Source organism: Sphingomonas sp. (genome assembly GCF_965200135.1).
Taxonomy (GTDB): Bacteria; Pseudomonadota; Alphaproteobacteria; order Sphingomonadales; family Sphingomonadaceae; genus Sphingomonas.
Map to the genome: position 1 here is coordinate 1 of NZ_CBDATK010000005.1, position 111493 is coordinate 111493.

Sequence of the window (111493 nt, forward strand, 5' to 3'; positions counted from 1 at the left end):
CAGCTCAAGAAGATCGCCGCGATCCGCAAGATGATCGACATGAGCGGACGCGCGATCGACCTGGAGGTCGACGGCGGCGTCGATGCCGAACAGGCGCGGCGGTGCGTCGAGGCGGGCGCGGATGCGCTCGTCGCGGGCACCTCGGTATTCCGTGGCGGGCCGGACCGCTACGCGGCCAACATCGCAGCCCTCAGGGGCGGGTGAGCGAAGCGGATCTCGACGCCGCGCCCGACGGTGTCGAGGAGGGCAAGCGGCTGATCCGGCTGGGCGGCGATACGGGGCTGAGCCTCGCGCAGCGGCTGTCCGAGCGTTTCGAACGACTGACCTGGCGCACGCCGCTACACACGCTGCGGCTGCGCGGGCGCTATCCGCTCAAGCTGATCGCCGTGCCGACCGATCCGATCGCGGGCGACGTCGGGCGCGGGCAGGCGCTGCTCGACGGACGGCTGAGCTATCGCGGCGAGCGGCACGATCTCGACATGCTCGACTTCAAGCGCCGCGATTGGGGCAAGCCGTTCGCGGCCTATGTCCACAGCTTCGAATGGCTGCGCGACCTGGCGACGGTGACGACGCGCCCCGTCGGCGCGCCGATCGCGGAGGCGCTGACCGCGCAATGGCTCGGCGCCTATGCCGACAAGGTCGATGCGCTCGCCTGGGCGCCCGAGCTGTGGGGGCGGCGCATCCTGCTGTGGACCGCGCACGCGCCGCTGATCCTGTCGTCGACCGACCTGGTCTATCGCTCGGCGGTGCTGAACACGCTGGCGAGAGGCGCGCGGCATCTCGATCGCGGCGCGGACAAGGCGCCGGCGGGGCTCAAGCGCATCGCGGCATGGTGCGGCGTCGTCGCGGCGGGGTTGCTGGTGCCCGGCGGCGATCCGCGCCGGTCGTTCGGCGAGGGCGGCTTGGCGCGGGCGCTGGCGAGCGGGATGCACGAGGACGGCGGCGCGATGTCGCGGAGCCCGGCCGAGCTGGCGGACATCGTCGGGCTGCTGGCGATGCTGCGCGAGACCTATGCGGCCCGGCGGCTGCTGCCGCCGCCGGCGATGACGGCGGCGCTGGCGAAGGCGGTGCCGGCGCTGCTGGGCGTCACGCACGGCGACCGGGGGCTGGCGAGCTGGCAGGGCGGGGCCCCGATGGCGGCGGAGACGCTGGCGGCGCTGATCGACGCGACCGGCATCCGTACCCGCCCGCTGCGCCAGCCGCGCGACTGGGGATATCAGCGGCTCGCGGCCGGCAGCGCGGTGGCGATCGTCGACGCCGCGCCGCCGCCGGTCGCGCGCGCGGTGGCGGGCGGCTGCGCCTCGACGCTGGCGTTCGAGCTGTCGGACGGCGCGGCACGGCTGGTGGTCAATTGCGGCGGTGCGCTGGCCGGTCAGGCGACGCTGCCGGCGGCGCTGTTGCAGGCGCTGCGATCGACCGCCGCGCATTCGACGCTGTGCCTGGCCGACTCGAACTCGACCGCGATCAACGCCGACGGCACGTTGGGACGCGGCGTGCGCGAGGTCGAGCTGAGCCGGCAGGAGAGCGAGGCCGCCAGTCGGCTGGAGGCGAGCCACGACGGCTATGTCCGCCGCTGGGGCTTCGTCCATCGCCGCCAGCTGCTGCTGACCGGCGACGGACGCGAGCTGCGCGGCGAGGACGCGCTGCTGCCGCCCGGTCGGTCAGGCGGGGGGCGGCGGCGAACGGACGCGAGCGGCTTCGCGATCCGCTTCCATCTCGGCAAGGGCGTGCAGGCGTCGCCGACCGCCGACGGGATGGCGGCGCTGCTGCGGCTGCCGGGCCAGGACGGCAAAGGCGGCGCGTTGTGGCAGTTCCGGTGCCGGGGCGGCACGCTGGCGATCGAGGCGAGCCTGTGGATCGACCCCACCGGCCGCGCCCAGCCGACGCAGCAGCTGGTCGTCACCGGCGAGTCCCCGCCCGGCGGTGCCAGCGTGAGCTGGACGTTCAAGCGGGCGATCTGACCGCCACCGCCCTCACGACGGGGTTGTTCCTGCCCCCACCCTGCGGCAAGCGCGCCCGTGTGGGTCATGGACCCCGGTCCGAGGCCGGGGTGACGGAGGGTTGATGACGACGGTTTCGATCAAGCGCGCGCTGTTGTCGGTGTCGGACAAGAGCGGCATCGTCGAGTTCGCGCAGGCGCTGGCTGGGCGGGGCGTCGAGCTGGTCTCCACCGGCGGCACCGCCAAGGCGCTCCGCGAGGCGGGGCTGGCGGTGCGCGATGTCGCCGAGCTGACCGGCTTTCCCGAGATGATGGACGGCCGGGTCAAGACGCTGCACCCGGCGGTGCATGGCGGGTTGCTCGCGGTGCGCGACGATACCGGCCACGCGGCGTCGATGGCGGCGCACGGGATCGGCGGCATCGACCTGCTGGTCATCAACCTCTATCCGTTCGAGGCGACCGTCGCACGCGGCGCCGGGCGCGACGACGTGATCGAGAATATCGACATCGGCGGCCCGGCGATGGTGCGCTCGGCGGCGAAGAACCATGCCGATGTCGCGGTGCTGACCGATCCGGCGGATTACCCGACCGTGCTCGCCGCGCTGGATCACGACGGCGGTACGTCGGTGGAGCTGCGGCGGCGGCTGGCGGCCAAGGCGTTCGCGCTGACCGCCGGGTACGACGCGGCGATCGCGCGCTGGTTCGCGTTCGCCGATCAGGGCGAGCGGTTTCCGCAGACGCTGCCGCTGGTGCTCAATGCGCCCCACGTGCTGCGCTATGGCGAGAACCCGCATCAGCATGCGGCCTTTTATGCCGGGGCGGAAGGGCGCGGCATCGGCCAGGCGCGGCAGGTGCAGGGCAAGGAGCTGAGCTACAACAACCTCAACGATGCGGACGCGGCGCTGGAGCTGGTGGCGGAGTTCCGCGACGCAGGCCCCACGGCGGTGATCGTCAAGCACGCCAATCCGTGCGGCGTCGCAACCGGTACGACGCTGGCCGAGGCATACGAGGCGGCGTTCGCGTGCGACAGCGTGTCGGCGTTCGGCGGCATCATCGCGCTCAACGGCACGATCGACGAGGCGACCGCGCGGGCGATCACCGGCATCTTTACCGAGGTCGTGATCGCGCCGGATGCGGACGACGCGGCGCTGGCGGTGTTCGCGGGCAAGAAGAACCTGCGGCTGCTGTTGACCGGCGACCTGCCCGATCCGGCGCGCGACGTGCTGGCGGTCAAGTCGATCGCGGGCGGGTGGCTGGTGCAGGGACGCGACAACGGTCGACTCGGCGAGATGACGGTCGTCACGCGGCGCCAGCCGACCGCGCAGGAGCTGGCGGATTGCCGCTTCGCCTGGACGGTGGCGAAGCACGTCAAGTCGAACGCGATCGTCTATGCCAGGGACGGCAGCACCGCCGGGGTCGGCGCGGGGCAGATGAACCGGTTGGAGTCGGCGCGGATCGCGGCGTGGAAGGCAAGGGACGCCGCCGACAAGGCGGGCTGGGACGCACCGCGGACGATCGGCTCGGCGGTCGCGTCCGACGCGTTCTTTCCGTTCGCCGACGGGCTGATGGCGGCGGTCGAGGCGGGGGCGACGGCGGTGATCCAGCCGGGCGGCTCGATCCGCGATGACGAGGTGATCGCGGCGGCGGACGCGGCGGGGCTGGCGATGGTGTTCACGGGGGTGAGGCACTTCCGTCACTGAGCAGGCGGCAGGCGCGGCCACGCCCGCGCCGATGCGCGTCAGCGCAGCGCCTGCGACGGCCGGCGGGACGGCCGCGCATGCGGCCGAATCCGTTCGACGTGAGGCCGGCGGCTTTGCCGTCGGCGGCCTGGTTACGGGCCGAAGTCCCGGCCAGCCGTTCGCGTCCGGCCCCCGCTAACTCGTACTCGCCCCGACATTGGGCAGCGTCGCCTCCTCCGCCGTCGGCATCCGCCCGAACAGCGCCCGGTCCGCCGGCCCGAACGCCCAGCGCCACAGCACGTACAGATACGCCGCCGCGATCGCGGGTTCGCCGAACACCAGCTCGGTCCATTCATATTGCGGCGGCAGCGCGGTGAAGATCGAGCCGACCGCGATCGCCGCCAGCGCGGCCCAGACCAGCGGCCAGCGCCACGGCGACACCGGCGCGCCGAGGATGCGGCCGAGCAGCCGCGCCTTGACGACCGAGGTCAGCCCCAGGCTCGCCATCAACGCCACCGCCGGGCCCGCTGCCTGCCAGGCGGGCGGCCAGCCCTGGCTCCGCATCAGGAACACCAGCCCGAACGACAGCGCCACCTGAAACGCCAGCATGCCCGCAGAGATCAGCAGGTTGGTATGCCGTGCGACATAGACCAGCGCCGACTCGCACACCGCGCCGGTCGAGGCGAGCACCTCGGCGGTGAGCAGGAACGCGAGCGCGGCGGTGCCGGCGACGAACTGTGGCCCGAGCACGCCCATCACCGCCTCGCCGGGGATCGAGCCCATCAGCGCGAGTCCGCCCTGCGCCGCCATGATCCAGAACGCGACCTGACGCACCTGCGCGGCGATCGCAGGATAGTCACGGACCGCGAGGCTGCGCGTGATGACGGGGCCGAGGATCGGATCGAAGCTGGTCTTCAGCTTCTGCGGCAAGGACGACACCTGCTGCGCCATGTAGTAGATGCCGACGATCTTGGGTTCGAACAGCACGCCCAGGATGAAACGATCGACGTTGCGGCTGCCCCATTCCAGCGCGTCGGCACCCGCCAGCGGGGCATTGGCGCGGGCGAGCGCGAACAGCGCGCGCGGTTGCGGCGACCAGCCGTGCGGCAGGCCGTAGCTGCGCAGGAACGGCACCAGGCTGGCGATCAGCGCCGCCACCATCGAGGCGACGTAGGACAGGACGAGGCCGTCGCGGATCGTGACGAACGAGAAGGCCCAGGCGGCGATCGAGATCGTCCACGGCTCGACGACGGCGCGCGCGGTGACGGCGGCCTTGACGTTCAACCGATAGGCGAGCGCGGCAAGGCTGACGTCCGACAGCGCCGGGCCGAGCACGACCAGCCCGAGATAGCGGTCAAGCCCGCGCACCGGCGTGTTCGGGTACATGATCTCCGGCGCCACCCAGAGCACCGCGCTGGCGAGCAGCGACACGATAAACGCCACCGCCATCGCATCCCAGACGACGCAGACATGCGGCCGCTCCGACTGCGCCAGTGCCTGCGCGAGGCCGCGCTTCAGCCCCAGCGTCGCTACCAGCGCCGCCAACTCGACCACCACCACCGCGAGCGCGAAGCGACCGACCAGCTCCGGTCCATACAGTCGCCCGGCGATGAACAGGAACGGAATCCGCGCGGCGAGGCGCAGGATGAACCCGGCGATGTTGGTCCGGCCGCCCTTGGCGAGCGTGTCGATGTCGGCGCGGGTGTCGTTCATCGCGCGGCGCAGGGTCGACGTGCAGGAAGTCGAGCTGGATCAGGGGTGGCGATGGCCATAACGGCGCATTGGCACAAATGCGGGCGTCTAGGACAGCATGTATGTCGCTGCCTGCGCCGGGCAGGCGGTGGCCAGGCAATCCGGCCGGACGCGGCCAGCCGTGCCTAGTGCGCGCTGCCCCAGCTTTGCCCGACGCCGATCTCCACGCCCAACGGCACCGTCAGCTTGACCGCCGGTTCCGCCGCGCCCGCCATCACGCGCTCGATCACCGGCGAGGCGGCGGCGACGTCGCCCTCCGGCAGTTCGAACACCAGCTCGTCGTGGACCTGGAGCAGCATCCGGACATGGCCCAGCCCCGCCGCCGCCAGCGCCGGTTCGATCCTGACCATGGCTCGCTTGATGATGTCGGCGCTGGTGCCCTGGATCGGCGCGTTGATCGCGGCGCGTTCGGCGCCCTGGCGTTCGTGCTGAACCTTCGATTTGATCCGCGTGAACCACGTCTTTCGCCCGAACAGCGTCGTCGTGTAGCCGCGCTCGCGAACCTGCTCCAGCGTTTCGGCCATGTAGCGGTTGATGCCGGGGAAGCGCTCGAAATAGCGGTCGATCATGCCCTGCGCCTCGTCCGCGCCGACCTCCAGCCGCCCCGCCAGCCCCCAGCGCGAGATGCCGTAGAGGATCGCGAAGTTGATCGTCTTCGCGCGCGCGCGGGTGTCGCGGTTGACCTCGCCGAACAGCTCGGTCGCGGTCAGCGAGTGGATGTCGTCGCCGTTCGCGAACGCCTCGCGCAGCTGCGGCACGTCGGCGATGTGCGCCGCCAAGCGCAGCTCGATCTGCGAATAGTCGGCGGCGAGGATGACGTTGCCCGGCTCCGCCACGAAGGCGTCGCGGATCTGACGGCCCGTCTCGGTGCGGATCGGGATGTTCTGCAGGTTCGGTTCGGTGGACGACAGCCGCCCGGTCTGCGCGCCGGTCAGCGAATAGCTGGTGTGGACGCGGCCGGTGGCGGGGTTGATCTCCTGTTGCAGCGCGTCGGTGTAGGTGTTCTTGAGCTTGGTGAGCTGGCGCCATTCGAGCACCTTGGCGACCACCTCGCTGCCCGGGCCCTTCTCGCGCTGGAGCCGCTCCAGCTCGGTGACGTCGGTCGAATAGACGCCCGACTTGCCCTTGCGCCCGCCTTTCAGCCCGAGCCGTTCGAACAGCACGTCGCCGAGCTGCTTGGGCGAGCCGATCGTGAAGGGGCCGCCGGCGAGGTCATGGACCTCCTTTTCCAGCAGCGCGATCTGGCCGGAGAACTCGCCCGACAGCGCGGCGAGGCGCTCGCGGTCGACCTTGATCCCGTGCCGCTCCATCCGCGCGATGACGGGGACGAGCGGGCGGTCGACCATCTCATAGACGCGCGTCGCGGCTTCGCCCGGCAGCCGCGCGCGGAACCGCTTCCACAGGCGGAAGGTCACGTCGGCGTCCTCGGCCGCGTAGCGCGTGGCGGCGGCGAGATCGATCTCCGCGAAGCCGCGCTGCATCTTGCCGGTGCCGACGACGTCCTTGTAGGCGATGCACGAGTGCGACAGGTGCGTCGCCGCCAGCTCGTCCATGCCATGGCCGTGGCGGCCGGCGTCGAGGTCGAAGCTCATCACGATCGTGTCGTCATGCGGGGCAACGGCGATGCCGCGCTCACCCAGCACGATCATGTCGAACTTGATGTTGTGGCCGATCTTGAGGACGGCGGGGTCCTCGAACAGCTCCTTGAGCCGGTCGAGGCATGGTTCGCACGCGACCTGGACCGGGTTCTCGGCGAGCAGGTCGGTGCCGCCGTGCTTCAACGGCACGTAGCAGGCGCGGTTGGGCGCGAGGCACAGCGACACGCCGACCAGCTCGGCGCGGGTCGCGTCGGTGCCGCTGGTCTCGGTGTCGATCGCGACGAACCCCTGCGCGCGGGCGTCGGCGATCCAGCGGTCGAGCGCGTCGAGGTCGACCACCGTCTCGTAGCCGTCGTGATCGCAGGGCGGATCGTCGGACATCGGCGCGTCGGGCACCGCGACGGGGGCGTCGGCGACCTGCTCCATGCGGCTCAGCAGCGTGCGGAAGCCGTGATGTTCCAGGAACGCACGCAGCGGCGCGTCGGGGATGCCCTGCATCGCCAGCTCGTCGAGCGGCTGCGGCAGCGGGGCGTCGCATTTCAGCGTCACCAGCACCTTCGACAGCCGCGCCATCTCGGCCTGCTCGATCAGGTTGTCGCGCAGCTTGCCCGGCTTCATCGTCGGGGCGGCGGCGAGCACGCCCTCCAGGTCGCCATGTTCGAGGATCAGCTTCGACGCGGTCTTCGGCCCGACGCCGGTGACGCCCGGCACGTTGTCGACGCTGTCGCCCATCAGCGCCAGCACGTCGCCCAGCCGATCGGGGCCGACGCCGAACTTCTCCTCGACATAGGCCGGGCCGAGGCGGCGGTTGTTCATCGTGTCGTACATGTCGACCGACGGATCGGTCATCAGCTGCATCAGGTCCTTGTCGGAGCTGACGATCGTCACCGACCAGCCCTGCGCCAGCGCCGCCTTGGTATAGCAGGCGATGATGTCGTCCGCCTCCAGCCCCTCCTCCTCGATGCACGGCAGCGAAAAGGCGCGGGTGGCGTCGCGGATCATCGGGAATTGCGGGACCAGGTCTTCCGGCGGCGGCGGGCGGTGCGCCTTGTACTGGTCGTAGAGGTCGTTGCGGAAGGTCGACGACGACTTGTCGAGGATGACGGCCATGTGGCTCGGGCCATCAGCCGCGTGGAGTTCGTCGGCGAGCTTCCACAGCATGGTCGTGTAGCCATAGACGGCGCCGACCGGCTCGCCATGCTTGTTGGTGAGCGGCGGCAGGCGGTGATAGGCGCGGAAGATATAGCCCGAGCCGTCGACGAGGTAGAGATGGGGCATGGGGGCGGGTGTAGCGCAGCCGGATACGCTTTACACCCGTTTGACCCGAGTTTACCCGTTTTGACCTGATCCCGGGTAAAAACGGGTAAACTTGATCATGGACCCTGTGCGTAACCCTTTCGCACCCGGTGCGGGCAATCCGCCACCGGAACTTGCCGGGCGATCGGCCCTGCTCGACCTGGCCGACATTGCCTTACAGCGGGTCGCGCAACGCCGCGCCACCCAAGCCTCATCCTCGTTGGCCTGCGCGGCGTAGGCAAGACCGTCTTGCTGGTCCGGATTCGAACCATGGCCGAGGGGCATGGGTATCGAACGGCTTTCATCGAGGCGCACGAAGGCAAGTCGCTCGCAGAGCTGCTTCTTCCGCCCATCCGCAATCTCCTGTTTTCACTGAGCAAGGTGGAGTCGGCGAAGGAAAAAGCGCGACGAGGTTTGCGCGTCCTGCGTGGTTTCATCGGCGCGGTGAAGCTGAATCTGGGAGAGCTGGATCTTGAAATCGGCCTCGATCCCGAGCGTGGCGTTGCCGACAGCGGCGATCTCGAAAGCGATCTGCCGAACCTGCTGCATACCGTTGCAGAGGCGGCGCAGGCGGCCGGTCGCAGCGTGGCGATTCTGATCGACGAGCTACAGTATTTCGAGGCGCGGGAGTTCAGCGCGCTGATCATGGCGATGCACAAGATCAGCCAATCCGGGCTGCCCTTCATCATGTTCGGCGCGGGTCTCCCGCAGGTGCTGGCACTTGCCGGTGAGTCCAAATCATATGCCGAGCGGCTCTTCCGGTATCCCGCGATCGGCCCGTTGGATCAGGTCGATGCCATCGCGGCGTTGCGATCACCGATCGAACAAGAGGATGCGGCGATCACGGACGGAGCGCTCGACCGAATATTGGAGGTGACCCGCGCCTATCCGTATTTCCTTCAGCAATGGGGCCACGACTGCTGGAACGTCGCGGACGCGCCGGTGGTGAAACTGGATGACGTCGTGCGGGCCAGCGTGGTCGCCATCCGCACCTTGGACGAGGGATTCTTCAAGGTCCGCTTCGATCGCTGCACGCCGTCCGAGCGGCGTTACATGCGGGCGCTGGCCGAACTCGGACCCGGCGCGCACCGCTCTGGCGACATCGCACAGCTGCTCGGGTTGAAGACGACCAGTGTCGGCCCGACACGCGGCAAGCTTATCAGGAAGGGGATGATCTACGCACCGGCGCACGCCGAGACGGAATTCACCGTCCCGCTATTCGACGAGTATATGCGGCGTGCGATGCCGGTGCTCTAGGCGCCGACCTATCCCCCGACCTGCTGCTCCATTGCCGGTGCCGCGCCGCCGCCGACATAGCCGGCGACCGCGGCCGCGACCTGCTGGATCAGTTGCTGGCGTTCGCGGATCGGGCGGGTGGTGTCGCCGATCATCACCGCCAGCGCATAGCGGCGGCCGTCGGGCGCGGTCAGGAGGCCGACGTCGTTGAAGCCGGCGTTGCGGCCCGCCAGATCCTGGCCGGTGCCGGTCTTGTGCGCGATCTGCCAGCCGCCGGGGACCGCGGCGCGCAGGCGGGCGCGGCCGGTGACCGACTGGCCCATCGTCGACAGCAGCACGCTGGTCGAGGTCTCGCTCAATAGCTCACCGCGTGCCAGCCGCGCGAGCGCGTCGGCGATCGCCAGCGGCTGCGCGCCGTCGGGCGGATCGGCGACATAGGCGTTCAGCGCCGCGTCGCGCGCCTCGCGCGTTAGCCGCGAGCGTGCGATCTCGAAGCCGTTGGTGCCGGCCCAGCTCTGATCCCAGACGACGCCGGCGGTGCGCGCCTGCAGCAGCCGTTCGCCCGGCCCGAAGCGGATCGGACCGAGCCGTTTCGCCTCGATCATCGCCCGCACCGCCGTCGGCCCGCCGCACAGCCACAGCAGCTTGTCGTTGGCGGTATTGTCCGAATGCGTCAGCGCGCGGGTCAGCAGATCGCCGACGGTGGTCTGGAACCCGCCCGGCTTGACCGCGAGATAGGCGATCGGCTGATGGAACAGCGTCAGGTCGGCGGCGGTGACGGTGACAGGATCGTCGAGCCGCAGCCGGCCCTGATCGCGCAGGTCGAGCACGGTCATCGCCACCCACAGCTTCGACACCGACTGCTGCGGCAGATACTGACGCCCGCCGGACTCCACCGTCCAGCCGTCGTCGACCGCGCGGATCGCGACCCCTGCCTTGCCCGCGAAGCCACGCTGGATGCGGGCGATCTGATCGATCAGCGCATAGGGCGCGGGGCGGACGACGCGCGGCTGCACGCCGGGGATGGGAACGGAGACATAGACCGGCGGCACCGGCTGCGGCGCGTGCGCGCTGGCGCCCGGACGTCCGGTCGAGCCGCACGCGCTCAGCACCGCGCCGACCATCGCCAGTCCGATCAGTCCCTTACGCTTACCCGACGTCATCAATCGACCAGCCCCGAACGCTTTCGCTTGTTGTGTGAACAGGCCGGCGTCAGACACAAGCAGGGCCTGGTGGCCTTGCGACGAGTGCCGCTGTCGGTGCGACGAGATGTGAAAAGGGGCGTGTCCGGGTGCAAGGTTTTGATTTCCCGGTGCTCGGCGCGCTGTTGCTGGTGGCGGCGCTGGTCGCGATGGTGTCGCAACGGTTGAGGCTGCCGTACAGCGTCGGGCTGGTGGTGGCGGGCTGCGCGCTGGCGTCGCTGGCGCCCGCCGCGACGCCGCCGCTGACGCGCGACCTGATCTTCTTCGTGTTCCTGCCGCCTCTGGTGTTCGAGGCGGCGATCCAGATTCCGTGGCGGCCGTTCCGCCGCGAGCTGCCGCTGCTGGCGGTGCTGGTGACGCTCGGCATCGTGCTTGCCGCCGGCGTGGTTGCGGCCGGGATGCACTGGCTGGTGGGGTGGAGCTGGATCGGCGCCGGACTGTTCGGTGTGCTGATCGCCGCCACCGATCCGGTCGCGGTGATCGCGGCGTTCAAACAGATCAAGGTAGCGCCCCGCCTGCACCTGCTGGTGGAAGCGGAGAGCCTGCTCAACGATGGGGTGGCCGCAGTCGGCTTCGCGATCCTGGCCGGGATCGCGGCGGGCGCGGCGGCGACGCCCGGCGGCATCGCGCTCGACCTGGTCAAGACGGTGGTCGGCGGCATCGCCTGTGGTGCGGCGGTGGCGGTGCCGCTGATCCTGCTCGCCAACGGCACCGACGACCGGCTGGTCGAGGTCGCGCTGACGACGGTGATCGCCTATGGCTCGTTCCTGCTCGCCGAGCACTTCCATTTCTCGGGCGTGCTGGCGACGCTCGCCGCCGGGCTGGTCGTCGGCAACTGGGGCTTCATCGGCTCGATCAGCGATGACGGACGTCGGGGCGTGCTCAACCATTGGGAGTTCGTCGCCTTTCTTATCAACTCGGTGATCTTCCTGCTGATCGGCGGTCAGATCACCGCGGTGCCGCTGACGCGCGTGCTGGAGGCGGCGGCGGTCGCCACCTCGCTGTCGCTGCTGGGCCGGGCGGCGGCGGTGTATCCGGTCGTGCTCGCCTTCGCGCGCACCCGGCTGCGGGTGCCGTGGGGGTACAAGCATGTGCTGTTCTGGGGCGGGCTGCGCGGCGCACTGGCGCTGGCGCTGGCGCTGGCGTTGCCGCCGCAGGTGGCGGAGCGGGCGACGATCATCGCCGTCGCCTTTGCCGTGGTCGCCTTTTCGATTATCGTCCAGGGGCTGACGATGGGGCCGCTGATCGACCGGCTGGGGCTACGGTCGACCGAGGATCACGGCACCAGCACGGTGTCGACCGCGACCGGCGACGTCTCGGGATAGTCGAGCGTATAGTGCAGCCCCCGGCTTTCATGCCGGTGCAGCGCCGAGCGGACGATCAGGTCGGCGGTCTGGAGCAGGTTGCGGAGCTCGATCAGGTCGGGGGTGACGCGGAAATTGCCGTAATAGTCGGCGACCTCCTCGGTCATCAGCCTGATTCGGCTGGCGGCGCGCTGGAGCCGTTTGGTGGTGCGGACGATGCCGACGTAATTCCACATGAAGCGCCGGATCTCCGTCCAGTTCTGCTTTATGACGACTTCCTCGTCCGAATCGGCGACGCGGCTCTCGTCCCACGGCCTGATCGTCGGCACCGGCGGCAGCGTGTCCCAGTGCGCGGCGATGTGCTTCGCCGCCGCCTCGCCGAACACGAAGCATTCCAGCAGCGAGTTGGATGCGAGCCGGTTGGCGCCGTGCAGCCCCGACTGCGTGCACTCCCCCGCCGCATAGAGGCCGGGCAGGTCGGTGCGCCCGTCGCGATCGACGACGATGCCGCCGCAGGTGTAATGCTGCGCGGGCACCACCGGAATCGGCTCCTTCGTGATGTCGATGCCGAGACCCAGCAGCTTTTCCTGGATGTTGGGGAAATGCTCGTGGATGAACGCGGGCGGCTGATGGCTGATGTCGAGATGGACATAGTCGAGCCCGTCGCGCTTGATCTCCGCATCGTTGGCGCGCGCGACGATGTCGCGCGGCGCCAGCTCGGCGCGCGGATCGATGTCGGGCATGTAGCGGTGGCCGGTCTTGGGATTGAGCAACCGCCCGCCCTCGCCGCGCACCGCCTCCGTAATCAGGAAGTTCTTGACCTCCAGATTGTAGAGGCAGGTCGGGTGGAACTGCATGAACTCCATGTTGGAGACGCGCGCGCCCGCCCGCCACGCCATCGCGATGCCGTCGCCGGTCGCGCCGCGCGGCGCGGTGGAGAACAGATAGGTCCGTCCCGCGCCGCCGGTCGCCAGGATGGTCGCGCGCGCGGTGTGGAGATTGACCCGGCCGGTCGTGCGATCGACCGCGTAGACGCCCCAGACATGCCCGGCGCCCGAATAGCGTTCCTCGTGCCGCGACGTGGCCAGGTCGATCGCGACCTGATCGGGCACCAGCGTGATGTTCGGGTGCGCGGTGGCGGCGCGGAGCAGCGCCTCCTGCACCGCCCAGCCGGTGGCGTCGGCGACATGGACGATGCGCCGGTGCGAATGGCCGCCCTCGCGCGTCAGGTGCAGTGCGTTTCCTTCGGTCGCGAAGGGGACGCCCAGTTCCTCCAGCCGGTGGATCGCGGCGGGGGCGCGTTCGACCACCATCTCGACGACGCCGCGGTCGTTTAGCCCGGCGCCGGCGATCATCGTGTCCTCGATATGCTGCTCGAAGGTGTCGCCTTCCTCCAGCACCGCGGCGATCCCGCCCTGCGCCCAGGCGGTGGCGCCCTCGTCCAGCCCGCCCTTGGCGAGCACGGTGATGCGGAACCGGTCGGCGAGGTTGAGCGCGGCGGTAAGGCCCGCGGCGCCGGAGCCGACTATGAGGATATCGGTCGCGCCGCTCATCGACCGGCCCCGGCGCGCGCGTGAACACGCCCCTCGCGCGGCGTTGCGGTGGCGGGAGCGGAGGCGATAGGGGTCGGAACGGGGATCATGGGAGCGATGTGGCACAGCCGGGGGCGGGTAGAACAGCGTTTCGCGCCTGCGGCGTGCCGCGATCGGCCTCGGAGCGCGCGTTAACTTGATTGATCGCAATGCGATTCCCTGTCGCGCAGATGAACCGTCCGCTCGGTTCGCGGGTTGTCGCTGTTCAATTTCTCGTGAGTTTTCCATGCTTCAGCTCGTTCAGCCCACTGCATCCGGCACCCAGGACCTGCTCGCCGACACCACGCAGCGCAGCCTCGCGCGCTGGAATGCCGCGCGGCTGGCGCCGGGCGTCCCGACCGCCGACTGGCGGGCCGGGCTCGATCGCGACGCGCGGATGATGCGGGTCGAGGGCGAGTTCCTGGAACAGCTGCGTGCAGAGGTCGCGGACGAGGCGGCGGCGGCGCCGACCGATGTCGACGGCTTCGTCGCGTGGTTCGAGGCGCTGGAGCCCACCGGGCCGGGGCAGCACGACGCGCTGTTTCCGTGGCTCGCCGAGGAGGCGACACTGGCGCAGTTCCGCTGGTTCTTTGAACAGGAAGCGGCGGGCGAAGCGGGGTTCGACGATCTGGTCGCGATGACGCAGATCAAGCTGCCGACCGCGCCCAAGCTGGAGCTGGCGCGCAATTATTGGGACGAGATGGGGCGCGGCAATCCCAAGGGCATGCACGGCCCGATGCTGGATGCGCTGGTCGAGACGCTGCAGGTCGATCCGTCGATCGACCGCACCGTGGCGGAGAGCCTGACGCTGGCCAACGCGATGACCGCGATGGCGGCAAACCGGCGCTATGCGTGGCATTCGGTCGGTGCGCTGGGCGTGATCGAACTGACCGCGCCGGCGCGCGCGTCGCTGGTCGAGCAGGGGCTGCGGCGGCTGGGGTTTTCGGGCAAGGAGCGCAAGTATTTCGCGCTACACTCGGTGCTCGACATCAAGCATTCGGAGGACTGGATCGCCGAGGCGCTGCGCCCGGCGATGGCCGAAGACCCGACGCGCGGCCGCTGGCTGGCGGAAGGCGCGTTGATTCGGTTGAAGTGCGGCGCGCGCTGCTTCGCGCGCTATCGGGCGGAGCTGTGGGGCGGTGCGGTCGCGGGCTGGAAGCGCGCCTTCGCTTTCTAGGTGCGGGCGACGCGATAGGCGTAGCGATAGGCCTCGCGGTCGAAGCCGAGCGTCCGGTATAGCGCGATCGCCGGTATGTTGGTGGCGAGCACCTGAAGACACGCATGCGCCGCGCCTGCTGCCGCCGCCCAGTGCATCAGCGCCGTCACCAGCGTGCGCCCATGCCCGGTGCGGCGGTGCGATGGCGACGTCACGATCGATTCGAGCACCAGCCACCCGTCGACGATCGTCCCGAAGCCCGCTGCGGTCACCGCGTCGTCGCTCACCAGCGCGAAGCGGGCCGGTGACGGCACCAGGCCGATGTCACGGTGCAGCCGCATCGCCTCCGCGCCGTCCAGCCCTGCGAAGTCGACACGGAGGGCTAGCCAGTCGGGGGTGACGCGATCGTGGAGGGCGACGCGATGGGGCGTCGGTGGGTTGGCCGGCGGCAGCGGCGCGCTCAGCGTCAGCGTCTCCCCCTCGGGCGGCCCGAAGCCGAGCCGGTCGAGCGCCGCGTCCAGCCCGGTCGCTATCGCGGGCACGCGGACGGTCAGCGGCTTGCCCGCCGCCGCCAGCCGCTCGCGCGCTGCCGCCAGCACCGGCGCGGGATCGCGCGGGCCGTCGCGGGTCGGGTGCAGCGCGTTGAGCCGCCGCGTCGACCCGCCGCTATGGCGCAGCAGCCAGCCGTCGAGCACCGTTTCCGCCGTCGTCGGCCACGCCGCCTGACACGCCGCCTCGATACGCCAGGCTTTGAGGCTCACAGGTTCCGCACCAGCCTGATCGCCTGCGCCAGCCATGGTGCGTCGGCGACCACCTGTTGCCGGGCGCCGGGGCCTGGGGGGAGCAGGTGCAGCTTGCCCGCCTGTCGGTCGAGCAACCGCCCGAAGGCGAAGCGGCCGCCGGGGCGGGGGACGAGCACGTCGCGGTTGAGCGCAGCACCGAACCGGTCGGGTTCGATCCGCTCGCACCACAACGTGTCCCCGGCGCGATAGTCGCCGACCCCGCCCGTCACCAGCACCGCGACCAGATCGGGCGCTGCGGCCGGTGGCACCACCCGCAGATCGCGGCGTGGCGCGACCGCGCCGCCCGCGTCGAGCTGCGCCGCGACGGGCAGGTCGGCGCGCTCGGGCAGCCGGACGAGGTCCGCCGCCGTCACGCCCAGCGCCGCCGCGATGCGGTTGAGCCAGCCGACCGACACCGTCCGCATCCCCGTTTCCAGCCGACCGATCGTCTGCGCCGTCGTCGGCGGCACACAGGCGCGAGCGACGTCGTCCAGCGTCATGCCGCGCGCGCGGCGGACTTCCCTGATGGCGGTAATCATTGGCCTGCTCCAACCTATCTGGTTTATCACCTGTCCTACAAACCACCCGTCATGGCAAGCGCCGCCCGATCGACGGAGGAGTGGCGATGCGGGAATTGGTGGAGCGCGGGCTGGACGAGCACGGCGTCGTGTGCGCGACGGGGGCGGCGCGTCGGCGGGTGACCGTCAATCTGGGCGAATCGACGCTGACGTGGCTGGCCGCGCGCAAGCTGGTGACGCGGCGGCAGGTCGAGGCGGGCGAGCGGCTGCGCGCCGACTACGAGCGCGCGCAACTGGCGCCGAGCGTGACGATGAACTGGACGGCGCGGGTCGACGGCGGCGGGGCGGGGGGCGATCCGACGACGGCGCATATCGCCGCCAAGCGCCGCTTCGACGGTGCCATCGCCGCCGCCGGGCCGGGGCTGGCGGACGTGCTGTGGCGGGTGATCTGCGCGGGCGAGGGCTTGCCGGCGGCGGAAAAGGCGCTGGGCTGGCCGACCCGCGCCGGCCGCGTCGTCCTGACGATCGCGCTCGACCGGGTGGCGGGGCATTACGGGCTGCATTGACCCGTTTTGGTGTTACCTTTCGTTACTTTTGGACGGCGCTATGCTGGCGCGACGGGGATTTGGGGAGGTCGATCGATGCGTCTGGCGTTGGTGAAATGTCATGGGTCGGGCAACGACTTCCCGCTGCTCGACGCGCGCACCGTGCGGTTCGACGACGATGTGTGGGAGGCGGTCGCGGTGGCGCTGGCGGATCGGGACGGCGCGGTCGGCGGCGACGGGCTGCTGGCACTGACCGGCGGCGACCGTAGCCATCCGTTCGGGATGCGGATGTGGAACAGCGACGGGTCGGAAGCCGAGCTGTGCCTCAACGGCCTGCGCTGCGTCGCGCGGCTCGGCTTCGAGCGGGAGGGGATCGAGGAAGCGGCGGTGCGCTGCAACGCATCGACCGTGCAGGCGAGCCGCGCGCCCGATCTCGCGCCCGGCGTCGTCACGGTGCGCGAGGTGGCGGGGCCGGCGATGCTGGACGTGACGGGGTGGCCGATGAACATCGGCGAGGTCGAGCTGGTCGAGGGGCCGCTGCCGCGCCTCGGCTCGACCCGGTCGTTCACCGCCATCGCGATGCCCAACCCGCATCTGGTCGCGTTCGTCGACGCGATCGACGAGGCGGAGCTGGTCGCGGTCGGCGAGGCGGCGCAGGACTCGCCCGCCTGGATGCCCAACCGCGCCAACGTCTCGTTCGTGACGCTGCATGAGGGCGGGCTGTTCGTCCGCACCTATGAACGCGGCGTCGGGCTAACCGACAGCTGCGGCAGCGCGATGGCCGCGTCGGTCTATGCCGCGTGCCTGACCGGGCGCGCCGATTACGACGAGGAGATCACCGTCTGGAACAAGGGCGGGCTGGTGCGCGGATCGGCGGAGATCGGCGGCGAGGTGACGCTGTCGGGCAACGCGACGTGGGCGTGGGCGGGGAGCGTCGACATCGACCCGGCGACCGGCGCGGTGTCGGACGTGCGGGTGGAGGCGCGGTTCGACGCGGAGGGGCTGGCCTATGCGGCGCTCGCGGCGTCCGTGCCGGGCGCGCCGATCGCGGCGACGGCGGCGGCGGTGCCCGAGATGGAGGCCGACATCTCCGCACCGGCCACGACGCCGAAACGCGAGGGCAATTTCAGCTGGGATGGGTTCGACATCAGGGCACGGTGATCTCAGCCCCACTGGCCCTCGCCGGGGTGGGGAAGGGCCGCCGGCAAAGCCGTCGGAAGGATCGGGCGCGGACGTGGCCGCGCCTGCGCCGCTCAGAGCTTCCGCCCGATTACTTCCTTCATGATCTCGGTCGTGCCGCCATAGATCCGCGACACCCGCGCCGCGCGCCACATCCGGGCGATGGGGTATTCGTTCATGTAGCCGGCCCCGCCGTGGAGCTGGAGGCACTTGTCCATCACTTCCCATTGCAGCTCGGTGTGCCACAGCTTCGCCGCCGCGCCCTCCTCGTTGGTGAGCTCGCCTTTCAGATGCCGGGCGATCGCCCAGTCGAGATGCGCCCAGCCGACCTGTAGCTTCGCCTTGAGGTCGGCGAGCACGAAGCGGGTGTTCTGGAAGTCGAACACCATGCCCGCGAACGCCTTGCGGCTCTTGGTGAACTCCACCGTGTCGTCGAACGCGCGCTGCGCCGAGGCGTGGGTGCCGACCGCGATCGCGAGCCGCTCCTGCGGCAGCTGGCTCATCAGATAGACGAAGCCCTGCCCCTCCTCGCCCAGGCAATTGGTCATCGGCACGCGGACGTCCTCGAAGAACAGCTCGCTGGTATCGGCCGCGTCCTGGCCGATCTTGTCGAGCTTGCGGCCCTTGGAGAACCCCTCGCGATCGCTCTCGACCAGGATGATCGACATGCCTTTCCACGCCGGTTTCGCGTCGGGATCGGTCTTGCACACGACCAGCGTCAGGTCGGTGTTCTGGCCGTTGGTGATGTAGGTCTTGGACCCGTTGATGACGTAGTGGTTGCCGTCCTTCTTCGCGGTGGTGCGGATCGCCTGGAGGTCGCTGCCCGTCCCCGGCTCCGTCATCGCGATCGCGGTGACGACGTCGCCCGAGACCATCTTGGGGAGCCAGTGCGCCTTCTGCTCCTCCGACCCGTAATGCTCCATGTAACCCGCGACGATGTCCGACTGGAGCGAGAAGCCGGCGGGGACGCCGTTGTAGCTCATCTCCTCGTCGACGATCGCGTTGTAGCCGAAATCGAGCCCCAGCCCGCCATAGGCTTCCGGCACGGTCGGGCACAGCATCCCGATCTCGCCCGCCTTGCGCCAGAATTCCTTGGGGACCAGCCGCTCCTTTTCCCAGTCGTTGACGTGGGGCACGCCCTCCCTTTGCAGGAACGAGCGCACCGTCTGGCGGAACGCCTCGTGATCGGGAGTGTAGGCGAAGCGGCCGGGAATGGTGTCGAGGGACATGGGGCTCTCCTTTTGCCGGGCAGGGTGCCGGGCGGAAGGCGGGGGCGTCAAGGGAGCAGAACAAAAGTTATGGTGCGACGGCGTGGCGCGATCACCCTGCCATTCGCCTTAAACTCACGTCGGGTGATGGGTCCCCGCTTTCGCGGGGATGACGGATGGGTCTACAACGACGACAACCAAAGGAGAGCGCATGAAACTGGCCAGCCTCAAGCAGGGTCGCGACGGACGGCTCGTCGTCGTGTCGGACGACCTCGCCTGGTATGCCGACGCCGGCCATATTGCGCCCACGCTGCAGGCGGCGCTGGACGACTGGGACCGGGTGCTGCCCGATCTCCGCGTGCTGGCGACCGACGTCCGCAACAGCGCGATCCCGCTGGAGCGGTTCCACGAGCACGACGCCGCCTCGCCGCTGCCGCGCGCCTATCAGTGGGCGGACGGATCGGCCTATGTGAACCATGTCGCGCTGGTGCGGCAGGCGCGCGCGGCCGAGATGCCCGACAGCTTCTGGCACGACCCGCTGATGTATCAGGGCGGCTCCGACGGCTTTCTGGGGCCGCGCGATCCGATCCCGCTCGCCGACGAAAGCTGGGGCTGCGACCTGGAGGCGGAGGTGGTCGTCGTCACCGGCGACGTGCCGCAAGGCGCGGGTCGCGACGAGGCGCTGGCCGCGATCCGGCTGGTCGGGCTGACCAACGACGTGTCGCTCCGCAACCTGATACCGGGCGAACTGGGCAAGGGGTTCGGCTTCTTTCAGTCCAAGCCCGCGAGCGCGTTCTCGCCGGTGTTCGTCACGCCTGACGCGCTCGGCGACTGGTGGCGCGACGGCAAGCTCCACCGCACGCTGATGGTCGACCTCAACGACCAGCCCTTCGGTCGCGCCGACGCGGGCGAGGACATGACCTTCGATTTCGGCACGCTGGTCGCGCACGCCGCCAAGACGCGCAAGCTGGGCGCGGGGACGATCGTCGGCTCGGGCACCGTGTCCAACCGAGACGCGGACGGCGGGCCGGGCAAGCCGATCGCGGAAGGCGGCGTCGGCTATTCGTGTCTGGCGGAAGTCCGCACGATCGAGACGATCGCGGGCGGCAAGCCGGTCACGCCGTTCCTGAAGCGTGGCGACACCGTTCGCATCTGGGCGGAGGATGAGCGGCACCACTCGATCTTCGGCGCCATAGAGCAGGTGGTGGGCGAGCAGGTGGTGGGGGAGGCGGCCGAAGCGGCGATCGGCGCATAGCGAACGCCGCACGACACAGCCGACAGCGCTTGTAATATTCTTGCGTGAGGCCAAAAAGGACGTGCGGGCGCTCGGCCCGTCGAGAGGAGTGCCCATGGCCGGCGAGCATCCGCGCGCCAACCTGCCCCCGTTGTCGCTCCACGTCCCCGAGCCGAAGTTCCGGCCGGGCGACGAGGTCGACTTCGCCGAGGTGGATATCCCGCTCGCGGGATCGGTGCGCCGCCCCGACACGGCCGCGCCGGCGCGCGAGTTCACCGACCTCGCCTATACGCTGGTGCGCGTGCTGGACGACAGCGACCGCGCGACCGGGCCGTGGGACCCGAAGCTGTCGCCCGATCAGCTCCGCCGCCTGCTGCGCTCGATGGCGCTGCTGCGCGCGTTCGACGAGCGGATGTTCCGCGCGCAGCGGCAGGGCAAGACCAGCTTCTACATGAAAGCGACGGGCGAGGAAGCGGTCGCGGTGGCGGCGACCTATGCGCTCGACCGCGACGACATGTGCTTCCCCTCATACCGTCAGCAGGGCATCCTGATCGCGCGCGGCTACAGCCTCGTCGAGATGATGAACCAGATCTATTCGAACCGGGGCGACAAGCTAGGCGGCAAGCAGCTGCCGATCATGTATTCGGTGAAGGACCACGGCTTCTTCTCGATCTCCGGCAACCTCGCGACGCAGTTCCCGCAGGCGGTGGGCTGGGCGATGGCGTCGGCGGCGAAGGGCGACACGCGGATCGCGGCGGTGTGGTGCGGCGAGGGCTCGACCGCGGAGGGCGACTTCCACTCCGCCTGCACCTTCGCGTCGGTGTATCGCGCGCCGGTGATCCTCAACATCGTCAACAACCAGTGGGCGATCAGCAGCTTCTCGGGCTTCGCGGGCGCGGAGGCGACGACGTTCGCGGCGCGCGCGGTCGGCTATGGCATCGCGGGCCTGCGGGTCGACGGTAACGACGCGCTGGCGGTGTTCGCGGCGACGCAATGGGCGGCGGAGCGCGCGCGGACCAATCAGGGCCCGACGCTGATCGAGCATTTCACCTATCGCGCCGAAGGGCACTCGACGTCGGACGATCCGGGCCAGTATCGCTCGGCGGGCGAGCCCAACGCCTGGCCGCTCGGCGACCCGGTCCGGCGGCTGAAAGCGCACCTCATCCAGCTCGGCGAGTGGGACGAGGAGCGCCACGTCGCGCAGGACAAGGAACTCGCCGAACAGGTCCGCGCCGACCAGAAGGAGGCGGAGAAGAACGGCATCCTCGGCCACGGCCTGCACCAGCCGCTCGACTCGATGTTCGACGGGGTGTTCGAGGAGATGCCGTGGCACCTGCGCGAACAACAGGCGCAGATGTTGGCGGAAGAGAAAGCGAGCGGACGGCCATGGGACAGGAAATGACGATGGTCCATCGTCGCGCCGTGCTCGCGGGCGGCGCGCTGGCGGCGTTGGGGGCGCTGGCGCTGCCCGCGACCGCGTCGGCGCGGGCGGCGATCGAGCCCCGGACCGTCGACCTCGCGGTGGGCCGGCGGACGACCAAGCTGTGCGTCTGGACCCCGGCCCGCCCGCGTGGCGTGGCGCTGTTCTCGACCGGGCACGGCTCCTGGCCGGAGCGGTATGCGCAGCTCGCCAGGCTGCTGACCGACGAGGGCTTCGTCGTGCTGGCCCCGCTGCATGTCGACTCGGTCCACTATCCCGAGCGCGACAAGTTCACGCTGGTGCAGAGCTTTCCCGAGCGGCTCGCCGACATGCGCGCGACGCGGGGCCATGCCGGCGCGCATTACGCGGGGCTGCCGGTGATCGCGGTGGGGCACAGCTTCGGCACGCTGACCGCGCTGTGCCTGGGTGGCGCGCTGGCGGGCATGGGGCCGTTCCGCGATCCGGCGGTGAAGGCGGTGCTGGGCTTTTCCACGCCCGGCAAGATCCCCGGCCTGATCCAGCCGACTGCCTATGCCGGCGTCGCGGTGCCGGTGATGATCGTGACGGGGACGGCGGACACCGTGCCCGGCTTCGTCACCGACCCGGCCGACCATCTGTTTCCCGCCGAGACGGTGCCGACCGACAGCTATGCGGTCGTGATCGCCGGCGCCGATCACGGCTTGGTCGCCGAGCCCGCGTTCGCGCGCGTGGCGGTCCCGGCGCGGCTGTTCGTCGACGGTTATGGGCTGGGCGATCGGCGCGCGCTGGCGCGGCTGTCGGCCTATCGCGCGGCGGCGGGCAACCGCTTCACCGTTCGCAAGGCGACCACATGACCGACCTGCCCGCCACGGCCGACGCGGAGGTGCCCGCCACCACCCGCATGAACATGATCCAGGCGATCAACTCCGCGCTCGACGTCATGATGTCACGCGATCCCGACGTGCTGGTGATGGGTGAGGACGTCGGCTATTTCGGCGGCGTCTTTCGCGCCACCGCCGGGCTGCAGGCGAAGCACGGCAAGACCCGCGTGTTCGACACGCCGATCACCGAGATCGGCATCATCGGCGTCGCGATCGGCATGGGCGCCTATGGCCTGCGGCCGGTGCCGGAGATTCAGTTCGCCGACTATATCTACCCCGCGCTCGATCAGCTGGTGTCGGAGGCGGCGCGGCTGCGCTATCGCTCGGCGGGGGAGTTCACCTCGCCGATCACAGTGCGCTCGCCGTTCGGCGGCGGCATCTTTGGCGGGCAGACGCATTCGCAGTCGCCCGAGGGCATCTTCACCCACGTCAGCGGCATCAAGACGGTGATCCCGTCGACGCCCTATGACGCCAAGGGGCTGTTGATCGCGGCGATCGAGGACAACGACCCGGTCCTCTTCTTCGAGCCCAAGCGCATCTACAACGGCCCGTTCGACGGCCATTGGGACCGCCCTTCGCAGAACTGGTCGAAGCATCCCGCCGGCGAAGTGCCGACCGGGTACTATCGCGTCGACCTGGGCAAGGCGAACGTCGTCCGCGCGGGCGAGGCGGTGACGATCCTGTGCTACGGCACGATGGTGCATGTCTGCGCGGCGGTGGTCGAGGAGGCCGGCGTCGATGCGGAGATCATCGACCTCCGCACGCTGGTGCCGCTGGACATCGAGGCGATCGAGGCGTCGGTCCGGAAGACCGGGCGGTGCATGATCGTCCACGAGGCGACCCGCACCGGCGGCTTCGGCGCGGAGCTGTCGGCGCTGGTGCAGGAGCGCTGCTTCTATCACCTCGAAGCGCCGATCGAGCGCGTCACCGGCTTCGACACGCCCTATCCCCACAGCCTCGAATGGGCCTATTTCCCCGGCCCCGTCCGCATCGGCGAGGCACTCAAGAAAATGATGAAGGACTAGGCGCGCATGGCCCGCTTCACGTTCAAGCTGCCCGATATCGGCGAGGGCATCGCCGAGGCGGAGATCGTCGCCTGGCACGTCGCCGTCGGCGACCGGATCGAGGAAGACCAGAACATCGCCGATATGATGACCGACAAGGCCACGGTCGAGATGGAGTCGCCGGTCGCGGGGACGGTGGTCGAGCGGGCGGGCGAGGTCGGCGACCAGGTCGCGATCGGCGCGGCGCTGGTGGTGATCGAGACCGACGCGGCGGCGAGTGCCGGCGAGGCGACCGCGACGCCGATGGACGAGACGGCGCGGCCGGCGGCGCTTGCCGCGGAGGACGAGGTCGAGGAGCAGTTCGAGGCCGAGAATCCGGGCGTCGAGGAGACGGTCGCCGCCGCGCCGATCCAGGGCGGGCGCGACCTGCGCGAGGCGACGCTGAAGGCGCTGGCGGACGTCAAGGACACGCCGCAGCCGGACGCGAAACCCGTCCTTGCGTCGCCCGCCGTGCGCCAGCGCGCGAAGGAACTCGGCGTCGACCTGGCGCAGGTCAGGACCGAGGCCGACCGCATCCGTCACGCCGATCTCGACGCGTTCCTGCGTTACGGCGCCGGCCAGGGCTATCACGCCCCGCACGCCAGCCGTGCGCGCGAGGACGAGACGGTGCGCGTCATCGGCATGCGCCGCCGCATCGCCGAGAACATGGCGGCATCGAAGCGCAACATCCCGCATTTCACCTATGTGGACGAGATCGACGTCACCGCGCTGGAAGCGATGCGCGCGGACCTGAACGCCAATCGGGGGGCGCGCCCCAAGCTGACGATGCTGCCACTGATGATCGTCGCGATCTGTCGCTCGCTACCCGACTTTCCGATGCTCAACGCGCGCTACGATGACGAGGCGGGCGTGGTGACGCGGTCGGGTCGCGTCCATCTCGGCATGGCGACGCAGACCGATGCCGGGCTGACCGTGCCCGTCATCCGCGACGCGCAGGACCGCAACGTCTGGCAGCTCGCGACCGAGATCGGGCGGCTGGCGGAGGCGGCGCGCGCCAACAAGCTGACGCCGCAGGAGCTGGGCGGCGGCACGATCACCGTCACCTCGCTCGGGCCGCTCGGCGGGATCGCGACGACGCCGGTCATCAACCGGCCGGAGGTGGCGATCATCGGGCCGAACAAGATCGTCGAGCGGCCGGTGTTCCAGGGCGAGGACATCGTGCGCGCGAAGCTGATGAACCTGTCGATCAGCTGCGACCACCGCGTCGTCGACGGCTGGGACGCCGCCTCCTACGTCCAGGCGCTCAAGAAGCTGCTCGAAACGCCGGTGCTGCTGTTCGCCGACTGACGGGTTAACCCGGCGCTAACCATCTTCACCGATAGCTCACCCGGTTTCCATCTGGGGGCGAGCATGAAGCTGACGGTGCGGGGCAAGGAGATCGCGGGACTGCTCGACCGGGCGCCGGCGGGAGTGACGGTGTTGTCGCTCGATTGTTTCGACACGCTGATCTGGCGGACCACCCACGCGCCGCACGACGTCTTCGCCGCGCTGGACCTGCCGGGCGGCGGGGTCGAGCCCCGCCAATGGGCCGAGCAGCTGGCGCGCCGTGTCGCCTACAACCGGCGCGAGGCGATCGAGATCGGGCTGGAGGAAATCTATGCGACGCTGATGCCGCAGGCGGATGCCGAGACGGTGCGGGCACACGCGGCGGCGGAGCTGGCGCTGGAGGCCCGTCATGCCTTTGCGTTCCGGCCGGTGGTCGAGCTGATCGCCGAGGCGAAGCGGCGCGGGCTGACGGTGGTCATCGTCAGCGACATGTATCTCAGCGAAGCGGAAATCCGCGCGCATATCGCGGCGGCGGCCAGCCCGGACGTGCTGGCGATGATCGACCATGTCTTCGTATCGGGCGCGCACGGACTGGGCAAGAACGACGGCCTGTTCGACGTCGTGCTCGCCGAGCTGGGCGTGCCGGGCGAGCAGGTGCTGCACGTCGGCGACAATCCGCGCGCCGATCACCAGTCCGCCGCGAAGCACGGTCTTCACGCGGTGCACTTCCAGCAGTTCGACGCCGCCACCGAGCAGCGGTTGCGCCACGAGGCCAGTGCCGCGGTGATGATCGATCCCGCCGCCCGCGTGACAAGGCCGGTCCATCAGCCGCACCGCGCGGCGGTGTCGCTGCGCGCGTCGGACGCACCCGCCTATGCGCTTGGTCACGATGTGCTGGGGCCGGTGATGCGGACGTTCGCCGCATGGCTGAAGGGTGAGCTGGACGCGGCCGCCGCGCGGATCGGGCGACCGGTCAAGCCGCTGTTCGTGATGCGTGACGGCTGGCTGCCCTTTCGCGTGTTCGACGCACTCTATCCGGACGCGGGCGCGGCGACGGTGGAGATCAGCCGATTCGTCGCCGGACGCGCGAGCATTCACGATGAGGCGTCGCTCGACCGCTATCTCGGCGAATGGCTCGACAAGCTGCCGCCGCACATCCTGGCGCGCCACCTGATGCTGTTCGAGAACGAAGTCGCGCCGATCGCTCGGATCAAGGACCACAAGGCGGCGCGGCGGGCGTTCGCCGACCTCACGGCAAAGCCGGCGACCCGCGCCAAGATCGTCAAGCGCTGTCGCGACTTCGGCGGACGGCTGATCGCACACCTAGCGCGCGCCGGCGTGACGGCCGGCGACGCGGTGATGCTGGTCGACATCGGCTTCAACGGCACGGTGCAGAACATCGTCACGCCGGTGCTGGAGGACCGCATGGGGCTGACGGTCGCGGGCCGATACCTGTTCCTGCGCGAGACGCAGGCGTCCGGCCTGGACAAGCGGGGGATGCTCGACGTGCGCGGTTTCGACAACCGCACGCTGCACGGGCTGTCGACCGCGGTCGTCGCGGTGGAGCAGCTGTGCAACGTCGCGCAGGGCTCGTGCGTCGGCTTTGACGCGAACGGCGCGCCGGTGCGGGAGGCGATCGACGGCAAGGCGGCGCAGAGCGCGGTGCGCGACGAGGCGCAGACGGGCGCGCTGGACTTCGCGCGCGATGCGGATGCGGGCGTGCTCCGCCCGGCCGCCACCGACACGCTCGACGCGCGGATCGGCGCGGCGGCGGCGGCGTTGACCCGATTATTCTTCCTGCCCAGCGCCGAGGAGGTGACGTTGTTCGGCCGGTTCGACTTCGACGCCAACCTCGGCAGTCACGAGGCGACTGCGCTGATCGACGCCGATGCCAGCGGACGGGCGTTACGCCGGCACGGCGTCGCGTTCGTCAACGAGGACCGACGCATGTTCCTGGCCGCCGACCTGCACCGGCAGGGATTGCCGCTGACGCTCGCCAGCTTCGCGGCGCATCGCTTCGGACTGGATCTCCGGATGACCGATTTCGAGGTCGGTGGGCTCGAGATCGGCGTCGTGCTGATGACCGCGACCGAGCAGCTGGTGCAGCCGATGACGGCCTATCCGACGTGCGACGGCTTCTATCGGTTGCAGGTGCCGATCGGGCAGAGCCGTCCGGCGGTGGCGGTGCAGTTCGGGGCACTGGCGCCGTGGATCGAAATCGAGGAGATCGCGGTCGAGCGGCTGGCCGACGAGAGCGAACGCCGGCCTGCCCGCCTGGTCGTGTCGACGATCACCGACGGGATGGAGGCGATGGACGACGGCCTGTGGCGGGTTGCGCCGGCCGGTTTCGCGCTGATTCAGGCACCCGCGCATCTCGCCGCACCGATGGTGATGACAGCGGTGTTCCGTCCGATCGGCAGGCGCGAAGCCCCGGCGGTCCGGTTGGCGGCCTAGCGCCGCGCCCTTTGCATGGCACCCGCTACCCGGCGCGCGAGTGCGCGGGGGGTGAGGCGGATGCTCTCCGCCAGCGCGGCGTTCATCGCGCCGGAAATCTTGACCGCCTGGTTGCGCCGCAGCGCGGCGAGGCCATCGCGGACGACGGCCTCGGGGCCGCTCGCCAGCTTCGTGAACAGCGCCATGTCGGTCATGCCGGCGCGGCCGGCGAATTCGGTGTGCGTCGGGCCGGGGCAGAGTGCCGCGACGCGGACGCCGTGCGGCTTCGCTTCCTCGTGCAGCGCTTCGGAGAAACTGAGCACGAACGCCTTGGACGCATAATAGACCGCCATCCACGGCCCCGGCTGAAACGCGGCGGTCGAGGCGATGTTGAGGATGCCGCCCGACCGGCGCGCGATCATGCCGGGCAGCACGGCACGGCTGAGCGCGACCAGTGCGCGGCAGTTGACGTCCACGATCCCGAGCTGTGCATCGGCGTCTAGGTCCGCAAAGTCGCCGCGCAGGCCATAGCCGGCGTTGTTGACGAGGTCGTCGATCGTCAGCCCGGCGGCGGTGATGTCGGCGATCAGCCTGGCGGGCGCGGCCGGGTCGGCGAGATCGGCGGGGAAGAGATGCACCTGCACGCCATGCTTGCCGCGTAAGTCGGCGGCGAGCGTTTCCAGCCGGTCGGCGCGGCGCGCGGTGAGGATCAGGTCCTTGCCCTCCGCCGCGACCGCGCGGGCGAAGTGTTCGCCGAGGCCGGCGGAGGCGCCGGTGATGAGGGTGGGCATTGGCTCTCTCCTTTACTCCTCTCCGGCATGGGGAGGAGTGCCGTCACACGATCTCGAAGAGGCCCGCCGCGCCCATGCCGCCGGCGGTACACATGCTGACCACCACCCACTGCACGCCGCGCTTGCGGCCCTCGATCAGCGCGTGCCCGACCAGACGCGAGCCGGTCATGCCGAACGGATGGCCGACCGCGATCGCGCCGCCGTTGACGTTGTAGCGGTCGGGATCGATGCCGAGGTGGTCGCGGCAATACAGGCATTGCGAGGCGAACGCCTCGTTCAGCTCCCACAGGCCGATGTCGGCGACCGACAGCCCGGCGCGGTCGAGCAGCTTGGGGATTGCGAAGATCGGGCCGATGCCCATCTCGTCGGGGCCGCAGCCCGCCGCCTGGAAGCCGCGATAGACGCCCAGCACGGGACGACCTTCCGCCTCGGCGGTCGCGCGGTCCATCACGATCTGCGCGGCGGCGCCGTCGGACAGCTGGCTGGCGTTGCCGGCGGTGACGCTGGTGCCCGGCCCGCTGAACTCGCCGCCGGGCCAGACGGTCTTGAGTCCCGCCAATGCCTCGGCGGTGGTGCCCGGCCGGATGCCCTCGTCCTGCGTCACGGTCACCGTCTCGGTGCCGGTGCGCGCGCCCGCCTTGTCGAACAGCGCCTTTTCGACGGTGATCGGCACGATCTCCTCGACGAAGGCGCCCGCCGCCAACCCGGCGGCGGCGCGCTGTTGCGACTGCGCGGCATAGGCGTCCTGTGCCGCGCGCGTGATGCCGTAGCGCTCGGCGACGATCTCCGCGGTCTCGATCATCGGGATATAGGCGGCGGGTTCGTGCGCGAGGACGCTCTGGTTGACGTAGCGCGGCGCGTCCTTGGTGACGGTGAAGCTGATCGACTCCATCCCGCCCGCCAGCGCCACGTCGATGTCGCCCGCGACGATCGAGCGCGCGGCAAGAGCGACCGCGGTCAGGCCCGAGCCGCATTTGCGATCGAGCGTGAACGCCGGCACCGACTGCGGCAGCCCACCGGCGAAGATCGCCATGCGGCCCGCGTTGCCGCCCTGCGTTCCCCACTGATTGCCGACGCCCCAGAACACGTCGTCGATCCGCGCCGGATCGATGCCGGCACGCTCGACCGCGGCGGCCATGACGTGGCCCGCGAGCGCAGGCGCCTCGGTGGCGTTGAAGGCGCCGCGATACGCCTTGCCGATGGCGGTGCGGGCGGTGGCGACGATCGCGGCTTCGCGCATGATAGGTCCCTACTGAATGGCTGTCACGGTCAGCCTAGCCGCCGACCCGAGCTTCCACTACCCGTCATCGCGGGCGACGACGGAGGAAATGCGTGACCGTTTCGACAACCAGGGATGACCATGTCGCGATCGTCAGCTTCGCGCGGCCACCGCACAACTTCGCCGACCTCGACCTGATCGAGGGGGTCGGTGAGGCGTTCGCCGCCGCCGATGCGGACGCCAATATTCGCGCGATCCTGTTGCGGTCGGAGGGGCGGGTGTTCTGCGCGGGCGCGGACCTCGCCAACGCCAATCCCGTCGCCGCCGATCAGGCGCAGGCGGGGGAGCGCAATCCCTTCTACGTCGCCGCCGCCCGGCTGTTCGCGGTCGGGAAGCCCGTCGTCGCGGCGGTGCAAGGCGCGGCGGTGGGCGCCGGGCTGGGGCTGGCGCTGGTCGCGGATTTCCGCGTCGCGAGCCCGGCGGCGCGGTTCGCGGCGAATTTCGTCCAGCTCGGCTTTCATCCCGGCTTCGGCATCTCGGCGGTGCTGGAGCGCGTGGTCGGGCGGCAAAGGGCGGCGTTGATGCTGCTGACCGGGCGACGGATCGGCGGCGAGCAGGCGGCCGACTGGGGGCTGGCGGATCAGCTGGTCGCGGCGGAGGCGCTGGATGATGCCGCGCTGGCGCTGGCGCGAGAGATCGCGACGGGCGCGCCGCTGGCGGTGCGGTCGACCCGCGCGACGATCAGGGGCGACCTCCATGCACTGGTGCAGCGGCAGACCGATCACGAGTTGGCGGAGCAGCAGTGGCTGCAGCAGACCGCCGACTATGCGGAGGGCGTCCGAGCGGTGAACGAGCGGCGGCCGGGGCGGTTCACCGGACGCTGAGCGACCGGCGCCTTGCTGGCGTGGAGCCTAGATCGACAGCTGAGCGAACCCGCATTGCAGCACCGCCTGATCGCGTTCCTCGCGCATCCGCGCCGTTGCCGCACGCTCCGCTTCGAACTGAGGCAGCGGAATCCAGAGGCGAACGCCGTCGATCGGCGCGTCGAAACGGTCGATCGCGTCGCCGGCGGCGCGTGCGGTGACCGCGAGCAGCTCGGCGAGCTTCCGGAATTGAGAGACCGCCATTTCGACCTTGGCGGCGTCCGCAGCCCCGGCCGTCGCCTCGAGCATCTTCGCCGATTCGCCCACGGCGCCTCGGATCACGGCATCGAGCTCGGATAGTCGCTGCATGAGGTCCTCCGTCCGGACCATTCGCCTACACGATCGTGGTCAACGGAAGGTTAACGGCGCTCGCCACGGCTCGGCACACCCGACCGCGCCCGTCGCGTCGTTAACGCGGATCAAACGGGTCGTGCGGCAAGGGGCCTGTCCATGCCACACGAAGCCAATCGCCAGAAGGTGCTGCACGCGCTGGAGCTGCTCGACACCACGCCGGAGCCGGAATTCGACACGATCGTCGATGGCGCACGGCAAGTGTTCGGGGCGACGAGCGCTTTCATCTCGCTGCTCGGCGCCGACCGGCTATGGCTCAAGGCGCGCTGCGGGCTCGACATTTCCGAAGTGCCGCGCGACATCTCCTTTTGCGACCGCACGGTCGCCGCGAACGCGACGCTGATCGTCCCCGACACGCATGTCGATCCGCACTTCGCCACCAACCCGCTGGTCCTCGGCCCACCCTTTATCCGCTTCTATGCCGGCGTGCCGCTGCGGGCTCGCGCCAGTGGTGAGGATGACGCGGTGCCGATCGGCGCGCTGTGCGTGATCGACCGGTCGCCGCGATCACCCACCGTCACGCAGATGAAGCTGCTGGCGGGCATGGCGCAGGTGGTGGAGGCATTGCTGGAGTTGCGCCGCGTCAGCCTGGAGAGCCTTGGCATGGCGCTGGATCGACACGATACGCTGATGAGCTGCGAGCGCGTGAGCCGCCAGCTCGCGCAGGCCGAGCGGATGGCGAACATCGGCTCTTGGCGGCTCGACCTCGTGACCGAGCAGGTCACCTGGTCGGACCAGACCTATGTCATCCACGCGCTGCCGAAGACCGATGGCACCGACCTGTCGAGTGCGCTCGACTTCTATCCGCCGGCGGATCGGGCGCGGGTCGCCGGCGCCGTGGCCGACTGCGCCGAGCACGGCCGCGGTTACGATCTGGAAGTCGATTTCGTCGACGCGGTGGGCAGTACCCGGCGGGTGCGCGCGATCGGCGAACCCGAGATGGAAGACGGTATCCCGGTGGCGATCATCGGTGTCCTCCAGGACATCACCGACCGCCACCGGCATGAGCGGCGACTGCGCGAGCTGGCGGCGACCGACGAACTGACGGGACTGGCGAGCCGTCGCGCCTTCAACGAACTCGCCGACGCGGCGATCGCAGCGGCGGGGGGCGAGCCGCTGGCGGTCGTGCTGCTCGATCTCGACCGATTCAAGGAGGTCAACGATCGGCTGGGTCACGCGGCGGGCGACGACGTGCTGCGGGCGGCGGCCGCGACGGTGCGGGACGCATCCTTTCTGGGCGATCACCTGGCGGCGCGGCTCGGTGGCGACGAGATGGTGCTGCTGCTGCGGGGGGAGGCGGCGGGGCCGGAACTGGAGGCCGCGATCGCGCGGCTGCTGGCCGCGTTGCGTCTGAGCGTGCCCGCTGCCGACGGGACCATGACGGTCTCGGCGACGATCGGGGCGGCGCGATTGACCCCCGGCGTGACCGACCGCTCCACGTTGCTCAAGGCCGCCGATCGAGCGATGTATCGCGCCAAGCAGGCCCGGCGTGGCACCGGGGCGATCGATGGCGAGGCGAGGCTGATCGTCGCCGGCCGAGGCGACGCGAGCCTCGCCGACGCGGCTTGACGTTGTGCGGTAGCGGCAAAGCCCGCTCCCCTCTGGCGCGGCGCCGTCGCGGTCCTACCTTGGTGGCATGGCGTTGCGCGACACGATCCGGGACGAGATACACCGCCTCGTCGGCGCGGGGCAGATGACGCTCGAACGCGCGCCGGACGATCCGGGCCTGTTCGGGCCGGGCTCGGCGGCGTGGGCGGTGCATGGCGATTTCTCGGCGATGATGATCGGCGGGGTCGCGGCGCTGATGACGCAGATGCTCCATCCCGGCGCGCTGGCGGGCGTGTGGGACCATAGCGACTGGGCGAAGAACCCCGCGGGCCGGCTGAAGCGCACCGCGCAGTTCGTTGCGGTCACCACCTATGGCGGCACGGGTCAGGCGGAGGCGCAGATCGCGCGGGTGCGGAAAATCCACGACCGGATCGCAGGGACGCGGCCCGACGGCACCGCCTATTCGGCGAACGACCCGGCGCTGCTGACCTGGGTCCATATCGCGGAGGCGGATGCGTTCCTGCGCGGTTACCTCGCCTACCGCGATCCGGGGATGAGCGGGGCGCGGCAGGACCGGTATTTCGCCGAGATGGCCGAGCTGGCGCGGCGGATGGGCGCGACCGACGTGCCTGAGAGCCGGCGCGCGGTGGCGGCCTATTTCCGCACCGTCCGGCCGCAACTCCGCTATGACGATCGGACGGAGGCGGTGGCGGACGCGCTGTTGAACCAGCCCACCACCAACGCCGCGACCGCCCCGATCCAGTCGGTGCTGCTGCAGGCGGGAGTCGAGCTGATGCACCCCTGGGCGGCCGCGCTGCACGGCCGTGACACGCCGGCGTTGCGGCGGCCGGCGGTGCGGCTGGGCGCGGCGGCGACGGCGGGAGTGCTGCGGTGGGCGCTGGCGAAGCGCGCGGCGGCGTGACGATCTGTCATCAGCTGCCTGATGTCGGTCGCCGGTCATTCGCCTGATCGCGGGGTTTCGGTCGATTATCAACAGGTCGCGTGGCCGGTCAGCATAAGAAGTGTTCCCGGCCGCGGACACGCCGAACAAGTAAATGGCAGGGCGATCCGTACCGAGCCGCAGATGCGCTGCTCGGGTGGATCGCGCAGTATCCCGCGTGTTGTCGGAAGCCGGCTTCTACCGCCCGCCCATCGCCGTCTTCAGCCGCCCGTGCGCCGCGGCCTTGATCTGGCACACCCTGGCCGCGCCGACGCCGAGCACCTCGCCGATCTCTTCCAGGTTCAACTCCTCGACATAGTAGAGCTGCACCACCAGCGCCTCGCGTTCTGGCAGGGCGGCGATCGCCTCGATCAGGCGGTCTCGGACTTCGCCCTCGGCCAGCTGGTCGAAGGCGTCCGGGGTGTCGTCGGCGAACCAGGGGAGGTCGTCGGCATAGACCTCGTCGATCGAGTCGAAGCGGAGCGCCTCGGCCGACAGAAAGTCGGCGCGCAGCTTGTCGACGCTGACGCCCAGATGGGTGGCGATCATGGCTTCCTCCGGGGCGCGGCCCGTCTGCTGGGTGAGGGAGGCGACCGCCTCCTTGTACTGGCGGTGGCGGCGCATCGCGCCTCGGGTCGTGGTCGCCTGACGGCGGAGTTCGTCGATCATCGCGCCACGCAGGCGGGTGATGAGGTACGAGCGGAATTGCGCGCCCTGTTCGAGAGCCTGGCCGGCGGCCTCGACCAGCGCGACCAGGCCGACCTGGACGAGATCCTCGACGTCGATCAGCGTGCTCATCGAACCATGGACGTGCCAAGCGAGCTTGCGGACCAGCGGCAGGTGTTCGCGCACCAGCGCGTCGGCGTCGCGGCGCGGCGTGCGGGCATAGGTCAGCGGCGTGGCGGCGTCGAAGTCGGCGGCGAATGGTTGCGCGGTCATGCGGGGAGGGCTCCGGGAGCGCCGATCACGGCGACGACCTCGACCGCCTTTTCCTCGGGCACCTCGAAGAAGGAGAGGACGGGCGTGTCGGGCAGGCAGGTGCGGACCAGCTTTCTGATCGCGACGCGGATCGCGGGCTGGACGACCAGCGCGAAGGGCTTTGCGTCGGCCACCAGCGGTGCGGCGGCGCGTTGCAGCGCGTCGACGATCCGGCGGCCGAGATCGGGTTCGATGACGTGGCGGCGTTGGGTGTCGGCGCGCATCGCTTGGCCGAGCAGACCCTCCAGCTGACCTTCCAGCGTCATCACGCGCAGCGGTTCGCGGACGCCGCACAGTTTCTGGATGATGAGCGCGCCCAGTTGCGGGCGGACCAGTTCCAGCAGGTCGTCGGCGTCCTGCGTCCGCTGCGCGGCGACCGCGATGGCCGACGCGATGCGGCGGAACTCCTTGAGCGCGATACCCTCCGCCAGCAGGCTTTTGAGCACCTGCGTCAGCACGGTCAGCGGCAGCGGCTGCGGCGTGAGCGAGGCGACGAGCTGGCCGGCGCGCTCCTTCAGCCCGTCGAGCAGCGCCTGGACGTCGTCGGGGCCGAGCAGCTCGGCGGCGTTCGCGCCCAGCAGATGGTTGAGGTGCGTCGCGATCACCGTGCCGGGATCGACGACCAGAAAGCCCATGCCGGTCGCGGCGTCCGCGTCGCCCTTCGCGATCCAGGTCGCATCGAGGCCGAAGGTCGGGTCCTTCGCTTTCTTGCCGTCGAGATAGCCCACCGCCTGACCGGTATCGAGCGCCAGCATGTCGTCGGGCGACACCTGATCCTCGCCGACGCAGACGCCGTTGACCATGATGCGATAGGCATAGGGCGCGAGGTTGATGTCGTCGCGCACGCGCGCCTGCGGGACGACGAAGCCGAGTTCCTTCGACAGCTGCCGCCGGACGCCCGTGATCCGTCCCATCAACGGCCCCCCGCGCCGTTCGTCGACCAGCGGCACCAGGCCGTAGCCGATATCGATATTGACCTGTTGCGCGTCGGTGACCTCTTCCCAGCCGATCCGCGAGGGATCGACGACCTCGGCGACGGGCGCCTCGATTACGACCGGGCGGCGCTCGATCTGGCGGAGCTTCCACGCGGCGAAGCCGGCGATGGCGGCGGAGGGCAGGATGACGAAATGCGGCATGCCGGGCAGCACGCCCAGCAGCGTCAGGATCGCGGCGACCGGGGTCCAGGTGCGCGACGCGCCGAACTGGGTGCCGATCTGGCCGGCGAGGTCGTGATCCGACGCGACGCGGGTGACGATCGCGGCGGCGGCGATCGACAGCATCAGGCTGGGCAGCTGCGCCACCAGCGCGTCGCCGATCGCGAGCAGGATATAGGTGCGCGCGGCGTCGGCGAACCCCATGCCGTGGCTGAACGGCCCCAGAATCAGCCCGCCGACGACGTTCGCCGCCAGGATCAGCAGCGCGGCGATGGCGTCGCCCTTCACGAACTTCGACGAGCCGTCCATCGCGCCGTAGAAATCGGCCTCGGTCGCGACCTCGACGCGGCGCGCCTTGGCCTCGGCGGGCGTCATCAGCCCGGCGTTGAGGTCGGCGTCGATCGCCATCTGCTTGCCGGGCAAGGCGTCGAGGGTGAACCGCGCGGAGACTTCGGAGACGCGGCCCGCGCCCTTGGTGACGACGATCAGGTTGATGATGAGCAGGATCGCGAAAACGAAGATGCCGACGACGTAATCGCCGCCGATCAGGAACGTCCCGAACGCCTCGATGACATGTCCCGCCGCCGCCTCGCCCTCATGCCCGTGGACCAGCACGACGCGCGTCGACGCGACGTTGAGGCCGAGGCGGAACAGCGTCGCGAACAGCAGCACGGTCGGAAAGGCGGAGAAGTCGAGCGGCTTGCGCGCGTTCAACGCGACCATCAGGACGGCGAGGCTGATCGCGATGTTGGCGACGAAGAACAGGTCCAGCAACTGCTTGGGGATGGGCACCACCATCACCAGCACCAGCAGCAGGATCGCGAGCGGCAGCGCCGCCGCGCGGGCGCTGGGAAGGAAGCGGCCCACCTAGCGGCCGCCCATGCCGGCGAGCATCAGATAGGCGAGCCGCGCGGTGTCCGGGGTCGGACGGAGCAGGCTGGCGGCCGCGGTCGTCTGTCCGCCGATCGCGCCGCGGGCCCAGGCGAGCGCGTCGGTGGCGCTTTCGTTGGCGCCGGTGACGACGGTGCCGCCGTCGACCTCCAGCGCCTGCGACGCATAGGTGGCGAGCGGCTGCATCGCGGGGGCGACGCTCCCGCCCGCCGCGCCGAGCTTGTCGGTGAAGCGCTGATAGATCGCGGCGAGCGAGCGCGGCTGGCCCTCGCGATCGTAGAAGACGTTGTGGTTGGCGCCCGCCGCGGCGGGGAACATCGCGGCGCCGGTCGCGCGCGGGTTCGCCTGCATCGCCGACAGGAAGCGGGTCGCGCCGCCCAGCCCCAGGAAATGCGCCATATAGAGGTCGGTGCCGGTGGCGTCACGGCCGAGGCTCGCCTCCAGCTTGTCCTTGTTGTCGCTGGCGTGCTCGGCGGCCATCAGGCTGGCGACTTCGGGGTCCTTGCGGAGCGCGAGGATCGCCTGCCGGGTGCCGGCGTCGCCGACGCCGAGGCGCCCGTTGGGCAACCGGTGGATGCTGTTCGCGGCCCAGCCGAGGCCGTGTTCGGCGCCGTGCTGCTTGACCACGGCGAGCCAGCTCTGATCGAGGAACTGGTAGAGGCCGGTCGCGGACGACGTGCCGGCGCGGGCAGAGGCGTTGAGGCCGGATTCGAGCTTGGCCTGGCCGAGCAGGTAGCCGAAGTCGACGCCGGTGCGGTTGGCGGCGCTGGCGATGGCGGACTGGACGCGGGCGGCGGCAATCGGGGTGACGGCGGTCATGCCATAGTTAATGCAAGGGGTGTGCCAGTCCTCTCCGCTTGCGGGGAGGTGGCGCGCGCGGAGGCAAGGGTCGCGAGCGGATCGTCCGTGGAGACCCCCCTCCACCACTCGCTACGCGAGCGGTCCCCCTCCCCGCGAGCGGGGAGGACTTAGATCAGCAATAGGCGGCGGTCACGCCGGCTCGATACCCGCCGTTGCCGGCTTCACCGGTCAGGGTTTGCAGGCGGCGGCGGACATTTGCCGCCATCAGGTTGACGTAGATGCGGCAGGTCTCGTTCAGCCGGTTCGCCTCGTCGGCCAGCTCACGCAGCTCGGGGCCGGCGGGGCCGGTGCCCAGCGCGGCGACCTCGTTGAGATGGAGCAGCTTGTCCTGCGTGGCGCGTTCCAGCGCGACGACGTCGTTCGCCTTGAGCGCCGCGATCTCGGCGTGGAGGGCGTCGATGACGCGGCAGAGTGCGTCACGCCGGGACGGTTCAGGCGTCACGGCTCACCCAGTCGTAGCGCAGCGCCAGGATGCGGTCGGCGATCGTCGCGGGCAGGATCGGGAAGGTGCCGTTGGCGATCGCCTTCTTGATCTGCGCGACGCGCTCGACGTCGACCGGCGGCTTGCTCGCCAGCTGGGCGGCGGTGTTCCCGACCGCCGCCACGTCGGCCGGGACGGGCGCTCGCACCGGACTTGTCGCAGGCTCGGCGCGGGGCACCGGGGCTGCCGCAGCCACCTGAGTCAAGGCACGCGCTACGGCGCGGTCCACTCCCTTGCTCGCCACTGGATCGCTCATCGCCCGCCTCTCGTGCTCGCGCTTCAAGGCCATAAACGGCCGGGCGCGGCGAAGCTTTAGCGGTTTTCGGTGACGAAGCCGGGCAGCGTCGCGCGGCCGCTCTCGATCGCGACCGCCTGGACGGGCTGCGTCGCGCCCTCGACCCGGACCGCGACGCGCGCGCCGGCGACCGCATCGGTGGCGGCGACGCCGGCGCGGGTGATCTGAAACCCGTCGGTGCCCGCCTCGATCAGCACCGGATCGCCGCGCCGGATCACCGGGATAACGGCGGCCACCGGGGCGCGGATCGGGGCGGCGACCGACGACGGCGCAGGGCCGGCGGCGGCCACCGGCGTGGCGCGAAGCACGGGGACGAACACGCGCCAGTCGGGGCCTGAGCAGGTCACGACCACCGCGTCATGCGCGTCCGACCGCCAGCTCAGCGCCACGGTCGGGCATTGCGCGAGCCGCAGCCGCGCATCCAGCGCCGCGCGCGCGCCGCCCTCCGCGCCGACCGGCCGGCCGGTGAACGCGGCGACGGCGCGGTCGAGCGACGGTACGTCCTGAAAGGCGCCAAGGCTCAGCGGGGCGAGTAGCAGCAGCGGGATCATGGGCGGCTCCGGGTCGGCTCGCCGGCGAAGGCGAGCGTCAGGGTCGCGCGGGCGGGGCCGCGCGCGGTGAGAAGGGTAAGCCGTGCGGGTGGCAGGCCGGCGGCGACCAGCGCGGCGAGGACGGCGCGGGCGCGATCGGCGGCGAGCAGTACGTCGCTGCCGTCGCTGCCGGTGACACTGACGACGACGCGCGGATCGGCGAGCGCATCGCGTGCCCAGGCGACGAGCGGCGCCGGATCGGTCAGTGCCGACGAACCGGACGCAAAGGCGACGGCGGCGGCGGCGACGGGCATCGGCGGCGCCTCGGGCGCGTCGAGGACGATCGTCCCGAAACCGCCGCGCAGGCCACGCGCCAGGGCGCTGTGGTCGCCGGTCGCCTGCACCAGCACCAGGAAGCCGACGAGCAGCAGCGCCAGGTCGGCGAGCGTGACCAGCCACAGCGCCTTGGCCGGCGCGGGGGCCAATGGGTCGCCGAGATCGAGGGACGTCATGCCGCCAGCTTCGCGGCGTGGGACTTCTGGGGCGCCTCGCGCGCGGCGAGTGCGGCGAGCGGGGCGGTCAGGCGGCCGCGCTCGAACGCCTCGATCCGGGCCGCGCGGCGGAGGCGATGCGCGATCGGCTGCGCCACCAGGTTGGCGAGCAGCGCGCCGTAGAGCGTGGCGAGCAGCGCCACCGCCATCGCGCCGCCGATCGCGGTGGTGTCGGTCATCCGCGCGAACATCGCGGCGAGGCCGATCAGCGTGCCGACCATGCCCATCGCTGGCGCCGCCTCCGCCGCGCCGGTCCAGGCGTCGGCGGCGGCGGCGTGGCGCTCGACGCGGGCACGGCGGCGCTCGTCGACCAGTGCTGCGACCTGCTCGGGTGAAGCACCGTCGACGATGGCGTCGAGGCCGGCGGCGAGATCGGGGTCGGTGATGACCGCGCGGTCGAGCTGTAGCACGCCGTGACGCTGGACCAGCTTGCCCTGCACCGCGAGCTGGCGGAGCAGCGGCTCGGCGGAAAACGGACGGCGCGGCAGGGTACGGAGCGCCGCGACGGCGCGGCCGAGCTCACGCGCCGGGGTGCGAAGGACGGTAGCGAGGACCGTACCGCCGCCGACGAGGGCGAGCGCGGTGGGATCGAAGAGGATCGCGGGCTGCATCGCACGGACTTAAGCAAGAGGCGGGCCAAAGCGCCTTGTCGCCGTCAATTCCGTCATCCCCGCGAACGCGGGGACCCATCCCGTGCGGTTCGCGCAAGCACTACCGTCGTAGTTACCCGTCGCCCAGGAGATGGGTCCCCGCTTTCGCGGGGATGACGAAGCGGCGTTCTCGTGTGGCGGCCGGGCGGCAACCTTGCCGCCGACCGGCAACCGTTTGCCGCTCCCACTCTCCACACCCTAGTCGGAACCGGCAAATCGCCCCCGCCGGCCCATCTGGCACGGCCATTGCTTATACCCGGTCAGCGTCATCCCGGCGCATCGGAGTATCGGGCCATGCCCGCAGAGTCGCTGTTCGGCGTCCACGCCGCCGCCCTGGAGGTCCGCTCGCAGCGGATGGGGGTGCTTGCGTCCAACATCGCCAATGCCTCGACCCCCGGCTTCAAGGCCCGCGACATCGACTTCGCCTCGGCGTTGCAGTCGATGGAGGGGGGCGCCGCCGACCTGTCGGGGTCGACGCTTTATCGCGTGCCGACGCAGACCTCGATGGACGGCAACACCGTCGAACTCAGCCAGGAGCAGACCGCCTTCGCCGAGAACGCCGTCCAGTATCAGACCACGCTGTCGTTCCTGAACGGCCGCATCGGTCAGATCACCCGCGCGCTGAAGGGGGAGTAGGACGATGGCTCAGCCGATGACGATCTTCCAGGTCGCGGGCCGCGCCATGTCGGCGCAGCTCGTGCGGATGAACACCACCGCGTCCAACCTCGCCAACGCCGGCGGCACCGCCGGCACGGCGGAGGGCGCGTATCGGTCGATGAAGCCGGTCTTCCGCACCCACATCGATGCGGCGACCGGGCTGTCGACGGTCGATGTCGAGCGCGTCGTCCAGGCGGGCGAGGCGCCGACCAAGCGGCACGACCCGTCCAACCCGCTCGCCGACGCGAACGGCGACATCTTCGAGGCCGCGGTCGACGAGACCCGCGAGCTGGTCGACATGATGGAGACCGCGCGCGCCTATCAGAACAACGTCGAGGTGATGCAGACCGCCAAGTCGCTCGTCATCGACACCCTCAAGCTGGGCCGCTGACCATGGCAAGTGCATTCGATTCCACCCTCGCCGGCCTCGGCATCTCGCGCGCGTCGTCGGGCGTCTCGGTGCAGGCCGCGTCGTCGGCCGGCACGACGCTGGGCCAGGCGGACTTTCTGAAGCTGATGACCGCGCAGATGCAGAACCAGGACCCGTTCAACCCCACCGACAACACGCAGATGGTCGCGCAGATGGCGCAGTTCTCGTCGCTCGCGGGCATCTCGGAGATGTCGTCGACGTTGAAGGCGATTTCCGACAAGCTGGGCGCGACCTCTACCGCCGACGCGGTGTCCTATGTCGGGCGCACCGTGCTGACCGCGGGCAACACCGCCTATGGCCGCACCAGCGGCGGCTTGGCCGGGGCGGTCGAGCTGGGCGCGGCGGCCACCGACGTGACCGTCACGATCACTAACGCGGGCGGGCAGATCCTCCATTCCAGTTCCCTCGGGGCGCAGGCCGCCGGCACCGTCAACTACGACTGGGACGGCAAGGACCAGAGCGGCGCCGACGCCGGCGCCGGCCCGTTCACCGTCACCGTCAACGCGCGCGACGGCAACAAGACCATCGCCGCCACCAACCTCGCCTGGGCGCCCGTCGAGTCGGTCTCGACCGCGAGCGGCAAGGCCGTCCTTACGCTGCCCGGCCTCGGCCAGGTCCCCGTCACCGCCGTCCGCCAGATCGGCTGAACCCCTTCACAGGAGCACCCCATGTCCTTCTACACCTCGCTTTCCGGTCTCCAGGCCTCGCAGTCGGAGATGTCGACGATCGCGCACAACATGGCGAACGTCGGCACCAACGGCTTCAAGAAGAGCCGCACCGAATTCGCTGACGTGATCGCCTCCTCCGTCAACCTGTCGCCGACGCAGATGATCGGGTCGGGCACGGTGGTGAAGGGCAATTTCCAGCAGTTCGGGCAGGGCAATCTGATCCAGAGCGCCAACACGCTCGACCTCGCCGTGTCGGGTGACGGGTTCTTCGCGGTGAAGCCGGACATGAACGCGAGCGGCGTCAACTTCACGCGCAACGGCGGCTTCATGGTCGATGCCGACCGTTACGTCGTCGACGCGCAGGGCGCCCATCTGCAGGTCTATCCGGTCGACGGGTCGGGCACGGTGATCGCCACCGGCATCGACTCGGCCGTCTCGCTGCGTCTGCCCGCGACCAGCGGTGCCGCGCAGGCGACGACGGCGGTGACGATGTCGGCGAACCTCAACGCCAACTCGGCGGTGCCGGCGACGAGCACCTTCGACCGGTTCGATCCGACCAGCTACAACCAGTCGACGCAGACGACGATCTATGACGGCGACGGCAACCCGCAGACGCTGACCAACTATTTCCGCCGCGACACGGCGACGACGACCGGCAGCCAATGGTCGGTCTTCTCGTTCGTCGGCGACCAGAAGCTGGTGTCGGGCGGCAACGATCACCAGACGCTGAGCTTCGACACGAGCGGCGTCGCCACGCCGGCGCCGACGACGGTCAACTTCGACCCGTTCACCAGCGCGGGATCGACGACGGCACAGGCATTCTCCTTCACCTTCGGCAGCGACACGAAGCAGACCGCGCAGCCGTTCAACGTCGGCTCGCGCAATCAGGACGGCCAGGCGGTCGGCCAGATCCAGGGCGTCACGATCGACAAGTCGGGCGTCGTCAAGGCGGCGTTCTCGAACGGCGACTCGCAGGCCATCGGCCAGGTGATGCTGGCGAACTTCGCCAACCCCACGGGGCTGCGCCAGCTGGGCAACAGCTATTGGTCGCCGACCGGCATTTCGGGCGACGCAAAGCTGGGGTCGGCGGGCACCGGCGGGTTCGGCAACATCATGTCCGGCACGATCGAGCGGTCGAACGTCGACATCACCGAGGAGCTGGTCAACCTGATCGCCGCGCAGCGCGACTTTCAGGCCAATGCCAAGGCACTCGATACCGCGAGCCAGATCTCGCAGACCATCTTCAACATCCGCTCGTGAACGAGCCGGGGCTTCAACATCCGCTCGCAAGCGCAGCGGACGCGGAGGGGTAAATGGACAAGCTCGTCTATACCGCGGCGACCGGCCTGCGTGCCCGCATGGCGGCGCAGGCGGCGATCGCCAACAACATGGCGAATGCGTCCACCACCGGCTTTCGCGCCGACCGGGTCGTGTTCGACCGGATCTCGCTGACCGGCGGGCCGACCACGCTCGCCGCACGCGCGCCGACCAGCGAGGAAGTGACCGACGCCGACCGGGCGCCGGGCGCAATGCAGCAGACCGGGCGGCCGCTCGACGTGGCGGTCACTGGTCCGGATGCGTGGCTGGCGGTGCAGGCGCCCAATGGAGAGGAAGCCTACACCCGGCGCGGCGACCTGACCGTCACCGCGTCCGGCACGTTGCAGACCGGCGACGGGTTCCTGGTGATGGGCGGGTCGGGACCGATCACGCTGCCGCCCTATCGCTCTCTGTCGATCGCCAACGACGGCTCGATCTCGATCATCCCCGCCGCCGGCGGCGAGCCGCAGGTGATCGACCGGCTGAAGCTCGCCAATGCCAAGGGGTCGGACACGGTCAAGGGGATGGACAATCTGCTCCATGTGCGCGGCGGCGGCACGCTGCCCGCCGATCTGGACGCGCAGCTGACGTCGGGTGCGCTGGAGGGATCGAACGTCAACATGACGCAGGCGCTGGTCGACATGATCGAGAACCAGCGCAGCTACGAGATGACCGCCGGGCTGATGAAGTCCGCCAAGGACATGGACGAAAGCGGCGCGTCGCTGATGCGGCTGCCCTCGTGAAGACAGACCCCGCCCCGTTCGTGCCGAGCGCAGTCGACGCACGTATCCCGCAACCTGCCCTTCGACTGCGCTCGGGGCGAACTGAAGTTGAGACAAAGCTATGAGCAGCGCCGCCATGCACGTCGCGCGCACCGGGCTCGATGCCCAGGACATGCGGATGCGCGTGATCTCGAACAACCTCGCCAACGTCAACACGACCGGGTTCAAGAAGGACCGCGCCGCGTTCGAGACGCTGGCCTATCAGCTGGTGACCGCGCCCGGCGCCAATTCTTCGTCGGAGACGCGCTACGCGACCGGGCTGAATCTGGGCACCGGCGTCCGCATCCAGGGCACCGCCCGGATCGATACGCAGGGGTCGATGCAGACCACCGGCAACAGCCTCGACATGGCGCTGGACGGTGACGGCTATTTCCAGGTGCAGCTGCCGGGCGGCCAGCTCGGCTATACCCGCGCCGGCAATTTCTCGCGCTCGCCCGAGGGCCAGCTGGTCACCAGCGAGGGCTATCAGGTGATGCCCGGCATCACCGTGCCGCAGGGCGCGACCAGCATCACCGTCGGCCAGGACGGCACCGTATCGGCGACCGTCCCCGGTCAGACCGAGGCGCAGAACATCGGCCAGATCCAGGTCGCGGGCTTTCCCAACGCCGCCGGGTTGCAGGCGACGGGCGACAACTATCTGATCGAGACCTCGGCCAGCGGCACCGCCAATCTGGGCACCGCCGGCGAGGACGGACGCGGGCGCGTGCGGCAGGGGATGCTGGAAGCCAGCAACGTCAACGTCGTCGAGGAACTGGTCGACATGATCGAGACGCAGCGCGCCTACGAGGTCAATTCCAAGATGATCCAGGCGACCGACGACATGCTCAAATACGTCAACCAGAACGTCTGATCGGACCGGCCATGACCTCCCGCATTTCTTCGATCTTCCGCAACCGTTCCCAGTGGATCGAGCTGGCGCTCGCCGGGACGGTCGCCGCGCTGGTCGCCGCCGCGTTCGCGCCGGTGCCCGCCGACGCGCGTCATCGCGAACCCGATCGCTTCGTCGCCACGCCGCCGCCGGTGGTGGCGGTGCCGGAGCCCGCGAACGGCGCGATCTTCCAGGCCAGCGCCGGCTATGCCGCGCTGTACGAAGGCAGCCGCGCGCGCCGCGTCGGCGATCCGCTGACGATCGTGCTGGTGGAGCGCACCGCGGCGACCAAGTCGGCGCAGTCGAAGCTCGATTCGAGTGGCGGCTTTTCGGTGACGCCGCCCAGCACCGGCCCGCTGGCGCTGTTCAACAACACCGACATCGGCGCCAGCGGTGCCCGCAACTTCAACGGCGGCGGCACGGCGGGGCAGGCTAACTCGCTGTCGGGCGAGGTCTCGGTCACCGTCGCCGCCGTCTATCCCAACGGCACCATGCTGGTGCAGGGGCAGAAGCGGGTGACGCTCAATCGCGGCGACGAGTGGGTCCGCATCCGCGGGCTGGTCCGCTTCGCCGACGTCGACGCGCTCAACCGGGTGCCGTCGACGCGCGTGGCGGACGCGGAGATCAGCTATACCGGCCGCGGCGACGTCGCCCGCGCCAGCCGGCAGGGCTGGCTCAGCCGGTTCTTCCAGATCGTGTCGCCGTTCTGACCGGGCATTAGCGGCTTGGTAACCATCATCGGTGCAGGCTGTCGCGCATGATCGCTATCTCCTCTTCCGTCATCCCCGCGAAAGCGGGGATCCCGCTGCCTGCCGCGGGCAAGAAGAAGCGGGATCCCCGCTTTCGCGGGGATGACGGAGTGTGGGCGTTGCTGCTCGCGCTGTTGGCGTCGCTGCTCCTCGCGCAACCCGCCTCCGCCGACCGGATCAAGGACCTCGGCGCGTTCCAGGGCATCCGCGCCAACCAGCTGACCGGCTATGGCATCGTCGTCGGCCTGCCCGGCACCGGCGACGACAACCTAGAATACACGGTGCAGAGCCTGAAGGCGGTCGCCTCGCGCTTCGGGCTGCAACTGCCCGCCAACGCCAATCCGGGGATGAAGAACGCCGCCGTGGTGCTCATCACCGCCGAGCTGCCGCCCTTCGCCAAGCCCGGCCAGCGCCTCGACATCACCGTCGCGTCGATGGGCAAGGCGAAGTCGTTGCGCGGAGGATCGCTGATCCTGACCCCGCTCTACGGTGCCGACGGACAGGTCTATGCGATGGCGCAGGGCAACCTCGCGGTCGGCGGGCTGGGCGCGGAGGGGGCCGACGGTTCGCGGATCGTCATCAACATTCCCTCGACCGGCCGCATCCCCGAGGGTGCCACCGTCGAACGCGCGGTGCAGACCGGGTTCGAGGCGTCGCCGACGCTCACCTTCGACCTCCAGCGCGCCGACTGGACCACCGCGCAGAACGTCGCGGGCGCGATCAATCTCGCCTATCCCGGCGCCGCGCAGGCGATCGACGCCGTCTCGGTGACGGTGCGCGCCTTTCCGGGCGCGGAGCCGCGCGCGAGCATGATGGCGCGGATCGAGAACCTCGACGTCGTCGCCGCCGATCCGCCGGCCAAGGTCATCGTCAACGCGCGCACCGGCACCGTCGTCATCAACGCCGCCGTCCGCGTCGGTCCCGCCGCCGTCACCCACGGCAAGCTGACCGTTCGCGTCGACGAGCAGCAGCGCGTGGTCCAGCCGGCGCCCCTCAGCCAGGGCCAAACCGCGGTCGAGCAGCGCTCCGGCGTGTCGGTCGAGGAGGAGCGGCGGCCGATGTTCGTCCTCGCCCCCGGCCCGCGGCTCGCCGATATCGTCAAGGCGGTGAACGCGATCGGCGCGTCGCCCGCCGATCTGGTCGCGATCCTGGAGGCGCTGAAGGAAGCGGGCGCGCTCAAGGCGGAGCTCATCGTGCTATGACGCAGACGCCCCCCGCAATCGGCGGCCAGACCGGGATCGCGTCGGGCCTCGGCCGCGCCGCGACCGGTGACAATCTGAAGCGCGCCGGGCAGCAGTTCGAGGCGGTGTTCACCGGCATGATGCTGAAGAGCATGCGGCAGGCGAAGCTGGCCGACCCGCTGTTCGACGACAAGGCATCCAACACCTTCCGCGACATGCAGGACGCCAACGTCGCCAAGGCGATGGCGGAGCACCAGCCGCTCGGCATCGGCAAGGCGATGACCGAGTTCCTGGAGCGCACGCACGGCGTTCCCGACGCACCGCCGGCCGCCACGCCCGAGCCGCCGCAGGCCACGCCCGAGCCGCCGCAGGCCACGCCCGAGCCGCCGCAGGCCACGCCATGAGCGATCTGCTCTCGATCGGCGCGTCGGGCGTCCGCGCCTATCAGACCGCACTGTCGACGGTCGGCGACAACATCGCCAACACCGGCGTCGCGGGGTATTCGCGCCGCACCACCAACCTGGCCGAGGTCACCTCGCTGACCAGCGTCACCGGGCGGCTGGTCGACGGCGTCGGCGTCACCGTCAACGGCGTGTCGCGCACCGGCGAGATGTTCCGCGCGCAGGCGGTCCGCAGCGCCGGCACCGAACTGGCCCGCACCGAGGCCGGCACCGTCTGGCTCGATCGGGTGCAGGATGCCCTGACCGGCAGTTCATTGGGCACGCGGCTGACCAGCTTCTTCGGCGGCGCGCGGTCGCTGGCGGCCGACCCGACCTCCGTCCCGCAGCGCGCGGTGGTGCTGGAACAGGCGGGAGCCGTCGCCCAGGCGTTCGGCACCACCGGGCGCCAGCTGGACGCCGGCATGGACGAACTCGACGACCGCGCCCGTCAGGCGACCACGCAGCTCGACGGCCTCGCGCAAAGTCTGGCGCGGGTCAACGACGGACTCGGCCGCGCCTCGCCCGACAGCACCAACGCCGCACAGCTCGCCGACCAGCGCGACCAGCTGCTCGACCAGATGAGCGCGCTGACCGACCTGTCGGTCTCGTTCGACCCGATCGGCCGCGCGGTCGTGGCGCTGGGGCCGGGCGGCCCGACCTATGTGCAGGGCAGCAACGCGGGCCACGTCATCTACGCGCGCAGCGGCGGTGCGGTGGCCTATTCGATGCAGGGCACCGACGGAGTCCACAGCTTCTCCCCCGCCGGCGGCGCGATGGCGGGCATCGCCGAGGGCGCCGGGCGGCTGGACGACGCGCGCACCTCGCTCAACGCGCTGGCGACCGACTTCGCGACCGAGGTCAACGCGATCCAGGCCGCCGGCCGTAATCTCGACGGGCAGCCCGGCGCGGCGATCTTCGCGGTCGGCGCGACGCCGACCGACCTGACCGCCACGCTCACCGACCCTCGCGGCATCGCGGCGGCAAGCGTGGGCGGCGGCGTCCGCGACGCCTCCAACCTCGCCCAGCTGGAGAGCAGCCGCACTTCGCACGGCTGGGAAGCGGCGCTGACTGGGCTGACCGCCGGCAACGCTGCGGCGTTGGAACAGCGCAAGCTGGTCGGCGACGCGCAGTCCGCGATCCGCAACGGCGCAGTGGCGGCGCAGGCGGCGGTATCGGGGGTCAACCTCGATCAGGAAGCGGTCGACCTGCTGCGCTTCCAGCAGGCGTACCAGGCATGCAGCCGCGCGATCCAGGTCGCGCGCGAGACGATGCAGACGCTGATGGACATCCGATAATGCAGATATCGACCAGCCTGTTCTACGATCGCGGATCGCAGGCGATGGCGACGCTGACCGGTCGCGCCGACACGTTGCAGACGCAGATCGCGACCACCAAGCGGCTGAGCAAGGCGTCCGACGACTCGGTCGCCTACACGCGGCTGCAGGGGATTGCGCGCGCCGATGCGGACGCGAAGGTGACGACCGGCAATCTGGACCTCGCCGCCGCCGGCCTCGCCACGGCGGACACCACGCTGGACGCGATCGGGAGCCAGGTGCAGCGCGCGTCCGAGCTTGCGATCAGCGCGCGCAGCGGGTCGCTCGACAGCGCCGGCCGACAGGCGATCGCCGCCGAACTGGACGGGATCCTCGACCAGCTCGTCAGTCTGGGCAACACCGCCGACGCGCGTGGCCAGCCGCTGTTCGGCGGCCCGGACGGCGGTGCGGCGGTGACGCGCAACGCCGACGGCAGCTTCAGCTTCGCCGGCACGCTGCCGAGTGCGATCCCGACGAGCGACGGTCAGTCGATCCAGCCGGGCGATACCGCCCAGCGGGTCTTCGCCGCCGGCGGCGGCGATACGCTGAGCACCATCGCCGCCCTGGCTGCCGCATTGCGAAGCGGCACGGACGTCGACGCCGCCGCCGCGACCGCCGTCACCGGGCTTGCCGCCGGCGGCGATCGTGTCACGACCGTGCGCGCGTCGCTGGGTGCCCGCGCGGCACGGATCGAACTGGATCAGGCCACGGTGAAGCAGGCCGGGATCGATCGCGAGGCGCTGCGCTCGGGGCTCGAAGACACCGACATCACCGCGACGATCGCCGAGCTGCAGAAGACGATGACGATCCTGTCGGCGACGCAGTCGAGCTTCACCAAGCTGCAGGGCCTGTCGTTATTCGATTACCTGCGCTGACGGTAAACCCGGCGTTTACCGTCAGCGGTTAAGCCTCTTTCCGAACGGTCGGCGAGCGCCCCGACCATCGGAGTAGCTTCATGTTTCCAGCCATCGGCCTCGTCGTCCTGCTCGCCATGGTGTTCGGCGGCTTCGCCATCACCGGCGGCGCGCTCGGCCCGGTGATGGAGGCGATCCCGCACGAAATGCTCATCATCGGCGGCGCCGCCGCCGGCGCGCTCATCATCGGCAATTCGGGCAAGGAACTGAAGGCGATGGGCGGCGGCCTCGCCAAGGTGTTCAAGGGGCCGAAATACAAGAAGCAGGACTATCTCGACGTCATCTTCCTGGTGTCGAAGCTGATGAAGATGCTCCGCACCGACGGCCCGATCGCGCTGGAACCGCATGTCGAGGACCCGCAGGCGTCGGCGCTGTTCTCCGAATATCCGCGGCTCCAGAAGGACCACACGCTGGTCAACCTGATCGCCGACACGCTGCGCCTCGTCGTCGTCTCGTCGGGCACGCTCGATGTGCACGCGGTCGAGGAGGTGATGGACAACTCGATCAAGACCCACCACCACGAGGTGGAGGGGCCGCACACCACGCTGACCAGCCTCGCCGACGCCTTGCCCGCACTGGGCATCGTCGCCGCCGTGCTCGGCATCGTCAAGACGATGGGGTCGATCGACAAGCCGCCTTCGGTGCTGGGCGCGATGATCGGCTCGGCGCTGGTCGGCACGTTCATGGGCGTGCTGCTCGCCTATGGCATCGTCAACCCGCTGGCGGGGCGGCTGAAGCAGGTGCTCGACGCGGACGCCGCGATCTACAACGTCGTCAAGCAGATCATCGTCGCGTCGCTCCACGGCCACCCGCAGCCGCTGGTGATCGAAGCGGCGCGCTCTGGCATCCAGCACAAAAACCAGCCCGGCTTCGCCGAGGTGTTCGACGGACTGCGGGGTAGGTAATCGTGGCTGCAAGGGCTCCTCACGGCAACAATCAGCCGCCCAAGATCGTCATCGTCAAGAAGATCATCGACGGCGGCCATGGCGGCCATCATGGTGGCGCGTGGAAGGTCGCCTATGCCGACTTCGTCACCGCGATGATGGCGTTCTTCCTGCTGTTGTGGCTGCTCGGCGCCACCAACGAAAAGCAGCGCAAGGGCATCGCGGACTATTTCGCCCCGACGCTGATCGACACCCGCGCGCTCGGCATGGGCGGCAACGGGCTGTTCGGCGGCGAGTCGGCGCGGTCGGACCAGCGCACCGGCGAGATGGCGGGCCGATCGCACGAGCAGGGCTTGGCCACGCCGGTGACCGGCGCGGGCGGCAATCGGCCCGGCAGCGGCGACAAGGGCAGCCTGCGTAACGCCGACCAGCAGAATTTCGATCGCATGCGTCGCGAGGTGCAGGCGGCGATGCAGGCGAAGCCCGAGCTGCGGCGCCTCGCGCAGCACGTCAAGTTCGTGATGACCACCGAGGGGATGCGGATCGACTTGGTCGACAACGCCGATTATTCGATGTTCGCGCTCGGCACGACGGCGCTGGAGCCGGAGGCGTCCGAACTGATCGGCAAGATCGCGCAGACGATCGCCAGCTCCGCCAACCCGATCATGATCCGCGGCCACACCGACAGCCTGCCCTGGGGCGATCCGCGCGCGATGAACAACTGGATGCTGTCGTCGGGCCGCGCGGAAGCGACGCGGCGGCGGCTGGGGCTGGGCGGCACGCCGGAGTCGCGGTTCGAGCGGATCGAGGGCGTCGCCGATCGCGAACCGATGATCGCGAACGACCCGGCCGACCCGCGCAACCGCCGCGTGGCGATCACGCTGCTCTATCGGCGTGGCGCGATCCGCTAGCCGAACCCTCTCCCGCACCGGCGGGAGAGGGTAGGGAGCTTACTCGCCCGCGGTGTCCGCCGGCTGCGCCTTCTTGCGTCCGCGACCGCCGGTCGCCGGGGCGGGTGCGGCGGCCGGAGCGGGCTCGCCACGCTTCTGACCGGGCTTGCGACCCAGGCCGATCTGCTTGGCCATCGCGCGACGGCTCTCCGAATAGTTCTCCGCGACCATCGGATAGTCGCCCTTCAGCTTGTAGCGGTCGCGATACTGGTCCGGCGACAGGCCGTGCGTCGACAGGTGACGGCGCAGCGTCTTGTACGGCTTGCCGTCGATCATCGAGATGATGTGGTCTTTCGACGCCAGGCTCTTGCGCGCGGTGACCTTGGGCTGATGCTCCTCGGTCGTCTCCGCCGCGATCTCGGGCGTGCCCGATCCCATCAGCTGCTGGACCGTATCGTGCATCTTGCCGATGAAGGAAGGCACGTCCTCGGCATTGCTGCGCGTATTGGGATTTCCTAGCCAAGCGATCGTCAGCTCGACGGCGAGTTCGACGGCATTCAGGTCGCCAGTATCATCGGCCATGGGTATCTTCTCCGTTGCTGACAGGGGCCGTAACGACTTCTTGATGCAGGTCAACGCCATCCGGCACGTAAAGTGTCGTACTGTCGAAACGATAGGCCGATTACTTTGCTCACATCGAAACAAATCGACGACGCTGGTCACGGACGCGATCTGTTCCTAAACTTGGCGGCATGACACTTTGCAACATCGTCGTCCTGACCGGCGCCGGCCTGTCGGCCGAGAGCGGGCTCGCCACGTTTCGCGGGCCGGGCGGGCTGTGGGAGGGGCACCGCGTCGAGGACGTCTGCACGCCCGACGCGTTGCGGCGCGATCCGGCCCTGGTGCACCGCTTCTACGATGCGCGCCGGGCGGCGCTGAGCCACGTTGCGCCGAACGCCGCGCATCTGGCGCTCGCAAGGCTCGGCCGGGACTGGGCGGGCGAGCTGTTAATCGTGACGCAGAATGTCGACGACCTGCACGAGCGTGCCGGTGCGACCCGCCTCGTCCACATGCACGGCGCGCTGCTGAGCGCGCTCTGCGCTCGCTGCGGCGAGCAGCGCGTGTGGGCAGGCGACCTGCCGCCCGGCACGCGCTGTAGCGTCTGCGACGCTCCGGCGCTGCGCCCGGACATCGTGTTCTTCGGCGAGATGCCTTACGCGATGGAGCGCATCCAGGAGGCCGTCGCGGAGTGCGATCTCTTCGTGTCGATCGGCACCTCGGGCGCGGTGTATCCCGCCGCCGGGTTCGTCCAGCTCGCCGCCGCGACCGGCGCGCGGACGCTGGAACTCAACCTCGATCCATCGGCGGGCAGCGCGTCGTTCGACGACAGCCGCATGGGTTCGGCGACGGTGCTGGTGCCGGGGTGGGTCGAGGCGGTGCTTGGTGCCGAATGACGCCACCGTTGCCCAATCTTATTCCGGAGCTGGACGTCGCGGATCTCGCGGCGGCGGTCGAGGTCTATCGCAACGTCTTGGGCTTCGCGCTCGCCTATGAGCGTCCCGACGAGGCGTTCGCGATGCTGACCCGGCCCGGCGTCGCGATAATGTTGCAGGCGAGCGCCGGTCCCGGCCGCCGCTTCCGCACCGCGCCGCTGGAGCGGCCGTTTGGTCGAGGCGTCAACTTCCAGATCGCGGTGGCCGATCTCGACGTTGTGTATGCGGCGGTGCGGGCGCGCGGTCTGTCGACGCCGATCCCGCTGGAGGAGAGAAGCTACCGGGTCGACGGCGAGGATCGGCTGCAGCGGCAGTTCGTCGTAGCCGATCTCGACGGCTACCTACTGCGCTTCTGCGCTCACTCCACCCAGTCCAGCCCGATCCCCCGGTAGCTTTCGCGGTCCTCGTCCCACCCCGCCTTGACCTTGACGTGAAGGAACAGGTGGACCGGCCGACCGAACAGGTCCGCCAGCTCGGTGCGCGCCGCCGCGCCGATCGCCTTGATCTGCTGGCCGCCCTTGCCGAGCACGATCGCGCGCTGCGTCGGGCGCTCGACCATGATCTGCTGGTGGATCTCGACCGAGCCGTCCGAGCGGTCGGTGAAGCGCTCGGTCTCGACCAGGCTGGCGTAGGGTAGTTCGGCGTGGAGCCGCCGGAACAGGTGCTCGCGCACGATCTCGGTCGCCAGCGACCGCTCGCTGGCATCGGAGACCTGATCGGCGGGATAATGCCACGGCCCCGCCGGCATCAGCGCCGCCATCGCGCTCTTCAGCGCGGGCACGCCGTCGCCGGTCTCGGCGCTGACGAACCAGGTCTCGGCGAACGGCACGATCGCGTTGAGCTTCTCGGCGTGGCCGAGCAGCTTTTCCTTGGCGGCAATATCGACCTTGTTGAGGATCAGCCATTTCGGCTCCGGCCGCGCCGCGATCGCCTCGGCGACCGCCGTCACCTTGGGGCCGACCCCTGCGCGGCCGTCGACGACCAGGCACAGCAGGTCCGCGCCCTCCGCCCCGCTCCACGCGGCGGCCACCATCGCGCGGTCGAAACGCCGCTCCGGCTCGAAGATACCCGGCGTGTCGACGAGCAGCAGCTGCGTGCCGTCCTCTTCGGTGCCCTCGATCGCGACGCCCAGCAGCCGCGCGCGCGTCGTCTGCGCCTTCGGACTGACCGCGGCGACCTTTTGACCGACCAACTGGTTGACCAGTGTCGACTTGCCCGCGTTGGGCGCGCCGACCACCGCGATCAGGCCGCAATGCTGGGTCATGCGCCCATTTCCCGTGGTGCCTTTCGGGGCAGGATCGTGCGGGGCGGGCGAACGCGCTTGCGCTTGACCGGCTGCTGTTCGGCGAGATGTGCCAGCAGCAGCCGTGCCGCCGCCGTTTCCGCCTCGCGCTTGGTCGACGCGGTGGCGGTCCGTTCGTCGGGGCCGAGCCGCGCGGCGACGGTGTGGAGCGGCAGGTGGTCGGGGCCGCTCTCCTCGACCGCCGCATAGACGGGCGCGCCGCGCCGGTTCGCCGCCGCCCATTCCTGCAGCGCCGCCTTGGGATGCTTGCGCGCCGCCGCCGGACCGTCGACGCGCGCCGCCCAGCGCCGCCGCACCCAGCCGCGCGCCGCGTCGAGCCCCGCTTCCAGATACAGCGCCGCGAGCAATGCCTCGGCCACGTCGCCCAGCACGTTGTCGCTGTCGCGCAGATCGCCGCGCACGCCCTTGTCGAAGAATATCCGTTCCGGCGCGCCGATCTCGCGCGCCACCTCGGCACAGGTCGCGCCGGACACCAGTACGTTGATGCGGCGGCTGAGCATGCCTTCCGGTTCGGCGGGGAACAGGTCGTAGAGCCATTCGGCGACGCTCAGCCCGAGCACGCGGTCGCCTAGAAACTCCAGCCGCTCATAGCTTTCCTCGCCCGTCCGGCTGCCGTGCGTCAGCGCGCGGCACCACAGCGCCTCGTCGACGGGGCGGTGGCCGAACGCCTGTTCGATCCAGGCGGCAAGCTCGCTCAGAACCCCTCGCCCGTCCGTTCGGGGCGTGCGGCGCTGAACCAGGTCCACGGCTTCCAGTACGACGCCGACCCGTCGGTCGAGAAGAAGGTCACCAGCGCGCGGCCCTCGATCCGGTCCTGCGGGATATAGCCCATGCCCTGCGGCGCCGCGAACCGGCTGTCGGCCGAGTTGTCGCGGTTGTCGCCCATCAGGAACACGGTGTCGGCCGGCACGGTGTAGAGCCCCGTGTCGTCGCCGTCCCTGCCCTGCTCGGTATCGAGCACGGTGTAGGTGCGCCCGCCCGGCAGCGTCTCGCGAAACCGCTGGTAGCGGCAGATCGACTGGCCCTGCGACACCTCCTGGTGTCCCAATGGACATTTGCCTGCGAAATTCGGGGTGATCGGTAGCGCGAAGTCGCCGACCCGCTGCTTGGGCACGAACTGGCCGTTGAGGATCAGCTGGCCGCGGCGCATCTGGATCGTGTCGCCGGGCAGGCCGATCACGCGCTTGATGACGTCGTGGCTGGACGGCGAGGTGGCGCCCGGCTCGACCACCTCCGGCGATCGGAACACCACCACGTCGCCGCGCGTCGGCTGCGCCCAGTGCATGTCGGGCAACAGCGGCACGCCCCAGGGCAGCGACCAGCGCGAATAGCCATACGGCCATTTCGCGACGAGCAGATAGTCGCCGATATACAGCCGCGACAGCATCGACTCGGACGGGATGTTGAACGGCGCGATGATGAATGACCGCAGGATCAGCACGAACAACGCCAGCTTGGCGATGAAGCGGATCGTGTCCTCGGTTTCGGAGCGCTTGCGCTTGGCGGCCATGGGGCACACGCGTTGGCGCGACGCCCCCGCAAGGTCAAGCGACGGCTTTACCTCGCATCCCGCGCGCGCCTAGGGCGTTGTGGCACGACACTTCCGCGTCCGAGGAAAAATCATGTCCGATTGGTCACGTATCGAGGCTCTGCCTTCGCCCAAGCTCGTCGACCTGTTCGACCAGGACGCGGAGCGGTTGGGCCGCTTCAGCCTGGACGTCGCCGGGCTGCATTTCGACTGGTCCAAGACGCATCTGACGACCGATGCGGTGACCGCGTTCGTGGCGCTCGCAGAGGAGGCCGGGCTGGCGAAGCGGCGCGAGGCGCTGTTCGCGGGCGAGCACGTCAACGTCACCGAAGACCGCCCCGTCACCCACACCGAGGAGCGCGGCGAAGGCGATGCCGAGCTGGTCGCCGCCGCCAAGCGCCTCCACGAACGCGAACGCGCGCTGATCGACGCGATCGAGGGCGGCGCGTTGGGCGATGTGCGCCACGTACTGCATGTCGGCATCGGCGGTTCCGCGCTCGGCCCCGACCTGCTGGTCGATGCGCTCGGCCGCGAGGAGAAGCGCTACGACGTCGCGATCGTCTCCAACGTCGACGGCGTCGCGCTGGAGGATGCGTTCGCGCGGTTCGATCCGCATTCGACGCTGCTCGTCGTTGCCTCCAAGACCTTCACGACGACCGAGACGCTGCTCAACGCCGGCTCGGTGCTGCAATGGATGACCGAGCACGGCGTGTCGGACCCCTATGGCCGCGTCATCGCGCTGACCGCCGCGCCCGACAAGGCGGTGGAGTGGGGCGTCGACGAGACCCGCGTGCTGCCGTTCAACGAGGGCGTCGGCGGGCGCTATTCGCTATGGTCGTCGATCGGTTTCCCCGCCGCGATCGCGCTCGGCTGGGGCGCGTTCGAGGAGCTGCTGGAGGGCGCGGCCGAGATGGACCGCCATTTCCGCCTGCAGCCGCTGGAGACGAACGCGCCGGTGCTCGCCGCGTTCGCCGACCTCTACTACACGCAGGTGCGCCACGCGGAAACGCGCGCGCCGTTCGCCTATGACGTCCGCCTGCGGCTGCTCCCGCCCTATCTCCAGCAGCTGGAGATGGAGTCGAACGGCAAAGGCGTCACCGTCGACGGTCAGCCGGTCGGTCGGCCGACGGCGGCGATCACCTGGGGCGGGGTCGGCACCGACGCACAGCACGCGGTGTTCCAGCTGCTGCATCAGGGCACGCATCTGGTGCCGGTCGAGTTCATCGCCTGTATCGAGCCGGGCGACACGCTGGCGCCCGAGCACCATCGCCAGTTGCTGCTCAACGCCTTCGCGCAAGGGGCGGCGTTGATGAAGGGCAAGCAGGTCGACGACCCAGCGCGCAGCTATTCGGGCGACCGGCCGTCCTCGACCATCCTGCTCGACGCGCTGACCCCGCGCACGCTCGGCGCGCTGATCGCCTTTTACGAGCAGCGCGTGTTCGTGAACGGCACGCTGCTCGGCATCAACAGCTTCGACCAGTTCGGCGTCGAGCTGGGCAAGGAAATGGCCAAAGAGGCGGCGAAGGGCGGCGGCGAGTTCGACCCGTCGACGACCGACCTGATCCGGCGCGCCGGTCTGGACTGAGGCGAGGTCGGCGCCTATGTGTATGAACGGCGGAGTTGATACACATGCGGACGAATATCGAGATCGACGATCAGATCATTGCCGAGGTGATGACGCGCAGCGGACGTTCGACGAAGCGAGAGGCTGTCGACTTCACGATGCGGCGGTATCTCCAGATCGAGCGGCAGAAGGAAGCTGTCGAAGGATTGCGTGGTCTTGGTTGGGACGGTGATCTTGAGGCCATGCGAACGGCCGAGCCGCCGGTGGCCTGGGGTTGATCCTCGTCGATTCCAGTGTGTGGATCGACCTCCTGCTTGACCGCCAAACCGTAGCGGTTCGTGCCGTTCAGACGCTACTGGACCAAGGCAAGCCACTCGCCATCGGCGATCTGATCCTGATGGAAGTATTGCAAGGCGCGCGCGAGCAGCGACAGTTCCGGGCCGCTAGCGAGTTTCTCGCCCGGTTTGTTCCCGTGACCATCTCGGATCATCGCGTCGCGGTCGCCGCGGCCCGCAACTATCGCTTGTTACGCTCTCTCGGCGTGACCATCCGCAAGACGATCGACACGCTGATCGCCACCCGCTGTATCCTCGACGACATCCCGCTGCTGTTCGCGGACCGCGACTTCCACCCGTTCGTCGAGCACCTGAATTTGCGCTCAGCCATCGACGACACCGGAGTAAACTGATGCCCCACGACTACGACCTCTTCGTCATCGGCGCCGGTTCCGGCGGCACCCGCGCCGCGCGTGTCGCGTCGCAGCATGGCGCGCGCGTCGCGGTGGCGGAGGAGTATCGCGTCGGCGGCACCTGCGTCATCCGTGGCTGCGTGCCCAAGAAGCTGCTCGTCTATGGTGCCCACTTCGCCGAGGACCTGAAGGACGCGAAGCGTTTCGGCTGGGACGTGCCCGATGCGTGCCACTTCGACTGGCAGCGGCTGCAGGCGAACGTGCTGGGAGAGGTCGACCGCATCAACGAGGCGTATACCGACACGCTGACCAACGCCGGGGTCGAGATCATCGCGCAGCGCGCGGAGGTGACGGGGCCGAACAGCGTCCGACTCGCCGACGGGACCGAGAAGACCGCCGAGCGCATCCTGATCGCGGTGGGCGCGCATCCCGCCGTTCCCGACTGCCCTGGCGCGGAACACGGCATCACCTCTAACGAGGTGTTCCACATCGACGCGATCCCCAAGCGCATCCTGATCGCGGGCGCGGGCTATATCGCCAACGAGTTCGCCGGCGTCTTTCACCAGTTCGGCGCGCACGTCATCATCATGAACCGGACGCAGGACATCCTGCGCGGCTATGAGCTCGCGCTGCGCGACCGCCTGCTCCAGATTTCGATGATGAAGGGGCTGGAGTTCCGCTTCGACGCGACGTTCGAGGGCATCGATAAGGGGGACGACGGCTGCCTGACGGTGCGGATGAGCAACCACGACCCCGTCACCGTCGATTGCGTGATGTTCGCCACCGGCCGCGTTCCCAACACGACGGGGCTGGGGCTGGAAAGCGCCGGCGTCGAGATGGACGACAAGGGCGCGGTGCGGGTCGACGAGGACAACCGCTCCACCTGCGACAGCATCTTCGCGGTCGGCGACGTCACCAACCGCATCCAGCTCACCCCCATCGCGATCCGCGAGGGACAGGCGTTCGCCGATACCTTCTATGGCAACAAGCCGACGCGCGTCGACTATGGCTTCGTGCCCAGCGCGGTGTTCAGCCATCCCCCGATCGCGCAGGTCGGCATGACCGAGAGCGAGGCGCGGCAGAAGCTGGGCGACGTGAAGATCTATTCGTCCGATTTCCGGCCGATGAAGAACCTGCTGGCGGGGCGTCAGGAGCGGGCGCTCTATAAAATGGTGTGCGACGCCACCGACAAGGTGGTCGGCATCCACCTGATCGGTCCCGACGCGCCCGAGATCATCCAGGGTGCCGCCGTGGCGGTGAAGGCGGGGCTGACCAAGGCGCAGTTCGACGCCACCGTGGCGCTTCACCCGACGATGGCGGAGGAACTGGTCCTGCTCCGCTGATCGGCTCGGCGAGGGGCGATCCAGGTGAAGCGGCGCCGCGCGTGTCTCCCGCGGTCGACGACGGCTAGGCGGTGACGATATGGCCGTCCGCCACGGTCACGGGCCATGGCGTCAGGTGCTGGCCGACACAGGGGCCGCCGACGCAGAGGCCGTCCTCGATCCGAAACAGCGCGCCGTGCCAAGAGCAGGCGATCAGGTCGCCCGTGGGGGCGAGGTAATCGTCGAGCTGCTGGGCGAGCGGCACGCCGGCATGGGGACAGCGATCGACATGGCCGAACACCGCATCGCCCCGGCGCACGACGAAGCCGTGAAAGCGGCCGGCGCGGAGCTGGAGGACGAAGTTACGCGCCTTGCCCTCCGCGATCTGGTCGAGCGGGCCTAGCCCCACGCCGGCGGGGGTCGCGTAGACGCGGTCGCTCAACGGTCGGCGTCGGGCTGTTCGTCGGGATGGGCGGCCTGCACGGCGGGCAACGCGCGGGCTCGTTCGGTGGCCGCCATGAGCTGCGGATAGGGCGCGAGGTCGACGCCGAAGCGTTCGGCCGAATAGACCTGCGGCACGAGGTGGCAATCCGCGAGGGTGGGGCGGTCGCCGAACGCGAACCCGGCACCGTGGCGGGCGATCATCGCCTCCAGCGCGGCGAAGCCGTCGCCGATCCACCCGGCCGCCCAGGCGTCGGCATCGCCGCCGAGCGCGCGCACCGCCTTCAGCACGCGCATGTTGTTGAGCGGGTGGATGTCGCACGCGATCGTCGCCGCCATCGCGCGGACGATCGCGCGGTCGCCGGGGGCGGCGGGCAGCAGCGGCGGCTCCGGGTAGCGTTCCTCCAGCCATTCGAGGATCGCGGGGCTCTGCGTCAGCACGCCATCGTCGGTCTCCAGCGCGGGGACGAGTCCCTGGGGATTGAGCGTCAGGAACGCGGCCGAACGCTGTTCGCCGGTCCGCAGGTCGTGGCCGACCTGTTCGTAGCTCAGCCCCTTCAGCGCGAGCGCGATGCGGGTCCGGTACGTCGTGCCGGAGCGCCAATAGCCGTGCAGGATCACGCGAGCTGCGCCTTCGCGAAGCCGCTCCACACCTCGTCGTAATCCAGCTGCATCGTTGGTGCCTCGGCTGCCCAGCGGGTCGGGCGGACGACGTGACGGGTCTCGAACATGAAGGCCATGGTGTCGGCGATCTTCACCGGCTTCAGGTCGGCGGCGACCGCCTTTTCGTAGCTCGCCTGGTCGGGGCCGTGGCCGTTCATCTGGTTGTGGAGCGATGCGCCACCGGGCGCGAAGCCGCCCTCCTTGGCATCGTACTGGCCTTGGATCAGTCCCATGAATTCGCTCATCACGTTGCGGTGGAACCAGGGTGGGCGGAAGGTATCCTCCGCCACCATCCAGCGCGGCGGGAAGATCACGAAGTCGCAATTGGCCGTGCCCGGCGTATCGCTCGGCGAGGTCAGGACGGTGAAGATCGACGGGTCGGGATGGTCGAAAGAGACGGTGTTGATCGTGTTGAAGCGGGTCAGGTCGTAGCGGCAGGGCGCGAGATTGCCGTGCCAGGCGACGACGTCGAAGGGCGAGTGGTCGAGCGTCGTCTTCCACAGCCCGCCCTGGAACTTCTGGATCACCTCGACGCGATCGTCGCGGTCCTCGAACCAGGCGACCGGCGTCTCGAAGTCGCGCGGGTTGGCGAGGCCGTTGGCGCCGATCGGGCCGAGGTCGGGCAGGCGAAAGAGACCGCCGTAATTCTCGCAGACATAGCCGCGCGCCTGTCCGTCCGGCAGCGCGACGCGGAAGCGGACGCCGCGCGGGATCAGCGCGACCTGGAGCGGGGCGAGGTCGATGCGGCCCATTTCCGTATCGATCGCGAGGCGCCCCTGTTCGGGAACGATCAGCAGCTCGCCGTCGGCCGAGAAGAAGGCGCGGTCCATGTCGCGGGTGGCCGCGTAGAGGTGGATGCCGACGCCGCTCTGCTCGGCGACGTTGCCGGTGCCGCCATAGCTGACGATACCGTCGAGCCAGTCGGTCGGCGCGGTCGGAAGGGGCAGCGGGTCCCAGCGGAGTCGGTTGGGGGAGGGGGCGACCTCGTCGAACGGCGCGGACTTCAGGTGCGGCGCGCCGTCATAGGGCGTGAAGGGCGGGTGGTTGGCGGTCGGGCGCAGGCGGTAGAGCCAGGCGCGGCGGTTCTCGGCACGCGGCGCGGTGAAGGCGGTGCCGCTGAGCTGTTCCGCGTAGAGGCCAAAGGGGGTGCGCTGCGGCGAATTGCGGCCGACCGGGAGGGCGCCGGGGACGGCTTCGGTCGCGTGGTGGTTGGCGAAGCCGGTGAGATAGTGGGTCATGGCGCCTCACGATCCTCCCCGTTTACGGGGAGGGGGACCGCTCGCGTAGCGAGTGGTGGAGGGGGCTCTCCACATTCGGTTCCGCCGGTGGAGAGCCCCCTCCACCAGCCTGCGGCTGGTCCCCCTCCCCGCAAGCGGGGAGGATTTCACGCGTCGACCTGGATCACACCCCTGCGAATCTGATCCAGTTCGATACTCTCGAACAGCGCCTGAAAATTGCCGTTGCCGAAGCCCTCGTTGCCCTTGCGCTGGATGATCTCGAAGAAGATCGGGCCGAACATGTTCTCGGTGAAAATCTGGAGCAGGATGCCTTCGTCGCCGACGTTGCCGTCGATCAGGATGCGGTTCTTGCGGAGGCGGGTGAGGTCCTCGCCGTGGCCGGGGACGCGCTTGTCGACCAGCTCGTAATAGGTTTCGATCGTGTCCTGCAACTTGACGCCGCGCTCGCGCAGGCGCTCGACGGTGTCGAAGATATCCGGCGTGGTCAGCGCCAGGTGCTGGATGCCCTCGCCCTGATACTCGCGGATGAACTCCTCGATCTGCGACTTGTCGTCCTGGGATTCGTTCAGGGGGATGCGGATCGCCTTGTCCGGCGCGATCATCGCCTGGCTGAACAGGCCGGTCGCCTTGCCCTTGATGTCGAAATACTTCTGCTCCTCGAACCCGAAGAGCGTGCGGTAGAACCCGCTCCACACCTTCATCTGCCCGCGACGGACATTGTGGGTGAGGTGATCGAGCAGATCGAGCCCGACATTGTTCGCCGCCTCCGCCTCGCGCCAGCCCGGCACCTCCGCCCAGTCGGCATACAGGTCCGCGCCGTCAGGGATGAAGTACAGGTAGGAGCCACCGATGCCCTTGATGACGGTGTCGCTCTCCTCCGTCGCCTCGGCGCCGTGCGCCATCGCCCATTCGACCGCCTTGGCGGGATCGGCGACGCGGAACGCCATCGCGCTGGCCGACGCGCCATGCGCGTTGCGGAACTCCTTCACCCGCCCCGACTCGTCGCGGTTGAGCATGATGTTGATGCGACCCTGTTTGTAGCGGGTGATGCTCTTGGTCGGATGGCGGTGGCTGGGCACGAAGCCGAGCTGTTCGAACTGCCGCGCCATCGCGTCGGGATCGGGGGAGGTGAACTCGACGAACTCGAAGCCGTTGAGGCCGAGCGGATTGTCGGTCGAACTGACGGGCACCTGTTCCATCTCACGCTCCGTTTGGTATCATCTGTAACCAACTTGCGCCCGTCGCCGCACGGTGTCAACGTGGCGGTGATGACAACGCTCGTCCTCGACGACTTCATTCCATATCGGCTTTCGGTCGCCTCCAACCTGGTGAGCGACGCGATCGCGGGGGCGTACGAGGCGCTGTTCGGGCTCAGCATCGCCGAGTGGCGGGTGATCGCGGTGGTCGCCGAACAGGACGGCCTGACGCAGGCGGCGGTCGGCGCGCGGACGCGGATGGACAAGGTGACGGTCAGCCGCGCCGCGATCGCGCTGGCGGGGCGGGGGCTGCTGCAGCGCGGAGTCCATGCCGACCGGCGTGCGCGCGGGCTGACACTGACGGCGGCGGGGCAAGAATTATATGCACAGGTCGCGCCCAAGGCGCTCGACCTGGAGGCGCGGATCCTTGCCGGATTTTCGCGCGAAGAGGTGGATGGCTTCGCTGCGATGCTGCGCCGGCTGGAGGCGGTGGCGCTTCGGCTTCAGGAAGGAACGGACGCCTAGTCCCGGCCGCGCGCGCTGCTGCGGGCTTCGAGCAGGCTCCATAGCCCGCGATGCTGGGCGAGCAGCTGCTGCGCGCCGAACGCGGCGGCGCGTTCCGGTGCCTGGGCAAGCAGCGCGTCCGACTCGAACAGCTCGGCGGTCGGCAGCACGACGCCGAAGCGATCCGCCGCGCAATCCAGCACGGTGCGGATCGCCTGCCAGTCGCCGATCAGCGCCGCCGCCGCGCCGAGCGCGACGCCGGTCCGTTCGGAGCGGGCGAGCATCTCCAGCGCGTGGTGCTCGGCGTTGAGCGCGGCCGAGCTCTCGGCCTGACCCGGTGTCGAAGGCAGCGGGCCGGCGGCGCTGACCAGCTGTGCCAACGCCGCGCGTTCGGCGGCGAACCCGGCCGCCGCCTCGGTTAGCCAGGCGCGGGCGGCCGCATCGTCCCCCTGTTCGGCGGCGATCGTCAGCATATCGGGGTGCTGGCCGTGCACCGTGCACAGCGCGTGCACCGTGTCGATCAGGTCGCGCGCATTGACGCGCGGTGCGAGCAGCGTGGCGACGAAGGGATGGCCGGCGGTGCCGTCGGTCGCGAGCAGTCGCCGCAGCGTCGTGCCGGCGGGGTTCGGTGCAGGCGTTGCGTGGCTTTGTGTCATCTGACCCCGGCTTGAAAGGCGAAACGGCGTCGGTCGTCTCGATCCACACCCTCATGTGCCCGGTCGTTCTATACGCGCTGCGTAAAGACCCGGTTGACCCGCGCTTAACCCTCGCGCAACCGCTGGACGGGTGCCGAGTGGAGAGAGTGGATGCGCGCATGGCTGGCCGGACTGGCGCTGATGGGGTTGGGAAGCGTCGCGGTGGCCGCTGACGCGCCGGCGCGTGACGGCGATCTGACGCTGGCGCGCGTGTTCGGCAGTCCCGATCTGTCGGGACAGCAGCCGCAGTCGCTCCGGCTCTCGCCCGACGGGACGCTGCTGACCTCGGTCCGCCCACGCGCCGACGAGCGCAACCGGTTCGACCTGTGGGCGATCGACACGCGCACCGGCGCGGAGCGGATGCTCGTCGATTCGAAGAAGGTCGGTAGCGGCGCGGCGCTGTCCGAGGCGGAGAAGATGCAGCGCGAGCGCGACCGCTCGCTGACCGGCAAGATCGGCGTGGTGAGCTATGACTGGGCGCCCGACAGCCGCGCGCTGCTGGTGCCGCTCGACGGCGAACTTTATCTCGCGACGCTGGATGGCAAGACGCGCAAGCTGGAGGGGACGCGCGATGCGCTCAACCCGGCCGTCAGCTCGCGCGGCGGGTCGATCAGCTTCGTGCGCGACCAGAACCTCTGGGTTCAGCCGCTGGCGGGCGGCGCCGCGCGGCAGGTGACGACGGGCGGGCAGGGCACCGTCCACTGGGGCGAGGCGGAATTCGTCGCGCAGGAGGAAATGGATCGGCGCACCGGTTACTGGTGGTCGCCCGACGACAGCATGATCGCGGTGGAGCGTTTCGACGAGGTGCCGGTCCATACCGCCGTGCGCGCATCGATCGGCGCGTCGGGCACCAGCACCTATGAACAGCGCTATCCGGCGGCGGGAACGCCCAACGTGCTGGTCCAGCTATGGGTGATGCGGCCGGACGGGTCGGGGCAGGTGCGGGTCGATCTCGGCACCGATCCCGACATCTATCTGGCGCGGGTCGACTGGACGCCGGACGGCAGGCACCTGCTGGTGCAGCGTGAGAGCCGCGACCAGAAGCGGCTCGACATGCTGCAGGTCGACCCGGCGACGGGCACGGCCACGGTATTGTTCACCGAGCGGGCCGGCGCGCGGAGCTGGCTCAACCTGTCCGACGCCTATCACCCGATGAAGGACGGCAGCCTGATCTGGCGGTCGGAGCGCGATGGCTTCGGTCATCTCTATCGCTTCGCGCGGGGCAAGTGGACACAGCTGACGCGCGGGCCGTGGGTGGTGACGGGGCTGGTCGGCGTCGACGAGGCGCATGGCCGGCTGTACCTGACCGGCAATAAGGACGACGTGCTGGAGCAGCACCTCTATTCGCTCGACCTGGCGCATCCGGGGCAGCTGACGCGGCTGACCGAAGCGGGGTGGTGGAACGGCGCGGTGATGGATGCGGCGGCGACGCGGCTGATCGTGACCCGCTCCAATCCCGCACAGCCCGCGCAGGTATATCTCGCGGACACCAGCGGGCACCGGCTGTCCTGGGTCAACGAGAACGCGGTGCGCGCGGGGCACCCCTATTTCCCGTTCGTGGGCAGCCATCGGCCGACGACGTTCGGGACGATCAAGGCGGCCGACGGCACGGCGTTACACTGGGAGATGATCGCGCCGCCGCTGGAGCCGGGCAAGCGCTACCCGGTGTTCTTCGAACATTACGGTGGCCCCGGCACCGGCCAGACGGTGACGCGCGGCTGGCAGGGCGCCTTGCCGCAATATCTGGTCGATCGCGGGTGGGTCTATTTCCGCATCGACAACCGCGGGTCGTACAATCGCGGCAAGGCGTTCGAGGACCAGATCTATCACGCGATGGGGACGGTGGAGGTCGCCGATCAGCTCGCCGGGGCGAATTACCTGAAGTCGCTGCCGTTCGTCGATGGCGGGCGGATCGCGACCTATGGCTGGTCCTATGGCGGCTTCATGTCGCTGAAGATGCTGGAGCAGACGCCCGGCGTCTATGCGGCGGCGGTGGCGGGCGCGCCGGTGACCGACTGGCAGCTCTACGACACGCATTATACCGAGCGGTATCTGGGCGATCCGGCGCGCGACCCGCGCAGCTATGCGTCGTCGGGCGCGGTGGCGGGGGCGAGCCGCATCCGCGATCCGCTGCTGCTGATCCACGGCATGGCGGACGACAACGTCTTCCTGACCAACTCGACGCTGGTCGCGGCCGAGATGCAGAAGACGAACACGCCGTTCGAGATGATGTTCTATCCCGGCCAGACGCATCGCGTCGGCGGGGCGGGCGTGTCCGAGCATCTGTGGGGGACGATCCTTTCGTTCCTCGACCGAAACGTGAAGAACAAGCCGGCGGCGACGCCGGACGCAGCGGAGCATGACCATGGGTTATAGGATCGTCGTCGCCGGGGCGACGGGCAGCGTCGGGCGCGAGATGGTCAACATCCTGGCCGAGCGCGAGTTTCCGGCGGACGAGATCGCGGTGCTCGCCTCCTCGCGGTCGCAAGGCAACGAGATCGAGTATGGCGACAGCGGCCGCATGCTCAAGGTCCAGAACATCGAGCATTTCGATCCCGTCGGCTGGGACATGGCGCTGTTCGCGATCGGCTCGGAAGCGACCAAGCTCCACGCGCCGCGCTTCGCCGCCGCCGGTTGCACCGTGATCGACAATTCGTCTCTGTATCGCATGGACCCCGACGTGCCGCTGATCGTGCCGGAGGTGAACGCCGACGCGATCGACGGCTATCGGCGCCGGAACATCATCGCCAATCCCAATTGCTCGACGGCGCAGATGGTGGTGGCGCTGAAGCCGCTGCACGACGTCGCGCGGATCAAGCGCGTGGTGGTCGCGACCTATCAGTCGGTATCGGGGGCGGGCAAGGAAGGCATGGACGAGCTGTTCGAGCAATCGCGCAACATCTTCGTCGGCGATCCGGCCGAGCCGCGGAAATTCACCAAGCAGATCGCCTTCAACGTCATTCCGCACATCGACAGCTTCCTCGACGACGGGTCGACCAAGGAGGAGTGGAAGATGGTGGTCGAGACCAAGAAGATCCTCGATCCCAAGATCAGGATCAGCGCCACCTGCGTGCGGGTGCCGGTGTTCGTCGGCCATTCCGAAGCGATCAACATCGAGTTCGAGGACGAGATCTCGGCAGAGCAGGCGCAGTCGATCCTGCGCGAGGCGCCGGGCATCATGCTCGTCGACAAGCGCGAGGACGGCGGATACGTCACCCCGATCGAGTGTGTCGGCGAGTTCGCGACCTATATCAGCCGGGTGCGCGAGGACCCGACGGTCGAGAACGGCCTGTCGCTGTGGTGCGTCAGCGACAATCTCCGCAAGGGCGCGGCATTGAACGCGGTGCAGATCGCCGAGCTGCTCGGGCGACGGCACCTGCAAAAGGCGGACTGACGTGATCCAGGGCGGCTGCCGCTGCGGTGCGGTGCGGTACACGCTGGCGCTGGACGCGCCGCCGCCGGTCTATGCGTGCCATTGCCACATCTGTCAGCGCTGGAGCGGTAGCGCATTCAGCGTGCAGGCGTTGGTGTTCCAGGCTGCGTTGACCGTCGAAGGGCCGATCGTGCTCTATGAAAAGGTGACGGAAGATCGCACCTCGATCCAGCGCGTCTGCCCCCAATGCCATTCGCGTATCTACAACACCAACACCCGCCGGCCGGGCATCGCGGTGATGCGGGCCGGGACGCTCGATCGGTCGGAGGAGCTGGTGTGCCGCGCGCACATCTTCACCAACTACAAACAGTCGTGGGTGACGCTCGATCCGGCGGTGCCGCAATGGGGCGAGGCGGCGCCGGCCGCCGATTTCGCGGCGGCGCTGATCCGCGCCTAGTGGCCCATCGCGTCGGCGTCGGGTTTGGCCGGCGCGGCGCCCTTCGGCCGCTTGAGCAGGAACACCAGCGGTAGCGCGGCGGCGGTCAGCACCATCATCAGCCAGAAATCGTTGAGATAGCCGATCATTGCCGCCTGCTGGTTGACCATGCCATTCGCGACCGCGAGCGCGGTGTCGGTCGAGCCGCCGAGCACGGCGGACACGAGCGGATCGTTGCCCATCACACCGATGTCGGGCAGCCGTGCCGCCAGTTCCTCGTGATTGCGCTGGATGCTTGCGCCGAGCAGCGCGGTGACGAGCGAGATGCCGACCGACCCGCCGATATTGCGCGACAGGTTCAGCAGGCTGGACCCTTCCGTCCGTGCGCTGGGCGACAGCGTCGCGAAGGCCATGATGTTGAGCGGGATGAACAGCATGCCGAGCCCCAGACCCTGGACGAAGCCGACCCAGACGAACTCGCGCGCGCCCATCTCCAGCGTCCAGCCGGTCATCTGCCATAGCGTCGCCGCCGCGATCAGCAGGCCGCTGCCGACCAGCCAGCGAGGGTCGGCCCCGCGCCCGATCAGCCGGCCGGCGAACGCCATCGAAATGACGATGCCGACGCCGCGTGGCACCAGCAGCAGGCCGGTGTCCATCACCGGATAGCCGAACAGCGACTGGAGCATCGGCGGCAGCAACGCCATCGACGCCATCATCAGCACGCCCGTCACCGCCATGAACCCGATGCCGGTCAGGAGGTTGCGGTTCGCGAACAGCGCGCGCGGGAACATCGGTTCCTTCGCGGTCGCAAGATGCGTGGCGAACATCCAGGCAGCACTCGCCGCGACCGCCGCCTCGATCCAGATCTCGGTCGAATGGAACCAGTCGGCGTCGGTGCCGCGATCGAGCATGACCTGCAAGGACGAGATGGCGAGCGCCAGCATCGTGAAGCCGAACAGGTCAAAGCGCCGCGTCTTGATCGGCCGCGAGGGCAGCAACGCCCACAGGACGGCGAAGCAGGCGATGCCGATCGGCACGTTGACGTAGAACACCCAGCGCCAGTCGTAATCCTCGGTCAGCCACCCGCCGATCACTGGCCCGAGGATCGGCCCGACCATGACGCCCATACCCCAGATCGACATGGCGGACGCCTGTTTGGACGGCGGGTTGATGTCCATCATCACGGTCTGGCTGAGCGGATTCATGAACGCCGCCGCGATCCCCTGAAGCACGCGGAACGCCACCATCTCGGGCAGGCTGGTCGCCAGTCCGCAAAGCATCGACGCGATCACGAAACCGACGACGCAGGTCAGGAACAGCCGGCGGCTGCCGACGCGGTCGGCGAGCCAGCCGGTCATCGGGATCGCGACGGCGGATGCGACGATGTAGCTGGTCAGCACCCAGGTAATGGTGTCGGTCGTCGCCCCCAACGACGCCTGCATGTGCGGCAGCGCGACGTTGGCGATCGTCGAATCGAGGATCTGCATGATCGTCGCGGCCATCACGCCGATCGTCAGCAGAGCTTTGTTGGTGGTGTGAAGTGCCGCGCGCTCGCCCTCGCCCTCGGGTTCCGCCGTTTCGGTGGCGGGCGCCCGGTCGAGCGGCCGGTCGCCAGCTTCAGCGGACGCCACGGATGTCGACCTTCACGTCCGCGGACTGGCCGGCGATGAGCTGACGCGGCGCGCGCTCGTCGATGGCGATGCGGACGGGCACGCGCTGCGTTACCTTAACCCAGTTGCCGGTCGCGTTCTGCGCGGGCAGCACCGAGAACTCCGACCCGGTGCCGGCACCGATCGATTCGACGTGGCCGCGCAGGTGCAGGCCGGGATAGGCGTCGAAGCTCAGCTCCGCCGGCTGGCCGATCCGCATCTTGTTGAGATCGGTTTCCTTGAAATTGGCATCGACCCATGAGCGGCCGTTGGCGACGATGGTCACGGCGGGTAGGCCGGTGACCATCATGTTGCCGACCTGGAGCCGACCCGACTGGCTGATCGTGCCGGCGACCGGCGCGCGGATTTCGGTGCGGCCCAGGTCGAGCTGCGCGCGGCTGCGCTGGACGGTGGCGGCGGCGATGGCGGGGTTCTCGCCCGGCGCGGCGGCCCCGAAGGCGAGCTTCGCCTGCGCTTCGGCGGCGGCGGACTGAGCGTTGAGCAGTTGCGCGCGGGCCTGGCTCAGCGCGAGCTCGGACTGCTGGATGCGCGCGCGGGTGGTGAAGCCCTGCCGCAGCAGCGCTTGCTGGCGGGTGTAATCCTGCTGCGCGTTGGCGATGGCGGCGCGCGCGCCCAGGATGTCGGCGCTGGTGCCGGCGTAGTCGGCGCGGAGCGAGGTCAGCTGGACCTGCGCGTTGGCGATCGCGGCGTTCGCCTGTTGCACCGCGATCCGATAGGGCGCGGGATCGATGCGGAACAGCAGGTCGCCGGCGCGGACCTCCTGGTTCTCGCGCACGGAGACCTGGACGATGCGGCCGCCGACGTCCGACGAGACCGACACCTTGTCCTGCCGGACATAGGCGTTGTCGGTCGACACGAACTGGCCCGAGCTGAGCCAGAACCACACGCCGAGCGCCGCGATCAGCAGCGGCACCACGAGGATCAACGCGGTCCGCAGCCAGCGGCGCGTCGGCGCGGGCGCGGTCACGGCGTCGTCGGCGACGATCGTGCGCTGGGGGTCGGCATCAGCCATGGGCGGCGTCCCTTCGTCCTTCGGGCGCGGTCAGGTTCGCGCGAATGCGGTCGAGCGACCGGGTGAGCATGGCGGTGGTGTCGGCATCGAACCCGTCCAGCGCATCGCCGACGACCCGGTCGGCGAGCACGCGCAGCTGATCGAGCAGCGGTCGCGAGCGGTCGGTGAGATAGATGTTCCAGGCACGGCGATCGGCGGGATCGCGGCGTCGCTCGACATGCCCGGCTTCCGCCAGGCGATCGATCATCCGGCACAGCGTGATCGGCTCGACCTCCAGCAGCTCCGCCAACGCACCCTGGTTGGCGCCCTCGTTGCGCGACAGCACCGTCAGCGTATGCCATTGCGCGCGGGTGATACCGATCGCGCGGGCACGCTCGTCGAAGCGCCGCCGTAACAGCCGCGCCACGTCGCTCAGCAGAAAACCAATACCGTCGCTCACCAGCCAGCATATAGTAAGCACGCTTAGCATTGCCAAGAGCTCGGGAGCGGCGCACGGTGCCGACATGACCGATACCATGACCGGCGGCTGCCAGTGCGGCCGCGTTCGCTATAGCGTCGAGGTGACCGACCGTGACGCCTACCTCTGCCACTGTCGCTTCTGCCAGCGCGCGACCGGGGGAGTCGCCGCGGCCTTGAAGCAGGTCGACACCGTTGCAGTGACGTGGGAGCGCGAACCCGACCGCTACCGCTCCTCGCCGATCGCGCAGCGCGGCTTCTGCCGCGAGTGCGGGACGCCGCTGACCTACGAGGGCGACGGGTCGGACGGGCTCGATCTGACGGTCGGCAGCTTTGACGACGCCGCGTCGTTGCGACCGGTCGAGCATAGCGGTACCGAGAGCATTATCGAGGCGTGGGTCCATACCGACGACCTGCCGCGCAGCCGGACCGACGAGAACGAGCGGATCAACGCGCGGTGGAAGGACGCCTGTGGCAAGCTGCCCGATTGAGCCGCAGTTCTTCGCGAGCTGGGACGGCACCCGGCTGGCGTGGCGCGAGCTGGGAAAGGGGCGCCCTGCGGTGCTGCTGCACGGCTTCTTCTCCGACGCCTGGACCAACTGGATCCGCTATGGCCACGCCGCCGCGCTCGCCGCCAAGGGCTTTCGCGTCATCATGCCCGACCTGCGCGCGCATGGCAGCAGCGACAAGCCGCACGATCCGGCCGCCTATCCGCCCGACGCCTTGACGCGGGACGGCCATGCCTTGGTCGCGCACCTGGCGCTGCGCGATTATGATCTGGTCGGCTATTCGCTCGGCAGCCGGACGGCCTCGCGGATGCTGGCGACCGGCGCGACACCGGGTCGCGTCGTGTTCTCGGGCATGGGGCTGGAGGGGCTGACCGACACCGGGCGTCGAGCCGGCCATTTCCGCAATATCCTGACCAACCTCGGCCAGCACGAGCGTGGGAGCGGGGCGTGGATGGCGGAACAATTCCTGCGGACCACCGGCGGGGACGCTCAGGCGCTGCTCGGCATCATCGACACGTTCGCCGACACGCCGATCGAGGCGATCCGCGCGTTCGACCTGCCCGCCGGCGTCGTATGCGGGGCGGAGGACGCGGACAACGGGTCCGCGCCGGCACTGGCCGAGGCTTTGCCGCAGGGGCGCTACTTCGAGGTGCCGGGCGGGCACATGAGCGCGGTTATCAAGCCGGAACTCGGACAGGCGATCGCCGACTTTCTCGCGGGTTGACCGGGGCGGCGGCCAGCCGCACTCTTGCCGACACAGAGAACTTGCGAGGGCTTCATGCTGCGACTGACCGCCTCCTGTGCCATGCTGGCCATCGCCCTGGCCGCGCCCGCGACCGGGCGGGGCCAGCGCGCTCCTGCCGCCGCCGCCCGTCCGACCGCCGCGCAAGCCGATGCGTTCGTCGCCGAAGCGGAGCGAACGCTGTCGGAGCGGTCGGTGGACTGGAACCGGATCGCCTGGGTCAACGCCACCTACATCACCGACGACACGGACGCGCTGAGCGCCAAGGCCGGGGCGGAGGCGACCGAGCTTGGCGTACAGTATGCCTTGAGTGCGGCGCGGTTCAACAACGTGCCGGGGCTGTCGGCGACGACGCGCCGCAAGCTGGACCTGCTCCGCAACGGGCTGACGCTGCCGGCGCCGACGCGCGCCGGTGCCGCGACCGAACTGTCTACGCTGACGACGCGCATGTCGTCGGCCTATGGCAAGGGCAAGGGCACGCTCGACGGCAAGCCGATCAACGGATCGGACATCGAGGCGGCGATGGGCACGGTGCGCGATCCGCGGCGGTTGCAGGAGATGTGGACCAGCTGGCACGACAATGTCGGCGCGCCGATGCGGGCCGATTACCGGCTCATGGCGACGATCGCCAACGAGGGCTCGCGGCAGCTGGGCTATGCGGACACCGGCGCGCTGTGGCGGTCGGGCTACGACATGCCGCCCGAACAGTTCGCGCGGGAGGTCGACCGCATCTGGGCGGAAGTGCAGCCGCTCTATCAGGCGCTGCACACCTATGTGCGGTGGAAGCTGGCCGCGAAATACGGCGCCGCGGTGCAGCCCGCGACCGGGCCGATCCGCGCCGACCTGCTCGGCAACATGTGGGCGCAGGAATGGGGCAACATCTATGATCTCGTCGCGCCGGCGGGGTCGGGGGACGTCGGCTACGACACGGAAGCGTTGCTGAAGGCGAAGGGCTACGATCAGACCCGGATGGTGCGGCAGGGCGAGGCGTTCTATTCCTCGCTCGGCTTTGCGGCGCTGCCGGCGACGTTCTGGGCGCGGTCGCAGATCGTCAAGCCCGCCGACCGCGAGGTGATCTGTCATGCCTCGGCCTGGGACGTCGACAACCGCGACGATATCCGGATCAAGATGTGCACGAAGGTGAACGGCGACGACTTCGTCACCATCCACCACGAGCTGGGCCACAACTATTATCAGCGTGCATATCAGAACCAGTCCTACCTCTATCGCAACGGCGCGAACGACGGGTTCCACGAGGCGATCGGTGATTTCGTGGCGCTGTCGATCACGCCCGATTACCTGGTGCAGATCGGGCTGCTGAACCGGTCGCAGGTGCCGTCGGCCGACAAGGATACCGGGTTGCTGCTGCGTCAGGCGATGGACAAGGTGGCGTTCCTGCCGTTCGGGCTGCTGGTCGACAAATGGCGGTGGGGGGTGTTCTCCGGCCAGATCAAGCCGGAGGGATATCAGGCGGCGTGGGATGCGCTGCGGCTGCAATATCAGGGGATCAGGCCGCCGGTGGCGCGCGACGAGACGCGGTTCGATCCCGGCGCGAAATACCATATTCCGGCATCGACGCCGTACGCGCGCTACTTTCTGGCGCGGGTGCTGCAGTTCCAGTTCTACAAGGCGGCGTGCAAGCAGGCGGGGTGGACGGGGCCGCTGCACCGCTGTTCGTTCTTCGGCAACCGGGAGGTCGGCGCGCGGCTGAACGCGATGCTGGAAATGGGGCAGTCGCGGCCATGGCCCGACGCGCTGGAAACGTTCACCGGCAGCCGCGAGATGTCGGGCGCGGCGATGGTCGAGTATTTCGCGCCGTTGAAGGCGTGGCTGGACGAACAGAACCGGGGTAAGCCGAGCGGCTGGTAAGTGGGGGACGTGAAATGAAGCTTTGGTTGTTGGCGGCGGTGGCTGCCGTGTCGGGAACGCAGGCGTCGGCGCAACGGGGCGGCGATCCCGTGACGGTCCCCGTAACGGTCGAGGTGATCGGCACCGGATCGGTCGAGATCAAGGCCGCGGCGCAGCGCATCGCGGTGACGTTCAGCGGGCGTGGTGCCACGATGGCCGCTGCCGAGGCCGCACGGTCGCGCAAGGAGGGGCAGGTGCTGGCGCTGCTCGCCGCCGAGGGCGTCCCCGCGACCGCGATCCTGCCGCTGCCCGAGTCGGAGCAGACCCGCATGTCGCTGTTGGGGTCGCTCGGCACGATGGGCGCCACGACTGCCGACCAGGGCGCGAGCGAGGATGCCACCGAGGAGGCGCGCGGCGGGCGCATCGTCCAGGCGGCGACCATGGCGCAGGTCGACACGCTGACCCGCAAGTTGAAGGCGATCGGCGTCCAGGTCGGCACCCCGGCGGCCTCGTTCGAAGGCGTCGCCGCGGCCCGGCGAGACGCGCGGCTGGGGGCATTGCGCGATGCGCGCGTCGGCGCCGATCGCTATGCCGTCGCGCTGGGCATGAAGGTCGGCGGTGTCCGACGGGTGAGCGAGACCGGCGATGGACCGGTCATGCCGGGGCTGCAGGAGAAGCTGAGCACGATGCTGGCGACGGGCAGTCCGTCCATCCTGCCCCGCCTCGCCGAGACGCCCAAGGAGAGTGCGACGATCTACGAATCGGTCGTCGCGGAGTTCGCGCTGCTGCCGTGATCCGATCGCTACCCCCCGCCGGGAGCGGGGGGTAGCGGTTCTTGGCTCAGACCTTGTCGGGCACCGTGTTCTCGTCGGCGATGCCGGCGCGGAACGAGGCCGACGAGTCGGTCCCGTCCGGCTGATGCGCGCCACCACCATGGACGTCGGTCGGGTGGCCCTTGCCCTTGTCACCCGAACCGGTGATGTCGATCGGCTTCTTCTCGGTGCCGAGATTGCGTGCGCTGCTGCCGCGCAACGTCAGCACGGCGGCGGCGGTCGCACCGGCAACCGCGAAGCCGGCGAGCGCGGCCGCGCCCCATTTGCCACCGACCCGATCGGTCGCTTTGGTAACGGTCGACTTGCTCTTTGCCGTACGGGCGGTGCTCACCTTGCGCGGGGGCTTGGCGGGCGTCGCGTCCGGGGTGGCGCGGGTGGCGCGACCCGAGCCGGCCTTCGCCGTGGCGGCGCGACCGGACGCAGGACGGCCGACGGTGCGGCTGGTCGAGCGCGGCTTCACCGCGCGGACGGCTCGCTGTTCGGTCTCGACGACCGCGTCCTTTACCGCGGTGGCGGCGCGGGTGACGGCCTCTTCACCCCGGGTCACCGCCGACTTCGGCGGACGACCAGGCGCCTTGCGCTCGCCAGTCTTGCGCTCGGTCGCTTTGCGCGGGGCGGCGCGGCGACGCGGCGTCGGCGTCGCATCGGCGTTCGGCGTGTCGGGCGTATTCGGCGTGTCGTCTGCCATCGTCAGGCTCCCTGTCTTCGATCGATTCGGAAGCGTAACGCATGGACCCCCGTTGGTTTCCTCCCCCGCTCTCTTCACGCCGTAGCCGTGCCGCCGAGCTCAGCGAAACGGCGGTTCGTCGAATGCGCGTAGTTTGCGACTATGCAGCTTCTCTCCTTCGCGGCGGAGTTGTTCGCAGGTCTCGATTCCGATCCGCATATGCTCGCTGATCGCGCGTTCGTAGAAGCGGTTCGCCTGTCCCGGCAGTTTGAGTTCGCCGTGCAGCGGCTTGTCCGACACGCACAGCAGCGTGCCGTAGGGAACGCGGAAGCGATAGCCCTGCGCCGCGATCGTCGCCGACTCCATGTCGACGCCGACCGCGCGGCTGAGCGAGAAGCGCAGCGCCGAGCGCGAATAGCGCAGCTCCCAATTGCGATCGTCGGTGGTGACGATGGTGCCGGTCCGCAGACGACGTTTCAGTTCTTCACCCGACTGGCCGGAGACGATCTCCGCCGCACGCGCCAACGCCACCTGGACTTCGGCGATCGCAGGCACCGGGATTTCGGGCGGCAGGACGTCGTCCATGATATGGTCGTCGCGCAGATAGGCGTGCGCGAGGACGTAGTCGCCGATCCGCTGCGACGGACGCAGGCCGCCGCAATGGCCGATCATCAGCCACGCCTCCGGCCGCATCACCGCGAGGTGGTCGCAGATCGTCTTCGCGTTCGACGGACCGACGCCGATGTTGACCAGCGTGATGCCGGTGCCGTCGTCCGCCATCAGGTGATAGGCCGGCATCTGGTGCCGCCGCCACGCACTGTCGGAGATGATCTGATCGACGTCCTCGGGCCGGGTAATCATCACGCCGCCGGCGCCGGACAGCGCGGTGAAGCGCGTGTCGCTGCCCAGCTGCGACGCCGCCCAGCGGACGAACTCGTCGACATAGCGATGGTAGTTGGTGAACAGGATGTAGCGCTGCGTGTGCTCGGTCGGCGTGCCGGTATAGTGGCGCAGCCGCGCGAGGCTGAAGTCGGTACGCAGCGCGTCGAACAACGCGAGCGGGCGGGTGTCGTCCTGCGGAATCCACAGACCGTCCGCGACTTCGTCGCCGATCTGTTGCAGCTCGGTCGCGGGAAAGTGGCGCGCCAGTTCGGCGGCGGACACCGCGTCGAGGCTGAGCGCGTGTCCGGGATCGAGGACGTAGGGAAACGGGATCTCCTGCCGCCCGATCTCGGCCGACACGTCGACGCCGTAGTCCTCGATCAGCAGGGTGAGCTGTTCGGTGAGATAGTCCCCGAACAGCGCTGGCTTGGTGACGCTGATCCGATAGTCGCCGGGCGTGACGAGCCGCCCGAACGAGCGCAGCGGCACCGTCTGCGAAACGGGCGCCTCGCCGCCACGATAGCGGACGCGGATTTCGGGATAGGCGAAGCTGCCGTCGCGGCGCGACGCCGGATCGGGGCGGGTGCCGTCGGCGAGATAGGCGGTCAGCGCGGCCTGGAGCCGCTCGACCGAGGCACGGTAGAGCGCGTCGAGTTCGGCGACGATCGTGGAGGCGGTTGTCATCCGGGGCAGCTACGCCCCGGCCGTGACGGTGGCAAGACAAGCACCCGGCCGACGCGCCGTCGCGGACCAAAGGTAACGAAAGGTGTCACCAAAACGGGTTGTCCCCGTCGTTCGGGATCGTGGCGTCGGGCGGGGCGGGTATCGGGCAGGATCGCATGCGGCGGGGGTGCCACGGCCGGGCATCTGTAGGACAGGGGTTCCCTCTCATCGAGCGAGAGGGAACGAGTCGACGTCGGCGCGGGCCTGTCCCTGTCCCGATCGCTTCGGGCTTACAGCGACTCCAGCAGATAGTCGGCGCTGCTGACCTTGAACTCGCCCGGTGCCTCGACGTTGAGCTGCTCGACCACGCCGTCGTTCACCACCATCGAATAGCGCTTCGACCGCAGGCCCATGCCGAACTTCGAGCTGTCGGCATCGAGGCCGAGCGCCTTGGCGAAATCACCGTTGCCGTCCGCGAGCATCGTCACGCCCTCCGCGGCGGCGGACTTCGCCCAGGCGGCCATCACGAACGCGTCGTTGACGGCGGTGCAGGCGACCTCGTCGATACCCTTGGCGCCGAGGTCCGCGCCGCGCTCCACGAAGCCCGGCAGGTGCTTGGCGGAACAGGTCGGCGTGAAGGCGCCCGGCACCGCGAACAGGGCGATGCGGCGGCCGGCGAAGTAGTCGGCGGTGGTGACCTGTTCGGGGCCGTCCGCCCCGATCTTGACCAGGGTCGCTACAGGCAGGCGGTCGCCGACGGTGATCGTCATGGGTATTCTCCTTCGCCCGCGCCGTTCGGCCAAAGCGCGGGCGATTTCAAGCGCGACGGCGGCGGCGCGGCGGCGTAGACGGCCAAGTCATGGACGAACCTGTCTATCTTACCGGCCAGTTCCTGCTGGCGATGCCCGCGATGGAAGACCCGCGGTTCAGCCACGCGGTGATCGCGATGTGCGCGCACGGACCCGACGGTGCGGTCGGCGTCGGCGTCGGCCAGCTTTACCCGGCACTCCACTTCCACGACCTGCTCGCGCAGTTCGGGATCGATCCGGGCGAATGCGAGAATGCGCCGGTCCATGTCGGCGGGCCCGTGGAGCCGAGGCGCGGCTTCGTGCTCCACAGCCTCGACTGGGGCGGGCAGGACACGCTGGATGTCGCCGGACGCTGGGCGCTGTCGAGCACGCTGGACGTGCTGCGCGCGATCGCCAGCGGCAAGGGCCCCAGCCGCTGGCTGATCGCGCTGGGCCACGCCGGCTGGGGCAGCGGGCAGCTGGAAGGCGAGCTGACGCGGCCGGGTTGGGTCACTGTAAAGGGCGACGACGCGCTGCTGTTCGGGATCGCGACGGGGGAGCGCTGGGCGCGAGGGTTCGCCGGCGCGGGCATTGATCCGCGGCTGCTGGTGGGGAGCGTGGGGCGGGCGTGACCGGCCGGTCGCCGGCAGCGCCGGTGTAAGGCGTCAGACGAGACGCGCCGCCGGGAAGGAGCCGTGACGACGGCGCATCGTGTAGCCGACCGCGCCGAAGCCCAAAATCGTCAGCGCCCGCCCGACCGGTCACGCTGACGCTGCCGGAAGTCGTGATCCGGTACGTGCCAGGCCCGAAGCTGTTGATGAAGGTCGGCGCGGCACTGTTGCCGTTGCCGGGTACGTAGACCCGGGCTTGTGCCGCGCCGGCGACGTTAGTCCCGGCAGCGAGAAGACCTAGGAAGCGCATATGACCCGTCCAGCAAGGCGTCGGTGGCCGGAAATTCGCCGCTTCGACGATGTAGGCACCGCTGGTGGCCGACGTGGCGGCGGATAGATCATTTGCGACGCCGGACGAGATATAAAGAAACCTTTATATTTGATTTGCGGGCGGGCTTCCGGTAGTGACGCGGTATCCGGCACGGGCGTTGGGCTCGCCGACAAACGCTACCTTCAGGAGTTACCGTCTTGGCCACCGCTTACGCGCCCGAGGCTGCCAGCCGTTCCGGCCCCCAAGATTCGGGCGACTATGTCGTCAAGGATATCGATCTCGCCGAGTTCGGCCGTCGCGAGATCGACATCGCCGAGACCGAGATGCCCGGCCTGATGGCGTTGCGCGAGGAGTTCGGTGCGTCGCAGCCGCTGAAGGGCGCGCGCATTACCGGCTCGCTGCACATGACGATCCAGACCGCGGTGCTGATCGAGACGCTGACCGCGCTCGGCGCGGACGTGCGCTGGGCGACGTGCAACATCTTCTCGACGCAGGACCACGCCGCCGCCGCGATCGCCGCGACCGGCGTGCCGGTGTTCGCGATCAAGGGCGAGAGCCTGGCCGATTACTGGGATTACGTCGGCGACATCTTCTCGTGGGATGCGGATGTGGACGGCCAGACCGCCAACATCATCCTCGACGACGGCGGCGACGCGACGATGTTCGCACTGTGGGGCGCGAAGCTGGAGGCCGGGCATACGCTGGGCGAGCCGGAGAATGAGGAAGAGGTCGAGTTCCAGCGCGCGCTGAAGGCGTTCGTCGCGAGGAAGCCGGGTTACCTGACCGAGACGGTCAAGAATCTGAAGGGCGTGTCGGAAGAGACCACCACCGGCGTCCATCGCCTGTACGAGATCGCCAAGAAGGGTGAGCTGCCGTTCCCCGCGATCAACGTCAACGACAGCGTGACCAAGTCGAAGTTCGACAATCTGTACGGCTGCAAGGAGTCGCTGGTCGACGCGATCCGCCGCGCCACCGACGTGATGCTGGCCGGCAAGGTCGCCTGCGTCGCGGGCTTCGGCGACGTCGGCAAGGGGTCGGCGCAGTCGCTTCGCAACGGCGGCGCGCGCGTGATGGTGACCGAGGTCGATCCGATCTGCGCGCTGCAGGCGGCGATGGAGGGCTTCGAGGTCGTGACGATGGACGAGGCGGTGAAGCGCGCTGACATCTTCTGCACCGCGACCGGCAACGCCGACGTCATCACCGCCGATCACATGGCGGCGATGAAGCCGATGGCGATCGTCTGCAACATCGGCCACTTCGACAGCGAGATCCAGATCGCGGCGCTGTCCAACTACAAGTGGACCGAGGTGAAGCCGGGCACCGACCTGGTCGAGTTTCCCGACGGCAAGCAGATCATCGTGCTGGCGCGCGGGCGGCTGGTGAACCTCGGCTGCGCGACCGGGCATCCGTCGTTCGTGATGTCGGCGAGCTTCACCAACCAGACGCTGGCGCAGATCGAGCTGTGGACCAGGAGCGAGAACTATCAGAACCAGGTCTACGTCCTGCCCAAGCATCTCGACGAGAAGGTCGCGGCGCTCCACCTGGAGAAGCTGGGCGTCCACCTGTCCAAGCTGACCCCCAAGCAGGCCGGCTACATCGGCGTGCCGGTCGAGGGCCCGTTCAAGCCGAATCACTACCGCTACTGACGACGAGACTAGGCCCGGGGGAGCGGCGCGATGCCGTTCCCCTTTCGGCGGGGCTGGCCTACACGTTCGTCGATGACGGATTCTAGACGGACGACGTTCAGGTGATCGCGATTTCGGGCGGGGCGCTGTTCGCGGCGGGGGTGATCCTGTGCCTGCTGGTGGTCGGGTGCGCGACGCTGGCCTTTATCGGGCTGCGGGCCCGGGCCGACGCGCGGGTCGCGCTGGACGACAACGAGCGGATGCAGGAGCTGCTGCGGGCCGCGCCGGCGCTGGCGATGGCGGTGCGCGCCGATGGCCGGGTCGAGATGCCGCGGCGGCTGGCGGATTGGCTGGGCCTGGCGGAGCCGGCGCGCTTCCTGCCGGAGATGGCGGCGGACGACACCGGGCTGTCGCGCGCCGACGTCGATCTGCTGATCGCCGACGTCGCGGGGTCGAGCCGCGCGGGCAAGGCGTTCGAACGGGCGGTGCAGCCGGTCGGCTCCGCGCGGACGCTGACGATGCGGGGGCTGCGCGCGCCCGGTGCCGCGGGTGCGGCGGGTGACACGGTGGTGTGGTTCTTCGACGCGAGCGACCGCGAGGCGGAGATCTCGCGGCTCGGCGGCGAGGCGACGCGGCTGGGCCGGGCGCTGGAGGCGCTGACCTCGCTGATCGAGGTGGCGCCGCTGCCGATGTGGTATCGCGGCGCGGATCTGCGGTTGCAAATGGTCAACTCCGCCTATGTCGCGGCGGTGGAAGGGCGCGACGCCGCCGACGTGATCGCGCGCGGGCTGGAGCTGGTCGAGGGCGTCGGCCACGCCGGTCCGGTCGCGGGCGCGCACGCGGCTCGAACCAGCGCGCGGCCGCACGAACAGGTGCTGCCCGCGACGATCGGCGGCGAGCGTCGCGCGCTGCGCCTGTATGACGTGCCGCTGGGCGAGGGCGGCGTCGCCGGGTTCGCGGTCGATATCGAGGAGCTGGAGCAGGCACGATCGGCGGGCAAGCGCTTCGCCGAGGCGCAGCGCGCGATGCTCGACCGGCTCAGCGCCGGGGTGGCGCAGTTCGCCGCCGACCGGACGCTGATCTTCTCCAATCAGCCGTTCCGCCGGCTGTTCGCGATGCGCGGCGAGTGGTTGGCCGATCGCCCCGAATTCGACCGGGTGCTGGAGCGCATGCGCGAGGCCGACCGGCTGCCCGAGGTCCGCGACTTTCCGGGGTGGAAGGCGGAACATCGCGAGTGGTTCTTCCAGACCGAAGGCGCGGCGGAAGAGCAATGGCACCTGCGCGGCGGCACCCACCTGCGCGTCGTGGCGCAACCGCTGCCCGACGGCGGGCTGTTGCTGATCTTCGAGGACCGGACCGAACAGGTGCAGCTGGCGAGCGCGCGCGACACGCTGCTGCGGGTACGGTCGGCGACCTTCGACAATCTGTTCGAGGCGCTTGGCGTGTTCGCGGCGGACGGGCGCTTGCAGCTGTGGAACAACCGCTTCCGCGCGTTGTGGCAGCTGGAAGAGGAGTTCCTCGCCGGGCACCCGCGCGTCGACGTGTTCGCGCAGGCGGCGGCGCCCAAGCTGGCGACGCCCAACCGCTCCGCGTTGATCCCCGACCTGGTGCGCTCGGCGACCGCCGACCGGCAGCAGCGCGCGGGGCGGGTGTCGTTCGCCGACGGCCGGCATTTCGAATTCGCGGCGGTGCCGCTGCCCGACGGCAACGCGCTGTTCACGATGCTGGACATCACCGACAGCAGGCGGGCCGAACAGGCGTTGCGCGACCGCAACCAGGCGCTGGAGGCGGCGGACCGGCTGAAGACCGAGTTCGTGGCGAACATGAGCTATGAGCTGAAGACGCCGCTGACCTCGATCGGCGGCTTCGCGGAAATGCTGCACGGCGGCTATGCGGGCAAGCTGACGCCCGACGCGCAGGGCTATGTGACGGCGATCCTCGATTCGGTCGAGCGGCTCGGCCTGTTGATCGACGACGTACTCGACCTGACGCAAGGCGGCAGCGAAGAGGCGTTGGCGCGTGGCGACGTCGATCTGGCCGAAGTCGCGCGCGCGGCGGTGACGACGGTCTTGGCATCGGCGGAGCGCAAACAGGTCGACTTTGCGGTCGAGGTGGCGCGCTCCGTCGGCCGGGTGACGGGCGACGCGAGGCGGTTGCGCGAAGCGATCGAGCATCTGTTGCGCCACGCGGTCGGGGCGGTGCCGGAGGGCGGGCGCGTGTTGCTTCACGCCGACGGCAACGCCACCGCCGCGCGCGTCGTCGTCTCCGACAACGGGCCGGGGATGGCGGAGGAGGCGCAGGCGCACGCCTTCGACAAGTTCGCCGCGCCAGGCATCCAGCCGAGCGGGGAACGCGCGTTGGGGCTGGGGCTGCCGCTCGCCAAGCAGTTCGTCGAGGCGCATGGCGGGACGGTGACGCTGTTGAGCGAGCTGGGCGAGGGAACGCTGGTGACGGTGGAGTTGCCGCGGCGGTGACCATGTCCGTCATGTTGGCCGATCCCGCCGCGACGGCGGCGTTCGGGGCGTCGCTGGCGGCGCTGGTGCGGCCCGGCGACGTGATCGCGCTGGTGGGTGAGCTGGGCGCGGGGAAGACGTCGCTGGCGCGGGGGTTGCTCGCGGCACTGGGGGTGGCGGGCGAGGTGCCGTCGCCGTCGTTCGCGATCGTGCAGCCCTATGCACCGCCCGAGGTGCGGGTGCCGGTGCTGCATGTCGACCTGTACCGCATCGGCGATCCGGACGATTTGGAGGAACTGGGGCTAGACGAAGCGCTGGCCGACTCGGTGCTGCTGGTCGAGTGGCCGGAGCGGGCGGGCGGACGCTGGCCGGACGCACTTCGGCTCACGCTGTCGACCGAGGGCGCGGGGCGTCGCTTGACAGCCGACGTGCCGGCGGCATGGGAGGGCCGATGGCCGACATGACCCCGCCGGCCGGAGCCGCCGCCTTTCTCGACGCGCATGGCTGGGCCGGCGCGCAGGTGACGCCGCTGGCGGGTGATGCGTCGTTTCGGCGATATTTCCGGGTCGTGGACGGTGTCCGGCGCGCGATCCTGATGGACGCGCCACCGCCGCACGAGAACCCGCAGCCGTTCCTCGATGTGGCCGGCTGGCTGAACGAGCGGGGGTTCGCGGCGCCGGGCATCCATGGCGCGGCGCCGAAGGCGGGGCTGGTGCTGCTGGAAGACTTCGGCGACGCCCGGATGCGCGAGGCGGTCGACGCCGCGCCGGCCGAGGGGGTCAAATATTACGAGGCGGCGGTGGACCTGCTGGTCGAGCTGGCGCGGCATCCGGCGGGTCCGTTCGCGCCCTATGATCGCGCGGTGTTGCAGCGTGAGGCGGGGTTGCTGCCGGAATGGTATTGCCCGGCGGTCGGGCTGACGGTCGACACGCCGGGCTACGCCGCCGCCTGGGACGAGGTGCTGGGGCATGCGCTCGCGGACGAGGCGGTCACGGTGCTGCGCGATTATCATGCCGAGAACCTGATGCTGGTGGGCGCGGAGGAGCGACTCGGGCTGCTCGACTTCCAGGACGCGCTGGCGGGGCATCCGGCCTATGATCTCGTCTCGCTGCTTCAGGACGCGCGACGCGAGGTCGAGCCGAGCGTGGAGGCGGCGATGCTGGCCCGGTATCGCGCGGCGACGGGGGCGGGGGCGGACTTCATGCGCGCCTATCATGTGCTCGGCGCGCAGCGGAACGCGAAGATCGTCGGCATCTTCACCCGGCTATGGAAGCGTGACGGCAAGGCGCGCTACGCCGGACTGTGCCCGCGCGTGTGGGCCTATCTGGAGCGCGACCTGAGCGAGCCCGTGCTGGCGCCGGTCGCCGCCTGGTTCGACGCCAACATCCCGCCCGAGCGGCGCGGCGATCCGAAGGTGCTGGCGCGATGACGAGGGTGAAGTCGCTGCGGCCAGATCCCGGCGGCAGCGTGCCGACCACCGCGATGGTGATGGCGGCCGGACTGGGCACGCGGATGCGGCCGCTGACGGTGACGCGGCCCAAGCCGCTGGTCGGGATCGCGGGCACGACGCTGATCGATCACGTCCTGGATCACCTGCGCGCGGCGGGGGTGAAGCGGGCGGTGGTCAACGTCCACTACCTGGCGGACGCGATGGAGGCGCATCTGCGCCGCGTCGCGGGCGAGCTGGAGGTCGTCGTGTCCGACGAGCGCGGGCGCTTGATGGAGACGGGCGGCGGGCTGGCGCAGGCGTTGCCGCTGCTCGGGGACGAGCCGTTCCTGTGCGTCAACAGCGACAATTACTGGCTGGACGGACCGGTCGACGCGATCAGGCTGCTCGCGTCGCGCTGGGACGATGCGATCATGGACGCGCTGCTGCTGATGGTGCCGCTGGCGCGCGCGCATCATCATACGGGCCAGGGCGACTTTCACCTGGCGCCCGACGGGCGGATCACCTCGCGGCGGCGACCGGGGCGGGTGGCGCCGATGGTGTGGACGGGCATCCAGATCCTTCACCCGGCGGCTGATCGCCGACTGGCCGGAGGGGCCGTTCTCGACCAACCTGTTCTGGACCCGCGCGATCGCCGCCGGACGCGCCTATGGGCAGGTCCATCAGGGGCTGTGGTTCGATGTCGGCACGCCCGCCGCGATCGGGCGGACGGAGGCGATGCTGCTGGATGGCTGAGCGGGCGCCGGGCAGGCTGGAGCTCTACACGATCCCGCCGCACCGGGCGTTCGCCGATGCGCTGGTCGCGGGACTGCGGCGGCGGGCGGGGCCGGACCCGCTGGCGCTGGCGCGCGCGACGGTGCTGCTGCCCAACAACCGGGCGGTGCGCGCGGTCACCGATGGGTTCGTGCGGGCGAGCGACGGCGGCCTGTTGCTGCCCCGGCTGGTGGCGCTGGGCGATCCGGAGGCGGGCGAGGCGCTGGGCGCCGCGCTCGATCCGGCGGATGGCGAGCCGATCCCGCCCGCGGTCGATCCCTATCGGCGACGACTGGTGCTGGCGCGGCTGGTGCAGGAGGAGCGCGCACGCGCCGGGCAGCCGGTCGACGGCGCGGAGGCGGTGCGGCTGGCGGGCGAGCTGGCGCGGACGCTGGACCAGCTGCTGGTCGAGGAGGTCGCGCCGTCACGGTTGCGCGAGATCGAGCTGGCGGAGAACCTGTCCGAGCATTGGGCGCGCGCGCTCGCCACGTTCGGCGTGGTGCTGGATCGCTGGCCGGGCGAGCTGGCGGCGCGGGGGTGCATCGACGCGGCGGACCGGCGCAACCGGCTGCTCGATCGGGCGGAGCGGCGCTGGCGCGCGGTACCGCCGACCGGGTTGGTCTGCGCGGCCGGGGTGACGGACGCCGCGCCGGCGGTGGCGCGGCTGCTGCGGCGGGTGGCGGAACTGCCGCACGGGTCGGTCGTGTTCGCCGGGCTCGATCTGGCGATGCCGCAGGAGGAATGGGACGCGCTCGGGCCGCATCCGACGAACCCGGAGACCGGCACGACGCGCCGGTCGATCGAGACGCATCCGCAGTTTCACCTCAAGCTGCTGCTCGACCGGATCGGGGCGGGGCGGGGCGAGGTGACGCCGTGGCGCGACGTCGCGACCGGCGATGCCGGCGGCCGCGATGCCGACTCGGCGCGCGCGCGAGCGATCGCCAATGCGCTGGCCCCGGCGGCGTTCACCGGCAAGTGGACCGGGTTGCCGGCGGCCGACCGGCGACTGGGCGGGGTCGAGGCGGCGGCGCTGGCGACCCCGGCGGAGGAGGCGCAGGCGATCGCGCTGGCGTTGCGCGGGGCGCTGGAAGAGCCGGGGCACACGGCGGCGCTGGTCACGCCCGACCGCGCGCTGGCGCGGCGGGTGACGGCGCATTGCCGCCGCTGGGGGATCGAGATCGACGACACGGCGGGGCGGCCGTTGTCGATCCTGCCGCCGGGCACGCTGTTGCTGCTGCTGGCGGAAGCGGCGGCGGGGCGCTGGTCGCCGTTGCCGCTGCTGGCGCTGCTCAAGCATCCGCTGGTCAGGAGCGGCGACGCGCGGCTCGCCTGGCTGGACGGCGTCCGCGCGATCGACCGGCAGCTGCGCGGGCCGCGCCCGGCGGTCGGGCTGGACGGGATCGGCGGCGCGCTGAAGAAGGGCGCGGCGTTGTTCTGGCCGGAGGTCGCGGCGTGTCTGCAACCGCTGGAGCGGACCTATGGCGACGGGCCGCAACCGCTGGCCGCGCTGCTCGCCTGTCTGCGCGAGACGGCGCAGGCGCTGTGCGGCGATGCCTTATGGAGCGGTCCGGCGGGGCGCGCGGCGGCGGACTTCCTCGCCGCGCTGGAGGCGGAGGCGCCCGCCGGCCCGGCGACGGTCGATCCCGACGAGATCGCGCCGTTGCTGCGGACGCTGCTCGACGAGGTGGCGGTGCGGCCGGCACCGGGGCGGGGGCATCCGCGCCTCGCGATCTATGGTCTGATCGAGGCGCGGTTGCAGGCGGCGGACCTGTTCGTGCTGGGCGGGCTGAACGAGGGGGTGTGGCCGGGCCGGCCGGCGCCCGACCCGTGGCTGGCGCCGCCGATCCGCGCGCAGCTGGGACTGCCGGGGCTGGAGCGCAGGATCGGCGTCGCGAGCCACGACTTCGCGGCAGGGGCTGGGCGCGCCGCAGGTGCTGGTGACGCGGTCGCTTCGCGACGGTGGCGCCCCCGCGGTTGCCGTCGCGGCTGTGGTTGCGGTTGCAGGCGATGGCGGGGGAGGGGTTCGCGCGGGCGAGCGCGCTGGAGGGCTGGACGCGCGCGCTCGACGCGGCCGGGGAGCCGACGCCCGCCGCCCGGCCCGAACCCGTGCCGTCGCCCGAGCTGCGGCCGCGCCGGTTGAGCGTGACGGACCTCGATCGGCTCAAGGCGGACCCCTATGCGTTCTACGCCAAGCAGGTGCTGCGGCTGCTGCCGCTCGATCCGGTCGACGCCGATCCGAGCGCGGCATGGCGGGGGACGGCCGTCCACGCCATCATGGAGCAATGGTGGGTCGAGGACGATTGCGCGCCCGACAAGCTGATGGCGCGCGCGACGGCGCTGTTGGCGTCGGAGGAGACGCACCCGCTGATGCGCGCGCTGTGGCAGCCGCGGCTGCTGGAGGCGGTGCAGTTCATCGCCGACCGGATGGCGGCGCAGGCGGGCGAGGGCCGGGTAGTGGTCAGCGCGGAGGGCAAGGGCGAGATCGCGCTGCACGGGCGTCACCTTGTCGGGCCGCTATGACCGGATCGATCGCGCCGCGGACGGCGGGCTGGCGATCGTCGACTACAAGACCGGGAAGGCGCCGTCCGCGACGGCGGTGCGGGAGGGCTATTCGCAGCAATTGGGGCTGCTCGGCCTGATCGCGGAGCGGGGTGGGTTCGCGGGTGCGACGGGGAAGGCGACGGCGTTCGAATACTGGTCACTGGCGAAGAACACGAAGGGCGGCTTCGGCGCGGTGGTCTCGCCGTGCGATCCCGGCGGCAAGAACAACCGCATCGTCACCGAGGAGTTCGTCGCCATCGCCGAGCGCAACTTCAAGGCGGCGGCGGACGACTGGCTGACCGGCACGCGCGCGTTCACGGCGAAGCTGGTGCCGGAATACGCGCCCTATGCGGACTATGACCAGCTGATGCGGCGGGACGAGTGGTATGGGCGGGAGTAGGCCTCTCATCTCCTTCCCCGCTCTGCGGGGGAGGTGGCGCGCGCGCCAGCCCGTGACGGCGGGGGCGCAACGATTGCGAGCCGGGTTTCCCCTCCACCACCCGGCTGCGCCGGGCGGTCCCCCTCCCCCGCAAAGCGGGGGAGGAAAGCGGTGAGCGCCGGGTCGCCCCTCAAACCGCTGCCGTACCTGAAGGGCGATCAGGCCGCGGCCTCCGACCCGGCGGCGCATGTCTGGCTTTCGGCGTCGGCGGGGACGGGCAAGACGCAGGTGCTCGCCGCGCGCGTGTTCCGGCTGCTGCTGCGTGGCGTCGATCCGGCGGCAATCCTGTGCCTGACCTTTACCAAGGCGGGCGCGGCGGAAATGGCGGGGCGGATCAGCGATCGGCTGGCGCGCTGGGTCAGGATGCCGCGCACCGAACTGGCGGCGGACCTCCACGCGCTGGGCGAGCGGGGCACGCCGGCCGAGCAGGACATGGCGCGGACGCTGTTCGCCAAGGTGCTGGACGCGCCGGGCGGGGGGGCTGCGAATCCAGACCATCCATGGCTTTTGTCAGGGACTGCTGGCGGCGTTTCCGGTCGAGGCGGGGCTGACGCCGGGGTTCCGGCCGCTGGAGGCGCGCGAGGAGGCGGGGCTGCAGCGCGAAGCGCTGGCGGCGATGCTCGCGGATGCCGAAAGCGAGGGCCGGACCCGCCCGGTCGAGGTGATCGGCAAGCTGAGCCTGCGGCTGGGCGAGGGCGGCGCGGAGGGGTTCCTGATCGAATGCGCGCGCAAGGGTGCGGCGCTGGAGGCGATGCCGAGCGGGGTGCAGCCATGGCTGCGGCGGCAGCTCGATCTGCCGAGCGGCGACATCGCCGCACATGTCGCCGAGGAATGCGCCGCGTTCGACTGCGATGCGCTGGGCGAGATCGCCGCGCTCAACCGCGCCTGGGGCACCGCGCGCGGGCAGACCCGCGCCGGCGCGATCGAGCGGTGGATCGAACTGGACGGTATCGCGCGCGCCGCCGGGCTGGAGGCGTTCGGCAAGCTGTGGTCGACCGCGAAGGGCTGGGCGCCGCAGGACGAGGGCTATGCCGAGCAGGCGGAGGGCCTGCAGGGGCGGTGCGCCGAGCTGGCGGCGCTGTTGCAGCGCGGACGCTATGCGGACCTGCTCGCCGATGCGCTGGCGGTCGGGCGCGACTACGCGCGGACCTATCAGGCGGCGAAACGGCGGGCGGGGGCGGTCGATTTCGACGACCTGATTCAGACGGTGGTGCGGCTGTTCCAGCAGCCGGGCATCGGCGAGTGGGTGCGCTACAAGCTGGATCAGGCGACCGCGCATGTCCTGATCGACGAGGCGCAGGATACCAACGCGCATCAATGGGCGATCGTGCGCGCGCTGGCGGACGAGTTCTTCGTCGGGCGCGGCATCCATGCGCCGGAGACGCGGACGCTGTTCACGGTCGGCGACTATAAACAGGCGATCTTCGGCTTTCAGGGCACCGATCCGGTCCAGTTCGAGGCGGCGGCACGCTATTTCGGCGAGCGCGCGGCGGACGCGATGGGCGACGAGGACTGGCCGCTGCACGAGCGCGGGCTGCCGATGCACCGGCTGTCGCTGGTCCAGTCGTTCCGCTCGACCCGGCCGATCCTGGCGTTCGTCGACGCGGCGGTCGCGGCGATCCCCGCGCCGGGTCTCGGCATGCTGGAGCCGATCGAAGCGCACCGCAGCGAGGTGGCCGGTCCCGGCCGCGTGACGCTGTGGCCGCCGGTGATCGCGGGTGGCGATCCCGATGCCAAGGGTGGGGAAGAGGGCTGGATCGACGAACCGGTCCGCCAGCTGGCGGGTGACGTCGCCAAGGCGGTGCGGCGCTGGCTGCACGATCCGGCGATGCGAAAGCGCGACGGTTCGCGGCTGGAGGCGCAGGACGTGATGATCCTGGTCAAGCGGCGCGGCGACCTCGCATCGCTGCTGGTCGCGCGGCTGCATGCGGAGGGCGTGCCGGTCGCTGGCGTCGACCGGCTGCGGCTAAACACGCCGCTGGCGGTGCAGGACCTGTTGGCGGCGGTGCGCTTCGTCCTGCAGCCGGAGGACGATCTTAGCCTCGCGTCGCTGCTGGTGTCGCCGCTGATCGGGTGGACGCAGGACGACCTGCTCGCCGCCGCGCCGCGCGAGTCGGGCAGCCTGTGGCGGCATCTGCAACGCACGCAGCCGGCCGAGCGGTTGCAGCCGCTGGCCGACATGCTCGGCCGTGCCGACTTCGCCACGCCCTATCAGCTGCTGGAAGCCATGCTGTCGGGACCGCTGGACGGTCGCCGCAAGCTGCTGGCCCGGCTGGGCGCGGAGGCGCGCGACCCGATCGAGGAACTGCTCAACGCGGCGCTGACGTTCGAGAGCACGACGACGCCGTCGTTGCAGCGCTTCCTCGACTGGTTCGATCGCGGCGAGGTGGAGATCGTGCGCGATCCGTCGGCGCCGCTCGACGCGGTTCGGGTGATGACCGCGCATGGGGCAAAGGGGTTGCAGGCGCCGCTGGTGATCCTGGCGGACGCCACCGTCGATCCGACCCAGTCGCCGCGATCGACGATCGCGTGGACCTATGACTCCGCCGCCCCGCCGCTGCCGATCTTCGCGCCGCGCAAGGACGAGGCGGGCGGGCCGCTGGAGGCGGCGATCGCGGCGGTGAAGGCGCGCGAGCTGGAGGAACATTGGCGGCTGTTCTACGTCGCGGCGACGCGCGCGGAGGAACAGCTGGTGATCGCGGGCGCGCTCGGCCCGCGCGCCAAGGGCGTGCCCGCGCCGCAGAGCTGGTACGCGGCGGCGGCGGCGGCGCTGACCGCGCTCGGCGTCGCGGAGGGGGCGGGCGAGCGGGTGTATGCGGGCGGCGACGCCTCGGCGGCCAAGGCGGGCACCCCGGTCGAGGTCGCCATGCCGGTGACGATCGAGGTGCCCGACTGGGCGCGGCGCGACGCGCCGTCGGAGGCGCGGCCGGCGCGGCCGCTCGCGCCCTCCGCGCTGGGTGACGACATGGTCGCCGACCCGCCGCCCTCGGCAGATGCGCGGGCGGCGGCGGAGCGGGGGCGGCTGCTCCACGCCCTGTTCGAGCGGCTGCCCGGCGTCGCGCCGGACCTGCGGGCGGCGGCGGCGGATCGCTGGTTGCGCGAGACGGGCGGCGTGACGGACGCTGGCGTGCGCGGTGAGATCGCGCGTGGGGTGTGCGCGGTGATCGGCGACCCGCGCTTCGCCGACCTGTTCGGGCCCGAGTCGCTGGCCGAGGCGCCGGTGACGGCGGTGATCGAGGGCGGGCTGGTGGTCGCCGGGACGGTCGACCGGCTGCTGGTGGGACCCGACCGCGTGCGGGTGGTCGACTTCAAGACCGGGCGGCGTGTGCCGGCGTCGCTCGACGCGGTGCCGCCCTATCACCTGAAGCAGATGGCGGCCTATGCGGCGGCGCTCGGCGTCATCTTTCCGGGGCGGACGATCGACGCGGCGCTGCTCTACACGGCCGGCCCGACGCTGTTCGCGCTGCCGCCCGCGCTGCTTGCCGCGCACAAGCCGGGCTTGCCGGCGACGGAGCAAAGCTAGGCGTTCGGTGGTTGGACCGGGCGACGCTCGCGCCTACATCGTGGACAACAAGGAGACAGCCGATGGCCACCAAGCAGATCACCGACGCCAGCTTTGCCCAGGACGTATTGCACGCCGACGGGCCGGTGCTGGTCGACTTCTGGGCCGAATGGTGCGGCCCGTGCAAGATGATCGGGCCGAGCCTGGAAGAACTGTCGGAGGAGCTGGGCGAGCAGGTGACGATCGCCAAGCTCAACATCGACGACAATCCCGAGACGCCCGGCAGCTATGGCGTACGTGGCATCCCGACGATGATCCTGTTCAAGGGCGGTGCTCCGGCGGCGACCAAGGTCGGCGCGGAGCCCAAGGGGCGGATCAAGGCGTGGCTGGAGGGCGCGCTGGGGTGATCGCACAGTTACTTCTGTTCGCGCAGGCGGGCACCGCTGCGACAGCGGCTCCGTCCTGCCGACGGGAGGAAGGGCGGTTCGTCTATTTCGGTCCGGCGCGGGACTGTAAGCCGTGGCTCGCACCCAGGCGCCATTCGGGCGTGTGGCTCTATGAGTTCGAGGGATCGCGTTTCGTCGAGGGCGCACGGACGCTCGCCGAAGCACTCGCGGAGCCGCCCTACGGCGCTCGCGTGAAGTGGTTCTCGTTCGACGTGCGCAGTCGTCTGGCGGCAGGTTGTCGGCCAGTTCTGGGGCAAGCGTACCTGATCGAGTTCATGGGCCGTGACGCCGCGCCGCTCCCCGCTGGCGAGCACGGCATCGGTGGTGGCTTCGGCCACATGGGCATGTGGTCGGGCGAGGTGTTACTGGACGACGTGACCAAGGTGCGCGGGCTCGGCCCGTTGCCGGGTATGCAGGTTCGCCCCGCTGGAGCAATGCCCACCTGTACATCATCAGGGTGACCGGCCAGGCTAACTCCGATAGTCGGCGTTGATCGAGATGTAGCCATGCGTCAGGTCGCAGGTCCAGACGGTGGCGCTGCCTTCGCCCAAGCCAAGGTCCGCGCCGATCTCGATCTCCTGGCCTTTCAGATGCGTGGCGACGGGTGCCTCGTCGAAGCCCTCCACCGCCAGCCCCTCGCGCGCGACCTGCGTGTTGCCGAAGCGGATCGACAGCTTGTCGCGCTCGGCGGGTTCGCCCGCCTTGCCGACCGCCATCACCACGCGGCCCCAATTGGCGTCCTCGCCCGCGATCGCGGTCTTCACCAGTGGGGAGTTGGCGATGCTCATCGCGACCCGGTGGGCGGAGCGGTCGCTTTCGGCGCCGGTGATCTGCACCTCGATCAGCTTGGTCGCCCCTTCGCCGTCGCGCACCACCAGCAGCGCGAGCTGACGGCACAGGTCGGCGAGCGCGGCGCGGAAGGCGTCGGCCCCGTCGCTGTCCTCGGTCAGCGGCGCAGTGCCCGCCGCGCCTGTCGCAAAGGCGAGCACGGTGTCGCTGGTCGAGGTGTCGCCGTCGACGGTAATGCACGAGAAGCTGGCCGCGTTGGCCGCCGCCAGCGCGGCTTGCAGGAACGCCGGCTCGACCGCCGCGTCGGTAAACACGAAGCCGAGCATCGTCGCCATGTCGGGCGCGATCATGCCCGATCCCTTGATGATGCCGACCAGCGTCACGCGGCGGCCATCGACGATCGCGGCGGTGGTCGCCGCCTTGGGAAACGTGTCGGTGGTGCCGATCGTCTCCGTCGCGGCACGCCAGTCGCAGGGTTCGGCGGTGAAGGCGGCGTCCAGCCCGGCCTCCGCCTTGTCGATCGGCAACGGCACGCCGATCACTCCGGTGGAGGCGACGAAGACGTCCGATGGCTGGCAGCCTAAATGCCGCGCCGCGCGCGCCGCGATCGCCTCGACGGCGGCGCGACCACGGCTGCCGGTGAAAGCGTTGGAGTTGCCGGCGTTGACCACCAGCGCACGGGCCTGCCCCAGCGTCAACGCCTTGCGGCACCACTCGACCTCGGGCGACGGACACCGGCTCTGCGTCAGCACGCCTGCCGTCACCGTGCCCGGCGACAGTTCGGCGTAGGTCAGGTCGCAGCGGTCCCACGTCTTGTACCGCGCCCGCGCCACCCGCAGCGTGACGCCGGCGACGGGCGGGAGGTCGGGGAAAGGAAGGGCCAGTGGCGAGATTGTGGATGACATCTACATGATCCGTTGGCTAGCAAGGTGACGTTCGAAGGGAGCCGTTAGCGTGTCGATCCTGATCGCAATAGGCGCTGTGTCGCTGGCCGATCGTGCCCAATCGCAGGCGTCCGGGCCAAGGCAGCGGGATTGCAGCCCGATCGCCGCGAATGGTGCTCACCCGACGAGGACGATGGCGGTAGGCCCATGAGCATAGCCCGTGATCCCGAGCAACGCGCGCGCGACGGACGGCTGGCGTGGATCATCGTCTGCTGCTGCGCCGTCGTCAGCCTCGTCATTCTCGGGGTGGTGATCCATGCGGTGAGCACGCCGCTGGTCAGGCTGGCGGAACGAAGCGCCGAGGCCGGTCGGCCGGCTCCGCCGACGGTTTCGACCGATGAGCCCGCGACGTCGGCCGACGAGCCTGCGACCCTGGCGCTGTCGGCACCGCAGCGGGGTGAAGAGACGGTGCGCAAGCGGGTTGGGCCGCCGCCTTCTCTTCGCCCGGCACCCCCGGCGAACCGTTCGGGCGGCGCGAGCGACGAGGTCCGCAAGGGTGGTTCAGCGACCGAGGGGCAAAGCGGCAAATCGAGCAGAGACGATGGAGCCGGGTCGAGCGGGTCCATCGGCCGCGACTCGCCCGGCAGCGACGACGATGACGGGGACGAGGCACCGAACCCCGCGCGGCGGATCTGAGCCCGGCGGTGCCGCCCGCCTAGCCGCCGTCGGGAGCGGTGCTGGACGGTCGCACCCGCAATGCCTATGTCGGGCGCGTGAACCTGCTGCTGCTCCTCTCCGCCCTGCTGTCGGCGCTGACCGGCGCGCAGGGCGTGACGCGGGCGGCGCCCGTGCCGATGGCGGTCAGCCAGCATGCCGAGCGCGCAGTGGTCGAGCGCGTTGCGCACGTCGTCGCGCCGGGCCGACCGATGGTTGCGTTGCCGCGACCGGCCGGCCTGTCCGTGCTGCCTGCGGGCTGGGTGCTCGCGCCCGCGCAGCCGATCTATCTGAGCCGCCGCCGCGAATAGCGGCCGCGCGCTTCCCCTTCCGCTCGTCCTTCGCGCCGCGTCCCGGATGCCGCGCCACGCTCCCGTATCAGGAACTCGCTTATGCTCGGCGGCCTTGCCAAATCGCTGTTCGGTTCGTCCAACGACCGGTACGTCAAATCCCTCAACCCGCTGCTGGCGAAGATCGCGAGCTTCGAGCCGACGCTCCAGGCGATGTCCGACGAGGATCTCGCCGGTCAGACGGCGGTCTTCCGCGAGCGGCTGGCGAACGGGACCAAGCTCGACGACCTGTTGCCTGAAGCGTTCGCGACGGTGCGCGAGGCGGCGCGGCGCGTGCTCGGCCAGCGGCATTATGACGTGCAGATGGTCGGCGGCATCGTCCTCCACCGTGGCGAGATCGCGGAAATGCGGACCGGCGAGGGCAAGACGCTGGTGGCGACGCTCGCGACCTATCTCAACGCGCTGCCCGGCGACGGCGTCCATGTCATCACCGTCAACGACTATCTCGCGGCGCGCGACGCCGATTGGATGGGGCAGGTCTATCGTTTCCTGGGGCTGTCGGTGGGCGTGATCGTGCCGAACCTGACCGACGAACAGCGCCGCGACGCCTATGGCAGCGACATCACCTATGGCACGAACAACGAGTTCGGTTTCGACTATCTGCGCGACAATATGAAGTACGATCGCCAGTCGATGGTGCAGCGGCCGTTCGCGATGGCGATCGTCGACGAGGTCGATTCGGTGCTGATCGACGAGGCGCGCACCCCGCTCATCATCAGCGGCCCGACCGACGACAAGTCCGAACTGTACATGCAGGTCGATGCGGTCGTGAAGCAGCTCTCGCCCGAGGATTATGAGAAGGACGAGAAGCAGAAGACGATCATCCTGACCGAGGACGGCACCGAGAAGGTCGAGCGCATGCTCGAGACCGCAGGCCACCTCCAGGGCGACAACCTGTACGATTTCGAGAACACGCAGGTGGTTCACCACCTCAACCAGGCGCTGCGCGCGAACGTGATGTTCAAGCGCGACACCGACTATATCGTCAAGGACGAGAAGGTCATCATCATCGACGAGTTCACAGGCCGGATGATGGACGGGCGACGCTGGTCGGAGGGGCTGCACCAGGCGGTCGAGGCGAAGGAAGGCGTGACGATCGAGCCCGAGAACCAGACCATGGCCTCGATCACCTTCCAGAACTATTTCCGCATGTATCCCAAGCTGTCGGGGATGACCGGCACCGCCGCGACCGAGGCGGCGGAGTTCTACGACATCTACAAGATGAACGTCGTCTCGATCCCGACCAACGTCACCGTGCGCCGCGAGGACGAGGAGGACGAGTTCTACAAGGACACCAAGGACAAGTTCGCCGCGATCGCCAAGAAGATCGGCCATCACGCGGGCCTCGGCCAGCCGGTGCTGGTGGGCACGGTCTCGATCGAGAAGTCCGAGCTGCTGAGCGAATTCCTCCAGGCCGAAGGCGTCGAGCACCGCGTGCTGAACGCCCGCCATCACGAGATGGAGGCGCACATCGTGGCGCAGGCGGGGCGCAAGTCGGCGGTGACGATCGCCACCAACATGGCCGGGCGCGGCACCGACATCCAGCTCGGCGGCAATCTGGAGTTCAGAGTCAACGACGAGCTGGCGCAGATGGCCGAAGGACCGGAGCGCGACGCCGCGATCGAGCGGATCAAGACGGAGATCGTCGCGGAAAAGGCCGAAGTGCTCGCCGCCGGCGGTCTGTTCGTGCTCGGCACCGAGCGGCATGAGAGCCGGCGCATCGACAACCAGCTGCGCGGCCGGTCGGGACGTCAGGGCGATCCGGGGCTGAGCCGGTTCTACCTGTCGCTCGACGACGATCTGCTCCGCATCTTCGGCCCGGACACGCTGTTCGCCAAGATGATGCGGAACAACATCGAGGATGGCGAGGCGATCGGATCGAAGTGGCTGTCCAAGGCGATCGAGACCGCGCAGAAGAAGGTCGAGGCGCGCAATTACGACATCCGCAAGCAGGTCGTCGAATATGACGACGTGATGAACGACCAGCGCAAGGTCGTCTACGAGCAGCGCAGCGACATCATGGATGCCGACGCGGTCGGCGACGTCGTGGCGGACATGCGCGCGGAAACGGTCAACGTCATCGTCGGCGAGGCCTGCCCGCCCAATTCCTATCCCGAGCAGTGGGACGTCGCCGCGATGAAGGAGCGCATCCAGGGCGTACTGGGCGTCGACCCGCCGATCGACGACTGGCTGACCGAAGAATCGATCGATCCCGAGCTGGTCGAGGAGCGCGTCCGCCTGGCGGCCGACGAGGCGATCGAGGCGAAGTCGAAGGACCTCGACGCCGAGACGTGGACGCAGGTCGAGAAGTCGATCCTGCTCCAGAACCTGGACCACCACTGGAAGGAGCATCTGGCGACGCTGGATGCGCTGCGTCAGGTCGTCCACTTGCGCGCCTACGCGCAGAAGACGCCGATCAACGAGTACAAGCAGGAGGCGTTCGCGCTGTTCCAGCGGATGCTCGACAGCATCCGCGAGGACGTGACGCGCACGGTGGCGCACGCGCAGTTCCAGATGCAGCCATTGCCGCAGCTGCCCGAACTGCCCGACTTCATCACCACGCACTTCGACCCGTTCACGGGCGAGGACGACAGCCGCGACATCGACGGCGGCACGCTGGGCACGGTGCGGTCGCAGCTACCGCCGTTGCAGACGGTGCGGCCGGAAGCGGCGGACCTGGGCGACAATCCGGAACATTGGGAGGGGAAGGTCAGCCGCAACGCGCCATGCCCGTGCGGGTCGGGGCGCAAATACAAGCACTGCCATGGCTCGCTGACCGCGTAAGGCGCCCGCGCAGGCCCGGCCGACGTCGTAAGGCCACTGGCGATAGGCAGCCGAGCCGCGGCTTGCGGCCGAGATGCCGCAAACTGAAATGGCGAGGACAGCGTCTGCTGCCCTCGCCATTTTGTCGATAGACGCCGTCCGGAGACGGGCAGGGCGTGCCCTACCGCCGCTGGTCCTGGCCCGGCAGCACCACCGTCGGCCCGATCCGCTGCGTCACCTGATGCGCGTCGAAGGCGCGGATGTTGTCGCGGGGGATGGGACCACGGCCGATCACGATTTCCGCCGTCGCCTCGTAGCGCTGGACGGTCTGGATATCGAAATCGTTGAACGCGCCGAAGCCACCGCCATACCACGGGCTCCAGCCGAAGCCACGACCGAAGCCGCGCCCGTAATAACGCCACGACGGGCCCCAATAACCGCCACCGAATCCACCATAGCCCCAGCCGCCGCCGATCCCCGGCGTCGTGTAGGTGCGCGACTGCAGGTCGGTGTCGCGATTGGCCATGACGAAATAGTCGCCGCCGCTCTGCAGCGTGATCTCGGCGGCGCGGAACAGCAGATAGCGTTCGACGGTGTCACGGGGTGTCGAACTGTTGCCCGCGAACGTGACGAGGAAGCGGTTCTGCTCCACCTGCCGCTCGCTGAAGCCGGTGGCGTTGAAGCCGCGTCCGGTCGACGGATGATAGGTCGTTTCCGACATGCACGCGCCGAGCAGCAGCGTGGCGGACGCGGCGGTCGCGAGCATCAGCTTGCGCCCAGAAAAGATGGACATGGTGTTCTCCACTACCCGGCCGGATGCCGCGATGACTCGCGTTTAGCCAGTGCAAATGGAACGTGCGATGAACGGGTTTGTTTCAGCGACGAAAAACTACCGACATTCAATCACTTCACCGGCGTGGCTGCTCGGGCCCGTCACGCTCCCAGCAGATGCAGCGCCAGCTCGCGGCGATGCGAGCGGCGACGATGCTCCCACAGGTAGATGCCCTGCCAGGTGCCGAGCAGCGGCACGCCGTCGGCGACGGGGATCGACAGGTGGATTCCGGTCAGCACCGCGCGCAGATGCGCGGGCATGTCGTCGGGACCCTCGTCGTCGTGCTCGTAGCCGTCGCTCTCGGGCGCGATGCGCTCGATCCAGCGTTGCAGGTCGCGGCGGACGGCGGGCGCGGCGTTTTCCTGGATCGCGAGCGAGGCGCTGGTGTGACGGCAGAAGATGGTGAGCAGACCCTCGGTCATGCCCTGTCGCCGGACCCACTCGCTCACGCGATCGGTGACCTCGTGCAGCCCCGCACCGCGTGTGTCGATGCCGATGATGCCGGTGGCTTGCCGAAGCGATGGCTCAGTCATGCGCTGTGACCGGCATCTTTGCGCGAATGGCTCCCTGAGTTGGATTCGAACCAACGACCAAGTGATTAACAGTCACCTACTCTACCGCTGAGCTATCAGGGACCGTTCACGCAAGCGCGCTCTATACGCGGGTGGAATGGGGATTCAAGCCCCTGTTGGGGCGGTGCGGCGCGGCGGCAAGGCCGCGTCGTCGGACGGGCGCTACGCCGCAAACTGCTCCATCGTGATCCGATCGTCCAACGCGTGTTCGGGATCGAACAGCAGCGTCAGCTCGCGTGCCCGGTCGAGGGCGATCGCGACGGCCGCGACATCGCGCACCTCGCGCTGGTCCGCCACCGCCGACACCGGCCGCTTCGCCGGGTCGAGCACGCGCAGATCGACCCGCGTCTTGTCCGGCAGGATCGCCCCGCGCCAGCGACGCGGGCGAAAGGGGCTGATCGGGGTCAGCGCGATCAGCGCGGAGCCGAGCGGCAGGATCGGCCCCTGCGCCGACAGATTATAGGCGGTCGAACCGGCCGGCGTCGCCGCGAGAATGCCGTCGCAGGCAAGCTCGGGCATCACGACGCGGTCGTTGATCGACACCTCCAGCTTCGCGGTCTGGCGCGTTTCGCGCAGCAGCGACACTTCGTTGATCGCGGGCAGCGTGTGGACGCGGCCGTCGACGCCGGTCGCGGTCATCTGCAGCGGCGCGACGCGGAACGGCTTGGCGCGCGCAAGCCGCTCGTCGAGGCCATGCGCGCGATATTCGTTCATCAGGAAGCCGACCGTGCCGAGGTTCATGCCGAACACGGGGACCGCGAGCTGACGCCGCTCCAGCATCGCATGCAGCGTCTGGAGCATGAAGCCGTCGCCGCCGAGCGCGATGACGACATCGGCCTCGTCGACCGGCGACCACTCCCAGGCGTCCGCGAGCGCCGCAGCAGCCTCGCGCGCCTGGGGCGTAGGCGAGGCGACCAGCGCTCGCCGCGAATAGTCCGTCATGCGGCGATCATCCGCCGGTGACGCTCATGTGGCGCGCCACGGCGGGAGTGGCGCCGCGTTCGATCGAGAAGTCGTGACGGCGTGGCTTGATCCGCAGCGCCTCGTCGATCGCGTCGTCGAGCGCCGACAGGCCGCCGTCGCGCAACGCCGCCTTCAGGTCGACCTGATCGTCATGGCCGAGACAGGCGTAGAGCTTGCCCTCCGTGGTCAGCCGCACCCGATTGCAGCCGTCGCAGAAATTGGCGGTCAGCGGCGAGATGAGGCCGAGGCGTGTGCCGCTGCCGTCGACGCGCCAATAGCGCGCCGGCCCGCCGGTGCGGTGTCCGTCGCGGGCCAGGTCGAACTCGCGCTCCAGCCGCTCGAAGACGCGGGTCAGCGGCACGAAGCGATCGACGCGGTCCTCGTCGATCGCACCCAACGGCATGGTCTCGATCAGCGACAGGTCGTGGCGCTCGGCGACGCACCAGCGCAGGATCGCGGGGATCTCGTCCTCGTTGAGCCCGGCGAGCGCGACGGTGTTGATCTTGACCGCCAGCCCCGCCGCCTTTGCCGCCGCGATGCCGCCGAGCACCTGGGTCAGGTCGCCGTGGCGCGTGATGTGGCGGAAGCGGTCGGCGTCGAGGCTGTCGAGGCTGACGTTCACGCGCCGGATGCCGGCGGCGAACAGCGCGGGCGCGTGCTCCGCCAGCCGCGTGCCGTTGGTGGTCATGGTCAGCTCGTCGAGCCCGGCGCCGACGTGCCGACCCAGCCGCGTCACCAGCTCGCCGACGTCGCGCCTGACCAGCGGCTCACCCCCCGACAGCCTGATCTTCGTGACCCCGCGCGCGATGAAGCGCTCGGCGATGACCGCGATCTCCTCCAGCTGGAGCAGCGCCGAGCGCGGCAGGAAGGTCATCTTCTCCGCCATGCAATAGCGGCAGCGCAGGTCGCAGCGATCGGTGACCGAGATGCGAAGATAGCGGATCGTGCGCCCGTGTGCGTCGACCAGCGACGGGGAGGGGGAGGACGCCATAGCTTCTCAGCTAAGCGCTGTGTCCCATTGCGACAAGGCTTGGCGATCCGGACGGCGTGGCGTGGGCGCGGCGGCTGGGGTAGGAACGGCGGCATGGCCCGCTCCGTCGCCCCGCTCGCTCCGCGCCGCCGCCTCGCCGACGATCTGCGCGCGGCGATCGACGGGGGCGAGATCGAGCTGCGCTATCAGCCGCAGGTGACGATCGCGACCGGCGAGATCAGCGGCGTCGAGGTGCTGGCGCGATGGCGGCATGCGCGGCTGGGCGAGCTGGGGGCGGCGAAGCTGTTCGCGGCGGCGACGCGCGCGGCGCTGCTGCCGGCGCTGTCGCGGCACATCCATGCGGCGTCGCTGGCGGCGGTGGAGCGGTGGCCGGCGTCGCTGGCGCACCTCGACGTGGCGCTGAACGTGACCGCGTCCGACCTGGCGCGCGCCGATGTCGCCGACGAGCTGCTCGGGCGCGCGGCGGCGCACGGCATCGCCCCGGCGCGGCTGACGGTGGAGGTGACCGAGCACGAGCTGATCGCCGATCTGGACGCGGCGGCGGCGCGGCTGGCGCGGCTGCGCGCGGCGGGCGTGCGGGTGGCGCTCGACGATTTCGGCAGCGGCTATTCCAGCATCGCCTATCTGAAGGCGCTGCCGCTCGATTATCTCAAGATCGACGGCGGGCTGGCGGGCGACATGCTCGGCACGCCGCGCGAGCAGGTGGTGGTGCGCCACGTCATCGCGATGGCGCGCGAACTCGGGTTGGGCGTCATCGCCGAGGGGGTGGAGAGCGAGGCGCACCGCGCGGTGCTGGCCGAGGCCGGGGCGACGCACTATCAGGGGTTCCTGTGCGCGCCGCCGCTCGACGGCGCGGCACTCGCGAGGCTGATGGAGGCATGATGCGCGCGCTGTTGCTGCTACCGGCGCTCGTCGCCGCGACGCCGGCCCCCGACCCCGCGCTGTCGGGCGCGCAGGCGCAGGTCATGGCGGCGATGACCGCGAGTGCGGCGGGGTGGAACGCCGGCAGCCTGGAGCGGTTCGTCGCGGTCTATGCCGACGACGCGACCTACGTCACGCGCGACGGCGTGGTGCGCGGCAAGGCGGCGATCGCCGACCGCTATCGCGCGAGCTTCGCCGGCGGGGGCAACACGCGCGGGCGGTTGAGCTTCCAGCCGGTCGCGTTCCGGACGCTCGGCCCCGCGCAGCAGCTGCTGATCGCGCGATGGACGCTGACCGGCGGGGCGAAGGAAGAGAGCGGCCTGACCTCGCTGGTGTGGGAACGCCGCCCGGCGGGGTGGCGGATCGTCGCGGATCATTCGAGCTGAGCCGCTAGCCCGCCGTCTTCGCCAGCCCCTTCGCCAGCTGCAACGCGCCGTGCAGCCGGGCCTTGGCATCCGGCCAGGCGCGGGTGAGGACGAACTTCGCGTCCGGCCTGATCTTCGCCGCCGGGGCCAGCCGCTCGGTATAGGCGAGCAGCGCGTCGACGTTGGGCGGCTTGTTGTCGCGGAAGGTCACGACGACGCCCTTGGCGCCGACGTCCATCTTGCTGATGCAGGCGCGCTTGGCGTTGAGCTTGATCTCGATGACCCGGATCAGGTTGTCGGTCGCGTCGGGCAGCGGGCCGAAGCGGTCGATCATCTCGGCGGCGAACGCCTCCACGTCCTGCGCTACGTCGAGGTCGTTGAGGCGACGGTACAGCCCCATCCTGAGGTCGAGGTCGGGGACGTAATCCTCCGGGATCAGGATCGCGGCGTCGACGGTGATCTGCGGCGAGAAGTCGCGCGGGCGCTGCGCCATGCCGCCGGCCTTGGCTTCCATGATCGCCTCCTCCAGCATCGACTGGTAGAGTTCGAAGCCGACCTCCTTGATATGTCCCGACTGCTCGTCGCCCAGCAGGTTGCCGGCGCCGCGAATGTCGAGATCGTGGCTGGCGAGCTGGAACCCCGCACCGAGCGAGTCGAGGTCGCTCAGCACCTTCAGCCGCTTCTCCGCCGTGACGGTCATCTGCCGCTCGGGTGGCGTCACCATATAGGCATAGGCGCGGGTCTTCGACCGGCCGACGCGGCCGCGCAGCTGATAGAGCTGGGCGAGGCCGAAGCGGTCGGCGCGGTTGACGATCATCGTGTTGGCGGACGGGATGTCGAGCCCGCTCTCGACGATGGTGGTCGAGATCAGCACCTCGAACTTGCGGTCGTAAAAGGCGGACATCCGCTCCTCAACCTCGGTCGGGCTCATCTGGCCGTGCGCGACGACGTAGCGGACCTCGGGCACTTCGGTGCGGAGGAACTCCTCGATATCGGGCAGGTCGGCGATGCGCGGCGTGACGAAGAAGCTCTGGCCGCCGCGATAATGCTCGCGCAGCAGCGCCTCGCGCAGCACCACCGGGTCCCACGGCATGACATAAGTCCTGACCGCGAGTCGATCGACCGGCGGGGTCTGGATCACCGACAGCTCGCGGATGCCGCTCATCGCCATCTGCAACGTGCGCGGGATCGGCGTCGCGGTCAGCGTCAGGACGTGGACGTCGGCGCGCAACGACTTCAGCCGCTCCTTGTGGGTGACGCCGAAGCGCTGTTCCTCGTCGACGACCACGAGCCCCAGCCGCTTGAAGTCGATGTTCTTCGCCAGCACCGCATGGGTGCCGACCACCACGTCGATCGTGCCGTCCGCCAGCGCGCCTCGCGTCTGCGCCGCCTCCTTGGCGGTGACGAGGCGGGAGAGGCGGCCGATCTCGATCGGAAAGCCCTCGAACCGCGCCTTGAAATTGTTGAAATGCTGGCGCGCGAGCAGCGTCGTCGGACAGACCACCGCCACCTGCTTGCCCGCCATCGCGGCGACGAACGCGGCGCGCAGCGCGACCTCGGTCTTGCCGAAACCGACGTCGCCGACGACCAGCCGGTCCATCGGCTTGCCCGCGCCCAGATCCTCGATGACCTCCCCGATGGCGCGATCCTGGTCCTCGGTTTCCTCGTAGGGGAAACGATCGACGAAGCTCGGATAGCCGCTGGCGTCGGGTTCCAGCACGTCGCCGGCGTGGAGCGCGCGTTCGGCGGCGGTGGCGATCAGTTCACCCGCGATCTCGCGGATACGCTCCTTCATGCGGCTCTTGCGCCGCTGCCACGCCTCGCCGCCCAGTCGGTCGAGCGCGGTGCCGTCCTCGCCCGAGCCGTAGCGGGAGAGCACCTCGAGGTTCTCGACCGGCACGTAGAGCTTGTCGCCACCGGCATAGCTGAGCGCCACGCAATCATGGGGGCTCTGGCCGACCGGGATCGAGGTCAGCCCTTCGTAGCGGCCGATGCCGTGGTCCGCGTGAACGACCAGGTCGCCCTGCGACAGCGTCGCCAGCTCGGCGAGGAACGCATCGGCGGACTTGCGCCGCTTCTGCCGCCGGATCAGCCGGTCGCCGAGCATGTCCTGCTCGGTGAGGACCGCGACGCCGGGCGCGGTGAAGCCGTGGTCGAGGCCGAGCACCACCAGCGCCGCGCCCGCCGTCCCGAGCGCCTGTTGCCAGGTATCGACCAGCTTGCCGGCGAGGCCATGGTCCTTCAGCAGCCCGTGCAGCCGCTCGCGCGCGCCGATCGAGTAGCTGGCGAGGACTACCTTGCGGCCGCCGCGCTGTTCCTTGGCGACGTGCTCCGACACCGCTTCGTAGATGTTCGCGCCGCTGCCGCGTTCGGGCGCGAAGTCGCGGGGGCCATCGACGCCGAAGTCGATGACGGTGCCACTCTCCGGCTCGTGGAACGGCGTCGCGAGGTGGGCGCGCGCGGCCGCTGTCGCGGCGGACCATTCGTCGGGGGTGAGATAGAGCGCATCCTTGGGCAGCGGACGATAGCTGCCCGACTCGGCCGCTTCGGCGCGGCGGCGGTTCTCCCAATAGTCGGCGATCGCCTCGAACCGCTGCTCGACCGCCGCCGGGATACCGCCGTCGCGGACGACGATCGCACCGTTTTCGATCGGGCCAAGATGATCGAACAGCGTCGTCAGCTTCTCTTCGAACAAGGGCAGCCAATGCTCCATGCCCGCGAGCCGTCGGCCCTCGCTGATCGCCTGATACAGCGGGTCGCCGGTGGCCGTGGCGCCGAAGCGTTCGCGATAATGGCTGCGAAAGCGCTTGATCGACTCCTCGTCGAGCAGCGCCTCCGACGCGGGCAGCAGCGTGAATCGCTCCAGCCGCCCGGTGGTGCGCTGGTCGGCGGGGTCGAAGCTGCGGACGGTCTCGATCTCGTCGCCAAAGAAGTCGAGTCGCAGCGCCTGTTCCTCGCCCGACGGGAACAGGTCGACGATGCCGCCGCGCACCGCATATTCGCCGTGATCGTGGACGGTATCGGTGCGGACATAGCCGTTGGCCTGAAGCAGCACGGCGAGCCGGTCGCGGCTGATCCGTTCGCCGGGGCTGAGCGTCGCCACGAGCTGCCGGATGCGGAACGGGGTCAGGACGCGTTGCGTCGCGGCGTTGGCGGTGGTGACTACCAGCTGCGGCCGGTCACGCTTCTCCTGGAGGCGATGCATCGCGGCGATCCGCTCGGCCATGACGCGCAAGCTGGGTGAGGCGCGGTCGTAGGGCAGGCAGTCCCAGGCGGGAAAGGTGACGACTTCCAGCTCGGGCGCGAAATACGGCGCGGTGGCGGCGATCGCGCGCATCGCAGCGTCGTCGGGCGCGACGAACACGGCGCGCCCACCCTGCTTCTGCGCGGCGGCACGCGCGAGGTCGGCGAGCAGCGACGGCAGGAAGCCGGTGGGCGCACCCGCCAGCGTCAGGGGCTGTTTGGCGGCGAGCATGGTCTTGAGGTCGGGCATGGGCACTTTCGTCACCCCGGCCTTTAGCCGGGGTCCCGCTGCCCTGTCGGCGCGGGAGAAGAAGCGGGTTCCCGGCTCAAGGCCGGACGACGAAGATCCTTACGGCACGGTCACGAAGTCCATCCGCCGCATCGCCTGCATCGCATCGCCTTCCCAGCGCTCCGGGCAAGTCTGCGTCCCCAGCGCCCAGGCCATGATATCCACGTCCTGTTCCTCGATCAGCGCTTCGAACCAGGCGAGTTCCGCCTCGTTCCAGCGTTCGCCATGCGCGTCGAAGAAGCCGCCGATCATCAGATCGGCCTCGCGGGTGCCGCGGTGCCAGGCGCGGAAGCGCAGGCGCTTAAGGCGATACTCTCGATCCATGACAGCCTTGCAGAAACGCCCTTGCGGGCCTTGGTCCAACGGCGATTGGCCGGCCTGTTCGGAACAGGTCGGCGCGGCTACAGCCAGATAGTCATGCGGCCCGACATCCTCAATCCATTGTTCGCGGAGGCGAGTGCGTTGACCGGGGTCGGTCCGGCGGTCGCCAAGGCGCTGGAACGGCTGAAGCTGACGCGCGTCGTCGACCTGCTCTTTCACCTGCCCACCGGCTGGATCGACCGACTGCCGCGCGACGAGCTGATGCAGGCGGATGTCGGCCGTACGATCGCGATCACCGTCACGCCCACCGAGCACCGCATCAGCCGCTCGCCGCGCGGACCGAGCCGTGTGCTCGCGACCGACCGGCACGGCAATTACGTCAGCCTGACCTATTTCGGCGGATCGTCGGGCTATGTGAAGAAGCTGTTGCCGCTGGGCGAGGCGATCCGCGTGTCGGGGCGGCTCGATCAATATGGCCAGGAACTGCAGATCGTCCATCCCGAGCTGGGCGAGGCGGACGGGCCGGTGCGCGAGCGCGAGGCGATCTATCCGCTGACCGAGGGGATGACCTCGCGCAAGCTCGCCGGACTCGCCGAACAGGCGATCGCGCGGGCGCCCGATCTGCCGGAGTGGATCGACGCCGGGTTGAAGGACCGGCGTGGCTGGCCCGATTGGAAGGAGGCGCTGACCCGCGTCCATGCCGACCCCGCCGATGCGGTGGCGCGGGCGCGGCTCGGCTATGACGAGGTGTTCGCCAACCAGGTCGCGACCGCGCTGGTCCGCGCCTCGACCCGCGCGCGCAAGGGACGGGCGCTGGCCGGCGACGGGCGGCTGCGCGACCTGCTCAAGCTGCCCTACGCGATGACGGGCGCGCAGGCGCGGACGGTGCGCGAGGTCGAGGGCGATCTGGCGCAGGCGGCGCCGATGCTGCGGCTGCTCCAGGGCGACGTCGGCTCGGGCAAGACGCTGGTCGCGGCGATGGCGCTGTTGATTGCGGTCGAGGCAGGCGCGCAGGGCGCGCTGCTGGCGCCGACCGAGATCCTGGCGCGGCAGCATGGCGAGACGCTGAAGCGCCAGCTATCCGGGCTGCCGGTCGAGGTCGCGGTGCTGACCGGCCGCGACAAGGGCCGCGCGCGCGAGGCGACGCTGATGGGGCTGGCGGACGGGTCGATCGACATCCTGGTCGGCACGCACGCGATCTTTCAGGAGGCGGTGAGCTATCGCGACCTGGGGCTGGTGGTCGTCGACGAGCAGCATCGCTTCGGCGTCGCCGAGCGGCTGTTGTTGCAGGCGAAGGGGCGGTCGCCGCATCTGCTGGCGATGACCGCGACGCCGATCCCGCGCACGCTGACCCTCGCGCAATATGGCGAGATGGACGTCAGCCGCCTCGACGAAATGCCGCCGGGCCGCCAGCCGATCGAGACGCGGGTGGTCTCCGACGAGCGACTGGACGAGATCGTCAACGCGCTCGGCCGGCATCTGGCGGACGGGAAGCAAGCCTATTGGGTCTGCCCGCTGGTCGAGGAGAGCGAGCGCTCCGACATGGCCGCCGCCGAGGCGCGCGCGGAGGCGCTGCGGCGACGCTTCGGCGAGCGAGTGGGGCTGGTCCACGGGCGGATGCGCCCGGAGGAGAAGGACGCGGCGATGGCCGATTTCGCCGCCGCGCGCACCGCCGTGCTGGTCGCGACGACGGTGATCGAGGTCGGTGTCGACGTGCCCAACGCCACCCTGATCGTGATCGAACATGCCGACCGCTTCGGCCTCGCTCAGCTCCACCAGCTGCGCGGGCGGGTGGGGCGGGGCGGGGGCGTCTCGACCTGCCTGCTGCTGCGCGGCTCGGCGTTGAGCGAGACGTCGCGCGCGCGCCTCGCGCTGCTGCGCGAGAGCAACGACGGCTTCCGCATCGCCGAGGAGGATCTGCGCCTGCGGGGCGGCGGCGAGTGGCTGGGGACACGGCAGTCGGGGGAGGCGGGGTTCCGGCTGGTGCCGCCCGATCAGCTCGCCGACCTGCTCGCCTGCGCTCATGACGACGCCCGCCTGCTGATCGAACGCGACGGCGGTCTGGAGGGTTCGCGCGGGGAAGCGGCGCGGACGGCGTTGTATCTGTTCGATCAAGACGCGGGCGTTCAGCTGCTCAGGGGTGGCTAACGCCGCATCGCGCTCAGCATCGCGTAATAGTCTTCCAGCCGCATCGGCGACGGCACGCGGCAGCCGATCCGGCCGCCCAGCGACCAGCGCACCTCGACCGGGAGCTGGCCGACGCCGGGTAGCTCGATGCGGAGCCGGTCACCCTCGTTGCACGCGGTGTCGCACCGCGCCATCAGCCCGCCGGGCGAGGTGTTGACGACGACCAGCGAGACCACTTTCCCGTCCGGCCGCGTGGCACGGGTGCGATGGTGCACCGGATCCCGTGCCTCGCTGCGCTCCTCCGTCGTCCATCTCAGCGCGCTTGCCGCCACACCCAAGCTCCCTGCTGCTGGTTGACCCGAAACTAGGCGCCAGAGCTTTGCCGGGTGCGAAGGAAGATGGTTTCGCGTGTGTTACCTACGGCGCAGCAGCGCGTGCTTCTTCTTGCCGAGGCCGACTTTGGTCGAACCGCCCGGCGACAGCGCGACGACATGCCCGTCCGCGACGACGGCGTCGTCGACCCGCACCGCGCCTTCGCCCAACTTGCGGCGCGCCTCGCCCTTCGACGCGGCGAGCCCGGCCAACACCAGCGCGTCGACGATCCCGATCGTGTCGTCCGGTATATCGAAGGTCGGCAGCGCCGCGCCGGCGCCACCCTCATCGAAGGTCCGCCGCGCCGTCTCCGCCGCCACCCGCGCCGCCTCGTCGCCCCGGCACATCGCGGTGGCGGCGTCGGCGAGCACGACCTTGGCCGCGTTGATCTCCGCCCCCGCCAGCTTCTCCAGCCGTGCGATCCCGTCCAGCGGTACGTCGGTGAACAGCCGCAGGAAGCGGCCGACGTCCCGATCGTCGGTGTTCCGCCAGAACTGCCAGTAATCGTAATGCGACAGCTGATCCTCGTTCAGCCACACCGCGCCGGCCATCGTCTTGCCCATCTTGCCGCCGTCCGCGGTGGTGATGAGCGGCGTGGTGACGCCATAGACCTCCGTCCCGTCCATCCGCCGCGACAGCTCAATGCCGTTGACGATATTGCCCCACTGGTCGGACCCGCCCAGCTGCAACCGGCACCCGGCGCGGCGCGACAGCTCCAGGAAGTCGTACGCCTGGAGGATCATGTAGTTGAACTCGAGGAAGCTCAACGACTGTTCGCGGTCGAGACGCAGCTTGACCGAGTCGAAGCTGAGCATCCGGTTGACGGAGAAATGCTGGCCGACATCGCGCAGGAACGGGATGTATTCCAGCGCGTCGAGCCACTCGGCATTGTCGAGCATCACCGCGTCGCTCGGCCCGTCCCCGAACCGCAGGAAGCGCGCGAATACGGTACGGATCGAGGCGATGTTGGCGGCGATCGTGTCGTCGTTCGCCAGCTTGCGCGCCTCATCCTTGAAGCTCGGGTCGCCGACCTTGCCGGTGCCGCCGCCCATCAGCACGATCGGCTTGTGCCCGGCCTGCTGGAGCCGGCGGAGCAGCATGATCTGGACCAGGCTGCCGACGTGGAGCGACGGGGCGGTCGGGTCGAAGCCTATATAGGCGGGCACGACCTGCCGCGCGGCCAATGCGTCCAGCGCGGCGGCGTCGGTCACCTGATGGATGTAGCCGCGCTCGTCGAGCAGGCGGAGCAGGTCGGACTGATAGGTCATGGCGCGCGTGTAACGAACGGTGCCCGCGATGACGAGAGTCAGCGCCGGGGCAGCTGGTCCTCGGGGTTCACCGGCACGCGGCCGCGGCGGAGTTCGAAATGGACGGCGGGGCGGTCGACGCTGCCGGTCTCGCCGGCGAGGGCGATAGTCTGGCCGCGCTTCACCGCCTGGCCGCGCTGGACCAGCAGGCGGCTGTTATAGCCGTACACGGTGGTCCAGTTGCTGCCGTGCTTCAGGATGACGAGGCCGCCGAGCGACGGGATCGCGCTGCCGACATAGGCGACGACGCCGTCGGCGGCGGCGTGGACGGGGGTGTTGGCGGGGACGGCGATGGTGATGCCGTTCTGCCGCTCGCCGCTCTGGCCGGGTCCGAAGCGGCTGATGAGGCGGCCCTCGGCGGGCCAGGCGAAGCCGCCGCCGGCGAAGCGTACCGGCGAGGCGACGACGGCGGTGGCGGGCAGCACGCGGGTCGGGCCGGCGGCGGGGCGCGAGGGCCGCGCGTTGGTCGCGATCGCAGGCTCGCCGCCGGTCAGGATGTCGTCGATATCCAGCCGGAAGGCGGCGGCCCGCTGCGCGGCGCTGCTCGGTACGGCGCCCGTCGCCGCTTCGCCGGGGACCAGCACGCGCTGTCCGGTGCGGAGAATGAAGGGTTCGACCAGCCCGTTCGCCTCGACGATGCGGCGCCACGGCGTGGCATAGGCGCGCGCGATCGCAATGCCGGTCTCGCCGACCTTGACCAGATGATAGCGGCCGCCGGGGATCTCCAGTCGATCACCGACCCTGACCGTGTAGGGCTGCTCCAGGTCGTTCGCGCGCGCGATGGCGTCGACGCCCGCGCCGGTCTGCGCGGCGATGCGGGTCAGCGTATCGCCGGGTGCGACGGTCCAGGTCGAGGCGGGCACCTCGGGCGCGTCGGCGACGACCGGGCGCGCGACCCAGGCGGGCGGCGGCGCGGGCAGGGCGCTGACGCCCTCGTCGCCGCGCTGCGGGACGTAGTCGGGCTCGGGCGGCGGCGGCTCATCGCGCTGCGGATATCCCTGTGCGCGGGGCGGCGGATAGTCGCGCGCGCCGTCGTCCAGGCTGGGGATGCACCCCGTGAGCGTCGCCGCCGTCACTGCCACGATCACCAGACGCATGCCCGCTTCTCCCTCAGCCGCGCGGCTCCAGCCGGTTCAACCCGCCCAGATAGGGCTGCAGCACCGTCGGCACCGCGACCGAGCCGTCCGCCTGCTGGTAGTTTTCCAGCACCGCCACCAGCATCCGCCCGACCACCAGCCCGGAACCGTTGAGCGTATGGACGAAGCGCGTCCCCTTCTCGCCCTCCGGCCGATAGCGCGCGTTCATGCGGCGCGCCTGAAAATCGGTGCAGGTCGAGCAGCTCGAAATCTCGCGATACCGGTCCTGCCCCGGCAACCAGACCTCCAGGTCGTACGTGCGCGCGGCGGAGAAGCCCATGTCGCCGGTGCACAGCTTCATGCGGCGGAACGGCAGCTCCAGTCGCGTCAGCACGTCCTCGGCGACGGCGGTCATCCGCTCGTGTTCGGCCTCCGACTGGTCGGGCGTGACGATCGAGACCATCTCCGCCTTCTCGAACTGATGCTGGCGGATGAAGCCGCGCGTGTCGCGTCCGGCCGCGCCCGCTTCGGAGCGGAAGCACGGCGTCAGCGCGGTGAAGCGCAGCGGCAGGTCGGCGGCGGCGAGGATCTTCTCGCGGACGATGTTGGTCAGGCTGACCTCGGAGGTCGGGATCAGGTAGCGGCCATCGGTCGTCTTGAAGAGATCCTCTTCGAACTTGGGCAGCTGGCCGGTGCCGAACATCGCGGCATCGCGCACGAGCAACGGCGGCACCACTTCCTCATAGCCGTGATCGCGCGTCAGCACGTCCAGCCCGAACTGTCCCAGCGCGCGGTTCAGCCGTGCCGCATGCCCGCGCACCAGCGTGAAGCGGGTGCCGGCGATCGCCACCCCGGTTTCGAAATCGAGTCCGAGCGGCGGGCCGATCGCGTCGTGCTCCCTGATCGTGAAATCGAACACCGGGGGGCGCCCGCGCTCGTGGACCAGCTCGTTGTCGTTCTCGTCGGCACCCTTCGGCACGTCGGGCAGCGGCAGGTTGGGGATCGCCGCAAGCGCCGTGTCGAGCGTCGCTTCAAGGCTCTGTTCGTTTGCCTCCAGCGCGGGCAGCCGCTCCTTCAACACGGCGACCTCAGCCATCAGATCAGCCGCCGATGCCTCGTCCTTGCGGGCCTTTGCCTGGCCGATCGCCTTGGACAGCTCGTTGCGCCGGGCCTGCGCCGCCTGCGCCTCGGCGATGGTTTGCCGCCGCCGCCCGTCGAGCGCGAGCAGCGCCGCCGACTGCGACTCCACCCCACGCCGGGCGAGCGCGGCGTCGAAGGCGGCGGGGTCGTCGCGGATCAGGCGGATGTCATGCATGGGGCAGGGGCTATGGCGGGCACCCTCCGGGGGCGCAACCCTGACGGGATCGGGCGCGTTACCCTCAAGACCAACAACGAAGGAGAACGCCCCCATGCAGGTTCCGCACGACACCTATGTGCTGGTCGCCGACGGGCGC

The 111493-nt window shown here is 69.9% G+C and carries 101 protein-coding genes, 1 tRNA gene and 4 pseudogenes (1 of these 106 cut by a window edge); 61 read left to right on the top strand and 45 right to left on the bottom strand.

Annotated features, from left to right (window positions below):
- From ACOFKS_RS03970 to purH, 3 genes and pseudogenes are all read left to right on the top strand, one after another.
- A pseudogene (locus ACOFKS_RS03970) lies at positions 1 to 204 on the top strand (ribulose-phosphate 3-epimerase); the annotation flags it as partial.
- The gene (locus ACOFKS_RS03975) at positions 201 to 1961 is read left to right on the top strand and encodes a heparinase II/III family protein (protein ID WP_419807956.1); all 1761 of its coding nucleotides are present in this window, start codon (positions 201 to 203) and stop codon (positions 1959 to 1961) included. The pseudogene ACOFKS_RS03970 and the gene ACOFKS_RS03975, both read left to right, overlap by 4 nt.
- A gap of 103 nt (positions 1962 to 2064) precedes the next feature.
- On the top strand, positions 2065 to 3639 hold the full coding sequence (gene purH, locus ACOFKS_RS03980; RefSeq protein WP_419807957.1) for a bifunctional phosphoribosylaminoimidazolecarboxamide formyltransferase/IMP cyclohydrolase: 1575 nt from the start codon (positions 2065 to 2067) through the stop codon (positions 3637 to 3639).
- Positions 3640 to 3813: 174 nt separating this feature from the next.
- Here the strand turns inward: purH and ACOFKS_RS03985 are convergent, their stop codons facing one another.
- Together ACOFKS_RS03985 and polA are read right to left on the bottom strand one after the other, a co-directional pair.
- Positions 3814 to 5331 carry a lipopolysaccharide biosynthesis protein gene (locus ACOFKS_RS03985; RefSeq protein WP_419807958.1) on the bottom strand — a complete coding sequence of 506 codons (1518 nt, stop codon included), beginning with the start codon at positions 5329 to 5331 and terminating at the stop codon, positions 3814 to 3816.
- Between the two features lie 164 nt (positions 5332 to 5495).
- Entirely contained in the window at positions 5496 to 8246 is a 2751-nt protein-coding gene (gene polA, locus ACOFKS_RS03990) for a DNA polymerase I (protein ID WP_419807959.1), read from the bottom strand.
- Positions 8247 to 8489: 243 nt separating this feature from the next.
- Here polA and ACOFKS_RS03995 point away from each other — a divergent pair, with 243 nt between their 5' ends.
- Complete coding sequence (locus ACOFKS_RS03995; RefSeq protein ID WP_419808070.1) at positions 8490 to 9521, top strand: ATP-binding protein; 1032 nt, start codon at positions 8490 to 8492, stop codon at positions 9519 to 9521.
- Between the two features lie 8 nt (positions 9522 to 9529).
- On the opposite strand, the gene ACOFKS_RS04000 is transcribed toward ACOFKS_RS03995, so the two are convergent.
- Entirely contained in the window at positions 9530 to 10663 is a 1134-nt protein-coding gene (locus ACOFKS_RS04000; protein WP_419807960.1) for a serine hydrolase, read from the bottom strand.
- Between the two features lie 128 nt (positions 10664 to 10791).
- On the opposite strand from ACOFKS_RS04000, the gene ACOFKS_RS04005 reads away from it, so the two are divergent.
- Positions 10792 to 12027, top strand: a complete 1236-nt coding sequence (locus ACOFKS_RS04005; RefSeq protein WP_419807961.1) for a cation:proton antiporter — start codon at positions 10792 to 10794, stop codon at positions 12025 to 12027.
- On the opposite strand, the gene nadB is transcribed toward ACOFKS_RS04005, so the two are convergent.
- Positions 11979 to 13559, bottom strand: a complete 1581-nt coding sequence (nadB, locus tag ACOFKS_RS04010; RefSeq protein WP_419807962.1) for an L-aspartate oxidase — start codon at positions 13557 to 13559, stop codon at positions 11979 to 11981. The two genes, ACOFKS_RS04005 and nadB, sit on opposite strands and share 49 nt — an antisense overlap.
- Before the next feature lie 265 nt (positions 13560 to 13824).
- On the opposite strand from nadB, the gene ACOFKS_RS04015 reads away from it, so the two are divergent.
- A complete protein-coding gene (locus ACOFKS_RS04015; RefSeq protein ID WP_419807963.1) occupies positions 13825 to 14754 on the top strand; it encodes an iron-containing redox enzyme family protein in 930 nt (309 codons plus the stop codon).
- Here the strand turns inward: ACOFKS_RS04015 and ACOFKS_RS04020 are convergent.
- Both ACOFKS_RS04020 and ACOFKS_RS04025 read right to left on the bottom strand, forming a co-directional pair.
- Positions 14751 to 15494: a GNAT family N-acetyltransferase gene (locus ACOFKS_RS04020; RefSeq protein ID WP_419807964.1), complete on the bottom strand. Its 744-nt coding sequence runs from the start codon at positions 15492 to 15494 to the stop codon at positions 14751 to 14753. The two genes, ACOFKS_RS04015 and ACOFKS_RS04020, sit on opposite strands and share 4 nt — an antisense overlap.
- Positions 15491 to 16054, bottom strand: a complete 564-nt coding sequence (locus tag ACOFKS_RS04025; protein WP_419807965.1) for a helix-turn-helix domain-containing protein — start codon at positions 16052 to 16054, stop codon at positions 15491 to 15493. Before ACOFKS_RS04025 ends, ACOFKS_RS04020 begins: the two co-directional genes overlap by 4 nt.
- Positions 16055 to 16140: 86 nt before the next feature.
- Between ACOFKS_RS04025 and ACOFKS_RS04030 the strand changes: the two genes are divergently transcribed.
- Together ACOFKS_RS04030 and dapF are read left to right on the top strand one after the other, a co-directional pair.
- A complete protein-coding gene (locus tag ACOFKS_RS04030) occupies positions 16141 to 16599 on the top strand; it encodes a DUF6456 domain-containing protein (protein WP_419807966.1) in 459 nt (152 codons plus the stop codon).
- Between the two features lie 75 nt (positions 16600 to 16674).
- Entirely contained in the window at positions 16675 to 17739 is a 1065-nt protein-coding gene (gene dapF, locus ACOFKS_RS04035; protein ID WP_419807967.1) for a diaminopimelate epimerase, read from the top strand.
- Between the two features lie 92 nt (positions 17740 to 17831).
- On the opposite strand, the gene ACOFKS_RS04040 is transcribed toward dapF, so the two are convergent.
- Positions 17832 to 18986, bottom strand: coding sequence for an acyl-CoA dehydrogenase family protein (locus ACOFKS_RS04040; protein WP_419807968.1), 1155 nt, complete (start codon positions 18984 to 18986; stop codon positions 17832 to 17834).
- Between the two features lie 190 nt (positions 18987 to 19176).
- Between ACOFKS_RS04040 and ACOFKS_RS04045 the strand changes: the two genes are divergently transcribed.
- The 6 genes from ACOFKS_RS04045 (at position 19177) to ACOFKS_RS04070 (ending at position 27263) form a co-directional block, all read left to right on the top strand.
- Positions 19177 to 20220, top strand: a complete 1044-nt coding sequence (locus tag ACOFKS_RS04045) for a fumarylacetoacetate hydrolase family protein (RefSeq protein ID WP_419807969.1) — start codon at positions 19177 to 19179, stop codon at positions 20218 to 20220.
- A 94-nt stretch (positions 20221 to 20314) separates the two neighbouring features.
- A complete protein-coding gene (locus tag ACOFKS_RS04050) occupies positions 20315 to 21601 on the top strand; it encodes a 3-methyl-2-oxobutanoate dehydrogenase (2-methylpropanoyl-transferring) subunit alpha (RefSeq protein ID WP_419807970.1) in 1287 nt (428 codons plus the stop codon).
- Entirely contained in the window at positions 21586 to 22452 is an 867-nt protein-coding gene (locus tag ACOFKS_RS04055) for a hypothetical protein (RefSeq protein WP_419807971.1), read from the top strand. Before ACOFKS_RS04050 ends, ACOFKS_RS04055 begins: the two co-directional genes overlap by 16 nt.
- A gap of 47 nt (positions 22453 to 22499) precedes the next feature.
- Positions 22500 to 23504 (top strand): alpha-ketoacid dehydrogenase subunit beta, encoded by a 1005-nt coding sequence (locus ACOFKS_RS04060; protein WP_419808071.1) that lies wholly within the window; start codon positions 22500 to 22502, stop codon positions 23502 to 23504.
- Positions 23505 to 23510: 6 nt separating this feature from the next.
- Complete coding sequence (locus ACOFKS_RS04065; RefSeq protein ID WP_419807972.1) at positions 23511 to 24830, top strand: dihydrolipoamide acetyltransferase family protein; 1320 nt, start codon at positions 23511 to 23513, stop codon at positions 24828 to 24830.
- A gap of 63 nt (positions 24831 to 24893) precedes the next feature.
- Positions 24894 to 27263 (top strand): HAD family hydrolase, encoded by a 2370-nt coding sequence (locus ACOFKS_RS04070; RefSeq protein WP_419807973.1) that lies wholly within the window; start codon positions 24894 to 24896, stop codon positions 27261 to 27263.
- Here the strand turns inward: ACOFKS_RS04070 and ACOFKS_RS04075 are convergent.
- Positions 27260 to 28033 (bottom strand): SDR family NAD(P)-dependent oxidoreductase, encoded by a 774-nt coding sequence (locus ACOFKS_RS04075; protein WP_419807974.1) that lies wholly within the window; start codon positions 28031 to 28033, stop codon positions 27260 to 27262. The genes ACOFKS_RS04070 and ACOFKS_RS04075 overlap by 4 nt on opposite strands.
- A 43-nt stretch (positions 28034 to 28076) precedes the next feature.
- Positions 28077 to 29273, bottom strand: coding sequence for an acetyl-CoA C-acyltransferase (locus tag ACOFKS_RS04080; protein WP_419807975.1), 1197 nt, complete (start codon positions 29271 to 29273; stop codon positions 28077 to 28079).
- A gap of 92 nt (positions 29274 to 29365) precedes the next feature.
- Here ACOFKS_RS04080 and ACOFKS_RS04085 point away from each other — a divergent pair, with 92 nt between their 5' ends.
- Positions 29366 to 30136 (top strand): enoyl-CoA hydratase/isomerase family protein, encoded by a 771-nt coding sequence (locus tag ACOFKS_RS04085; RefSeq protein ID WP_419807976.1) that lies wholly within the window; start codon positions 29366 to 29368, stop codon positions 30134 to 30136.
- Positions 30137 to 30163: 27 nt separating this feature from the next.
- Here ACOFKS_RS04085 and ACOFKS_RS04090 read toward each other — a convergent pair whose 3' ends face one another.
- Positions 30164 to 30484, bottom strand: coding sequence for a hypothetical protein (locus tag ACOFKS_RS04090; protein ID WP_419807977.1), 321 nt, complete (start codon positions 30482 to 30484; stop codon positions 30164 to 30166).
- Between the two features lie 141 nt (positions 30485 to 30625).
- Between ACOFKS_RS04090 and ACOFKS_RS04095 the strand changes: the two genes are divergently transcribed.
- Together ACOFKS_RS04095 and ACOFKS_RS04100 are read left to right on the top strand one after the other, a co-directional pair.
- Entirely contained in the window at positions 30626 to 32095 is a 1470-nt protein-coding gene (locus tag ACOFKS_RS04095; RefSeq protein ID WP_419807978.1) for a diguanylate cyclase domain-containing protein, read from the top strand.
- A 67-nt stretch (positions 32096 to 32162) separates the two neighbouring features.
- Positions 32163 to 32996, top strand: a complete 834-nt coding sequence (locus tag ACOFKS_RS04100) for an oxygenase MpaB family protein (protein WP_419807979.1) — start codon at positions 32163 to 32165, stop codon at positions 32994 to 32996.
- Between the two features lie 216 nt (positions 32997 to 33212).
- Here the strand turns inward: ACOFKS_RS04100 and ACOFKS_RS04105 are convergent, their stop codons facing one another.
- The 8 genes from ACOFKS_RS04105 to ACOFKS_RS04140 form a co-directional block, all read right to left on the bottom strand.
- On the bottom strand, positions 33213 to 33953 hold the full coding sequence (locus ACOFKS_RS04105) for a sigma-70 family RNA polymerase sigma factor (RefSeq protein WP_419807980.1): 741 nt from the start codon (positions 33951 to 33953) through the stop codon (positions 33213 to 33215).
- Complete coding sequence (flhA, locus tag ACOFKS_RS04110) at positions 33950 to 35944, bottom strand: flagellar biosynthesis protein FlhA (protein ID WP_419808072.1); 1995 nt, start codon at positions 35942 to 35944, stop codon at positions 33950 to 33952. Before flhA ends, ACOFKS_RS04105 begins: the two co-directional genes overlap by 4 nt.
- A 69-nt stretch (positions 35945 to 36013) precedes the next feature.
- Entirely contained in the window at positions 36014 to 36856 is an 843-nt protein-coding gene (locus ACOFKS_RS04115) for a lytic transglycosylase domain-containing protein (RefSeq protein WP_419807981.1), read from the bottom strand.
- 154 nt (positions 36857 to 37010) lie between these two features.
- Positions 37011 to 37340 (bottom strand): flagellar protein FlgN, encoded by a 330-nt coding sequence (locus ACOFKS_RS04120; RefSeq protein ID WP_419807982.1) that lies wholly within the window; start codon positions 37338 to 37340, stop codon positions 37011 to 37013.
- Entirely contained in the window at positions 37330 to 37668 is a 339-nt protein-coding gene (flgM, locus tag ACOFKS_RS04125) for a flagellar biosynthesis anti-sigma factor FlgM (RefSeq protein WP_419807983.1), read from the bottom strand. Before flgM ends, ACOFKS_RS04120 begins: the two co-directional genes overlap by 11 nt.
- 23 nt (positions 37669 to 37691) lie before the next feature.
- Positions 37692 to 38225 carry a flagella basal body P-ring formation protein FlgA gene (locus tag ACOFKS_RS04130; protein ID WP_419807984.1) on the bottom strand — a complete coding sequence of 178 codons (534 nt, stop codon included), beginning with the start codon at positions 38223 to 38225 and terminating at the stop codon, positions 37692 to 37694.
- Positions 38222 to 38716 (bottom strand): hypothetical protein, encoded by a 495-nt coding sequence (locus ACOFKS_RS04135; protein WP_419807985.1) that lies wholly within the window; start codon positions 38714 to 38716, stop codon positions 38222 to 38224. Before ACOFKS_RS04135 ends, ACOFKS_RS04130 begins: the two co-directional genes overlap by 4 nt.
- Positions 38713 to 39366: a motility protein A gene (locus ACOFKS_RS04140; RefSeq protein ID WP_419807986.1), complete on the bottom strand. Its 654-nt coding sequence runs from the start codon at positions 39364 to 39366 to the stop codon at positions 38713 to 38715. Before ACOFKS_RS04140 ends, ACOFKS_RS04135 begins: the two co-directional genes overlap by 4 nt.
- Before the next feature lie 333 nt (positions 39367 to 39699).
- Between ACOFKS_RS04140 and ACOFKS_RS04145 the strand changes: the two genes are divergently transcribed.
- From ACOFKS_RS04145 to ACOFKS_RS04205, 13 genes are all read left to right on the top strand, one after another.
- Positions 39700 to 40041, top strand: a complete 342-nt coding sequence (locus ACOFKS_RS04145; RefSeq protein WP_419807987.1) for a flagellar basal body rod protein FlgB — start codon at positions 39700 to 39702, stop codon at positions 40039 to 40041.
- 4 nt (positions 40042 to 40045) lie between these two features.
- The gene (gene flgC, locus ACOFKS_RS04150; protein WP_419807988.1) at positions 40046 to 40453 is read left to right on the top strand and encodes a flagellar basal body rod protein FlgC; all 408 of its coding nucleotides are present in this window, start codon (positions 40046 to 40048) and stop codon (positions 40451 to 40453) included.
- Between the two features lie 2 nt (positions 40454 to 40455).
- Positions 40456 to 41139, top strand: coding sequence for a flagellar hook assembly protein FlgD (locus tag ACOFKS_RS04155; protein ID WP_419807989.1), 684 nt, complete (start codon positions 40456 to 40458; stop codon positions 41137 to 41139).
- Between the two features lie 21 nt (positions 41140 to 41160).
- Complete coding sequence (locus ACOFKS_RS04160) at positions 41161 to 42420, top strand: flagellar hook protein FlgE (RefSeq protein WP_419807990.1); 1260 nt, start codon at positions 41161 to 41163, stop codon at positions 42418 to 42420.
- Between the two features lie 53 nt (positions 42421 to 42473).
- A complete protein-coding gene (locus tag ACOFKS_RS04165; protein WP_419807991.1) occupies positions 42474 to 43220 on the top strand; it encodes a flagellar basal body rod protein FlgF in 747 nt (248 codons plus the stop codon).
- A gap of 100 nt (positions 43221 to 43320) precedes the next feature.
- On the top strand, positions 43321 to 44109 hold the full coding sequence (gene flgG / locus ACOFKS_RS04170; RefSeq protein WP_419807992.1) for a flagellar basal-body rod protein FlgG: 789 nt from the start codon (positions 43321 to 43323) through the stop codon (positions 44107 to 44109).
- A gap of 11 nt (positions 44110 to 44120) precedes the next feature.
- Positions 44121 to 44837, top strand: a complete 717-nt coding sequence (locus ACOFKS_RS04175) for a flagellar basal body L-ring protein FlgH (protein ID WP_419807993.1) — start codon at positions 44121 to 44123, stop codon at positions 44835 to 44837.
- Between the two features lie 47 nt (positions 44838 to 44884).
- On the top strand, positions 44885 to 46078 hold the full coding sequence (locus ACOFKS_RS04180; RefSeq protein WP_419807994.1) for a flagellar basal body P-ring protein FlgI: 1194 nt from the start codon (positions 44885 to 44887) through the stop codon (positions 46076 to 46078).
- On the top strand, positions 46075 to 46461 hold the full coding sequence (locus tag ACOFKS_RS04185) for a rod-binding protein (RefSeq protein ID WP_419807995.1): 387 nt from the start codon (positions 46075 to 46077) through the stop codon (positions 46459 to 46461). Before ACOFKS_RS04180 ends, ACOFKS_RS04185 begins: the two co-directional genes overlap by 4 nt.
- Entirely contained in the window at positions 46458 to 47792 is a 1335-nt protein-coding gene (gene flgK, locus ACOFKS_RS04190) for a flagellar hook-associated protein FlgK (RefSeq protein ID WP_419807996.1), read from the top strand. Before ACOFKS_RS04185 ends, flgK begins: the two co-directional genes overlap by 4 nt.
- The gene (locus ACOFKS_RS04195) at positions 47792 to 48685 is read left to right on the top strand and encodes a flagellin (RefSeq protein ID WP_419807997.1); all 894 of its coding nucleotides are present in this window, start codon (positions 47792 to 47794) and stop codon (positions 48683 to 48685) included. Before flgK ends, ACOFKS_RS04195 begins: the two co-directional genes overlap by 1 nt.
- Before the next feature lie 80 nt (positions 48686 to 48765).
- Complete coding sequence (motA, locus tag ACOFKS_RS04200) at positions 48766 to 49629, top strand: flagellar motor stator protein MotA (RefSeq protein WP_419807998.1); 864 nt, start codon at positions 48766 to 48768, stop codon at positions 49627 to 49629.
- Positions 49630 to 49631: 2 nt separating this feature from the next.
- Positions 49632 to 50519 carry a flagellar motor protein MotB gene (locus ACOFKS_RS04205; RefSeq protein ID WP_419807999.1) on the top strand — a complete coding sequence of 296 codons (888 nt, stop codon included), beginning with the start codon at positions 49632 to 49634 and terminating at the stop codon, positions 50517 to 50519.
- Positions 50520 to 50558: 39 nt separating this feature from the next.
- On the opposite strand, the gene ACOFKS_RS04210 is transcribed toward ACOFKS_RS04205, so the two are convergent.
- On the bottom strand, positions 50559 to 51080 hold the full coding sequence (locus ACOFKS_RS04210) for a MucR family transcriptional regulator (protein ID WP_419808000.1): 522 nt from the start codon (positions 51078 to 51080) through the stop codon (positions 50559 to 50561).
- Positions 51081 to 51250: 170 nt separating this feature from the next.
- On the opposite strand from ACOFKS_RS04210, the gene ACOFKS_RS04215 reads away from it, so the two are divergent.
- Entirely contained in the window at positions 51251 to 51952 is a 702-nt protein-coding gene (locus ACOFKS_RS04215) for an NAD-dependent deacylase (protein ID WP_419808001.1), read from the top strand.
- Positions 51949 to 52383, top strand: coding sequence for a bleomycin resistance protein (locus tag ACOFKS_RS04220; RefSeq protein ID WP_419808002.1), 435 nt, complete (start codon positions 51949 to 51951; stop codon positions 52381 to 52383). The genes ACOFKS_RS04215 and ACOFKS_RS04220 overlap by 4 nt, the downstream gene beginning before the upstream one ends.
- Here the strand turns inward: ACOFKS_RS04220 and era are convergent.
- Genes era through lepB form a run of 3 tightly spaced genes read right to left on the bottom strand, consistent with a single transcriptional unit; the run spans position 52350 to position 54804 of the window.
- Positions 52350 to 53255 carry a GTPase Era gene (gene era / locus ACOFKS_RS04225; protein ID WP_419808003.1) on the bottom strand — a complete coding sequence of 302 codons (906 nt, stop codon included), beginning with the start codon at positions 53253 to 53255 and terminating at the stop codon, positions 52350 to 52352. The genes ACOFKS_RS04220 and era overlap by 34 nt on opposite strands.
- Positions 53252 to 54034 carry a ribonuclease III gene (gene rnc, locus ACOFKS_RS04230; RefSeq protein WP_419808073.1) on the bottom strand — a complete coding sequence of 261 codons (783 nt, stop codon included), beginning with the start codon at positions 54032 to 54034 and terminating at the stop codon, positions 53252 to 53254. The genes era and rnc overlap by 4 nt, the downstream gene beginning before the upstream one ends.
- The gene (gene lepB, locus ACOFKS_RS04235; RefSeq protein WP_419808004.1) at positions 53989 to 54804 is read right to left on the bottom strand and encodes a signal peptidase I; all 816 of its coding nucleotides are present in this window, start codon (positions 54802 to 54804) and stop codon (positions 53989 to 53991) included. Before lepB ends, rnc begins: the two co-directional genes overlap by 46 nt.
- 112 nt (positions 54805 to 54916) lie before the next feature.
- On the opposite strand from lepB, the gene pgi reads away from it, so the two are divergent.
- From pgi to gorA, 4 genes are read left to right on the top strand one after another with little or no spacing between them, the layout of a single operon-like run.
- Positions 54917 to 56407, top strand: coding sequence for a glucose-6-phosphate isomerase (pgi, locus tag ACOFKS_RS04240; RefSeq protein ID WP_419808005.1), 1491 nt, complete (start codon positions 54917 to 54919; stop codon positions 56405 to 56407).
- Positions 56408 to 56451: 44 nt separating this feature from the next.
- On the top strand, positions 56452 to 56664 hold the full coding sequence (locus ACOFKS_RS04245; protein WP_419808006.1) for a type II toxin-antitoxin system VapB family antitoxin: 213 nt from the start codon (positions 56452 to 56454) through the stop codon (positions 56662 to 56664).
- On the top strand, positions 56661 to 57074 hold the full coding sequence (locus ACOFKS_RS04250) for a PIN domain nuclease (protein ID WP_419808007.1): 414 nt from the start codon (positions 56661 to 56663) through the stop codon (positions 57072 to 57074). Before ACOFKS_RS04245 ends, ACOFKS_RS04250 begins: the two co-directional genes overlap by 4 nt.
- Positions 57071 to 58417, top strand: coding sequence for a glutathione-disulfide reductase (gene gorA, locus ACOFKS_RS04255; protein WP_419808074.1), 1347 nt, complete (start codon positions 57071 to 57073; stop codon positions 58415 to 58417). The genes ACOFKS_RS04250 and gorA overlap by 4 nt, the downstream gene beginning before the upstream one ends.
- A gap of 64 nt (positions 58418 to 58481) precedes the next feature.
- Here gorA and ACOFKS_RS04260 read toward each other — a convergent pair whose 3' ends face one another.
- From ACOFKS_RS04260 to hppD, 4 genes are all read right to left on the bottom strand, one after another.
- A complete protein-coding gene (locus ACOFKS_RS04260; protein WP_419808008.1) occupies positions 58482 to 58838 on the bottom strand; it encodes a Rieske (2Fe-2S) protein in 357 nt (118 codons plus the stop codon).
- Positions 58835 to 59458 carry a maleylacetoacetate isomerase gene (gene maiA, locus ACOFKS_RS04265; protein WP_419808009.1) on the bottom strand — a complete coding sequence of 208 codons (624 nt, stop codon included), beginning with the start codon at positions 59456 to 59458 and terminating at the stop codon, positions 58835 to 58837. The genes ACOFKS_RS04260 and maiA overlap by 4 nt, the downstream gene beginning before the upstream one ends.
- The gene (gene hmgA, locus ACOFKS_RS04270) at positions 59455 to 60738 is read right to left on the bottom strand and encodes a homogentisate 1,2-dioxygenase (RefSeq protein WP_419808010.1); all 1284 of its coding nucleotides are present in this window, start codon (positions 60736 to 60738) and stop codon (positions 59455 to 59457) included. The genes maiA and hmgA overlap by 4 nt, the downstream gene beginning before the upstream one ends.
- Positions 60739 to 60884: 146 nt before the next feature.
- Positions 60885 to 61937: a 4-hydroxyphenylpyruvate dioxygenase gene (gene hppD, locus ACOFKS_RS04275; protein ID WP_419808011.1), complete on the bottom strand. Its 1053-nt coding sequence runs from the start codon at positions 61935 to 61937 to the stop codon at positions 60885 to 60887.
- A gap of 69 nt (positions 61938 to 62006) precedes the next feature.
- On the opposite strand from hppD, the gene ACOFKS_RS04280 reads away from it, so the two are divergent.
- On the top strand, positions 62007 to 62459 hold the full coding sequence (locus tag ACOFKS_RS04280) for a MarR family winged helix-turn-helix transcriptional regulator (protein ID WP_419808012.1): 453 nt from the start codon (positions 62007 to 62009) through the stop codon (positions 62457 to 62459).
- Here the strand turns inward: ACOFKS_RS04280 and ACOFKS_RS04285 are convergent.
- Entirely contained in the window at positions 62456 to 63094 is a 639-nt protein-coding gene (locus ACOFKS_RS04285; protein WP_419808013.1) for a DUF6975 family protein, read from the bottom strand. The genes ACOFKS_RS04280 and ACOFKS_RS04285 overlap by 4 nt on opposite strands.
- Before the next feature lie 150 nt (positions 63095 to 63244).
- On the opposite strand from ACOFKS_RS04285, the gene ACOFKS_RS04290 reads away from it, so the two are divergent.
- The 3 genes from ACOFKS_RS04290 to ACOFKS_RS04300 are packed head-to-tail and all read left to right on the top strand — an operon-like array spanning position 63245 to position 66963.
- Positions 63245 to 65509 (top strand): S9 family peptidase, encoded by a 2265-nt coding sequence (locus ACOFKS_RS04290; protein ID WP_419808014.1) that lies wholly within the window; start codon positions 63245 to 63247, stop codon positions 65507 to 65509.
- The gene (locus ACOFKS_RS04295; protein ID WP_419808015.1) at positions 65499 to 66527 is read left to right on the top strand and encodes an aspartate-semialdehyde dehydrogenase; all 1029 of its coding nucleotides are present in this window, start codon (positions 65499 to 65501) and stop codon (positions 66525 to 66527) included. Before ACOFKS_RS04290 ends, ACOFKS_RS04295 begins: the two co-directional genes overlap by 11 nt.
- A gap of 1 nt (position 66528) precedes the next feature.
- Positions 66529 to 66963, top strand: a complete 435-nt coding sequence (locus ACOFKS_RS04300) for a GFA family protein (RefSeq protein ID WP_419808016.1) — start codon at positions 66529 to 66531, stop codon at positions 66961 to 66963.
- On the opposite strand, the gene ACOFKS_RS04305 is transcribed toward ACOFKS_RS04300, so the two are convergent.
- Genes ACOFKS_RS04305 through ACOFKS_RS04315 form a run of 3 tightly spaced genes read right to left on the bottom strand, consistent with a single transcriptional unit; the run spans position 66960 to position 70063 of the window.
- Entirely contained in the window at positions 66960 to 68573 is a 1614-nt protein-coding gene (locus ACOFKS_RS04305; protein ID WP_419808017.1) for an MDR family MFS transporter, read from the bottom strand. The two genes, ACOFKS_RS04300 and ACOFKS_RS04305, sit on opposite strands and share 4 nt — an antisense overlap.
- A complete protein-coding gene (locus tag ACOFKS_RS04310; RefSeq protein WP_419808018.1) occupies positions 68560 to 69624 on the bottom strand; it encodes an HlyD family secretion protein in 1065 nt (354 codons plus the stop codon). Before ACOFKS_RS04310 ends, ACOFKS_RS04305 begins: the two co-directional genes overlap by 14 nt.
- On the bottom strand, positions 69617 to 70063 hold the full coding sequence (locus ACOFKS_RS04315; protein ID WP_419808019.1) for a MarR family winged helix-turn-helix transcriptional regulator: 447 nt from the start codon (positions 70061 to 70063) through the stop codon (positions 69617 to 69619). Before ACOFKS_RS04315 ends, ACOFKS_RS04310 begins: the two co-directional genes overlap by 8 nt.
- 64 nt (positions 70064 to 70127) lie before the next feature.
- Here ACOFKS_RS04315 and ACOFKS_RS04320 point away from each other — a divergent pair, with 64 nt between their 5' ends.
- Genes ACOFKS_RS04320 through ACOFKS_RS04335 form a run of 4 tightly spaced genes read left to right on the top strand, consistent with a single transcriptional unit; the run spans position 70128 to position 73973 of the window.
- Positions 70128 to 70571 carry a GFA family protein gene (locus ACOFKS_RS04320; protein WP_419808020.1) on the top strand — a complete coding sequence of 148 codons (444 nt, stop codon included), beginning with the start codon at positions 70128 to 70130 and terminating at the stop codon, positions 70569 to 70571.
- Positions 70552 to 71313 (top strand): alpha/beta fold hydrolase, encoded by a 762-nt coding sequence (locus tag ACOFKS_RS04325; protein ID WP_419808021.1) that lies wholly within the window; start codon positions 70552 to 70554, stop codon positions 71311 to 71313. Before ACOFKS_RS04320 ends, ACOFKS_RS04325 begins: the two co-directional genes overlap by 20 nt.
- 54 nt (positions 71314 to 71367) lie before the next feature.
- Positions 71368 to 73200, top strand: a complete 1833-nt coding sequence (locus tag ACOFKS_RS04330; protein ID WP_419808022.1) for a M2 family metallopeptidase — start codon at positions 71368 to 71370, stop codon at positions 73198 to 73200.
- A 14-nt stretch (positions 73201 to 73214) separates the two neighbouring features.
- A complete protein-coding gene (locus tag ACOFKS_RS04335; protein ID WP_419808023.1) occupies positions 73215 to 73973 on the top strand; it encodes an SIMPL domain-containing protein in 759 nt (252 codons plus the stop codon).
- Between the two features lie 46 nt (positions 73974 to 74019).
- On the opposite strand, the gene ACOFKS_RS04340 is transcribed toward ACOFKS_RS04335, so the two are convergent.
- From ACOFKS_RS04340 to ACOFKS_RS04350, 3 genes are all read right to left on the bottom strand, one after another.
- Entirely contained in the window at positions 74020 to 74700 is a 681-nt protein-coding gene (locus tag ACOFKS_RS04340; RefSeq protein ID WP_419808024.1) for a hypothetical protein, read from the bottom strand.
- 99 nt (positions 74701 to 74799) lie between these two features.
- Positions 74800 to 76245 carry an AMP nucleosidase gene (locus ACOFKS_RS04345; protein ID WP_419808025.1) on the bottom strand — a complete coding sequence of 482 codons (1446 nt, stop codon included), beginning with the start codon at positions 76243 to 76245 and terminating at the stop codon, positions 74800 to 74802.
- Between the two features lie 269 nt (positions 76246 to 76514).
- Positions 76515 to 76994 (bottom strand): peroxiredoxin, encoded by a 480-nt coding sequence (locus ACOFKS_RS04350; protein ID WP_419808026.1) that lies wholly within the window; start codon positions 76992 to 76994, stop codon positions 76515 to 76517.
- A gap of 89 nt (positions 76995 to 77083) precedes the next feature.
- Here ACOFKS_RS04350 and ACOFKS_RS04355 point away from each other — a divergent pair, with 89 nt between their 5' ends.
- The 10 genes and pseudogenes from ACOFKS_RS04355 (at position 77084) to ACOFKS_RS04400 (ending at position 91621) form a co-directional block, all read left to right on the top strand.
- Complete coding sequence (locus ACOFKS_RS04355; RefSeq protein WP_419808027.1) at positions 77084 to 77644, top strand: YqgE/AlgH family protein; 561 nt, start codon at positions 77084 to 77086, stop codon at positions 77642 to 77644.
- A 507-nt stretch (positions 77645 to 78151) separates the two neighbouring features.
- Complete coding sequence (ahcY, locus tag ACOFKS_RS04360) at positions 78152 to 79600, top strand: adenosylhomocysteinase (protein WP_419808028.1); 1449 nt, start codon at positions 78152 to 78154, stop codon at positions 79598 to 79600.
- A gap of 101 nt (positions 79601 to 79701) precedes the next feature.
- Entirely contained in the window at positions 79702 to 82053 is a 2352-nt protein-coding gene (locus ACOFKS_RS04365) for a PAS-domain containing protein (protein WP_419808029.1), read from the top strand.
- Positions 82054 to 82055: 2 nt separating this feature from the next.
- On the top strand, positions 82056 to 82496 hold the full coding sequence (gene tsaE / locus ACOFKS_RS04370) for a tRNA (adenosine(37)-N6)-threonylcarbamoyltransferase complex ATPase subunit type 1 TsaE (RefSeq protein WP_419808030.1): 441 nt from the start codon (positions 82056 to 82058) through the stop codon (positions 82494 to 82496).
- A complete protein-coding gene (locus ACOFKS_RS04375; RefSeq protein ID WP_419808075.1) occupies positions 82493 to 83461 on the top strand; it encodes an aminoglycoside phosphotransferase family protein in 969 nt (322 codons plus the stop codon). Before tsaE ends, ACOFKS_RS04375 begins: the two co-directional genes overlap by 4 nt.
- Positions 83458 to 84214, top strand: a pseudogene (locus ACOFKS_RS04380) (nucleotidyltransferase family protein). Before ACOFKS_RS04375 ends, ACOFKS_RS04380 begins: the two are co-directional and overlap by 4 nt.
- Positions 84207 to 87173: pseudogene (gene addB / locus ACOFKS_RS04385) on the top strand (double-strand break repair protein AddB). Before ACOFKS_RS04380 ends, addB begins: the two co-directional pseudogenes overlap by 8 nt.
- Positions 87174 to 87323: 150 nt before the next feature.
- Positions 87324 to 90735, top strand: a pseudogene (gene addA / locus ACOFKS_RS04390) (double-strand break repair helicase AddA).
- A gap of 62 nt (positions 90736 to 90797) precedes the next feature.
- On the top strand, positions 90798 to 91121 hold the full coding sequence (trxA, locus tag ACOFKS_RS04395; RefSeq protein WP_419808031.1) for a thioredoxin TrxA: 324 nt from the start codon (positions 90798 to 90800) through the stop codon (positions 91119 to 91121).
- Positions 91118 to 91621 carry a hypothetical protein gene (locus ACOFKS_RS04400; protein WP_419808032.1) on the top strand — a complete coding sequence of 168 codons (504 nt, stop codon included), beginning with the start codon at positions 91118 to 91120 and terminating at the stop codon, positions 91619 to 91621. Before trxA ends, ACOFKS_RS04400 begins: the two co-directional genes overlap by 4 nt.
- 9 nt (positions 91622 to 91630) lie before the next feature.
- Here ACOFKS_RS04400 and argJ read toward each other — a convergent pair whose 3' ends face one another.
- Positions 91631 to 92854: a bifunctional glutamate N-acetyltransferase/amino-acid acetyltransferase ArgJ gene (gene argJ / locus ACOFKS_RS04405; protein WP_419808033.1), complete on the bottom strand. Its 1224-nt coding sequence runs from the start codon at positions 92852 to 92854 to the stop codon at positions 91631 to 91633.
- Positions 92855 to 93040: 186 nt separating this feature from the next.
- On the opposite strand from argJ, the gene ACOFKS_RS04410 reads away from it, so the two are divergent.
- The 3 genes from ACOFKS_RS04410 to secA all read left to right on the top strand — a co-directional run bounded on the left by ACOFKS_RS04410 (position 93041) and on the right by secA (position 96681).
- A complete protein-coding gene (locus ACOFKS_RS04410) occupies positions 93041 to 93529 on the top strand; it encodes a hypothetical protein (RefSeq protein WP_419808034.1) in 489 nt (162 codons plus the stop codon).
- Between the two features lie 38 nt (positions 93530 to 93567).
- Positions 93568 to 93858 carry a hypothetical protein gene (locus ACOFKS_RS04415; protein ID WP_419808035.1) on the top strand — a complete coding sequence of 97 codons (291 nt, stop codon included), beginning with the start codon at positions 93568 to 93570 and terminating at the stop codon, positions 93856 to 93858.
- Positions 93859 to 93939: 81 nt separating this feature from the next.
- The gene (secA, locus tag ACOFKS_RS04420; RefSeq protein ID WP_419808036.1) at positions 93940 to 96681 is read left to right on the top strand and encodes a preprotein translocase subunit SecA; all 2742 of its coding nucleotides are present in this window, start codon (positions 93940 to 93942) and stop codon (positions 96679 to 96681) included.
- Between the two features lie 160 nt (positions 96682 to 96841).
- On the opposite strand, the gene ACOFKS_RS04425 is transcribed toward secA, so the two are convergent.
- The 5 genes from ACOFKS_RS04425 to moaA form a co-directional block, all read right to left on the bottom strand.
- Entirely contained in the window at positions 96842 to 97453 is a 612-nt protein-coding gene (locus ACOFKS_RS04425) for a CC0125/CC1285 family lipoprotein (protein WP_419808037.1), read from the bottom strand.
- A gap of 140 nt (positions 97454 to 97593) precedes the next feature.
- Positions 97594 to 98025, bottom strand: coding sequence for a secondary thiamine-phosphate synthase enzyme YjbQ (locus ACOFKS_RS04430; RefSeq protein WP_419808038.1), 432 nt, complete (start codon positions 98023 to 98025; stop codon positions 97594 to 97596).
- Between the two features lie 27 nt (positions 98026 to 98052).
- Positions 98053 to 98127: transfer RNA gene (locus tag ACOFKS_RS04435), tRNA-Asn, on the bottom strand.
- Positions 98128 to 98226: 99 nt separating this feature from the next.
- Entirely contained in the window at positions 98227 to 99006 is a 780-nt protein-coding gene (locus ACOFKS_RS04440) for an NAD kinase (protein ID WP_419808039.1), read from the bottom strand.
- 7 nt (positions 99007 to 99013) lie between these two features.
- Entirely contained in the window at positions 99014 to 100018 is a 1005-nt protein-coding gene (moaA, locus tag ACOFKS_RS04445) for a GTP 3',8-cyclase MoaA (protein ID WP_419808040.1), read from the bottom strand.
- A 93-nt stretch (positions 100019 to 100111) separates the two neighbouring features.
- Here moaA and ACOFKS_RS04450 point away from each other — a divergent pair, with 93 nt between their 5' ends.
- Complete coding sequence (locus ACOFKS_RS04450) at positions 100112 to 100900, top strand: EAL domain-containing protein (protein ID WP_419808041.1); 789 nt, start codon at positions 100112 to 100114, stop codon at positions 100898 to 100900.
- Positions 100900 to 101325: a YybH family protein gene (locus tag ACOFKS_RS04455; RefSeq protein ID WP_419808042.1), complete on the top strand. Its 426-nt coding sequence runs from the start codon at positions 100900 to 100902 to the stop codon at positions 101323 to 101325. The genes ACOFKS_RS04450 and ACOFKS_RS04455 overlap by 1 nt, the downstream gene beginning before the upstream one ends.
- A gap of 4 nt (positions 101326 to 101329) precedes the next feature.
- On the opposite strand, the gene mfd is transcribed toward ACOFKS_RS04455, so the two are convergent.
- Positions 101330 to 104797, bottom strand: coding sequence for a transcription-repair coupling factor (mfd, locus tag ACOFKS_RS04460; protein ID WP_419808043.1), 3468 nt, complete (start codon positions 104795 to 104797; stop codon positions 101330 to 101332).
- A gap of 99 nt (positions 104798 to 104896) precedes the next feature.
- Positions 104897 to 105160 carry a succinate dehydrogenase assembly factor 2 gene (locus ACOFKS_RS04465; RefSeq protein WP_419808044.1) on the bottom strand — a complete coding sequence of 88 codons (264 nt, stop codon included), beginning with the start codon at positions 105158 to 105160 and terminating at the stop codon, positions 104897 to 104899.
- Positions 105161 to 105253: 93 nt separating this feature from the next.
- On the opposite strand from ACOFKS_RS04465, the gene recG reads away from it, so the two are divergent.
- On the top strand, positions 105254 to 107305 hold the full coding sequence (recG, locus tag ACOFKS_RS04470; protein ID WP_419808045.1) for an ATP-dependent DNA helicase RecG: 2052 nt from the start codon (positions 105254 to 105256) through the stop codon (positions 107303 to 107305).
- Here the strand turns inward: recG and ACOFKS_RS04475 are convergent.
- From ACOFKS_RS04475 to serS, 4 genes are all read right to left on the bottom strand, one after another.
- On the bottom strand, positions 107302 to 107616 hold the full coding sequence (locus tag ACOFKS_RS04475) for a PilZ domain-containing protein (protein WP_419808046.1): 315 nt from the start codon (positions 107614 to 107616) through the stop codon (positions 107302 to 107304). The two genes, recG and ACOFKS_RS04475, sit on opposite strands and share 4 nt — an antisense overlap.
- A gap of 81 nt (positions 107617 to 107697) precedes the next feature.
- On the bottom strand, positions 107698 to 108924 hold the full coding sequence (gene tyrS, locus ACOFKS_RS04480; protein ID WP_419808047.1) for a tyrosine--tRNA ligase: 1227 nt from the start codon (positions 108922 to 108924) through the stop codon (positions 107698 to 107700).
- Positions 108925 to 108962: 38 nt separating this feature from the next.
- On the bottom strand, positions 108963 to 110060 hold the full coding sequence (locus ACOFKS_RS04485) for a peptidoglycan DD-metalloendopeptidase family protein (protein ID WP_419808048.1): 1098 nt from the start codon (positions 110058 to 110060) through the stop codon (positions 108963 to 108965).
- A gap of 13 nt (positions 110061 to 110073) precedes the next feature.
- Positions 110074 to 111354 carry a serine--tRNA ligase gene (gene serS, locus ACOFKS_RS04490; RefSeq protein ID WP_419808049.1) on the bottom strand — a complete coding sequence of 427 codons (1281 nt, stop codon included), beginning with the start codon at positions 111352 to 111354 and terminating at the stop codon, positions 110074 to 110076.
- Positions 111355 to 111448: 94 nt separating this feature from the next.
- Here serS and ACOFKS_RS04495 point away from each other — a divergent pair, with 94 nt between their 5' ends.
- Positions 111449 to 111493: the start of a host attachment family protein gene (locus tag ACOFKS_RS04495; protein WP_419808050.1), read on the top strand. 414 nt of this gene lie beyond the right edge of the window; the window shows 45 of its 459 coding nt (coding positions 1-45); the start codon lies at positions 111449 to 111451; its stop codon lies off the right edge, out of view.

Coding starts and splice junctions, on each gene's coding strand:
- purH (WP_419807957.1), top strand. CDS start 2,065: ATGACGACGGTTTCGATCAAGCGCGCGCTGTTGTCGGTGTCGGACAAG.
- ACOFKS_RS03985 (WP_419807958.1), bottom strand. CDS start 5,331: ATGAACGACACCCGCGCCGACATCGACACGCTCGCCAAGGGCGGCCGG.
- polA (WP_419807959.1), bottom strand. CDS start 8,246: ATGCCCCATCTCTACCTCGTCGACGGCTCGGGCTATATCTTCCGCGCC.
- ACOFKS_RS04000 (WP_419807960.1), bottom strand. CDS start 10,663: ATGACGTCGGGTAAGCGTAAGGGACTGATCGGACTGGCGATGGTCGGC.
- nadB (WP_419807962.1), bottom strand. CDS start 13,559: ATGAGCGGCGCGACCGATATCCTCATAGTCGGCTCCGGCGCCGCGGGC.
- ACOFKS_RS04015 (WP_419807963.1), top strand. CDS start 13,825: ATGCTTCAGCTCGTTCAGCCCACTGCATCCGGCACCCAGGACCTGCTC.
- ACOFKS_RS04025 (WP_419807965.1), bottom strand. CDS start 16,054: ATGATTACCGCCATCAGGGAAGTCCGCCGCGCGCGCGGCATGACGCTG.
- ACOFKS_RS04030 (WP_419807966.1), top strand. CDS start 16,141: ATGCGGGAATTGGTGGAGCGCGGGCTGGACGAGCACGGCGTCGTGTGC.
- dapF (WP_419807967.1), top strand. CDS start 16,675: ATGCGTCTGGCGTTGGTGAAATGTCATGGGTCGGGCAACGACTTCCCG.
- ACOFKS_RS04040 (WP_419807968.1), bottom strand. CDS start 18,986: ATGTCCCTCGACACCATTCCCGGCCGCTTCGCCTACACTCCCGATCAC.
- ACOFKS_RS04045 (WP_419807969.1), top strand. CDS start 19,177: ATGAAACTGGCCAGCCTCAAGCAGGGTCGCGACGGACGGCTCGTCGTC.
- ACOFKS_RS04050 (WP_419807970.1), top strand. CDS start 20,315: ATGGCCGGCGAGCATCCGCGCGCCAACCTGCCCCCGTTGTCGCTCCAC.
- ACOFKS_RS04055 (WP_419807971.1), top strand. CDS start 21,586: ATGGGACAGGAAATGACGATGGTCCATCGTCGCGCCGTGCTCGCGGGC.
- ACOFKS_RS04060 (WP_419808071.1), top strand. CDS start 22,500: ATGAACATGATCCAGGCGATCAACTCCGCGCTCGACGTCATGATGTCA.
- ACOFKS_RS04065 (WP_419807972.1), top strand. CDS start 23,511: ATGGCCCGCTTCACGTTCAAGCTGCCCGATATCGGCGAGGGCATCGCC.
- ACOFKS_RS04070 (WP_419807973.1), top strand. CDS start 24,894: ATGAAGCTGACGGTGCGGGGCAAGGAGATCGCGGGACTGCTCGACCGG.
- ACOFKS_RS04075 (WP_419807974.1), bottom strand. CDS start 28,033: ATGCCCACCCTCATCACCGGCGCCTCCGCCGGCCTCGGCGAACACTTC.
- ACOFKS_RS04080 (WP_419807975.1), bottom strand. CDS start 29,273: ATGCGCGAAGCCGCGATCGTCGCCACCGCCCGCACCGCCATCGGCAAG.
- ACOFKS_RS04090 (WP_419807977.1), bottom strand. CDS start 30,484: ATGCAGCGACTATCCGAGCTCGATGCCGTGATCCGAGGCGCCGTGGGC.
- ACOFKS_RS04095 (WP_419807978.1), top strand. CDS start 30,626: ATGCCACACGAAGCCAATCGCCAGAAGGTGCTGCACGCGCTGGAGCTG.
- ACOFKS_RS04100 (WP_419807979.1), top strand. CDS start 32,163: ATGGCGTTGCGCGACACGATCCGGGACGAGATACACCGCCTCGTCGGC.
- ACOFKS_RS04105 (WP_419807980.1), bottom strand. CDS start 33,953: ATGACCGCGCAACCATTCGCCGCCGACTTCGACGCCGCCACGCCGCTG.
- flhA (WP_419808072.1), bottom strand. CDS start 35,944: ATGGTGGTGCCCATCCCCAAGCAGTTGCTGGACCTGTTCTTCGTCGCC.
- ACOFKS_RS04115 (WP_419807981.1), bottom strand. CDS start 36,856: ATGACCGCCGTCACCCCGATTGCCGCCGCCCGCGTCCAGTCCGCCATC.
- flgM (WP_419807983.1), bottom strand. CDS start 37,668: ATGGCCTTGAAGCGCGAGCACGAGAGGCGGGCGATGAGCGATCCAGTG.
- ACOFKS_RS04130 (WP_419807984.1), bottom strand. CDS start 38,225: ATGATCCCGCTGCTGCTACTCGCCCCGCTGAGCCTTGGCGCCTTTCAG.
- ACOFKS_RS04135 (WP_419807985.1), bottom strand. CDS start 38,716: ATGACGTCCCTCGATCTCGGCGACCCATTGGCCCCCGCGCCGGCCAAG.
- ACOFKS_RS04140 (WP_419807986.1), bottom strand. CDS start 39,366: ATGCAGCCCGCGATCCTCTTCGATCCCACCGCGCTCGCCCTCGTCGGC.
- ACOFKS_RS04145 (WP_419807987.1), top strand. CDS start 39,700: ATGCCCGCAGAGTCGCTGTTCGGCGTCCACGCCGCCGCCCTGGAGGTC.
- flgC (WP_419807988.1), top strand. CDS start 40,046: ATGGCTCAGCCGATGACGATCTTCCAGGTCGCGGGCCGCGCCATGTCG.
- ACOFKS_RS04155 (WP_419807989.1), top strand. CDS start 40,456: ATGGCAAGTGCATTCGATTCCACCCTCGCCGGCCTCGGCATCTCGCGC.
- ACOFKS_RS04160 (WP_419807990.1), top strand. CDS start 41,161: ATGTCCTTCTACACCTCGCTTTCCGGTCTCCAGGCCTCGCAGTCGGAG.
- ACOFKS_RS04165 (WP_419807991.1), top strand. CDS start 42,474: ATGGACAAGCTCGTCTATACCGCGGCGACCGGCCTGCGTGCCCGCATG.
- flgG (WP_419807992.1), top strand. CDS start 43,321: ATGAGCAGCGCCGCCATGCACGTCGCGCGCACCGGGCTCGATGCCCAG.
- ACOFKS_RS04175 (WP_419807993.1), top strand. CDS start 44,121: ATGACCTCCCGCATTTCTTCGATCTTCCGCAACCGTTCCCAGTGGATC.
- ACOFKS_RS04180 (WP_419807994.1), top strand. CDS start 44,885: ATGATCGCTATCTCCTCTTCCGTCATCCCCGCGAAAGCGGGGATCCCG.
- ACOFKS_RS04185 (WP_419807995.1), top strand. CDS start 46,075: ATGACGCAGACGCCCCCCGCAATCGGCGGCCAGACCGGGATCGCGTCG.
- flgK (WP_419807996.1), top strand. CDS start 46,458: ATGAGCGATCTGCTCTCGATCGGCGCGTCGGGCGTCCGCGCCTATCAG.
- ACOFKS_RS04195 (WP_419807997.1), top strand. CDS start 47,792: ATGCAGATATCGACCAGCCTGTTCTACGATCGCGGATCGCAGGCGATG.
- motA (WP_419807998.1), top strand. CDS start 48,766: ATGTTTCCAGCCATCGGCCTCGTCGTCCTGCTCGCCATGGTGTTCGGC.
- ACOFKS_RS04210 (WP_419808000.1), bottom strand. CDS start 51,080: ATGGCCGATGATACTGGCGACCTGAATGCCGTCGAACTCGCCGTCGAG.
- ACOFKS_RS04215 (WP_419808001.1), top strand. CDS start 51,251: ATGACACTTTGCAACATCGTCGTCCTGACCGGCGCCGGCCTGTCGGCC.
- ACOFKS_RS04220 (WP_419808002.1), top strand. CDS start 51,949: ATGACGCCACCGTTGCCCAATCTTATTCCGGAGCTGGACGTCGCGGAT.
- era (WP_419808003.1), bottom strand. CDS start 53,255: ATGACCCAGCATTGCGGCCTGATCGCGGTGGTCGGCGCGCCCAACGCG.
- lepB (WP_419808004.1), bottom strand. CDS start 54,804: ATGGCCGCCAAGCGCAAGCGCTCCGAAACCGAGGACACGATCCGCTTC.
- pgi (WP_419808005.1), top strand. CDS start 54,917: ATGTCCGATTGGTCACGTATCGAGGCTCTGCCTTCGCCCAAGCTCGTC.
- ACOFKS_RS04245 (WP_419808006.1), top strand. CDS start 56,452: ATGCGGACGAATATCGAGATCGACGATCAGATCATTGCCGAGGTGATG.
- hmgA (WP_419808010.1), bottom strand. CDS start 60,738: ATGACCCACTATCTCACCGGCTTCGCCAACCACCACGCGACCGAAGCC.
- hppD (WP_419808011.1), bottom strand. CDS start 61,937: ATGGAACAGGTGCCCGTCAGTTCGACCGACAATCCGCTCGGCCTCAAC.
- ACOFKS_RS04280 (WP_419808012.1), top strand. CDS start 62,007: ATGACAACGCTCGTCCTCGACGACTTCATTCCATATCGGCTTTCGGTC.
- ACOFKS_RS04285 (WP_419808013.1), bottom strand. CDS start 63,094: ATGACACAAAGCCACGCAACGCCTGCACCGAACCCCGCCGGCACGACG.
- ACOFKS_RS04290 (WP_419808014.1), top strand. CDS start 63,245: ATGCGCGCATGGCTGGCCGGACTGGCGCTGATGGGGTTGGGAAGCGTC.
- ACOFKS_RS04295 (WP_419808015.1), top strand. CDS start 65,499: ATGGGTTATAGGATCGTCGTCGCCGGGGCGACGGGCAGCGTCGGGCGC.
- ACOFKS_RS04310 (WP_419808018.1), bottom strand. CDS start 69,624: ATGGCTGATGCCGACCCCCAGCGCACGATCGTCGCCGACGACGCCGTG.
- ACOFKS_RS04320 (WP_419808020.1), top strand. CDS start 70,128: ATGACCGATACCATGACCGGCGGCTGCCAGTGCGGCCGCGTTCGCTAT.
- ACOFKS_RS04330 (WP_419808022.1), top strand. CDS start 71,368: ATGCTGCGACTGACCGCCTCCTGTGCCATGCTGGCCATCGCCCTGGCC.
- ACOFKS_RS04335 (WP_419808023.1), top strand. CDS start 73,215: ATGAAGCTTTGGTTGTTGGCGGCGGTGGCTGCCGTGTCGGGAACGCAG.
- ACOFKS_RS04340 (WP_419808024.1), bottom strand. CDS start 74,700: ATGGCAGACGACACGCCGAATACGCCCGACACGCCGAACGCCGATGCG.
- ACOFKS_RS04345 (WP_419808025.1), bottom strand. CDS start 76,245: ATGACAACCGCCTCCACGATCGTCGCCGAACTCGACGCGCTCTACCGT.
- ACOFKS_RS04350 (WP_419808026.1), bottom strand. CDS start 76,994: ATGACGATCACCGTCGGCGACCGCCTGCCTGTAGCGACCCTGGTCAAG.
- ACOFKS_RS04355 (WP_419808027.1), top strand. CDS start 77,084: ATGGACGAACCTGTCTATCTTACCGGCCAGTTCCTGCTGGCGATGCCC.
- tsaE (WP_419808030.1), top strand. CDS start 82,056: ATGTCCGTCATGTTGGCCGATCCCGCCGCGACGGCGGCGTTCGGGGCG.
- ACOFKS_RS04375 (WP_419808075.1), top strand. CDS start 82,493: ATGACCCCGCCGGCCGGAGCCGCCGCCTTTCTCGACGCGCATGGCTGG.
- trxA (WP_419808031.1), top strand. CDS start 90,798: ATGGCCACCAAGCAGATCACCGACGCCAGCTTTGCCCAGGACGTATTG.
- argJ (WP_419808033.1), bottom strand. CDS start 92,854: ATGTCATCCACAATCTCGCCACTGGCCCTTCCTTTCCCCGACCTCCCG.
- ACOFKS_RS04410 (WP_419808034.1), top strand. CDS start 93,041: ATGAGCATAGCCCGTGATCCCGAGCAACGCGCGCGCGACGGACGGCTG.
- secA (WP_419808036.1), top strand. CDS start 93,940: ATGCTCGGCGGCCTTGCCAAATCGCTGTTCGGTTCGTCCAACGACCGG.
- ACOFKS_RS04425 (WP_419808037.1), bottom strand. CDS start 97,453: ATGTCCATCTTTTCTGGGCGCAAGCTGATGCTCGCGACCGCCGCGTCC.
- ACOFKS_RS04430 (WP_419808038.1), bottom strand. CDS start 98,025: ATGACTGAGCCATCGCTTCGGCAAGCCACCGGCATCATCGGCATCGAC.
- ACOFKS_RS04440 (WP_419808039.1), bottom strand. CDS start 99,006: ATGACGGACTATTCGCGGCGAGCGCTGGTCGCCTCGCCTACGCCCCAG.
- moaA (WP_419808040.1), bottom strand. CDS start 100,018: ATGGCGTCCTCCCCCTCCCCGTCGCTGGTCGACGCACACGGGCGCACG.
- ACOFKS_RS04450 (WP_419808041.1), top strand. CDS start 100,112: ATGGCCCGCTCCGTCGCCCCGCTCGCTCCGCGCCGCCGCCTCGCCGAC.
- ACOFKS_RS04455 (WP_419808042.1), top strand. CDS start 100,900: ATGCGCGCGCTGTTGCTGCTACCGGCGCTCGTCGCCGCGACGCCGGCC.
- mfd (WP_419808043.1), bottom strand. CDS start 104,797: ATGCCCGACCTCAAGACCATGCTCGCCGCCAAACAGCCCCTGACGCTG.
- ACOFKS_RS04465 (WP_419808044.1), bottom strand. CDS start 105,160: ATGGATCGAGAGTATCGCCTTAAGCGCCTGCGCTTCCGCGCCTGGCAC.
- recG (WP_419808045.1), top strand. CDS start 105,254: ATGCGGCCCGACATCCTCAATCCATTGTTCGCGGAGGCGAGTGCGTTG.
- tyrS (WP_419808047.1), bottom strand. CDS start 108,924: ATGACCTATCAGTCCGACCTGCTCCGCCTGCTCGACGAGCGCGGCTAC.
- ACOFKS_RS04485 (WP_419808048.1), bottom strand. CDS start 110,060: ATGCGTCTGGTGATCGTGGCAGTGACGGCGGCGACGCTCACGGGGTGC.
- serS (WP_419808049.1), bottom strand. CDS start 111,354: ATGCATGACATCCGCCTGATCCGCGACGACCCCGCCGCCTTCGACGCC.